The following is a 112,213-nucleotide window of genomic DNA, read 5'->3' as shown; positions in this document are numbered from 1 at the left end:
GTAGTCCGCCAACCGCACCGGCACCACGCCGGAGAACAGCCCGTCACGCAACCGCCCCAACCCGAACCGCTCACCGGCCGACGTCACCACGGTCACCGCGACCGCGCCGGGCCACAGGGCGCGCACCACCGCACCGGCCGGCCGCGGGTGCGCGCCCAGCACCTGGTGCGGGTTCGGGTGCGTCCCGGCGAGCAGCCGGTCCACCGCCTCCGGGTCCGGCGCTCCGAGGTCCACGATGGACAGCTCGACGGTCATCGTCCACCTCCGGGCGCACCGGCCGCCTGCCCGAGGGATCGCTCCACCGCGCGCAGCGGGATGTCGACCCAGTCGGGTCGGTTGCGGGTCTCGTACACCGTCTCGTAGACGGCCTTCTCCAGCTCGAACGCGGTCAGCAGCGGCCCGACCGGGTCGAACCCGGCCACCTCCGCGTACCCGGAGATGAACGCCTCGCGGTTGTGCGCGGTCCACTGCCGTGCCCGGCGGCGCAACTCGGGCGTGGGGTTGAACAGCCGCAACTGGTGCTGGGCCGCGTAGTCCAGCGACCGCGCCATGCCCGCGATGTCGCGCAGCGGTGACTGCAACGCGACCCGTTCCGCGATCGGCGCGGCCGGCTCGCCCTCGAAGTCGATGAGCAGCCAGGTCGACGGCGTGCGCAGCGCCTGCCCGAGGTGCAGGTCGCCGTGCACCCGCTGCACCGGCACCCCGCCCGGGATGTCGGCGACCGCGGTGAACGCGGCCCGGAGCCGGTCGGCGTGCGGCGCGAGTTGCGGCACCACGCCCAGCGCCGACTCCAGGTGCGCGACCATCCCGTCGCTCAACGACCGGGCGCCCACCACGTCCGTGCCCAGCTCGCGCGCCAGGTCGGCGTGCACCGTGGCCACCGCGCCACCCAGCCGCCGCGCCTCGGCCGCGAAATCGGCGCCGGCGGACGCGGGTGGGGCGGTGGCGTCGGCGAACAGGTCCCGGACGCTGGTCATCGCCATCGCCCACCCCTCGGCCGCGTTCGCCGCGAACGCCTGCAACATGCCGAACGTGGCGGGCGCGCCGTCCACCGCGCCCTCGACCGCGCCGAGCAGCGTGGCGATGTGCGGCGACCGGGCCCGACGCAGGGCGCGGTGCGCCTCCAGGTCCGGGTTCAGCCCCGCCGCGAGCCGCCGGTACAGCTTGAGGATGTACCGGTCGCCGTACACGATCGAGGTGTTCGACTGCTCGGCCCCGATCGGCCTGCCGACCAGCCCGCGCCGACTCGACCCGGTGAACGACGGCTCCGGCGTGAACGTGACGTCGTCGCGTCGCGACCGCTGCCCGATCAGTCGCAGCAGCAGGGCGTTCAGCTCGGCGTCACCGGTCGCGTCGTACACCACGCACCCGTCGAACCCGGCGAGCACGGCGGGCGCGAGCCGGTCGGGCAACGTCGTGCGCACGCCGATCGGCACCTGGTACCGCTCGGCCGGACCGCCGTCGGCGAACCGCACCGACGCCACGACCAGCAGCCCCAGCGGCCCGCCGGAGGAGCGTTGGTCGACCAGTTCGGTGGCCTGCTCGACGTCGACGCGGTCGACCGGCCGGCCCTTCCCGCCGAACCAGCGCTGCCACGGCAGCCAGGCGGCCAGGGCGCGTTCCAGCCGGGGCCACAGGTCTTCGGTCGGCGGTGCCGACGGTCGGGCTCCGGTCGGCGGTGCCGACGATCGGGCCGCAGTCGGCGGTGCCGGCGGACCGGGGGGAACCGGGACCGGGGTCATCGGGCTTCTCCCATGCGGTGGATGGCGAACCAGTAGAAACCGTGACCGGGCAGGGTGAGCCGGTACGGGTCGGACTCGATCGGCGCGAACACCACGCCGCCGGTGAGCTCCACCGGCAGGCTGCCCGCGAAGTCGGACAGGTCGAACTCGGCCTGCTGCGGGAACCTCGACAGGTTGTTCACGCACAGGACGGTGTCGTCGCCGTGCACCCGCAGGTAGGCCAGCACGCTCGGGTTCGCGCAGGTCAGCTCGGTGAACGTGCCCAAACCGAACGACGGGTGCGCGCGCCGCACGGCCAGCATCCGCCGGGTCCAGTGCAGCAGCGACGACGTGGTGCCGAGCTGCGCCTCGACGTTGACGCCCTGGTAGCCGTACACCGGGTCGGCGATCGCCGGCAGGTAGAGCCGGCCCGGGTCGGACGACGAGAACCCGGCGTTGCGGTCCGGGGTCCACTGCATCGGCGTGCGCACGCCGTCCCGGTCGCCCAGCCAGATGTTGTCGCCCATGCCGATCTCGTCGCCGTAGTACAGCACCGGCGAGCCGGGCAGCGAGAGCAACAGCGCGGTGAACAGCTCCTGCTGGTTGCGGTCGTTCTCCAGCAGCGGTGCCAGTCGTCGGCGGATGCCGATGTTGGCCTTCATCCGCGGGTCCTTGGCGTACTCCGCGTACATGTAGTCGCGTTCTTCGTCGGTGACCATTTCGAGCGTCAGCTCGTCGTGGTTGCGGAGGAAGATGCCCCACTGCGCACGCGAGGGAATGTCCGGGGTCTGGGCAAGGATCTCGGAGATCGGGATCCGCGACTCGCGTCGTACGGCCATGAAGATGCGTGGCATCAGCGGGAAGTGGAAGGCCATGTGGCACTCGTCGCCGCCGACGTCGGGGTCGCCGAAGTACTCGACCACGTCCGACGGCCACTGGTTGGCCTCGGCGAGCAGCACCCGACCGGGGTACTCGTCGTCGACCACCTTGCGGCACAACTTCAGGAACTCGTGCGTGCGCGGCAGGTTCTCGCCGTTCGTGCCCTCCTCCTCGAACAGGTACGGCACGGCGTCCAGCCGGAACCCGTCGATGCCCAGGTCGAGCCAGAACCGCAGGACGTCGAGCATCGCCTCCTGCACGGCCGGGTTCTCGTAGTTGAGGTCGGGTTGGTGGGAGAAGAACCGGTGCCAGTAGAACTGGCCGCGCACCGGGTCGTAGGTCCAGTTCGACGTCTCGGTGTCGACGAAGATGATCCGCGCGTCCGCGTAGCGCTGGTCGTCGTCGCTCCACACGTAGTAGTCGCCGTACGGGCCGTCCGGGTCTTCCCGCGAGGCCTTGAACCAGGGGTGCGCGTCGCTGGTGTGGTTCATCACCAGGTCCGTCACGATCCGGATGCCGCGGCGGTGCGCCTCGTCCAGCAGGTGCACGAAGTCCTCGACCGTGCCGAACTCCGGCAGCACCGCGCGGAAGTCGGAGATGTCGTAGCCCCCGTCGCGCAGCGGCGAGGCGTAGAACGGCGGCAGCCACAGGCAGTCCACGCCGAGCCACTCCAGGTAGTCCAGCTTGGCCGCGAGGCCGCGCAGGTCACCGGTGCCGTCGTCGTTGTCGTCGTTGAACGCGCGGACGAGGACTTCGTAGAAGACCGCCCGCTTGTACCACTCGTGGTCGACGGGCAGCGCGTGCGCCCGCTCGTGCCGCACCGTCCCCGGTCGGCCCAGGGGCTGGATCCCGGTCACGCCTCACCCACCGACACGATGTGCGCGACCGCCTGCCGCGGGTCGAGCTTGACGTAGTTGGACCGGCCCCAGTCGAAGACCTCGCCGGTGACCTCGTCCCGGGCGGTGAACCGGGCGCCCTCGGGCAGCCCGAGCGCGGCCGGGTCGAGCGTGACCGTGCCGTCCTGCGGCCGGTCGGGGTCGAGGGTGACCACGCAGACGACCGCGCGCCCGCTGTCCGGGTCGGTCTTCGAGTACGCGATTAGGGCGTCGTTGTCGACCTCGTGGAACCGCAGCGTGCGCAGCTGCCGCAACGCCGGGTGGGCGCGCCGGATCCGGTTGAGCGTGGCCAGCCACGGCTGCAACGTGTCCCCGGAGTAGTCCCTGGGCCGCAGCTCGTACTTCTCCGAGTCCAGGTACTCCTCGCTGCCCTCGCGCACCGCCTGGTGCTCGAACAGCTCGTACCCCGAGTACACGCCCCACGACGGCGACAGCGTGGCGGCCAGCGCCGCGCGCAGCGCGAACATCGCCGGGCCGCCGTGCTGCAACGACTCGTGCAGGATGTCCGGGGTGTTCACGAACAGGTTCGGCGTGCCCTCGTCGGCGTGCTCGACCAGGTCGCGGCCGAACTCCTCCAGCTCCTCCTTGGCGGTGCGCCAGGTGAAGTAGGTGTAGTGCTGGGTGAAGCCGAGCCGGGACAGGCCGTGCAGGCGGGCCGGCCGGGTGAACGACTCGGACAGGAACAGCACGTCCGGGTCGGTCTGCTTGACCTGCCGGATCAGCCAGTGCCAGAAGTCCGGCGGCTTGGTGTGCGGGTTGTCCACCCGGAAGATCCGCACCCCCTGCCCGATCCAGTGCCGCACCACCCGCAGCACCTCGGCGTACAGGCCCTGCGGCTCGTTGTCGAAGTTGAGCGGGTAGATGTCCTCGTAGCGCTTGGGCGGGTTCTCCGCGAACGCGATCGAGCCGTCCGGGCGGCTGGTGAACCACTCGGGGTGCTCGGTCACCCACGGGTGGTCGGGCGCGCACTGCAACGCCAGGTCCAGCGCCACCTCCAGGCCGTGGTCGTTCGCGCGGGCGACGAAGCGCCGGAAGTCCTCCAGCGTGCCCAGGTCCGGGTGCACGGCGTCGTGGCCGCCGGCGCGTGAGCCGATGGCCCACGGAGAGCCCACGTCGTCGGGTCCGGCGGTGGTGCTGTTGTTGCGGCCCTTGCGGTTGACCTCGCCGATCGGGTGGATCGGCGGCAGGTACAGCACGTCGAAGCCCATGTCGGCGATGCGCGGCAACTCCTGCTCCGCCGTGGCGAACGTGCCGTGCCGCGGGTTGCCGTCCGCGTCCACCCCACCGGTGGAGCGCGGGAAAAGCTCGTACCAGGCCGAGAACCGGCCCTTCACCCGGTCCACCCAGACGTGGTGCGTCTGGCCGCGGGTGACCAGTTCGCGCACCGGGTGGGCGTGCATGGTGCGCCGCACGGCGTCCGACAGCGCGAGCTCGACCCGCTGCGCCAGGCCGTGCTCCCGTTCCCGCAGGGCCTGCGCGGCGGCGCGCAGCACCGGCCGTTCGGCCCGGCGGCGCAACCGGCGGGCGGCCCGGTCCAGCAGCCGGGCGCCCGCCTCCAGGTCGTTGGCCAGCTGTTCGGCGTCCTGCCCCGCGGTCAGCTTCGCCGTCACGGCGTGCCGCCACGTGGTCCACGGGTCGCTCCACGCGTCCACCCGGAACGTCCACATGCCCTCGCGGTCCGGGACGACGGCGGCGTACCACCGGTCCAACCCCGCGTCGGCGGGCGCCATCCGGATCCCGGTGCCCTTCGGGTCGCCCGGACCGCGCCACACCACCGTCGCGGCGACCGCGTCGTGGCCCTCCCGCCACACCGTGGCCGAGATCGGCACGTGCTCGCCGACGACGGCCTTCGCCGGGTGGCGGCCCGAGCTGACCTCGGGGGTGACGTCGTCGACCACCAACCGCCCGTTCACTGCAGCCCTCCCTCCAGTCGTGGTGCTCACGCGAACAGCGCGTTCACGACTTCCGGCGCGAGCAGGTCGCGCGCCAGGTCGAGCGGGGTGCGGCCGAGGTGGTCGACCAGGTCGGCGCGGGCGCCGGCGGCCAGCAGCACGCGGGCGGCGTCGGCGTTGCCGTGCCGGACCGCGATGTGCAGCGGTGTCTGGCCCGTGGTCGCGACCGGGGCGTCCACGATGGACCCGGCGCGCAGCAGGGCGGTCACCACCTCGACGGCGCCGTGCTCGGCGGCCTTGTGCAGCGCGGTCTGCCCGGAGCGCTCGGTGACCAGCACGTCCGCGCCACCACCGAGCAGCGCGCGGACCACCGTGTCGTCACCGCGCGCGGCGGCGGCCTGCAACGCGGTCAGCCCGGTCCGCTCGTCGTGCCGGTTCGGGTCGCCGCCGAAGGACAGCAGGTCGCGCACCTCGTTCACGTCGCCCGCCGCGGCCGCCGCGTGCAGGCGCGGCTCGCGGTCCGCGTTGAACGCGTTGACCTCGGTGTTCGGGTCGAAGTAGACCTTCCAGTGGGTGATCTTCCCCTGGTCGGACAGCACCACCTTGTGCATGTCCTCGATCTCGAACAGCACCTTGGTGCGGGTGTGCCTGCCCTTGGTGTAGACGACGGCGCAGGCCGTGTCGCCGTCCACGAACAGGCCGCGCAGGCCGTAGTCCAGCACCTCGGTCGTCTCGGCGCGGATGCGGAACGCCTCGGCGACCTCGTTCAGGCCGACGTGCGTGCCGAGGTACGGGATGACCGCGTTCCACTGGTCCTGCGGCAGTTCCAGCACCACGGACGGGGACAGGCCGGCCATGATCGCGGTCATGTCGCCGCGGCCGATGGCGCCGTACCAGTCGTCGACGATCTTGCGGGTGTCGATCCGGCTGTTGTTCACGTGTGGATTTCCTTTCAGCGGTGGGAAATCTCCCTGCTTCCAGGCTGACAGCGATCCACACGGGACACGAGGAACGGGCGGCGACTGCGGCAACATGCCGAAGAAGCGCGAAACCCCGCCGCACGCCTTCGTGGGGCGTGCGGCGGGGTTCCGCCGTCGGTTCCGGCCTAGCTGTAGCGGCCGATGACGTCCTGGATGAGCCCGTCGCGCACCAGGAACTCGTAGTAGAAGACCTCGGAGCCGCCGCGACCGGTGGCGAAGTCGTAGTCGACCCGGTAGCGGTCGCCGTTCCACCGCTCACCGGTGACCTCGTACCTGCCGCCCGGCTTGATGACCTCCGGGGTGAGGAAGCGGTCCATGATCTCCTGGCGGGACGGGTAGATCCGGCCCACGCTGTCGAACCGGGCGTCCTCGGCGAACGTGGCCGCGACACCCTCCGCGTCGCCCGCGTTCGCCGCGTCGGCGAACCGCTTCGCCAGTTCCGGCGCGGCGGCGCGGTCGGCGTCCGAGAGCGGCACGGACTCCGTGCTCGCCGTCGTGCCGGCACCCGCCACGGTGGTCGTCTGCCCGGCCTCGGCGGCGGGCTCCTCACTGCTGCACGCGGCCGCGGCGACGAGCGCCAACGCGGCCAGACCGATCCGTCGGTACATGTCGGTTCCTCACTTGGTTGGGCGTGGTCGGTAGTCGGGAGAACGGGAGCCCTCCGGCCCGGAGGTGTGGGGAACCTCCGGGCCGGAAGGTCGGGTTGGGCGCACGTGGGCGGGGACCTCCGTGCGCCACGCCCCGCGCCGCATCCACCGGGGGTGAGGGGAAGGGCGCGGGACTCCCTGGCCGGATGGTCAGGTGCGTCGGTCACCCCGCATGAGCACGACGATGAACGCGATGCCGACCAGGATCACCGCGATCGCGGCGAGGTAGGCGGCGTGGTAGCCCGCCAGCACGTCCCGCGGCTCGCCGGTGGGGCTGACCGTGGCGGCGAGCGTGACCAGGGCGGCGACGCCGACGCTGCCGCCCAGCTGCTGCGCGGTGACGTTCAGGCCTCCCGCCACGCCGTGCTCGTGCTGCGGCACGCCGGTCAGCGACGCGGCGGTCAGGCCCGCGAACGCGACACCCTGGCCGACGCTCATGACGAGGACCGCGGGGAAGATGTGCAGCCAGTAGTTCCCGTCGAGCGGCGTGACCGCCCACAGCCCGACACCGGCCGCGATCAGCAGCAGACCGGTGATCAGCAGCGGGCGTTGGCCGACCTTCGCCATCACGCGGCCCGCGACGTTCGCGCTGAGGACCACCGTGATGCCCATGGGCAGGATGGCCAGGCCGGACTGGAGCGGCGTGTAGCCGAGCAGCCCCTGCAGGTAGAGCGGTGCGAAGAACAGCACGGCCAGCACGGCGGTGAAGAAGACGACGGCCGCGACCGTGGCCGCCGAGACGGCGGGCAGCCGGAAGATGCCCAGCTGGAGCAGGGGGTTGTCCACCCGCTGTTCCCACCACACGAAGCCGGCCAGCAGCACGACGGACAGGGCGAGCGGGCCGATCGTCAGCGGGTCGGTCCAGCTGCTGTGGCTGGCCTGGCTCAGGCCGAGGACCGCGAGCAGCAGGCCGCCGGTGACCGAGGTGGCGCCGACGACGTCGAGCTTCTCCGGCTTGCGCGTGCCCACCGGCAGCACGGACCGGACGGCGAGGAGCACGGCCAGCCCGATGACGACGTTGAACACGAAGACGGCCCGCCAGCTGAAGAAGTCGGTGAGCACGCCGCCGATCACCACGCCCGCGCTGAAGCTGGACGCGCCGACGCTGGTGTAGACGGCCAGCGCCTTGTTGCGGCGCGGGCCTTCCGGGAACAGCTCGGTGAGCAGGGCCAGGGACGCCGGGCCGGAGAGCGCCGCGCCGACGCCTTGCAGCGCGCGGGCGACCATGAGGATCTCGGCGGACGGCGCGATCGCGGCCACCACGGTCGCGGCGGTGAAGAGGCCGACGCCCAGGGTGAACACGCGGCGTCGGCCGAGCACGTCGGCCGCGCGACCGCCGAACAGCAGGAATCCCGCGAACGTGACCGCGTAGGAGGTCATCGTCCACTGCAGACCGGTGCTCCCGATGTCGAGGTCGTGGCCGATGACGGGTAGCGCGGCGTTGACCACGGCCACGCTGCTGGTGTCGAGTGCGAGTGCGGCGGCCAGGACGACGACCGCGAGCCAACCGGCCTGGGGCGCCGGTTGGGGTATGCCGGTGTCGACGGGGTCGACGTGGGTAGACATGCGTGTGCTCCAAAAGTTCGTGTGCACGGTCGTGCCGTGCGTGATGTGAGGTCTGCTCGCTCAACCGGCGCAGGGGCGCGGAGCGGGCAGCGGTCGTGCTTCGAGCGGCGGTTCGATCGCCATGTCGCGGTTGTCCCGCGGGCACCGGCACCCGGTCGGGATCATGTCCCGGTTGTCCCGGGAGCGCTCGATGGCGATCACCGTGCCGCGCACGCCTGCCGGCGCGAACCGATGGGCTCTCCCTGCCGCGGTCCCGGCGGGGCGGCCGCCGTCGCGCAGGGAGAACGGGTGGGTTCGGCTGGGTGCGGGGCGGGTGCCCCGCGGCGGGCGTGCCGGCATGTCGGTGGTTCTCTCAGTTCCCGGTCGGTTCTTCGATGTCGGTCGCACGGCCGACCGCGCGCCACTGGTCGAGCTCGGCCCGAACGGTGTCGAGCCGGTCGCCGATCGCGTCCACGGCGTCGTTGCCGAGCACCAGCCGCAACGGCGTCCGCTCGGCGTCCAGCGCGTCGCGGATCGCCTGCGCCGCCTTGGCCGGGTCACCCGGCTGGGTGCCGTCCATCTCGCGCACCAGCTTGCGGATCGGGTCCATCACTTCCGCGTACTCAGGGATCGGCGTGCCGATCCGCAGGGCGTTCCCCGCGAACGCCGTGCGGAAGGCTCCGGGCTCCGGGATCAGCACCTTGACCCCGAACGCGGCCACCTCGACCGCCAACCCCTCGGACCACCCCTCCAGCGCGTACTTCGCCGCGCAGTAGGCGGAGAACCCGGGCCACACGACCTGACCGCCCATGCTGGACATCTGCACGATCGCCCCGGTCCGCCTGGCCCGCATGTGCGGCAGCACCGCCTTGGTCAACGCCACCGGCCCGTGCAGGTGCACGTCCATCAGCGCCCGCAGCTCGGCGTCGGGCGTCTCCTCCGCCGCGCCGATGAAGCCGTGCCCGGCGTTGTTCACCAGCACGTCGACCTGCCCGTGCCAGGTGATGGCGTCCTGGACCGCGTGCGCGATCTCCGCACGATCCGTGACGTCGAGCCGCAGCGGTGTCACCCGATCCGGTGCCAGCGCGGTGAGCGAAGCGAGTGACTCGACGTTGCGCGCCGTGGCCACAACGGTGTCGCCGTGCGCCAACGCGTTCTCCGCCAGCGCCCGGCCCAGACCCGAAGAGGTGCCGGTGATGAACCACACTCGCGCCAGCGCGGAGCCGGTGGCGGCGGGTACTCGGTTGTCGCTCAAGGGTCCTCCTCTCCAGTGGTCCGGTGTTCGCCCTGCCCGTACAGAAGACACCGGGACTTCACGCCGAGTCCAAGACCCTTGCCCATACGCTCACGGCATAGATCGCTATCCGAGGGGGCTCCACCATGGACGTAGACACCCGCGTCCTGCGCTATTTCGTCGCGGTCGCCGAGCACCTGAGCTTCACCAGGGCCGCGGAACGGCTGTTCGTGTCCCAGCCCGCGTTGAGCAGGCAGATCCGCCAGCTCGAAGCCGACCTCAAGGTGCCGCTGTTCGAACGCACCAGCCGGGAGGTGCGCCTCACCAACGCCGGCGAGGCGCTGTTACCGGTGGCGCGCGACCTGATCGCCGACTGGCAGACCGCCCAACGCACCGCGCGCGGCATCGCGGCGGCGGAGTCGAGGGTGCTGCGCATCGGCTTCGAGGCCACCGGCGCCGGTCCGCTGACCACCAGGGCCCGCACCACGTTCGCCGCACGTCACCCGGACGTGACGATCGAGCCCAAGCGGTTCGACTGGGGCGGTGAGGCGGCGGCGCTGCGGGACGGCCTGGTCGACATCGCGTTCCTCTGGCTGCCCGCGGACACCACCGGTTTCCACACCGAGATCGTCGCCGTCGAGGAGCGCATGGTCGGGCTCGCGCGCAAGCACCGGCTCGCCGAGCGCGAGAGCGTGGGCATCATGGACCTGGCCGACGAGCCGGTGATGTGGACGCGCAAGGCGCCCAAGTACTGGGTGGACTGGTGGGCGGTCAACCCGCGCCCCGACGGCTCGGAACCGGTGTGGGGACCGGAGAACGACAACGTCGAGGAGATGCTGGAGCACGTCGCCGCCGGCGCCGCCATCTGCATCGGCCCGAGCTCGATGGCCGCCTACTACGCCCGTCCCGACCTGGTGTGGCGACCGATCACCGACGTCGCACCGCTGCGCATCGCCTTCGCCTGGCCCGCCACCAGCACCCACCCCCTGGTCGCCGACTTCGCCGCGGTCGTCCGCGAAGTCTCCGACCTGCCCCAACCCCCGAACTCGCCCGAGGACTGACCCGACCTACCGCCGCGACATCCCTCGCCCGTCCCACCCCCACGCCCTGACCCCAGCCACCCCTCACCCAGCCACTCCCACCCAGCCACCCCTCACCCAGCCACCCCCCCTGCGAGGTCGCGTCGACCGTTCGCGTCCTCATTTCCCGACGATCACGCTTTTCGATCGTCGGGAAATCAGGGCGCGAACGGTCGACTTCCAGGCGACCGAGCCCGCCATCTGCGGAGCAGGGGCAATTCAACTCAGTTCCAGCGCGTGCTCGCGCCCGCCGTCACGTCGAGCACGGTGCCGGAGACGTACCTGGCCCGCGGTGAGGCGAGGAACGCGATCGAGTCGGCCACGTCCTCCGGCTCGATCAACCCCACCGGCTGCGTGTTGTACCCGCGCAGGGCCTTCTCCAGGTCCTCGACGGTGGTGCCGCCCGCCCACCGGTAGGTGGCCTCGTTGAGCACCATCGGCGTGCGCACACCGGTCGGCGCGACGCCGCTGACCCGCACGCCCACCGGCCCGACCTCCGTCGCGACACCCTTGACCAGGCCGATCACGCCCCACTTCGCGGCCTGGTAGTGGGGGAGTTGCGGCGCGCCGTGGCGGCCCTCGCTGGACGACACCACGATGATCGACCCGCTCTTGCGCGCCACCAGGTGCGGGATGACCGCGCGCATGGTGTTCGCCACCCCGACCAGGTTGACGTCGATGACGTCGGCGAACTGCTGCGGCGACATGTCGGCCATCGGCGCGTAGGTGTTGATGCCCGCGTTGGCGACCGCGATGTCGAGCCGGCCGAAGTCGCGCACCGCCTGCCGGGCCACCTCCTGCATGCGTGCGGCATCCCGCACGTCCGCCTTCACCGCCACCGCGCGCCGGCCGACCGACCGGACCGCGCGCACGGTCTCGTTCAGCTCGTCCTCGCTGCCCAGCGGGTAGTCGAGCCGTATCGCGCGGGGTGCGGCGATGTCGAGCGCCACCACGTCCGCGCCCGCCCGGGCCAGCGCCAGGCACGTGGCCCGGCCGATGCCCCGCGCCGCGCCGGTGACCAGGGCGACCTGCCCGCGCAGTTCACCCGCGCGCTCGGCGCCCGGCTGGGCCTGTGCCGCGCCCGCGCCGACCACGCCTGCCGCTACCCCGGCCGCCGCGCCCGCGCCCGCCAACAGCGCCCGCCTGCTCACCGCACCCCGGCCGTCGCCGCGCCGGTCGGCACCCGGCCGGTCGATACCCTGCCCGTCGAATTCGGGCTGCTCATCGGTCATGGCCTCGATCGTGGTGAGCCCGCCCGTGCGGTGTCCAAGACCCGCGACGATGCCGTTTGGTAATAGCCCTCGTGCACCCGGTCAAGTCCGCCTAATCGTCCGGCCGACCTTGTCGATCATGGACGCGGCCGAGTTGACTGGAGCTCGTTCCCGGGCACGTCGCCACCGAATCCCTTGTCCACCAAGGAGATCGGCCGTGCCCAGACACCCAGCCAAGGAGAGAATCCATGAGTGACGCGGTGCGCACGCTGCTGCTCAACGCGGTCCGCCGCGACGACGTGCACGAGGTCCGCGGCCTGCTGCGCAACGGGGTCGACCTCAACTCGCGCGGCGCGGACGGCCTCACGCCGCTGATGATCGCCGCGGGCAAGGGGAACGCCGACCTGGTGCGGCTGCTCATCGACGCGGGCGCCGACGTCTACACCACCGACAGCGCCGCCGGCGGCACCGCGCTGCACAAGGCGGTGCAGGGTGGCGACCTGGAGACCGTGCGGGTGCTGGTGGAGGCGGGCGCGTTCGTGGACGCGGTCGCGACGACCACCGGCCACACCCCGCTGCTGGACGCGTTCTGGTACAAGCGACCCGACATCGTCGGCTACCTGCTCGACCGCAACGCGGGCCTGAACCTGTCCACGCACTACGGGTTCTCGATGCGCGACCACTTCGAGTACGCGATCAACGTCAACACGCTGGGCCGGGAGAAGCTGCTGGCCGCGGAGGCGTTGCTGAAGCGGCGCATCGAGGCCGACGAACGCGCGGTCGAGAGGCAGAAGCTGATGGCGGCCACCGCCGCCGGAGACCTGATCGCGGTGCAGGTGCTGCTGGCCAACGGCGCCGAGGTCGACGCGCGCTTCCCCGTGCTCAACGGCTTCAACGACCTGCACACCCCGCTGCTGGTCGCGGCCCGCGACGGCCACACCGAGATCGTCCGCGCGCTCATCGCGGCGGGCGCCGACGTCAACGCCACCGAGCCGACGTTCGGCGCGGTGCCGCTGCACAAGGCCGTCTACAACGGACACGCCGACATCACCCAGATCCTGGTGGACAACTCCGCCGTGGACATCGACTTCCAGGGCTCCACCAACGGTTACACGCCGCTGCACGACGCGCTCTGGCACGGCTTCGAGGAGTGCTCGCGCATCCTCGTCCGCGCCGGCGCGCGGCTGGACCTGGTCGGGCACGACGGCAAGACGCCGTTGGAGATGGCGGTGGACGTCTTCGGCCCCGACCACGACCTCACCGACACCATCCGCAACGCATAAGGGGAACCATGCTGTTCTACTGCCAGATGAAGTGGAACCACGAGGGGCGCATCAGCCTCGACGAGCTGTGGGAGATCGAGGAGGAGGAAACCCGCCACGCCGAGGAGACGCTGAACTCCGGCTACTGCATCGGCCTGTGGAAGGTGGCGGGCCAGAAGCGGGTCATCGCCGTGGTGGACGCCGAGTCCGCCGAGGAGCTGGACCGCTCGGTGTTCCGCCTCCCGATGCGCGAGTACATCGAGTTCGAGGAGATCTGGCCGCTGCGCGACTACCTCGGTTTCGCGGAGGACGTGGCCAACCGCTACCGCCCTACCGAGGCGGAGACCGGCCGATGATCCACCAGCTGATCTTCGCGTACCCCCGGCCCGGCATGAGCGAGCAGGAGTTCCACCGCTACTGGGTGGAGGAGCACGCGGTCCGGTACGCGAGCCGCATCCCGCAGATCCGCCAGTACGCCGTGGACACCAGGGTGGAGCTCGCGCTGGACGAGCCCGAACCGCTGTGGTCGGGCGTGGCCGAGATCTGGCTGGCCAACGAGGAGGAGCAGCTGGCGTCGTTGCAGACGCCGGAGTTCCTGGAGGGCGCCCGCCTGGACGAGCCGCGCTGGGCCGCGTTCTGGCGCACGCTCGTGCTCGACACCGACGCGCACGTGGTGGTCCCCGGGCCGCCGCAGCGCGCCGACGCCCCGGGCACCAAGCTCTTCGTGCTGGTCAAGCGCAAGGAGGGGATGCCCCTCACCGAGTTCCGCCAGTACAGCAGGGACGCGCACGCGTCGCTGATGGCCAAGGTGCCCGGCCTGCGCCGCTACTACCAGAACCACACCCGTGACGGCGCCTACGGCATCGGCGAGGCCACCTTGGACTGCGCCTACCAGCTGTGGTTCGACGACGCGGCGGCCCTGCGCAACGCCCTGCGCACCCCCGAGTTCCAGCGCGCCATGGCCGACCTCGCCACGTTCACCGAACCCCGGTACGTGCACACCCTGGCGGTCCGCGAGAACTGGATCCTCGGGCCGTCGGAAAACATCACCTAGGCAAGTCCCGGATATCGTCGGGCATTTCTTGTCCAACCACCGGCACCACCGGTTGGATGAATATCGCAAGACCTCGCAAATACCTTCCTAAGGAGAACCATGACCAAGCGCGTGCTGGTCGTCCTTTCCGAATTCGGCTACTGGGGCGAGGAACTGGTCGGCCCGGTCGAGGCGTTCGACGCCGCCGGCTACCGCACCACCTTCCTCACCGCGAACGGCAAGCGGCCGCAGGCCCTGCCGCCGAGCCTGGACCCCGAGTACCTCGACCCGCCGCTGGGTCGCTCGGTCACCACGCCCGACATGGCGCGTCGTGCCCGTGAGCTGGACGCTTCACCGCGGCTGGACAACCCGCTGAGCCTGGCCGACCTCATCCCCGAGCGGCCCTACTACAGCGCGGTCAACCACCTCCGCGAGGTGGAGGAGTACCACCGCAGGCTCGACGGCGCGGTCGCCGACCTGGTCGGCAGCTTCGACGCCCTGGTCCTCGTCGGTGGCTCCGGCCCGATCGTCGACATGGCGAACAACGAGCGCCTGCACGAATTGGTGCTCGGTTTCGTGAACGCCGACAAGCCCATTCTCGCGGAGTGCTACGGCGTCGCGGTGCTGGCTTTCGCGCGTGACCTGGAGACGCGCGAGAGCATCATCCAGAACAAGCACGTGACCGGCCACCCGAAGGAGTACGACTACAAGGACGGCACCGGCTTCATCGGCGTCGAGTTCAACATGGGCCCGCCGCCGTACCCGCTGGAGTACATCCTCCGGGACGCCACCGGCCCGGTCGGCCGCTTCCACGGCAACGTCGGCAAGGAGACCTCGGTCATCGTCGACTACCCGTTCATCACGGCCCGCTCCACGCCCGACTCGATCCTGGCGGGCGAGCTCCTCGTGCGGACGTTGGAAGACGGCCTGCGCCGGTACGGCTGGTAGGGCACGGCCCGGAGAGGAGAGGACAAGGCATGAACGGCAGGCCAGGAAAGGTCGCCATCTTCGAGCAGTTCGCGGCCGACGGCATCGAGTACATGTTCGGCAACCCGGGGACCGTCGAGCAGGGGTTCCTGGACGCGGGTGGCGAGTTCGACGTCGAGTACCTGCTGGCGCTGCACGAGGGCGTCGCGGTGGGCATGGCGGACGGTTACGCGCGGGCCGCCCAGCGACCGGCCCTGGTCCAGCTGCACAGCGGGGTCGGGCTCGGCAACGGGATCGGGATGCTCTACCAGGCCAAGCGGGGCGGTTCGCCGCTCGTCGTGGTGGTCGGCGAGGCGGGCATCCGCTACGACGCGATGGACGGGCAGATGGCGGCCGACCTGGTCGCCATGGCGGAGCCGGTGACGAAGTACGCGACGCGGGTCGTCGACCCGTCGTCCACGCTGCGGGTGCTGCGCCGGGCGGTCAAGATCGCGATGACGCCGCCGCGCGGTCCGGTGCTGGTGGTGGTGCCGGCCGACGTGCTGGACGAGATCACCACCGAACCGGCGTTCCCGACCCCGATCCCGAACACCCGGGTGCTCCCGGAGACCTCGCTGGTGGCGGAGGCCGCCACCACGCTGCTGGCCGGTGAACGCCGGTTGGTGCTGATGGGCGACGGCGTCGCCACCAGCGGGGCGCAGCGCGAGCTGACCGCGGTCGCCGAGGCGCTGGACGCGCGGGTGTGGGGGGTGAACTCCTCGGAGTTCAACTTCGACGCCACGCACCGGCTCTACGGCGGTCAGCTCGGCCACATGTTCGGCGCGGACAGCGCCCGCGTGGTCGCCGAGGCCGATTCGGTGCTGATCGTCGGCACGTACGTGTTCCCCGAGGTCTTCCCGTCCTTGGAGAACCCGTTCAAGCCCGACGCGAAGATCGTCCACATCGACCTCGACAGCTACGAGATCGCGAAGAACCACCCGGTGACGGTGGGCGTCGTGGCCGACCCGAAGCTCACCCTCGCCGCACTGGGCAAGGAGATCAACCGCCAGCGCCCCGTCACCGGCACGCCGCCGGAGGCGCCGCGCGGCCGTCCGGTCCACCCGGAGCCGTCGTTGCAGGAGGACACGGTGCTGGACCGGTTCGTGCGGCGGCTGGCCGGTCGCGCGCCGGAGGACCTGGTGGTGTTCGACGAGGCGCTGACCGCGTCGGGCCCGTTGGCCAAGCACCTGCCGCCGCGCGAACCCGGCCGGTTCTTCCAGACCCGCGGCGGTTCGCTCGGCGTCGGCATCCCCGGTGCGCTGGGCATCAAGCTGGCCAGGCCGGAGCTGCCGGTGGTGGCGTTCACCGGCGACGGCGGCTCGATGTACACGTTCCAGGCGCTGTGGACGGCGGCCAAGTACGGCATCGGCGCGAAGTTCGTCATCTGCAACAACCGCCGCTACCACCTGCTCGACCTGAACATCGAGCAGTACTGGCGGGAGCAGGGGATCTCGCCGCACGCCTACCCGGCGGCCTTCGACCTGTCCAAGCCGGAGATCGGGTTCACGCAGCTGGCCGAGGGGCTGGGCGTCCCGGCCCGCCGGGTGGAGAAGTTGTACGAGGTGGACACCGCCGTGGAGGCCATGTTGGCGCACGACGGCCCCTACCTCATCGACCTGGTCATCGACTGAAGCGGGAGGCGCGAGCAATGACAGGGGGAACCGGTGACCAGCTCACCGAGGCGGCCGTCCTCGGCCTGGTGCGGGACTGGTTCGCCGCACTCGACCGGCACGAAGACGTCGAGGTGCTGCTGGGACTGTTGGCGCAGGCCGGTCTGGTGATGCACCTGCCGGAGCGCACGGTGCGCGGCCACGACGACTTCAGGTCCTGGTACGGCGAGAACGTCAACACCTACTTCGACGAGGTGCGCGAGGTGCTCGACATGACGGTGGCGGCCACGTCGCCGCTGCACGCCGAGGTCTCGCTCCGGGTGAACTGGCAGTCCCGGATGTGGACGCCGCCCGCGCCGAACAGCGCGTGGATCGGCCTCACCACCACGCAGACGTGGTCGGTCGTGCTGTGCGACGGCCGCCCGAAGATCCGCACCTGCACCGTCGGGGGCTCGACCCCCATGCCGGGATCCGCCGCACCGCGCGCGACCGAGTCCGCTCACGAGAGCGCCGCGGCGTAGCGCGTCGATCCCCGCCACCGGATCGCCGCGGGGACGAACCGGTGGCCTCCGCGGCCCGGTCCGGCGGGTCGGCGAACCCGCCGGACCGGGCCGCCACCAACCCACACTTCTGGAGAGAAGGCAAGGACATGACCCAGACCACCACCGATGCCCCGGACATCACCGGCAGGCTCCAGGGCAGGCGCATCGGCATCCTGATGGAGAGCGACTACGTCGAGGAGGAGATCGCCTACTACCGGATGCGGTTCGCCGAGGAGGGCGCCGAGGTCGAGCTGCTGACCCGGTTGTGGGGCAACGACTCGCTCACCTTCACCGGGCACGAGCAGCGCGCCCCGATCGAGGTGACCGGCGACCTGGAGGCGCTGGACTACGACGAGCTGTCCCGGTTCTCCGCGCTCATCGTGCCCTCGGGCATGGTCGCGGACCGGTTGCGCTACACCGACAACGTGCAGCGGCCCGCGCCCGCGATCGAGGTGATGCGGCGCGCGTTCCGGCTGCCGAACCTGATCAAGGCGTTCTCCTGCCACGGCCTGCTGCTGCTGTCGGCCGTGCCCGAGCTGGTCCGCGACCGGCCGGTGACGTGCCACAACAACCTGGTCGGCGACGTGCGCAACATGGGCGCGGTCTACACCGGGCGCGACGTCGTGGTGGACGGCGACCTGGTCACGTCGCGCACCGTGGAGCAGTGCAACCTGCTGGCCCGCACCGTGATCGAGATGCTGGTCGCGAGGGGTAACGGTGGGCGCTGAGCAGGCGGCCGCGCTCCCGTACTCGTTCTCCGACACCACCGCGGGCCGGGTCGAGTCCTACCAGGCGGGCACGCTCCGGCTCCGCACGCTGGACGGCCGCGGGGTCGTGCTGCACCTGACCGACACGACGTCCGCCCAGGTCGTCCGCAACCTCGGCGAGCCGTACCGGGACGTCACCGGCTCCCTCGCCGCGCTGCTGGCGCCGGGCCGGCTCGTGTTCGCGCACGGCCCGGTCTACCCGGCGGGTCCGGACGGCCCGCGCTACCAGGCGACCCAGCTGTTCCTGGTCGGCGACGACACCGAGGACCACGTGTTCGAGCGGCCCGGCTGGTGGGTCGACCAGCTCCGCGAGCTGGCCCGGTTCTACCGGCGGGCGCAGTTCGGCACGGGCGAGGTCGACTACGCCGACTACCGCACCGAGATCCGGCTGGGCGGCGACAAGGGCGGGCGGCACGTCCAGGAGACCGACACCGTCTCGCGCCTGGTCTACGGCATGGCGTCGGCGTACATGCTGACCGGCGACGAGGACTTCCTCACCGTCGCCGACCGCGGCTCGCGGTACCTGCGCGACCACATGCGGTTCGTGGACACCGACCAGGACGTCACCTACTGGTACCACGGCATCGACGTGGACGGCGGGCGCGAGCGCAAGCTGTTCACCTCGGAGTTCGACGACGACTACCACGCGATCCCCGCCTACGAGCAGATCTACGCCCTGGCGGGCCTGGTGCAGAACTACCGGCTCACCGGCGACCCGGCGCTCAAGGCCGACATCGACGGCACCATGCGGCTGTTCGAGCGGTTCTTCGCCGACCCGGCGCGCGGCGGCTACTACTCGCACATCGACCCGGTCGACCTGAGCCCGCACCACCCGTCGCTCGGCCCGAACCGGTCGCGGAAGAACTGGAACTCGGTGGGCGACCACGCACCCGCGTACCTGTTCAACCTGTACCTGGCCACCGGCGACCAGCGGCACCTGGACATGTTGGAGCACACCTTCGACATGATCGTGTCGCACTTCCCCGACCGCGGCACCCCGTTCGTGCAGGAGCGCTTCCACGCCGACTGGACGCCGGACCGCTCGTGGGGCTGGCAGCAGGACCGGGCGGTGGTCGGGCACAACCTGAAGATCGCCTGGAACCTGACCCGGATGAACGCCGCCCGCGCCAAGTACGACTACGCGCGGATGGCCGACACCCTGGCCCGCGCGATGCCCGCCGTCGGCCGCGACCCGCAGCGCGGCGGCTGGTACGACCTGGTGCAGCGGCAGCCGCCGCACGACTTCGTCTGGCACGACCGCAAGGCGTGGTGGCAGCAGGAGCAGGCGATCCTGGCCTACCTGGTGCTGGCCGGTCACCGCGGTGACCCGGAGTTCCTGGCGCACGGCCGGGAGGCGGCCGCGTTCTACAACGCGTTCTTCCTCGACCACGACGAGGGCGGCGTCTACTTCAACGTGCTCAACAACGGCATCCCGTACCTGATGGGCACCGAACGCCTCAAGGGCAGCCACTCCATGTCCATGTACCACTCGGCGGAGCTGTGCTACCTGGCAACCGTCTACAGTGGACTGCTGGTCCGCCGCGAGCCGCTCGACCTGTGGTTCAAGCCCCGGCCGGACGCCGACTTCCCGGACCGCCTGCTCCGCGTGGCACCGGACGTCCTGCCTGCCGGCCGGGTGCGGCTGGACCAGGTGTTCGTCGACGATCGGCCGTACGCCGACTTCGACGCCTCGGCGATGACGGTCCGCCTGCCCGACAGCGCCTCGGCGTCGACCGTGCGGGCACGCCTGGTACCGGTGGAGGACGCATGACGGCCGTCACCGCCGAACGCTGGGTGGACGGCTTCCGCGTCGCGCCCGCCCGGCCGTTGCCGCTCGGCTCGACCGTGACGCCCGAGGGCATCGCGTTCGCGGTCGGGTCCAGCACGGCGCGCCGGATGTCGTTGGTGCTGCTGGACCCGGAACGCGGTGACGTGCTGGCCGAGCTGCCGTTCCCGGAGGAGTACCGGGTCGGCGACGTGTGGACGATGACCGTCCTCGGCCTGGACCCGGAGCTGGTGCACTACGCGTACCGGACGGACGGTTCGGACGCGTTGCTGCTCGACCCGCACGCCCGGCAGCTGGCCGGGGGAGAGGTGTGGGGGCGGCGTCCCCGGTACCGGGCGCGGGCCGTGCCGCCGGCCGACTTCGACTGGGGTGGCACCCGCCCGCCGCGCGTGCCCGTCGAGGACCTGGTGGTCTACGAGCTGCACGTGCGCGGCTACACCCGGCACGACTCGTCCGGGGTGGCCGCGCCCGGCACGTTCGCCGGGCTGCGGGAGAAGATCCCGCACCTGCGCTCGCTCGGCGTGAACTGCGTGGAGCTGATGCCGGTCTTCGAGTTCGACGAGACCGACGTCGAGGGCGCGCCGGAGCGGCTGAACACGTGGGGCTACCACCCGGTGGGGTTCTTCGCGCCCAAGGCGTCCTACGGCACGCCGCACGAGTTCAAGGAGCTGGTGCGCGACCTGCACGCGGCGGGCATCGAGGTGGTGCTCGACGTGGTGTTCAACCACACCGGCGAGGGCGACCACCGCGGGCCGACGCAGTCGTTCCGGGGCCTGGACAACGCCACGTACTACCTGCTCACCCCGGACGGCGACTACTACAACTTCAGCGGCACCGGGAACACGCTGAACTGCAACCACCCCGTGGTGCGCGAGTTCATCCTGGAGAGCCTGCGGCACTGGGCCGTGGAGTACCGGGTGGACGGGTTCCGGTTCGACCTGGCGTCGATCCTGTCCCGCGGCACGGACGGCGGGCCGCTGCCGAACCCGCCGCTGCTGGAGGCGTTGGCGCACGACCCGGTGCTGGCCGACCGGAAGCTGATCGCCGAGGCGTGGGACGCGGGCGGCCTGTACCAGGTCGGCTCGTTCCCGTCCTACGGCCGGTGGATGGAGTGGAACGGGCGGTACCGCGACGCACTGCGCCGGTTCCTGGTGGCCCGGCCCGGCAGCGCGGGCGAGTTGGCCGGCCGGCTCATCGGCTCGCCCGACCTCTACGGCGGGCGCGGCACCGGGGCGTCGGTCAACTTCGTGACCTGCCACGACGGGTTCACGCTCGCCGACCTCGTGTCGTACGACCACAAGCACAACGAGGCCAACGGCGAGGACAACCGGGACGGCCACGACGCCAACGAGAGCTGGAACTGCGGCTGGGAGGGCCCGACCTCGGACCCGGACGTGCTGGCGCTGCGGGACCGGCAGACGCGCAACGCGCTCACGTTGCTGATGGTGAGCAACGGCGTGCCGATGCTGCTCGGGGGCGACGAGTTCGGGCGCACCCAGCGCGGCAACAACAACGCCTACTGCCAGGACAACGACCTCACGTGGGTCGACTGGGAGCTGGCGGAGCGCAACCGGGACCTCGTGGCGTTCGTGCGGGAGCTGACCGCGTTCCGCGCCCGGCACCCCGTGCTGCGGCGTGCCGCGCACCCGGGCGGCGACCGGCCGGACGGGTGGCAGTACCCGCCGGTGAGCTGGCACGGCGCGCGGCCGTGGGAGCCGGACTGGTCGGCCGAGTCCCGGCTGGTGGCGATGCTGCTGCACGAGGAGGGCGTGGACACGGTGTTCGTGGTGGCGAACACCGACCTGGCCGCGGCGCCGGTCGTGCCGCCTCCCGCGCCCGAGGGCACGGCGTGGCACGTGTTCGCGGACACCGGCGGTGGCGCGGAGCGCGCCGAACGCGGTGAGCGCGTCCCGGTCGGACCGGACCGGCTCGTGACCGGTGGGCTCGTGGTCGGTGGCAAGTCCGTGGTCGTGCTGGAGGCGCGACCCGTGAGTGAGGGAGGACAGCGGTGAGCTTCGAGGCGTACCTGGGGTTCAACGGCCGCACCGGCACCGTCTACCTGACCGGTGAGCTGGACGCGGACACCGCGCCGGTGTTCCGGTCGCTGGTGGAGCAGGCGGCGGGGCGGCCGCTGGACCGGCTGGTGCTCGACCTGACCGGGTTGGCGGCCATGTCCTCGGCGGGGGTGCGCTGCCTGGCGTTCGCCCAGCAGCAGTTGCCGCCGTCGGCGGCGATCATCGTCGTGGGCGCGCGGCCGGAGGTGGTCGAGATCATCCGGTTGGCGGGGTTCGACCAGGCGGTCACCATCGCCGAACGAGCGGCTTGACCGAAATGGTCTGAGGGCCGCTTGGGAAATTGTTCACAAAGGCCCCCGGACGCGTCGGCGGAACCCCACCCCCGTGTGCCGGTGGTGCCCCGGCCGTTTACCGCGATCGGTAATACCGGCGCGTCCGGTGGTCTGAATCAATCCTGAAGTGAACCGACGAGGACGATTCCTGTCGACGTGTCCCAGCCGACGGGCATGGAGCTTGCGGTGTCAACAAGGTTACGCTCCGTATAGCAAGTGGTGACCGATTTGCGCCCGGATGTACGAAGGTGAGGTCACCTGAGTGGGCGTACAGACTGATCACCCAGCGTGATCGGCGGGCGTCGGCGGGACACTCGCCGATCCTGTCTTTTTCCTGTTGACGCGGGCGCCGATACCGGGGTCGCGCAACCCTCACAATATCGCCCTCTACGGAGGGTGATCATGGTCGAAGCGGTGCGGAACTATTTGCTGATAGGGCCCGCGTTCGACCTCACGAGATCGTGCCGACTTGGGCGAGCAGTGCTTGCCGGGCACGTTGGCCATATGGAGTATCGAATGAGTACGGTATGTGACAGTTTCGGGGGTCTACGGTGGTCGAAGACAGTCTTCGCACTGCTCTTTCGCTGGCCAAGAATGATGAGGTGACACACTTCGCGCAGGACAAGTTCAGCTCGCTGCCACGCTCTGACCAGCGGCGATGGGCTGAAGTTTATCTGCGTGGGCTGTTGCTTGGACACGGTCGCAAGTCGGTCCGCAGAATTGCCGAGGAGGTACTTGAATTACCGGTTTCGCAATCTTTACAACAATTCATCAATCAGAGCCCGTGGGACTGGCGTGGGGTGCGGTCCCGAATTGCCGAGGAAGTCGACGTACTGCTCCGGCCGAGGGCTTGGGTAATTGCCGACACGACTATTCCGAAACGTGGTGACCACTCGGTCGGCGTAGAACGCAGGTTCGTGCCGAGCGAGGGTCGGGCGATCAACTGCCAGATCGGCACCGGACTTTTCCTGGCTGGGGAGTTGGCGAGCATTCCGGTGGACTGGCGGATCCAGTTGACGCGGCGCTGGACGGACGACGACCGCCGGCGGGAGCGGGCCTACATCCCGCCCTCGGTGCGGGCGCAGGCGGAGTGGCAGTACGCGCTCGACATGGTCGAGGAGGTCGGCGAGTGGGGCATCTCCAGCGCACCGGTGGTGGGTGACCTGAGGCACACCGCGGGAGGGTGTCAGCTGATGACGCGGCTCGCCGAGATGGGGGCGGACTTCGTCTTCGAGGTGCCGGACGGGCTCCAAGTGGTCCCCGGGCCGCACCTCGCGGCCGTCCGGACGGGCTACGGCCCGCAACGCGGACCGAACCTGGTGCGGGCGCGGGACCTGTTGCGCGGTGCGGACATCACGCACCGGCAGGTCGTCACCTGGGCGGCCGGCGTCGACGGCAGACACCGGGCAACGCAGGCCGTGTCGATGCCGGTGCGGCTGCCGTCCGCGCCGGGCCGTCGCGGTGGCCCGCCGCTGCAACTCGTCGGCACGTCGCGGCAGGGTGGCCGGACGAGGCTCTGGTTGACCAACCGCACCGACATCCGCGCGGCGGAGGTCATCTCGCAGGGGGCGATGGTCGAGCGCACCGCGGCCGACCTGCAGGAGTTGAGGGCCCACTTCGGGCTGCTCGACTTCGAGGGCCGGTCGTACCGGGGCTGGCACCACCACATGACGCTCGTGTCGGCGGCGTACACGTTCGCCAAGCGCAGCACCATGTCGGGCCAACGCGTGCGCCAGCCGTCCTGAGCCGCACCGACGCGCATGCCTCAACGGCGAGGTGTGCGCGTCGGCTCGGGCGCGGTCAGGTGCGCATCTCGCGCGTCCGCCACAGCACCAGCACGAAGTACGGCGTGCCGATCAACGCGATCACCAGCCCGGCCGGGACCTGCGCGGGCGAGATCACCGTCCGGCCCACCGTGTCCGCCGCGCTCACCAGCACCGCGCCCACCGCCGCCGCGACCGGCAGCACCCGCGCGTGCCGCCCGCCGACCAACGACCGGGCCAGGTGCGGCGCGACCAACCCGACGAACGCCACGACACCGATCGCCGACACGGCCGTGGCCGCCAGCACGCCCGCCGCCAGCAGGATCACCAGCCGCGACCGCTCCACCCGCATCCCCAGCACGCGCGGCGTGTCCTCGTCCAGGCTATGCAGGTCGAGTTCGCGGTGCCGGGCCCACAGCAGCGGCGTCAGCAGCACCAGCGCGAGCGCCGTCGGCGCCACCTGCTCCAGCGTCCGCCCGTAGGTCGAGCCGGACATCCAGGTCAACGCCTTCGCCGTGTTCCACGGGTCCGACGTCACGATCAGCAGCGTGATCAGCGCCATCCCGGCCGACCACATCGCGATGCCGATGACCACCAGCCGGTCCGAGTCCAGCCCCGAGCGCCACGCCAGCCCGTAGACCAGCGCGAACGCCACCATCGCACCCACACCGGCGGCACCGGCGATGTGCCACGCGCCGGCCAGCGGCACGGCCGTGATCAACGTGATCGCGCCCAACCCCGCACCCGCCGTGATGCCCAGCAGACCGGGCTCCGCCAACGGGTTGCGGCTCACCGACTGGATGCCGCACCCGGCCACCGCCAGCGCCGCACCCGCGGCCAACGCGGCCAGCACCCGCGGCACCCGCTGGTCCACCACGAACGTCAACGCGGTGCCCGTCCGCCCCGCGAACCAGTTCACCAGGTCGCCCAGCAGCACCAACCGGTCACCGAGCATCAGCCCCGCGGTCGGCGCGGCGACCAGCAGCGCACCCAGCACCACCGACGTCACCACGAGCCGACGCGACGACCCGGCCACGCCGACCCGCCCGGCCGGCGCCTGCCGCGGCGTCCCGCCGGACCGCCCCCGCCGGGCCAGCCAGATCAGCACGACCGCGCCCAGGATCGTCGTCATCACACCCGTCGGCACCCGCACCGCCGCGGCCGACCCCATGGCGGCCCGCAGCAGCACGTCCGCGCCGAGCACGATCACCACGCCGACCAGCCCGGAGACCGGCAGCAACGTGCGGTGCCCGCCCAGGCCGGGCACCAACGGCGTCAACAGCCGGGTGATCACCGGCGCGCTGAGCCCGACGAACCCGACCGGACCGGCGACCGTCACCGCGGCCGCCGTCAGCGCCACGGTCAGCAGCACCGCGCCCACGCGCGTCCGCCGCACCTTCAACCCCAGCACGGTCGCGTTGTCGTCACCCAGCGCCAGGATGTCCAGCGACCGCCCCATGACGACCAGCGCCGCCACCGCGACCGCCACGACCGGCGCCATCTGGGCGGTCGCGTCCAGGTCGCTCACCGTCAGCGACCCGGAACCCCACGCGAACAGCCCCGTCGTCTCCTGCTCGTACATCAGCAGCAGCAGGATGGTCGCCGACTGCAACGTCAACATGACCGCCGAGCCGACGAGCACCAGCCGGGGGCTGGTCGAACCGCCGCCGGACAGCCCCAGCACGACGACCGACGCGGCGAGACCGCCGACGAACGCCACCGCGCCGCCGACCAACGTGGGCACGCTCAGCCCGAACGCCGCGATCGCGACCACGGCCAGGTGCGAGCCCGCGTTGACGGCGAGCGTGTCCGGTGACGCCAACGGGTTGCGCGCCACCGACTGCATGCCCGCGCCGGCCACGCCGAGCGCGACGCCGAGCAGCAACGCGGCCAGCAGGCGCGGCACGCGCGAACCCTCCAGCACGGCGAGGGTCTGCGCGTCCCCGTTGCCCACCAGTGCGTTGAGCACGTCGAGCACACCGGTCGACGCGGTGCCCTGGGTGAGGTGGACGGCGGAGAGCACGGCGATCAGCGCCACGATCCCCGCCGTCACGACGGCGGTGCGCATCAGGCGGTGATGGCCTTCACGAACTGCTCGGCGACCCGGATGACCGACTTCGGCCCGCCGAACGTCCAGGTGCCCGGTTCGAGCTTGAAGACCTTCTTCGAGGTCACGAACGGCAGCCGCTGCCACACCGGGTTCTGCGCGAGACCGGTGGTGAACACGTCGTCCTCGGACGCGCTGTAGAACAGCACGGTCTTCGGGTCGGTGAGCGCGGTCAGGCCCTCGACGTCGGTGGCGCCCAGGCCCCACTGCGCGTCGACCTCACCGGTCCAGGCGTTCTTCAGGCCGACCGCCTCGGCGGTGTCGGAGACCAGCGAGCCCTTGCCGAACGGGCGGATGTTGACCGTGCTGCCCTCCAGCCAGCCGTCGGCCATGACGAACGGCGTGCCGGCCGCGCCCTTGGCCTCGACCGCCTTCTTGCCGTCGGCCAGCGCGGCGTCCATCCCGGACAGCAGCTCGTCGCCCGCGCCGGACTTGCCGACCGCCTTGGCGATGATCTTCACGTCCTCGCGCAGCCGGTCGAAGTTCCGGGAGGCGTCGCTGGACTTGGTGACGACCACCGGCACGTACTTCTCCAGCTGGCCGGCGAGCGTGGTGTCGCGACCCTCGGCCATGATCACCAGGTCGGGGTCGAGCGCGACGATCGAGTCGACGCTGGGCTCGTTGCGCTTGCCGACGTCCTTCACGTCCGCGGCGAGCGGCGCGACCGAGTCCCAGGTCTTGTAGCCCGCGGCGTCCGCGACCCCCACCGGCATGACGCCCAGCGAGGCGAGGATCTCGGTCTCGCCCCACTCCAGCGCGACGACCTTCTTGGCGGGCGAGTCGAGCTTGACCTCCTTGCCGCGGGCGTCGGTCACGGTGACCGGACCTCCGGCGGACTCGGTGGGCGTGGACGTGGGCGTCTCGGTCGTGCCGCACGCCGACAGCAGCACGGCCGCCGTGACGAGGGCAGGGGCAAGCAAGCGCATCGCTGGAACCTCTCAGGGGTGAAGGGGGAAGGACTCAGACCGGTCGGGGCGTGTGCCTGCCGAGGGGGCGGCAGTGGATCGCGCCGGTCACCGGGTCGTCGGCGACGTGCACCGCGACCCCGTAGGCGTGGGTGAGGTGCTCGCCGGTCAGGACCTCGCGGACCCCGCCGGCCGCGACGACCCGACCCTCGGACAGCAGCACGACCTCGTCCGCGACGATCGCCGCGTGGTCGAGGTCGTGGAGCACGACGCCGACCGCCACGTCGTGGTCGTTCGCCAGGTCGCGCACCACGTCGAGGACCTCGACCTGGTAGCGCAGGTCGAGGTGGTTGGTGGGCTCGTCCAGGAGCAGCACGGAGGTCTGCTGCGCCAGGCACGACGCGAGCCAGACGCGCTGCAACTCGCCGCCGGACAACTCGTCCACGCCCCGGTCGGCCATCGGCTCGACACCGGTCAGCGCCATGGCTCGCTCGACGGCCGCGCTCCCCTCCGGGTCCACGCCGCGCCACCCGGTGCGGTACGGGTACCGGCCGTAGGAGACCACGTCGCGCACCGACACACCCGACGGCGTGGGCCGCTGCTGGGTGAGCAGGGTGACGTTGCGGGCGAACTCCTTGCCGGACAACGGGGAGTGCCCCCAGACCGACCGCTCGCCCATCCGCACCTGCCCCTCGCGCGGCCGGTGCAGCCGCGCCAGGGACCTCAGGACGGTCGACTTGCCGGACCCGTTGGGTCCGACGAGCGCCGTCACGGTGCCCGCGCGCAGTCCCAGCGAGACACCGTGCACCACCGCGCGGTCGTGGTGCGCGAGGACCAGTTCCTCCCCGGCGAGCAGCGCGTCTCCCTTAGACATGAGGGGAGCCTAACCTAATCCCATGACTCACCCAGATGGGCGTGATCTACTGCACTAATCGGACGATTCGGTAACGCGGAGCATGATCTCCATCGGCAACCGATGCATTCGTAACGGTGTCGTCACGCCGCCCGACAACCCCGCTGTCACGCGCGCAGGATGGGGTCGGTCAGTGAAGAAGCTCGAAGCCCACGAGGTACCGCTCGCCAAGGTGTTCTCCAGCGACTACGAGTTCGTCGTCCCGGACTACCAGCGCCCCTACACCTGGGAGCCCGCGCAGGCGACGCAGCTGCTGGCCGACCTGGCGGAGGCGGTCGACCGGGATCCCGAGGACCCGTACTTCCTCGGGTCCGTGGTGCTCGTCAAGCGCCAGGACGACCCGCGTTCCGAGGTCATCGACGGCCAGCAGCGACTGACCACGTTGACCATCCTGCTCTCGGTGCTGCGCGAGCTGACCGAGGACCCGCGTGACGCCGACAACCTGGACACGCTCATCTGGGAACCCGGCAACACCATCCTGGACCTGGACTCCCGGCCCCGGTTGCGCCTGCGCCCGAGGGACGAGGAGTTCTTCCGCAAGCACGTACAGGCCCGTGGCGGGATGGACATGCTCCACCCGGACGCCAAGTACCCCAACGACGCGCAAGCCCGTATCGCCGCGAACGCCCGCGCGCTGCGTGACGGATTGAACCGTTGGAACCCTGCGGAACGCCTGGCGCTGGCCAAGGCCGTGGTCCAGCGGACGTTCCTGGTCATGGTCTCCACCTCCGACCTGACCAGCGCCTACCGCATCTTCTCGGTGATGAACTCGCGCGGGGTGGAGCTCTCGCCCGCCGACATCTTCAAGTCCGGGGTCATCGGGGCACTGCCCGATCAGGACAAAGCGCGTTACGCCGAGAAGTGGGAGGACTTGGAGGCCGACCTCGGCCGCGAGGCGTTCGCCGACCTGTTCTCGCACATCCGCATGGTGTTCCTGAAGTACCGGGCGCGGCAGCAACTGCTCACCGAGTTCGGCGACCACGTGCTCAAGCGATTCCTCGACGCGGGCGGAGCCGCGCTGTTCGTCGACGACGTGCTGGAACCCTACGGTTCGGCCTACCGGGACATCCTCACCCGCGACCACCAGTCGTTGTCGCAGGCCACCGAGGTCAACGACTGGCTCCGGCGGCTGCACATGCTCGACAACTTCGACTGGCAGGCGCCTGCCCTCTGGGCTCTGAAGACACACCGCAACGACGGTCCCTGGCTGGTCGAGTTCCTGCGCCGGCTGGACCGCCTCGGCGCGTGGATGTTGGTCACCCGCTGCAACGCCCAGGAACGCGGTCAGCGGATCGCCAGACTCCTCCAGGAGTTGCAGGACGGGAAGGGCCTGGGGTCGTCCGCTCTCGACCTCGACCCTGCCGAGAGAGCGCAGCTCGCACTCAGGTTGGGCGGCGACGTCTACCGGAGCGCCATCGTGCGGAAGTACGTCCTCCTGCGGCTGAACGAACTGGTCTCGGACCCGCCCGTCGTGCAGGACGTCAGGATCGTCACGGTGGAGCACGTGCTGCCGCAGAACCCACCGGCGGACAGCGAGTGGCGCGAGGTCTTCACCGAATCGGATCGGGACCACTGGACCCAGCGGCTCGCCAACCTGGTGCTGCTCAGCCGCACCAAGAACGCCGCGGCGGGCAACCTCGACTTCGTCAAGAAGAGGGACAAGTACCTCGCCGGCGGCAAGGCGCCGAGCTACGCGCTGACGACGGAGGTGTTGCGGGTGGAGGCCTGGACGCCGGACGTGCTCAGCGCCCGGCAGGAGCGGTTGATCGGCACCCTCGCCGCGCACTGGGACCTGTCCGTCAACTGAAGTGCCGCTTCGTGTCGGCGACCAACGAGTTGAACACCACCGCGTTGACCCGGCCGCCCGCCTTGACCGCGGGCTCGTAGGCGAACGTCCAGGTGAGCCGGCAGCCGTCGTCCGCCCGCTCCACCAGGTAGTCCTCCCCGAACCGGCGGAACACCGGCAGGTTCGCCTGGTCGACCAGGAACGACTGCCGCCGCCCCTCCTCCCAGCGGATGAAGTGCTCGCGCAGCCGCAGCACGCCCAGCACCGCCGCGGTCCTCGTGGTGCCCACCCCGAACGGTCGCGGGGACGTGTACTCCACGGAGGACAGCAGGCGGCACCACCACAGCGGGTTCGAGGCGGTCAGGCCACGCCACACACGTTCGGGTGACACCGGTAGCTCCAGCACGTGGCGGTGGAGCTGCGGTGCCGAGTCGAAGAAATCCACGTCGAACGGCTCCAGGCGGGGCACGTGGTCCAGTGTGCCGCCTCCGCGCCGGTTCCACCGCTCGCCGGGACCGGTCGGGTAGGACCCCCGCACCGGCCCAGTCGTCATCCGGCGACGACCACCCAAAGCAGCACACGTTGAGCCGGTCGGTTGGACCTGCCGCACGAACGTGTGGATCACCCCCGGCAGCCCTTGGCCGCCGCGCCCCGGCCCTGGTTGCGTACACCGGGTCCAGGTCACGACGAGAGGTACGAGCCGATGGCGCAGCCGTTCCAGTTGCCGGACTTCTACATGCCCTACCCGGCCCGGCTGAACCCGAACCTGGAGCGCGCGCGGACCCACACGAAGGCGTGGGCGTACGGGATGGACATGATCGACGTGCCGCAGCACGGCACCGTCATCTGGACCGAACGGGACCTGGACTCGCACGACTACGCCCTGCTCTGCGCCTACACCCACCCGGACGCCTCGCCCGACGACCTGGACCTCGTCACCGACTGGTACGTGTGGGTCTTCTACTTCGACGACCACTTCGTGGAGCTGTACAAGCGCAACCCGGACGTCGCGGGCGCCAAGGCCTACCTCGACCGGCTGCCGCTGTTCATGCCGGTCGAGGGCCCGATCACGGACGAGCCGACGAACCCGGTCGAGAAGGGCCTGGCCGACCTGTGGACGCGCACCGTCGGGTCGCACTCGGCCGACTGGCGCCGCCGGTTCGCCGACAACACCAAGCACCTGCTGGACGAGTCCATGTGGGAGCTGCTCAACATCTCCGAGGGCAGGCTGTCCAACCCGATCGAGTACATCGAGATGCGCCGCAAGGTGGGCGGCGCGCCGTGGTCGGCGAACCTGGTCGAGCACGTCACCGGCCTGGAGGTGCCCGCCCGGATCGCCCTCACCCGCCCGATGGGCGTCCTGCGCGACACGTTCGCCGACGCCGTGCACCTGCGCAACGACCTGTTCTCCTACGAGCGCGAGGTGCTGGACGAGGGCGAGCTGAGCAACGGCGTGCTGGTGCTGGAGAAGTTCCTCGACATCGGCACCCAGGAGGCCGCCGAGGCGGTCAACGACCTGCTCACCTCCCGCCTGCACCAGTTCGAGCACACCGCCGTCACCGAGGTGCCGCCGCTGCTGGACGAGCACCTCGTGGACGCGACGGGCCGGCTGGCCGTGCTGGCGTACGTGAAGGGCCTCCAGGACTGGCAGTCCGGCGGCCACGAGTGGCACGCCCGCTCCAGCCGCTACATGAACGAGGGCGCGGTCACCGCGAACCCGGTGCTCGGCGGCCCGACGGGCATCGGCACCAGCGCCGCCCGCGCGCTCGTCGCCACCGCGCCGCAACGCCTGCGCAGCTACGGCCACGTGCCGTTCGAGGAGGTCCCGCCGAGGCCGGAGCCCGCCCTCGACATGCCGTTCGAGCTGCGCCTGAGCCGGCACCACCACGACGCCCGGGAGAAGAGCGTCGCCTGGGCGCGCGAGATGGGCATCTTCGACGACGTGCCGAACGTGTGGACCGAGGGCAGGCTGCGCGACATCGACCTCGCGCTGTGCTCGGCGGGCATCGCGCCGGACGCCACGGCGAAGGAGCTGGAGATCAACGCCCTGTGGCTGACCTGGGGCACCTACGGCGACGACTACTACCCGTTCGTGTTCGGTCGGACGTCGGACCTGAGCGCCGCGAAGGCCACCACCGAGCGGCTCAAGCAGATGATGCCACTCGACGGGGCGTCACCCACACCGGTGACCCCGCTGGAACGTGGCCTCGCCGACGTCTGGCAGCGCACCGCGGCCCCGATGCCGCAGGACAACCGGGTGCAGCTGCGGCGCGCGGTGGAGCTGATGCTCGACAGCTGGGTGTGGGAGCTGAAGAACCAGCACGAGAACCGCGTCCCCGACCCGGTCGACTACGTGGAGATGCGCCGCCGCACGTTCGGCTCGGACCTGACCATGAGCCTGACCCGGTTGGGCCACGGCCGGCTGGTGCCCGACGAGCTCTACCGGACCCGCACCATCCGCAACATCGAGAACTCGGCGTCGGACTACGCCACCATCCTCAACGACCTCTTCTCGTACCGCAAGGAGATCCAGTTCGAGGGCGAGGTGCACAACCTGGTGCTCGTGGTGCGCAACTTCCTCGACGTGGACCTGGATCGGGCGTGGGACGTCGCGACCGACCTGGCGAACGCGCGGTTGAAGCAGTTCCAGCACTCGGTGGCGGTCGAGCTGCCGTCGTTGTACGAGGAGTTCCGGCTCGACCGGCGGACGCGCAAGGCGCTCGACGTCTACGTCGGCGAGTTGCGCTCCTGGTTGTCCGGCATCCTCCACTGGCACCGGAAGGTGGTGCGCTACCACGACGCCGACCTGGCCAAGCACTTCGGCGGCCGCGAGGTCCCGGTCACGCCGCACGTGCTGCGGGGGCCGACGGGGCTGGGCACGGCCTCGACCCGCATCCTGGTGAACAACGGGTGACCTTCGACTGACCTGGACCCGGCAACACCCTCGCCGCCACCGGCCGCCACCCCGAAGCCGCGACCTCGCCCGCCGTCTGCGGAGCAGCGGCAATCCAACACAGTCAGGTGACAGATTCCGGGCTGCCCCTCTCGCTCGTAGCGTCGGTGTCGACCAACCGAGGGGGAGGGACACCCGTGATCAAGGTAGCGATCATCGTCGGCAGCACCCGGAAGGGCCGGTTCGCGCCGGTCGTCGCGAACTGGTTCGCCGACCGCGCCAAGCAGCGCGACGACCTGAGCGTGGACGTGCTCGACCTCGACGACCTGGACCTGCCCGACCGGCTGCACGCCTTCGGCGAGGAGCCCGCGCCGGAGGTCGCGCTCGTCTCACCGCGCCTCCGCGACGCCGACGCGTTCGTCGTCATCACGCCCGAGTACAACCACAGCTTCCCGGCCCCGTTGAAGAGCGCCATCGACTGGCACTTCACCGAGTGGCAGGCCAAGCCGGTCGGTTTCGTCTCCTACGGGGGCGTCGGCGGCGGGTTGCGGGCGGTCGAGCAGTTGCGACAGGTCTTCGCCGAGTTGCACGCGGTCACCGTGCGGGACACGGTCAGCTTCCACGGCGCGTGGTCGCGGTTCGACGAGGAGGGCAACCCGGTCGAGGCCGACGAGGTGGACAAGGCCGCGACGACCGTGCTCGACCAGCTGGTCTGGTGGGGCACGGCGCTGAAGGAGGCCCGCGCCAAGCGGCCTTACGGGGCCTGACGTGCGCGCCGTCCGCCTGCACGAGTTCGGCTCCGCCGACCGGTTGCGCGGTGCCGAGGTCGAGGACCCGGAGCCGGGCCCCGGCCAGGTGCGGATCGCGGTGCGCGCGGCGGGCGTGCACCTGGTGGACGCGGTGATCCGGCGCGGCCGTGCGGGGTGGGCGCCGTTGCCGGACCTGCCGATCACGCCGGGCAGCGAGGTCGCGGGGGTGGTCGACGCGGTCGGCGCCGAGGTGGACCCGGCGTGGCTGGGGGAGCGGGTGGTCACGCAGCTGGGCCTGGCCCGCGGGGGGTACGCCGAGCTGGCGGTGCGGGAGGTCGGCGCGCTGCACGTCGTCCCGGACGGGCTCGGCTTCACGGCCGCGGTGGCGATGATCTGCACCGGCAGCACCGCGTTGGGCGTGCTGGACGCGGCGGCGCCGGCCCCGGACGACGTGGTGGTCGTGACGGCGGCGGCCGGTGGTGTCGGCACGATGTTGGTGCAGGGTGCGTCGCGGGCGGGGGCGTTGGTGGTGGGGTTGGCCGGGTGCGAGGCCAAGCGGCGGGCGGTGTCGCGGGCGGGTGCGGCGATCGCCGTCGACTACCGGCGGGACGGGTGGCGGGAGGACGTGGTGGCCCGACTCGGTGGACGGGAGGTGACGGTGGTGCTGGACGGCGTCGGTGGCGTGCTGGGCCGGGGTGCGGTGGACCTGCTCGCGCCGGGCGGTCGGCTGGTGATGTTCGGGACGTCGTCGGGTGAGCTGGTGAGCCTGTCCTCGGCCGACCTGTTCGAGCGCTGCCTGACCGCGACGGTCGCCGTCGGGCCGCACGTGGTGAAGCGCTCGGGTGGGCTGCGGGCGTTGGAGGCGCGGGCGCTGGCCGAGGCGGCGGCGCACCGGCTGACGCCGTTCGTGCAGGTGTTCCCGCTGTCCGAGGCGGCGCGGGCACATGAGGCGATGGAGAGCAGGCACACGATCGGCAAGGTCGTCCTGGTCCCGGACGCCGGCTAGGGTCGTGACCATGCTGCACGGGCGGTCCGCCGAACTCGCCGTGGTCGACCGGCTCCTGACCGACGCCCGCGCCGGGCGCAGCGGCGTGCTCGTGGTGCGCGGCGAGGCGGGCATCGGCAAGTCGGCACTACTGGCCCACGCCGCCCACACGGCTACCCGCACCGCCACTCCCCAAGACAAAGCCGGCCGGAACGACGACGGCGGGTTCCTCGTCCTGCGCGGCACGGCGGTCGAGTCCGAGTCCGTGGTGCCGTTCGCCGGGCTGAACCTGCTCCTGGGCCCCGTCGTGGACCGCGTCGACGCCCTGCCGCCCAACCAGGCCGGCGCCCTGCGCACCGCCCTCGGCCTCGCCCCGCCCGACGGCGGCGACCACTACCTGGTCGGCCTGGCCGTGCTCACCCTCCTGGCCGACCTCGCCGAGCACCGCCCCGTCCTCTGCCTGGTGGACGACGCGCACTGGCTGGACCAAGCCTCCGCGCACGCCCTGGTCTTCGCCGCACGCCGCCTCCAGGCCGAGGGCATCGCGATGATCTTCGCCGCCCGCGACCTGCACGCGCCGCCGTTCCCCGCACCCGGCCTGTCCGAACTGCGGCTGACCGGCCTCACCCCCGAGCACGCGGCCGCGCTCCTGGACGAGCACGCCGCCGACCTGCCGCGCTACGTCCGCGACCAGATCGCCCACGAGGCCCGCGGCAACCCGTTGGCGCTGCTCGAACTGCCCGCCGCGCAACGCGAGGGCCACCTGCCCGCCGCCCACGCCTACCGCGTCGCCGCCCTGCCCACCCACAGCCGCATCCAGCAGACGTTCGCCGACCGCATCGGCACCCTGCCCGAACGCACCCGCACCCTCCTGCTGGTCGCCGCCGCCGACGACACCGGCGACCCGGGCGTGGTGTTCAAGGCCGCCGGCCTGCTCGGCGCGTCCGTGGACGACCTCGAAGTCGCCGAGCAACGCCAACTCCTGCGCTCCGACGAGGGCAGGCTGACGTTCCGCCACCCCCTGATCCGCGCCGCCGCCTACCGGAGCGCACCGCTCAAGCACCGCATCGCCGTCCACGCGGCGCTCGCCGAAGTGGTGGACGACGCCCACCGCAGCGCGTGGCACCTGGCCGCCGCCACCACCGCGCCCGACGAGGACGTCGCGCGAGCCCTGGCCCGCACCGCCGAGGACGCCCGCGGCCGGGGTGGTTACGTCGCCGTCGCGTCGGCCTACCACCGCGCCGCCGAACTGACCCCGGACCCCGTCACGCGCGGCCACCGGCTGGCGGCGGCGGCCGGTGCGGCCGGTGCGGCGGGCCAGTTCGACCGCGCGGTCGTGCTCGCCGACCAGGCGTGGGACCTGGTGACCGACGAGGTCGACGGCGCCAGGGTGGCGCGCATCCAGGCCAGGTTGGCCGGCGAGCAGGGACACCCGGCGCGGGCCGCGACGCAGCTGGCCCGCGCCGCCACGTGCGCCGCGCACACCGACCCCGAGCTGGCGGGCGAGTTGCTCTTCAACGCCGCCAACAACGCGTGGGCGGGCCGCGACCTGGACGCGCTCGCGGAGATCGCGGCACGCGCGAAGGACCTGCCCGGCGCCGAGGACACGCGAGCCGTCGCCACGGCCGCCTTCGGCTTGGACGGCGCGGACGTGCCCGGCGGGATGGCCGCGTTGCGCCGGCTGCTCGACTCGCCGTACGTGGGCGGACCCGGCAACGCCGTCAGCGCGTGGTGGCACCTGGTCCTCGGCGACGACCGGGCCGCGTACGAGTGGGCGTCCGGACTCGAACGCGAGTCCCGTGCCCAGGGCGCCCTCGGCGTGCTGCCCCGAGCGCTGGCCTACCGGGCCCGCGGGCTCCTGCACCTCGGGCGGCACCGCGACGCGCGGGCCACCGCCGAGGACGGGTTGCGGATCGCGACGGACATCGGGCAGGCGTTCAGCGTCGGTTTCCTGGCGAGCGTGCTCGCCGACCTGGCCGCCATCACCGGTGACGCGGACCGGTGCGAGGAGCTGGTGGCGACGTTGACCGGCGACCAGGTGAAGTCCGTGCGCGCCGCGTGCGCGTTGGCGTTGCTGGACATCGGCCTGGGCCGGTACGAGGCCGTGCTGGACCGGCTGGCGGACGTCGCCGCCGGCGCGCACCGGCTCTACGCCATCGCGAGCCTGCCCGACCTGGTGGAGGCCGCCGCCCGGCTGGGCCGGCACGGCTTCGCCGAGGACGCCGCCACCTGGTACGACGAGTGGGCGTCGAGCACCGGCCAGCCGTGGGCACGGGCGGTCGCCGCACGTTGCCGGGCCCTGCTCACCGACGACGAGCAGTGGTTCACCACCGCCGTCGAGCTGCACCGCGCGAACGAGACCCGCCCGTTCGAACGCGCCCGCACCGAGCTGCTGTACGGGGAGTGGCTGCGCCGGGGCCGTCGCAAGGCCGACGCCCGCACGCACCTGCGGTCGGCGTTGGAGAGCTTCGAACGGCTCGACGCGACTCCGTGGGCCGCCCGCGCCCGCACCGAGCTGCGTGCCACCGGCGAGAGCCGGGCCGTGCCGGGACCGGACCCGCTCAGCGCCCTCACGCCGCAGGAACTCCAGGTCGTGCGGCTGGCCGCGACCGGTCTGAGCAACCGGGACATCGGCGCGCAGCTGTTCCTGAGCCCGCGCACGGTCGGCTACCACCTCTACAAGGCCTACCCGAAGCTCGGGGTCGCGTCGCGGGTGGAACTGGGCAGGCTCGACCTCGCGTAGCCGGCCCGGCCCGCTCGACCCACGCGGCCGGCTTAGCCAACTGGTCTAGACCCATTGACATCTCCTCCGGTGCGTACGCACGCTTGACGGCAGCCGGCCGCCGCCCGCCTTGAGGAGGACCCACGGTGAAACTCCAAACGAGGACGGCGCGAGCGCTCGCCGTCCTGGTGACGGTGCTCGGCGCGACCGCCGTCTGGAACGTCGGCACGGACACCACCACGGCCTCGGCCGCCGAACCCCTCCAGAGCCTCGTCCCCGTGCCGGTCTCGGTGCAGCCCGCCGCCGGCGTCACGCACGCGATCACCGCCGCCACGAAGATCTACACCACGGCCGCCGCGCACGCCGTCGGCGAGCAGCTCGCCGGCCTGCTCCGCCCGTCGACCGGGTTCGCCCTGCCCGTCACCGACACCACCGGCACGCCGACCGACGGCATCTCGCTGCTCATCGGCGGCGCGCCCGCGTCCGTCGGCGACCAGGGCTACCACCTGGTGGTCACGGCGGCGTCCGTGCAGCTGCGGGCCAACACCCCGGCGGGCCTGTTCGCGGGCGTGCAGACGCTGCGGCAGCTGCTGCCCGCCAAGGTCGAGAGCAGGACCGCGCAACCGGGGCCGTGGACCGTGCCCGGGGCGACCATCACCGACCACCCGCGCTTCGCCTACCGCGGCGCGATGCTCGACGTGGCGCGGCACTTCCACCCGGTCGCGACGGTCAAGCGGTACCTCGACCAGCTCGCCCTCTACAAGGTCAACCACTTCCACCTGCACCTCACCGACGACCAGGGCTGGCGCATCGTCGTCGACAGCTGGCCGCGGCTGGCCACGCACGGCGGCAGCACGCAGGTCGGCGGCGGACCCGGCGGCTACTACACCAAGGCGCAGTACCAGGAGATCGTCGCCTACGCGGCGGCCCGGCACATCACCGTGGTGCCCGAGGTCGACCTGCCCGGCCACACCAACGCGGCGCTGGCCTCGTACGCCGAGCTGAACTGCAACGGCGTCGCACCCGCGTTGCGCACGGACATCGCGGTCGGTTACTCGTCGTTGTGCGTGTCCAAGGACATCACTTACACGTTCGTGGAGGACGTGATCCGCGAGATCGCCGCGTTGACGCCCGGGCCGTACTTCCACATCGGCGGCGACGAGGCGAACGCGACCACCGACCAGGAGTACCAGGCGTTCATGAACCGGGTGCTGCCGCTGGTCGGCAAGTACGGCAAGAAGGCCATGGGCTGGCACGAGTTCGTCAAGACCACCGCGGACACCTCGGCGGTCGCCCAGTACTGGGGCACGACCACGTCCAACGCCGTCGTCCAGAACGCCGCCGCGCGTGGCCAGAAGATCGTGATGTCGCCCGCGAACAAGGCGTACCTGGACATGAAGTACAACTCCAGCACGCCGCTCGGCCTGAGCTGGGCCGGTTTCATCGAGGTTCGGGACGCCTACGACTGGAACCCCGGCACGCACGTCAGCGGTGTCCCGGAGTCGGCCGTCCGCGGCGTCGAAGCTCCACTGTGGACGGAAACGGTGGTGACCCCCGCGCACGTCGACTACATGGCGTTCCCCCGCCTGCCCGCGATCGCCGAACTGGCCTGGTCGCCCTGGTCGACCCACGACTGGGACGCGTTCCGCCTCCGCCTCGCCGCCCAGGCCCCGCGCTGGACCGCCATGGGCCTCGACTTCTACCGCTCACCCCAAATCCCCTGGGGCAACGGAACCACCACGACCACGACCACCACCACCACCCAACCATCCGGCACTTGGGCCCCGAACCGCGCGTACACGGCAGGCACCCAGGTCACCTACAACGGCGTCACCTACCAGTGCCGCCAGTCGCACACCTCCCAGCCCGGCTGGGAACCCCCGAACGTCCCTGCCCTCTGGCAACGCCTCTAACCCCGCACTCCGCTCCCGAACGTTCAACTCACACGTCCCGAACGCAGGACACGCCTGTTCCGAACGTAGGACACGCGCGAGAGTCCTACGTTCAGAACGCGCGTGTCCTACGTTCAGGTACCCCGAGTTCAACGCTCAGGACACGACGCGGGCGGCCGAGACCGGGCGTTGCGCCATCGTGTAGGTCCCCGCGGACGACGTGTTCACGCTCCACCGGTACCGGCTGAACCCGCCGGTCGCGTCGGACGCGTAGAACATCATGTGCCCGTACCCGGCGCCGTCGGTCCCGGCGGTGGCGTTGAAGATCCGGTTGTCCGGGAACCGGAAGTAGTTGCCCACCCCGTACACGCCGTGCGGCACGGCCGTGCAGTCGACGACCTCCACCGCGTACTGCGTCTCGCCGGCGAAGTTCAGGGTGGGGTTCGGCGCGGTGTACACGCCCTTCACCGAACGCACCATCACCACGTGCCCGGTGTTGGTGTCCTGGTCGTTGCGGTAGTCGATGGCGATCAGGTCGCCCGGCCGGAGGTCGGTCACCCGGCCGACGCGCTCGAAGTGCGGTACCACCCGCTCCGCGAACGCCGCCCGGTAGTCCCGCGCGAACGGGCTGGCCACCCCGAAGTGGGCGCTGAAGAAACCCGGAGTCGCCCACCGGTACGTGCGCTTCAGCACGGCGGTCAGGAACGACGCGCACTGGCTCTGGTTGACCCACCCTGACGCGTCACCGGGCGAGCCCCACCGGACCACGTTCGGCTGGTCCGGCTCCTTGTAGGTGTTGTTCACCAGCGGGCACGTCGGCAACGACAGGTAGCCGACCAGCTGCTCGGCCTCCAGCAGGTGCGGTGTGGACGTCTGGTGTGGACGCGGCAGCGCGCGGGCCGACGCGGCGGTCGCCCCGAGGGTCGCGGTCGCACCCGCGGCGACGGCGGTTCCCCCGGAGAACGATCTGCGCGACAGGTCCATCGTGCGAATCCCCCTTCGATACGGGCCCGCACACCGTAGTCGAAGGGGGTGGTCCGCACGCGGTGTTCCGGCACGGCGTGCTTCAGCGCGCGTAGAACAGCAGCACGGTCGTCAGCACGGTGCAGAGGGCGAGCATCGCGGCGATCCCGGTCATGGCCGCGCCCGCCGACAACATGACCCGGGTGAGCAAGCCGAGAACTCGGCGCAGGAGCTTCGCCAGGCCCAGGACCAGCGCCATCGCGCCGACCATGAGCAGCACCACGAGCGGCGTCCACTCGGTGGTCTCGGAGGATTGTGCGAGTGCGGTGAGCATGTTCATGTCGACCCCCGGATGGCTTCCTGGGTGAACTTCACCTAGTCTCACTGAAGTTGACTGAACCTCAGTAACTTGAGGGTAAGTCCAGCTGTACTTGAGTGACAAGGCCCTTATGGGGGTATCAACGCGTGACTTTTCTCCGCAATCGTGTATGTTTCGCTCTTCAGCTGATACGCTGAAGTTCACTGAAGGGCGCGCGGACGTGGTCGTTGCGGAGGACTCCCACTCGCTGGCGCACCGCCTTCGGGCGTTGCGCGAAGAGCAGTGGCCCGATGTGACGATCACGCAGAGTGATCTTGCCTACGCGTTCAGTGCCGAGAAGCCGGCCAGCGTGCCCCTGCTGTCCTCGTGGGAGAGTCGCAGCAACCCGAAGACACCACCGGTGCCGCGCCTCGCCGCGTACGCCACGTTCTTCGCCACCAGGCGCTCCGTCGCGACCCGCCCCTACCGCCTGATCCCGGTGGACGAGCTGACCCCCGACGAGCTGCGCCGGCGCGACGAACTGCTGCGCGAGCTGACCGACCTGCGAGCCGCCACGCGGCGCGAGAACGCCACCACCGAGGTCGAAGACGTCGCCGACCGCGGTTTCTGGTACTTCGACGACCGGCACGTCATCACCATCGTGGTCGCCCAGCTGCCGGCCGACATGCGGGCGAGGATGCCCTACTGCGACCCCACGCAACCGGACTACGTCGAGCTCTACACCTACGCCGACCTCGACGCCCTGATCGAGCTGCACGGCCACATCCGCGCGCTCAACCCCCGCAGCCAGGTCAACTTCCGGATAGCGTCCGACCTGGTGCCCGACGACTACACCACGCACCTCGTGCTGCTCGGCGGCGTCGACTGGAACCTCGTCACCCGCGAGCTGCTCGACCGGGTCGACCTCCCCGTCACGCAGGTCGCCCGGCACGACGAGTCCGAGGCGGGCGGCTTCGTGGTCCGCTCGACCGGGGGCGAGGAACGCCTCTACGCGCCCAAGCTCGGCAGGCAGAACGGTCACGAGGTCCTCCTGGAGGACGTCGCGCACTTCTTCCGCGGCACGAACCCGTTCAACCACAAGCGAACGGTGACGATCTGCAACGGCCAGTACGGCAGGGGAACCCTCGGTGTCGTGCGCGCCCTCACCGACGGCAGGTTCCGCGACCGCAACGCGGCCTACCTCGACCAGCGGTTCCCGGGCCTGGCCTCCTACAGCGTCCTCACCAGGGTGATGGTCGTGAACGGCCAGGTGGTCACACCGGACTGGAACCTGCCGGAATACCGACTCTTCGAATGGCCGGAGGGCCAGAGTTGAACGCCGCAGCCACCGCGCCCGCCGCAGCACCAGGGCGCACCGGTGCGCACCGCCCCCGGTCGGCGAACCACCACGGTTCCCACCGGCACCTGCTGACCAGGGACGCCGTCGCCGACCCGGCGCGGGTCGACGCGATCATCGTGCCGACCGCGCGACCGACGGCCTACCTGGAGCAGGTCGTCGCGCTCGCCAAGCACCACCGCTGCACCCTGGTCACGTTGTGCAGCCGCCGTTCCTCCGCGGACGCCGCCACCGCGCTCGCCGAACGCGCCGGCGTGGAGATCGTCGCCACCGACATCGCCGAAGCGCCCCTGGACCTCCTGCCCTCGTTCCGGACCACGGAGATGCTGCGCGGCGGCCGGTTCGACCGCCGCACCGACACCAGCCTGAAGCGCAACCTGGGCCTGCTGCTGGCCGCCGTGGCCGGCTGGGAGCGGGTCGTCTACGTCGACGACGACGTCGTGATCCCGCGACCGGACGACCTCGGTGACGCGGTGGGCCTGCTCGACCGGTTCACCGGCGTCGGCCTGACCGTCGGCGGCTACCCGGACAACTCGGTGGTGTGCCACGCCTACCGCGAGGCGGGCGGCGACCAGGACACGTTCATCGGCACGGGAGCGCTCGCGATCGGCCGTGAGTCGTTCACGTCGTTCTTCCCCAACATCTACAACGAGGATTGGTTCTTCCTGCTGGACGACACCGGGCTGTCGCCGTCGGCGGTGACGGGGCTGGCCGTGCAGCAGCCGTACGACCCGTACCGGGACACCATGCGCGCCCGCACCGAGGAACTCGGCGACTGCCTCGCCGAAGGGCTGTTCGGCCTGCTCGACACCGGGCACGGCCTGACCGACGCCACCGCGGGGTACTGGCGGTGGTTCCTCGGCCAGCGCAGGCGGTTCATCGAGGAGGTCATCACGATGGTCGCCGACACCCTGCCGGACGGCGCGGACAAGCTGAGGATGATCGCCGCCCTGAAGGCCGCCGGCGGCCGCAACCGGCTCATCGAGCCGCAGCTGTGCGTCGACTACCTGACGGCGTGGCGCGCGGACCGCCTGGTGTGGCGCGACCACGTCGAGACCACCCGCCGCGGTCACGGCGGCCGGCCCGTGCAGAAGCTGCTCGCCGACCTGGGCCTGCTGCACCGCTACCGCCCGGGCGCCTGACCACCGGCCTCCCATGTGGCGGAACGCTCAGTTCACCGCCCGGTGACGGCGATTAGGCTCGCCTGCTGGAAACGCGGACGAGAACGGGCGACGGCGGCGGCCGTCAGCCGGACGGGGGCAGGGCATGACGAGCACCGATGGTCGGCGGAAGTGGCTGACCGTCGCCGAGGAGCTGGCCGCGGCGTTGCGGGTCGACGCGGCGGAGCGCGATCGGCGCGGTGCGGAACCCGCGGCCGAGGTCGAGGCGTTGCGCGGGTCCGGGGTGCTGACGATCGGTGACTGGGCCACGCAGCAGGCCGTCACCAGGGTCGTCGGCGCGGCGGACGCCAACGTCGGGCACCTCCTCGGCTACCACTACCTCCAGGTGTGGCGCAGCGGCCTGTTCGACAACCCCGCGTTCGACGCCGGCACCGGTCTCTTTTGGGCCGGCGTCAGCAACCCCCTGGACGCCGCGCTGGAACTGCGGCCCGTCGACGGCGGCTTCGAGGTCACGGGGCGCAAGACGTTCGCCACGGGCGCGTCGGTGGCCGACCGGCTCGTGGTCAGCGCCACCCGCACCGACACCGGCGGGAAGGTGACGTTCACGCTCGACGCGAAGGCCGCGGGCATCACCTACGCCGGTGACTGGGACAACATCGGCCAACGCCTCACCGCCAGCGGCGGCGTGGCGTTCGACCACGTGCACGTGCCGTCCGACCAGGTCCTCGGCTCGCACGACGAGCACAGCCCGCGCCTGTCGCTGGCCGCCCTCGGCTTCCAGCTCGTGCTCGCCCAGCTGTACGTGGCGATGGCCGAGGGTGCCCTCGCCGAAGCCGCCCGGTACACCCGCACGACCACCCGGCCGTGGTTCCTCAGCGGTGTCGACCAGGCCACCGCCGACCCGTACGTCCTGGCCGCGTACGGCGAGCTGGTGTCCGAGGTGCGGGCCGCCGGCTGCCTCGCCGACCACGCCTCCGACCGGCTGGACCAGGCCTCGCGTCGGGGCACCGACCTGACCCGGGACGAACGCGCCGAGACCGCCGCCGCGATCTCGGCGGCCAAGGTCGTGGCCACCAAGGTCGCCAACCAGACCACCAGCCGGGTGTTCGAGCTGTGCGGCGCCCGCGCCACCGCCGCCGGCTACGCCTTCGACCGGTTCTGGCGCAACGCCCGCACCCTCACCCTGCACGACCCCGTGTCGTACAAGGCGCGCGAGGTCGGCGCGCACTTCCTCACCGGGGAGCACGCCCCGTTCACCGGGTACAGCTGATGGAGCCGCTGCTCGCGCGCAGCGTCCGCCTCGAAGACGACGGCGTGCACGTGCTCGACCGCCGCAACTTCCCGTTCGAGCGGACGTGGGTGCGCTGCGGCACGGTCGCCGAGGTGGCCGAGGCGATCCGGGACATGGTCACCCAGTCCTCCGGCCCGTACTTCGCCGCGCTGTGGGGCATGGTGCTGGCCGCCCGCGAGGCCCGCGGCCTGCCGCGCGACCAGGCCCGCGCCCACCTGGACCAGGCCGGACGGCTCCTGATCGCCACCCGCCGCACCAACAACCACCTGCGCAAGGCGGTCGCCGCGGTGCTCGCGGGCGTGGACGGGCACGAGGACGTCGAAGCCGGTGCCCTCGAAGGCGCGCACGCGGGGGACCGGCGCTACCGCGAACGCAGCCGCGAGCTCGGCACGCACACCGCCGCGTTGTTGCCGGACGAGGGCGCGGTGCTCACGCACTGCTGGGCAGACCTCTACCTGACCGAGACCGTCACCGCTGCCCAGGCCATGGGCAAGCGTTTGCGGTTCATCTGCACGGAGACCCGCCCGTACCTCCAGGGAGCGCGCCTGACCGCGGAGACCCTGGGTGAGATGGGCGTGGACACGACCCTGATCACCGACGGCATGGGCGCGGCGGTCATGTCGACCGGCGACGTCGACGTGCTGCTGACCGCCGCCGACCGCGTCACCATGGACGGGCACGTGGTCAACAAGGTCGGCACGCTCGGCCTGGCCGTCGCGGCACGGGCGTTCGACGTGCCGTTCCTGGCCATGGTGCAGGCACCGGACCGGCTCGCCCCCACCGCCGCCGACGTGCCGATCGAGTACCGGCCCGGCGACGAGGTGCTGCACACGCTGGGCCGCCGCACGGCCACCGACCGGGCGCGCGGCCTCTACCCGGCGTTCGACGTGACGCCGCCGCGGTTCGTGACCTCGGTGGTGACCGACCGCGGTGCGTACGCTCCGCACGGTTTGGCCGACTACTACGTTGGGGACGTTCATGACTGAATGGGTCGTGCTGGACATCGAGGGCACGCTCAGCGCCACCGACCAGGTCCTGGTCACGCTGTACGACTACGCCCGGCCGCGGCTCGGGCCGTGGATCGACGAGCACGCCGACGACCCGGCCGTCGCCGAGGCCGTCGCGCAAATCCGCGAGCTGTCCGGTGTGGACGGCGGCACGGACGAGCTGGTGCGCGTGCTGCACGGCTGGATGGACGACGACCAGAAGGTCACGCCGCTCAAGACGTTGCAGGGCCTGATCTGGCAGCGCGGTTACGCCGAGGGCGACCTGGTCGCCGAGTTCTTCCCGGACGTCGTGCCCGCCCTGCGCCGGTGGCACGACGCGGGCACCAAGCTGGCCGTGTTCTCCTCGGGCTCGGTGGCCGGTCAGGTCGCGTTCTTCGCGCACACCACCGACGGGGACCTCACCTCGCTGTTCGAGTTCCACTTCGACACGGTGAACGCGGGCCCGAAGCGCGAGGCCTCGTCGTACCTGAAGATCGCCTCCGTGCTCGGCTCGACCGACATCAGGTTCTACTCCGACGTCCCCGCCGAGCTGGACGCCGCCGCCGAGGCGGGCTGGCGGACGGTCGGCGTGCGGCGGCCCGGCGAGCCGTACGGCGACGCCGACTTCGGTCCACACCGGACCTCGGGGACCCTGTGACCACCGGCCCTGTGACCGAGCCTGTGACCACCGGCTCGCGGACGCCCGGCGAGGCGCTGGCCGCCGAGTGCGCCCGCTACACCGCGATGGGCTGGATGCGCGGCACCTCGGGCAACCTGTCCGTGGTCGTGGACCGCGACCCGCTGCGGCTCGCGGTCACCGTCAGCGGCAAGGACAAGGGCGAGCTCACGCCCGACGACGTGGTCGTGATCGACGCCGAGGGCCGCACGGACGACCCGGTGCGCGTGCCGTCGGCCGAGGCGGGCCTGCACGGGCGGATCGCGGCGGTGTCCGGCGCGGGCGCGGTGGTCCACGTGCACGCGCTCGCGCCCGTGATCGCGGCCGAGCACTGGCCCGACGGCGTGGAGCTGCGCGACCTGGAGATGCTCAAGGGCTTCGGCCGACAGGCCCACGACGACCTGGTCGTCGTCCCGGTCGTGCCGAACAGCCAGGACATGCGGGTGCTCGGCGACGCGTTCGTGGCCGGCTACCGCGCGGACGTGCCGGCCTTGATCGTGGCCAGGCACGGGGTGTACGTGTGGGGTGACGACCTGCACCAGGCCCGGCACCGGCTGGAATGCCTGGAGTGGCTGTTGCGCTTCACCACCGAAACCCACAGGAGGTGGGCACGATGACGTTGCTGACCGTGTGGTCGGACACCGACCCGGAGACCGCGCTGCTGCGCACCGCCGAGCCCACCGAGATCGCGGTGGAGCTCAAGCAGCTCGGCGTGCGCTACGAGCAGTGGCCGGTCGTACCGGGCGTGACCAGGGAGAACGCCCTGGAGGTGTACGCCGACCGGGTCGCCAGGGTGACCGAGACCGAGGGGTACGTCCTGGTCGACGCGATGGAGATGACGCCGTCGGACGACCCGGAGTGGCTGGCGTCGGCCGGGCAGGCGCGGCTGAAGTTCCTCGCCGAGCACACCCACGACGACGACGAGGACCGGTTCTTCGCCCGCGGCGCCGGCGTCTTCTACCTGCACGTCGCGGACCGCGTGTACGCGGTGCTGTGCGAGGCGGGCGACCTGCTGAGCGTGCCCGCGAACACCACGCACTGGTTCGACATGGGCACCCGGCCCGACTACGTGTCGATCCGGTTCTTCCACGACGACGACGGCTGGGTCGGCAACTTCACCGGCAGCGAGATCGCCCGGGGGTTCCCGACGTTCGACACGCTCATGGCGGGTCACCGAGCGAGCTGAGCTCGGCCGCGAGGTTCGCCCGCGCGCGTTCCTGCCACCGTTCGCGCGCGTGGGGCGTGACGTACAGCGGGTCGCGCTCGGCGAGTCCGCGCAGGACGTCCGCCCGACCCACCCGCCACGCGTCGTCCGGCACGTGGGCGTACTCGGCGCGCACGGCGGTCCGGTAGCGCTCGTAGGTGGCGGCGTCGGCGCCCAGGATGGCCAGGTCGGCGTCCAGGAGCAGGCACGTCAGCGGGTCGTCCGAGGTGTGGTCCGCGGTGGCCAGCACCAGGGCGGCCACCGCGTCGGCCTCGGGCAGGCCGGCGAGCCGGTCGCGGGCCCACTCGGCGCTGCGGCGCTCGTCCTCGCCCGGCTCGCCGTCGTAGACGACGTCGTGCGCCAAGGCGGCGAGGACCAGCACCGCGCGCTCGCGTGCCGTTCGGCCGGCGGCTTCGGCGAGCACGGTCACGTCCCGGACGACGGCCAGCACGTGGTCGGCGTTGTGGTAGCCGCGGTGCGGTTCGGCGTACCGGTCGGCGAGGTCGCCGGGCCCGTGCGTGCCGCCCAACGCCCGCACCGCCTCGTGCCACCGGACTTCCAGCTCGACCATGCCCGGATGCTCCCACCCCATCCCCGCCACGGGGGAGATCCAGCGATTCCAGGCCAGTGCGCATAACGAATCGGTATCGGCGTGCATCACGCGAACGGGTTAACGCGATAGAGCATCGACGGAGCAGCCTGATCCGCCGATCAGCACATCGAGCCGTGTGGAGACCCCCATGCGCACGACAAGCCGTACCCTGTTCGGAGCAGCGTCGCTGCTCGCCGTGATCGCCGCCGCCGCCCTCGCCGCAGGCGCGTCCGCCCAGCCAGACGACCCCCAGCCCGGCGACCCCCGCGCCACCGCCGTCACCGGGAACATCGACATCGAGCAGACCGGCGACGCCTGCGACGTCGTGGGCCTCCCCGGCACCGAGGCGCTCCTGCCGCCCGGGACCTACACCTCCGACGGCACCAACATCACCATCACCGCGAACCCGCCCGACTCGGTGATCAGCGGTGTCGTGGTGAAGGGCGGTCCCGCCTACAACACCTACCCGGCCGCCAACCTGGGCCCGCTGCCGTGGCAGAACCTGCACGCACCGCTGAACAGCAGCGGCAAGCCGGCCGGCATCAGCCACTGGTTCGTCTGCCTGACCACCGTCACCACAACCACCACGACCACCACCACGACGACCACGGGCACGACCACCACCACGACTTACGGCACGACAACCACCACCACTTCCGGCACGACGACGACCACCACCCCCGGCACCACGACCACCACCACCTCACCGGGGATGACCACCACGACCACCCCTACGACGACCACTACCACCACACCACCCGGCTTGGTCGTCGTCGCCACCACGACCAAGGCCGTGGCCGCGGTGAGCCCCGGCTCGCGCGACGGTCGTGACGGTCTGGCGAGCACCGGCTTCTCCGGCTGGTGGCTGCTCGTCGCCGGCCTCTCCCTGCTGGCCGCCGGCTCCGCCTTCCTCGTCTCACCGAAGCTCCGCAACCTGCTGCGCCGCTGACGCCTCCGACGCCCGATCACCCGGTGGTGGTCCCACGACCACCACCGGGCATGGCACATAACCGACTCATAACGAATAGACGGCAACCCGCGTCATCTGAATGGGCTAACTCGATAGGGGGGTGACCGGTGTAGTTCGATCCCCCGGTCAGCCCTCGAACCCCGCGGAGCAGCACCATGCGCATGACCACCCGCCGCCTTCTCGGCGCAGCCGCACTGCTCGCCCTGAGCACCACCGGCCTGCTGGGCGGCACCGCCTCGGCGAGCCCCGAGAAGACCGCACCCCCTCCCGGCGACCCGCGCGCCACCTCGTTCGCCGGCAACCTCGAATGGGACCACGACCGGGCGTGCGCCACGGCGGGCCTGGCCGGCGAGGCGTTCGACGACGAGGGCACGCCGACCCTGGCCAACACCTCGACCGGCACCCACCTCACCATCACCGGCGGCCTTGAGGGCTACACCGTGACCGGTGTCGTGGTGAAGGGCGGCGACGCCTACAACGTCTACCCCGCCGCCAAGCTCGGCGCGCCGGCCTGGGAAGGCCTGCACGCCCCCGAGCACCAGAACAAGGGCGGCGCCGGCAACGTCCCCGAGATCAGCCACTGGTTCTTCTGCGCCGAGAAGACCACCTCCGAGGAGACTCCCAACCCGGAGGACCCGAACCCCGGGAACCCCGACCCCGAGAACCCCGGCGAGGAGACCCCGGTCGAGGAGACCGAAGAGGTCGTCCCGACCACCGAGTCCGTCGCCGTCACCCCGACCGTCACCACGACCCCGGCCCCCGCCGCCGGCGCGAACGACGGTGACCTGGCCAACACCGGATTCGACGGCGGCCTGCTGCTGGCCGTCGGCCTCGCCCTGGTCGCCGTCGGCGCCGCGTTCGTCGCCTCGCCGAAGCTGCGCGGCCTGCTGCGCCGCTGACCCGCACCGCGAGCCCGAGGGCCGCTCCCGCTCCGGCGAGAGCGGCCCTCGGGCTTGTGACCTGCGCTACCTCACTTGATCCAGGGGGCAGCCCAGCCGCACCACCCTGAACGCCGCCGTCTACCATCCGTTGGGCCGGCGGCGTCACCCACCGGCGAAGTCAGAACCAGACAGTGCAGGAGGCACCGTGACGGCCGTAGCCCCGCAGCCGATCGCAACGCGGCCCTTCGGGACGCGCGAGGCGGCCAAGGGTTCGTTCCTGCTGCGGATGTTCCGCACCACGGACCACAAGCAGATCGGGATCATGTACCTGGTCACGTCGTTCGCCTTCTTCATGGTGGGCGGCGCGATGGCCATGCTGATGCGCACGGAGCTGGCCCGCCCGGGCATGCAGTTCCTGTCGCAGGAGCAGTTCAACCAGCTCTTCACCATGCACGGCACGGTGATGCTGCTGCTGTACGCGACCCCCATCGTGTTCGGCTTCGCCAACTTCGTCCTGCCGTTGCAGATCGGCTCCCCGGACGTGGCGTTCCCGCGGCTCAACGCCTTCTCGTACTGGCTGTACCTGTTCGGCGGCCTGATCGTGATGGCGGGCTTCCTCACGCCGGGCGGCGCGGCCGACTTCGGCTGGTTCGCCTACACCCCGCTGTCCAACGCCATCCACTCGCCCGGCGTCGGCGCCGACCTGTGGATCTCCGGGCTGATCGTCGGCGGTCTCGGCACCATCCTCGGCGCGGTCAACATGATCACCACCGTGGTCTGCCTGCGCGCGCCCGGCATGACCATGTTCCGGATGCCGATCTTCACCTGGAACATCCTGGTCACGTCGGTGCTGGTGCTGCTGGCGTTCCCGATCCTGACCGCCGCGCTGTTCGGCCTGCTGGCGGACCGCCACCTCGGCGCCCACGTGTTCGACCCCGCCAACGGCGGCGTGATCCTCTGGCAGCACCTGTTCTGGTTCTTCGGCCACCCCGAGGTCTACATCGTCGCGCTGCCGTTCTTCGGCATCGTGTCCGAGATCTTCCCGGTGTTCAGCCGCAAGCCGATCTTCGGCTACAACGGCCTGGTCTACGCGACGCTGGGCATCGCGGCGCTGTCCGTGGCCGTGTGGGCGCACCACATGTACGCCACCGGCGCGGTGCTGCTGCCGTTCTTCGCGTTCATGACGTTCCTGATCGCGGTGCCGACCGGCATCAAGTTCTTCAACTGGATCGGCACGATGTGGAAGGGGCAGCTGACGTTCGAGACACCGATGCTGTTCAGCATCGGCTTCATCGTCACGTTCCTGTTCGGCGGTCTGTCCGGCATCCTGCTGGCCGCGCCGGCGATCGACTTCCACGTGTCGGACACGTACTTCGTCGTCGCGCACTTCCACTACGTGCTGTACGGCACGATCGTGTTCGCCACCTTCGCGGGCATCTACTTCTGGTTCCCCAAGATCACCGGCCGGATGATGGACGAGCCGCTGGGCAAGCTCCACTTCTGGACCACGTTCCTCGGCTTCCACGCCACGTTCCTGGTGCAGCACTGGCTGGGCAACGAGGGCATGCCGCGCCGGTACGCGGACTACCTGCCCGGCGACGGCTTCACCACGCTGAACACGATCTCCACGATCGGCGCGTACATCCTGGGCGCGTCCACGCTGCCGTTCATCTGGAACGTGTTCAAGAGCTACCGCTACGGCGAGACCGTGAAGGTGGACGACCCGTGGGGCTTCGGCAACTCGCTGGAGTGGGCGACCTCGTGCCCGCCGCCGCGGCACAACTTCACCGAGCTGCCGCGGATCCGCTCGGCCCGCCCGGCCTTCGAGCTGCACTACCCGCACATGATCGAGCGGCTGCACAGCGAGGCGCACGTCACGTTCACCGGCAAGGCCATCGCGCACGAGGACGCGAAGCCCGCGCCGTCCGAACTGGCCGCCGCCGCCGTGCAGTCGGGCACCGCCTCGGAGCACACCGAGGGCGACCACAAGTAACGCTTGTAACCTGAGCGCAGGTTCAACGACGAGCCCCGACGACCGCGTCCGATCCCTCGGCCGGGTCGTCGGGGCTCGCCGCTGTCTGGCATAGGAGCCATCAGTGACCAAGCCCAGCGGGGTCAACATCAGCGCCACACCCGTCCTGATCACGGTCACCGGACCGGACAAGCCGGGGGTGTCCTCGGTGTTGTTCGCGGTGCTGACCAGGCACGGCGTGGAGATCCTCGACGTCGAGCAGGTCGTCATCCGCGGCCGGCTGGTGCTCGGCGTGCTCGTCGCGGCCGACCACGACCCGGAGGGGTTGCAGGAGGCCGTCGAGCAGGCCATGGCGACGGTGTCCATGCACGTCGAGGTGGAGATCGGCGCGGACTCCAAGCGGACCGCGCGGCTGGAGTCGAGCCACGTGCTGATCCTGCTCGGCCGCCCGGTCACGGCCCGCGCGTTCACCGAGGTGGCGCGGCGGCTGGCGGCGCTCGGCGTGAACATCGACGCGATCCGGGGTGTCGCCGACTACCCCGTCACCGGCCTTGAGCTGCGGGTTTCCGTGGCCGACGACACGCCGGAGGGTGACGCGCAGCTGCGGTCGGCGTTGGCCGAGGTGGCGGTGCGCGGCGGGCTGGACATCGCGGTGGAGCGGGCCGGGCTGACCCGGCGGGCCAAGCGGCTGGTGGTGTTCGACGTCGACTCCACGCTCATCCAGGGCGAGGTGATCGAGATGCTGGCCGCGCACGTCGGGGTGGAGCCGCAGGTCAAGGAGATCACCGACGCGGCGATGCGGGGCGAGCTGGACTTCACCGAGTCGTTGCGGCGGCGGGTGGCGTTGCTGGCGGGCCTGGACGAGGCCGTGCTGGACGAGGTCGCGGAGTCGTTGGAGCTGACGCCGGGCGCGCGCACGACGGTGCGGACGCTCAAGCGGCTCGGGTTCCGCTGCGGTGTGGTGTCCGGCGGCTTCACCCGCGTGATCCAGCGGCTGGTGGACGACCTGGGGCTGGACTTCTGCGCGGCCAACGAGCTGGAGGTCGTGGACGGCAAGCTGACCGGTCGGGTCGTCGGCGACGTGGTGGACCGGGCGGGCAAGGCGGTGGCGCTGCGGCGGTTCGCCGACGAGCAGGGCATCACGCTGGCGCAGACCGTCGCCGTGGGTGACGGCGCGAACGACATCGACATGCTGGGCGCGGCCGGGTTGGGCATCGCGTTCAACGCCAAGCCCGCGTTGCGCGAGGTCGCGGACACGGCGTTGTCCCACCCGTTCCTGGACGCGGTGCTGTTCGTGCTCGGCGTGACCCGTGCGGAGGTGGAGGCCGCGGACGCGGCGGACGGCATGGAGCTGAACCGGCTGTGAACCCGATCCTGCGGATGCTGGTGGACCGGCACTACGCGACCGACTCGGAGGACCCGGAGTCGGTGCGGGCGATGCCGGTGGTGCTGCGGATCGAGCGGTCCGCGCCGCCGTCGAGGACCGAGGTGCTGGAGGCCGCCGCCGCCGCGGCCATCGCGGTGTGCCTGGACGACCGCGCCCTGCCGGGCGGGGAGTGGCACGACGAGGTGGCGGCGTGGGTGGACGGGCGGATCCGGAAGGTGACGCGACGGGCACGCGGCGCGCACTGGGAGGCCGTGCAGGCGTTGCCGGGCGTGACCATCACCGTCGGCGGCGCGTCGGCGCGGGCCTTCGTGCCGGGGCGGGTGGTGGACCTGCCCAAGGAGCTGAGCCGGTTGCAGATCTCCGGCAGCGAGCTGCCGCCCGACACCCCCGGCCCGGTCCCCGCCGGCGCCTGCGAGCTCTGGCTGAACCCGCGGGTCGAGATGACGGCGGGCAAGGCGGCGGCCCAGGTGGGGCACGCGACGATGCTGCTCGCACCGCACCTGTCCGACGCGGAGCTGAAGGAGTGGGCGTCGCTGGACTACCGGTGCGCCGTCCGGACACCGGCCGCGGCCGAGTGGGACGCCCTGGTGGCGCACCCGGACGTGGTGGTGGTTCGGGACGCCGGTTTCACCGAAGTCGAGCCGGGAACCGCCACGGTCGCCGTGAACCGACGTTTCGGTTGACCGTTTTGCGGTAACCATCCCCGGCGTGGGCCTGTTGGACGTGCTGGATGCCAAGCTCGGTGACGGGCTGGAGAGCTTGCTGTGCGCGCACCACGCCAGACGGTTGCGCAAGCTGGGATGGGGTTCGGCGTTCGCGCCGGAGGCCGGCTGGTGGACGCCGCGACGGCCGGTGCGGACCGGCAACCGGGTCGAGGTGCTGGTGGACGGGCACGAGGTGCTGCCCGCCATCGCCTCGGCGATCTCGTCGGCGCGCAAGTCCGTGCACCTGGCGGGGTGGTGTGCCAGCCCGGACTTCCGGCTGACCCGCGAGCCGGGCTCGCCGACGTTGCGCGAGCTGCTGGCGTCGGCCGCGTCCCGGGTGCCGGTGCGCGTGCTGCTGTGGGCGGGGCCGCCGGTGCCGATGTTCGAGCCGACGCGCAAGCGGGTGCTGGCGAGCCGGCGTGAGTTCACCCGCGACAGCGCGGTGCGGTGCGAGATCGACGCGCGCGAGCGCACGATGCACTGCCACCACGAGAAGATCGTGGTGGTGGACGACGAGGTGGCGTTCGTCGGCGGGATGGACCTGACCGCCGTCGAGGGCGACCGCCACGACACCGCCGAGCACCCGCCCCGCGAACCGCTGGGCTGGCACGACATCGGGACGCGCCTGCACGGGCCCATCGTCGCCGACGTTGCCGAGCACTTCCGGCAGCGCTGGCAGGAGATCGCCGGCGAGCAGCTGCCCGCCGTCGCACCGCCACCCCCGGCCGGCTCGTCGTCGGCCCAACTGGTGCGGACGATCCCGGAGCGCACCTACGACTTCGCTTCGCGCGGCGAGTTCAGCCTGCTCGACTCGTACCTGCGCGCGCTGCGTTCGGCGACGAGCCTGGTCTACATCGAGAACCAGTTCCTGTGGTCACCCGAGATCACCGAGATCCTGATCTCGAAGCTCCGCAAGCCACCGACCGAGGACTTCCGCGTGGTGCTGGTCCTGCCGCGCAAGCCGAGCAACGGCGCGGACACCACCCGTGGCCAGCTCGGACGTCTGCTGGACGCCGACGACGGCAACCACCGCCTGGTCGCCGCCACCCTGTCCTCGCACGACGGCGCCACGTCCTCGTCGGTCTACGTGCACGCCAAGCTGGCCATCGTGGACGACCGGTGGCTGAGCGTCGGCTCGGCCAACCTCAACGAGCACTCGCTGTTCAACGACACCGAGGTCAACCTGGTGACCGACGACCCGGCCGTCGCCCGCGACACCCGCCTGCGCCTGTGGTCCGAACACCTGCAACGCCCGATCTCCGACGTCTCCGCTCCCGCGCACGAGGTCGTGGACACCCTCTGGCGCCCCACCCTGGCCGCCTCCGGCAAGCACCGCCTGACCGCCCTCCCCGGCGTCTCCCGCCGCGCCGGCCGCCTCCAAGGCCCCCTCCGCGGCCTCCTCGTCGACGGCTAACCCCGCGCGAGCCCTACCTCCAGAACGCGAGAGTCCTACGTTCACGTCACGCGTGTCCTACGTTCAGGACGCGCGTGTCCTACGTTCGGAACACCCGAATTCAACGCTCAGAACACGCGACCTGCGGTTTCGGCGCTCAGTTGTGGGCCGCGTCGAGGCGCTTGAGCGCCGCCCGCACGACCTCCGGGTCGTACGTCGTCCAGAACGGCGGCAGCGAGGCACGCAGGAACCCGCCGTAACGCGCGGTGGCCAGGCGCGAGTCCAGGACGGCGACCACGCCCTTGTCGTTCATCGAACGCAGCAGCCGCCCGGCGCCCTGGGCCAGCAGCAGCGCCGCGTGCGTCGCCGCCACGGTGAGGAAACCGTTGCCGCCCCGCGATTCCACCGCCTTCTGCCGCGCCGACGCCAACGGGTCGTCCGGCCGCGGGAACGGGATGCGGTCCATCACCACCAACGACAGCGACGGCCCCGGCACGTCCACCCCCTGCCACAACGACAACGTCCCGAACAGGCACGTCCGCGCGTCCTCCGCGAACCGCTTCACCAACTGCCCCGTGGCGTCGTCACCCTGGCACAGCACGGGGTAGTCGACCTTGCCCCGCAACGCCTCCGCCGCCGCCTTCGCCGCACGCATCGACGAGAACAGCCCCAACGTCCGTCCGCCCGCCGCGTTGACCAGACCCTCGATCTCGTCGACATAGGACGGTGGCAACCCGTCACGCCCCGGCGGCGGCAGGTGGCGCGCCACGTACAGGATCCCGCTGCTGCCGTGCTCGAACGGCGAGCCGACGTCCAACCCGGTCCACCGCGGCCCGCTCACGTCCGACGGCGGCTCCTTGTCCGTCGCCGTCCCCTCCGCCTTGCGAACACCCGACGCTGCCGGCAACCCCCACTGCCGCGCCAACGTGTCGAACGTGCCGCCCAACGTCAAGGTCGCCGACGTCAGGACCGTGGTCCGCTTCCCGAACAACCGCTCCCGCAGCAGCCCACCGACCCCCAACGGCGCGACGCGCAGCGACGGCGCCTTGTTGCGGTCCGCGAAGTCACCCGACACCCAGACCACGTCGTGGTCCTCGTCGAACGCGTCCAGGATCCGCGTCGCGCAGTCGTGCACGTCGTCCAGCAGCGACAGCGCCAGCTTGCGCGACGTCGCGCCGTCGACGTCCTCCTTGCGATCGGGCCCCAACGACGTGATGCACGCGTGCGCCGCGTCCTTCGTCGCCCGCAACGCACCGGCCAACGCCTGCGGCAGGCTGTCGAGCCTGCCCACCGGCATCTCCTCCAGGATCATCGCCAGACCGTCGCTCGCCTCGGCCATCCGGTCGGCCACGTTCTGGTCGATCAACCGCCCGCAACGCCGCGCGGCCGTGGCGACCAGCGACGCGCTCAGCTCCTCCGTCGCCACCGACGTCACCCGGTCGACCAGGTCGTGCGCCTCGTCGATCACGACCACGTCGTGGTCGGGTAGGACCTGGTAGCCCTCCAAGGCGTCCACGGCCAGCATCGCGTGGTTGGTCACCACGACGTCCGCCCGGCCCGCCTCGGCACGTGCCTTCTCCGCGAAGCAGTCCACGCCGATCGGGCACTTGTTCACGCCGAGGCACTCACGCGCCGTGACCGAGACCTGACGCCACGCCTGGTCCGTGACGCCGGGCACGAGCTCATCCCGGTCGCCGGTCTCGGTGTCGGACGACCACTCGTGCAGGCGCTTGACCTCGCGGCCCATCTTGGACACCGCGAACGGGTCGAACAGGCCCGCTTCCTCCGGCTCGTCGGGCGCACCGGTGTGCAGGCGGTGCATGCACAGGTAGTTGCGGCGGCCCTTGAGGATGGCGAACCGCGGTTCGCGGCCCAGCTCCTTGCGCAACGCCTTGGCGAGCCTGGGCAGGTCGCGGTCCACGAGCTGGCGTTGCAGGGCGATCGTGGCGGTGGAGATGACGACCGTCGACTCCTCGGCCACGGCGTGCCGCAGCGCCGGCACCAGGTACGCCAACGACTTGCCGGTCCCGGTGCCCGCCTGGACGGCCAGGTGCTCGCCGGTCCGGATCGCGCGCTCGACCGCCTCGGCCATGTCGACCTGGCCCTCGCGTTCCGCTCCACCCACCGCCTCCACGGCGACGGCGAGCAACGTCCTGGTGTCGGGGATCGCGGTGGTGGCGGGCACGGCGAAAACCGTACCCGCCCACCCCGTCATCCCGGTCCGGACCCGCCTGCGCGTTCCGAGCGTTGAACTCGGGTGTCCTGAACGTAGGACTCACGCGTTCCGAACGTAGGACACGCGCGTTCTGGAGGTAGGACACGCGCGACGTGAAGGTTCGACTCGCGGGGTTACTTGCGGTTGATCAAGGCCCAGGTGGCGGGCAGGAGGCCGGCGGCCAGGGCGATCTTCAGCGCGTCACCCAGCAGGAACGGCGTCACGCCCAGTTGCAGCGCCTTGCCGAGGCCCACGCCCGCGGCGGCCATCAGCCACGGCACGCCGCACGCGTAGATCGCCAGGTTGCCCACCGCCATCGTGCCGACGGTCCGCAACGGCGTCCGGTCGCCACCGCGCGCCGCCAGGTGCCCGACCAGCGCACCCGCGAACACGAACCCGACCACGTACCCGAGCGACGCGGGCATCCCCGACGACCCGCCCTGGAACCACGGCACCCCGGCCACGCCCGCGATCAGGTACAGCACCATCGACGCACCACCGCGCTGCCACCCGAGCGCCGCGCCCACCAGCAGGGCGGCGAACGTCTGGCCGGTGATCGGCACGGGGCTGCCCGGCACGGGCAACGCGACCTGCGCGGCCAGGCCGGTCAACCCGGCGCCCGCCACGACCAGGGCGATGTCACGCGCGAGCGCGCCGGGGACCAGGTCGGCGAGCACCGCGCGACGGCCGGGAACGGCGAGGACGGACACTTGGGACCTCCCAGAGGATCGACTTCCCCGGGAGGTTAACCGGCGATCACAGGTTCGGTCTTTGTCGAAGCTCTACAAAGTTGGCCATCTCACGCAGGACCCGCGGCGGACGCCACCGAACGAATGCCCTCCCGATCGGGGATCGCCTGATAGGGCTGCTTGATGGTCATCGGGCCTGCGGAGGGCGAACCTCACCCCCGGATCGGGTGACAACGTGAAGCACTTTCGGGCTGATGACCCACCGTTGGTGGCCGTGGTTGGGCGGTTCGAGTGGACGGCGTCCCCCTTTACGGTCAGCAACCTTCAACACCACTGGTTGAACGCCGATAGGGGGAAATTGCACGGTCAACCGGTTCGAGGAAGGAGCTCCATGCGTGGGGGACTGACTCGTCACGCGGCGGTGACCGGACTGGTCGCCATCGCGGCGCTGGTGGTCGGCGCCGCGCCGGCCTCGGCAGCGCCCGGAGACGCCTCGGCCCGCGGCGTGGAGCTCGACCTCTCGCTGCCGGGACGGGACGCGGTCTCGGCAGGCCCGTTCGCCGCCGCCGACGCGAACGGCCCCATCGCCGACACGCTCGCGGCCGTCGACCTGCCGAACGTCCTCAAGACCGGCGTGACCACCGCGTCCGCCTCGCGCGACGACAAGACCGGCGGCGTCGGGTCCCGGGCGGGCACCGCCGACGTCCGGCTCGACCTGCTCCGCACCGTCACCGGCGGCATGTCCGCCGAACTGGTCGAAGCCGAGTGCGCGGCCACCCAGAAGGGCCTCACCGGCAAGTCCCGGCTCGTCGGGCTCGACCTCAGCAGGCTGGCCGACCTCTACCCCGGCCCCGACCTCGACGTCGAACCCGCGCCGAACACCGCGGTCGACCTCGACCTCCTCGGTGTGGACGTCGCGAAGGTCGTGTTCAACGAGCAGGTGCGCAACACCGACGGCAGCCTCACCGTCAACGCCGTCCGCCTCACCCTGGTCGGCTCCGTCGGCACCGGCGACCTGGTGCTCTCGTCCGCCACCTGCGGTCCCGCCGGCCTGCCCACCGCGATGGCCTCGGGCGCGGGCCTGTGGATCGGGCTCGGCCTGCTCACCCTGTTCGGCGTGCCCGTCGGCGCGGTGGCGCTGCGCCGCCGGCACGAGCTCGGGGCGGGCTGAGGCATGTCCCCGATCCCCGGCGGCGGTGTAGCGGTCGGCACGGGAACCGGCTCGTCGGCGGCCACCGGCCCCGGAGTCGCGTGGTGGGTGGTGGCCGGTGTTGCGCTCCTCGTGACCGGCCCGCCGCCGACCCGCGCGGTCCGCGGGCGACGAGCGCCCGCCGGCGAGTAGCGCGCGTGCGCCCCGGAGCCTGCCTGCCCCCAGGGCACGCTCCGGGGCGCCGCACCCCGTGGGACCTCCGAGAAAGGAGCAAGGTGAAGGAAGTCGTGTTGTTCGCGGGCACCCGGCCCGAAGCGGTCAAGATCGCACCGGTGGCGCTGGCGCTGGCCGACCACCCGGTGCTCCGGCCGATCATCGTCCACAGTGGACAGGACGCGGGGATGGTCGAGCAGGCGTTGCGGGCGTTCGGCCTCGCCGTGGACGTCGAGCTGGACGCGCCGCGCGCCACCGGCGGCCAGGCCGAGCTGCTGGCGTGCCTGGTAGGGGAGTTCGACCGGCTGCTGCGCACCCGCGACCCGGCCGTCGTCCTCGTCCAGGGCGACACGACCACCGCCCTGGCGGGGGCGCTCGCCGCGTTCTGGCGCGGCATCCCCGTGGCGCACCTCGAAGCCGGTCTGCGCACCGGCGACCTCGCGGGACCGTTCCCCGAGGAGGGCACGCGGCAGATGATCGCCCGGATCGCCACCCTGCACCTCGCGCCGACCGACGACGACGCCGCGGCGCTCGTCGGCGAGGGCATGGCGGACCGCCGGATCGTGGTCACCGGCAACACCGTGGTCGACGCCGTGCGCCAGGTCGCCGCCGCCGACCTGCCCGCCCGCGACCCCGACCTCGCGCTGCTGGAACGCGTGCTGGACGAGCGCTCCGAACGGCTGGTGCTGGTGACGGTGCACCGGCGGGAGTCGTGGGGCGAGCCGCTGCGACGCGTGCTGCGCGCCGTGCGGGCCATCGCGGACCGGCACCCCGACGTGCGCGTGCTGCTGCCCGTGCACCCCGACCCGGGGGTGCGTGCGGCGACACGGGACGTGCTCGGCGGGCACGAGCGGATCGTGGTGACCGAGCCGTTGGACTACTCCGACCTGGTGCGCGCGCTGCGCCGGTCCGTGCTGGTGCTCACCGATTCCGGCGGCATCCAGGAGGAGGCGCCGACGTTCGGCGTGCCGGTGCTGGTGCTGCGCGAGACGACCGAACGGGGGTCCGCGGTGGAGGCCGGCTGCGCGTGGCTGGTCGGCACCGACCCGATCCGGATCGTGGCCGAGGCGGGCTGGGTGCTCGGCGCGCGGCTGCGGCTGCCGGTGGGTCACAACCCGTTCGGCGACGGCCGTGCGGCGGCGCGGGTGCGAGGGGCCCTGGAGCGGCTCGTGGGCCTGCCGACCGACTTCGCCAGTGCGCCGCTGCCGGTGCGCATCCCGTCCTGACGGCACCGGTCGTCGGTCACTCGATCAGGTATCGGTCTTTGCTCTTGCGGGTGATGTGCGGTCTAGATCGTCGGGTCGCGGCGGCCCGGGCTCGATAGTCCTCTTCGAGGAAGAGCAGGAGGGCAACACGATGAAGCAGATCGGAGCGCGCCGGGTCGGTGCGGTGACCGCGGCGCTCGTGCTCGGCCTGGTCGCCGCCCCACCCGCGTGGGCGACCAACCCGGCGGGGGTGGCGTCGGTCGGCTCCGCCGAGTTCACCAAGGACGGCACGCAGGTCAGCGTGCCGCCGCTGGCGGCGTGCGCGGTGGACGGCACGACGTCGAACCGGTCCGAGGCGGTGAGCCGCCAGGGTGTGCGGTTCGGCGCCGGGACGTCGTCGTGCACCACGGTGGTCGTGGACCCGGCGAACAACACCACCAAGACCACGTCCGAGGCGATCGGCACGGAGTTCGAGCTGTCGGCCCTGATGTCGGCGGGCGGGCCCCGGCTGCGGGTGGCCAAGTGGAAGATCACCTGCACCGGGGTCGAGACCGGCACGAACGCCGGTTGGGCGGCGGACGGCCTGTACGGCTTCGCCGGGCTGCCCGAGCAGATCCCGGCGAACTACGTGCACGAGGTGAAGTCCGGCGACGGCACGGTGCTGGCCACCGCGACGTTCGGCGAGACGCTGTTCCCCGAGCCGAACGACGGCGGCATCGCGATGAACCTGCTGCACCTGCGGTTCACCGAGGCCTCCACCGCCACCGGCGACGTCATCCTCGGCGCCACCGCCTGCTCCCCGACCCCCTGACCCCACCCACCACGAGAGTCCTACCTCCAACTCGCGAGAGTCCTACCCCCAGCTCGCGCGTGTCCTACGTTCAGAACGCGCGTGTCCTACGTTCAGGACCCCCGAGTTCAACGCTCAGCACACCGCGACGCGCGTGCGGGTGCCCGGAACCGGAACGCTCCGGGCACCCGCACGGGCGCCATCAGCCGACGTGCGGCGCACCCGCCAACGTCACGCCCGCCGCACCGAGCTGCGTCAACGCGTGGTCCACGGTCGCCCGCGCCACACCCGCCGTCAGGTCCAGCAGCACGGTCGTGGCGAACCCGGCCCCGGCCGCGTCCATCGCGGTCGCCCGCACGCAGTGGTCGGTGGCGATGCCCACCACGTCCACCTGCTCGACCCCACGCGCCCGCAGCCAGTCCACCAGCTGCTCACCGGCCCCGGACGCGCCCTCGAACCCCGAGTACGCCGCCGCGTACGCGCCCTTCGAGAACACCGCCTGCACCGCCGTCACGTCCAACTCCGGGTGGAACGACGCCCCCGCCGTCCCCGCCACGCAGTGCACCGGCCACGAGTCCACGAAGTCCGGCGTCTCGCTGAAGTGCGACCCCGGGTCCACGTGGTAGTCACGGGTCGCCACCACGTGGTCGTACGACGACGACGCGACGTGCGCCGAGATCGCCGCCGCCACGGCCGCGCCACCGGCCACCGCCAGGGAGCCGCCCTCGCAGAAGTCGTTCTGCACGTCCACCACGATCAGCGCCTTGCTCATCAGACCCCCTACAGGAACGTCGTCGGGATCGCGGGTTCGCCGCGGGACAGCTTCAGACCCTCCCACGGCACGGTCACCAGGGCGGCGCGCAACCGCTCCCGGCTCTCCGCCAGGGTGTCCAGGCCGTCCACCCGTTGTCCAGCACGGATCATCGGCACGGGGAGCAGCCGGTCGTGCTCGTCCATCGACGGCTCCTCCGCGTGCGGGAACACGACCTCCTCCAACGCCGTCCCGGTCTCCTTGTGCCGTCGCAGCGCGTTCTTGCGCCCACCGCGCGACTCCTTGAGCGAGCTGCGCTTGGCCACCGGCCGCCCGGCCACCTCGACCAGCTTGTAGACCATGCCCGCGGTCGGCGCGCCAGACCCCGTGACCAGGGACGTGCCCACGCCGTACGCGTCCACCGGCTCCGCCCGCAGCATCGCGATCGAGTACTCGTCCAGGTCGCCCGACACCACGATCCGGGTGTTCCGCGCGCCCAACGAGTCCAGCTGGTCGCGCGCCTGCCTGGCCAGCACGCCCAGGTCGCCGGAGTCGATCCGCACCGCCCCCAACGACGGCCCCGCGACCTCCACGGCCGTCTTGATGCCGTTGGTGATGTCGTAGGTGTCCACCAGGAGCGTCGTGTCCACGCCCAACGTCTCGACCTGCGACCGGAACGCCGACTCCTCGCTGTCGTGCAGCAGGGTGAACGCGTGCGCGCACGTCCCGGCGGTCGGGATGCCGTGCCGCCGTGCCGCCTCCAGGTTCGACGTCGCGGTGAACCCCGCCAGGTACGCGGCCCGCGCCGACGCCACGGCCGCCTCCTCGTGCGTGCGGCGCGACCCCATCTCGATCATCCGCCGGCCGTTGGCCGCACCCACCATCCGGGCCGCCGCCGACGCGATCGCGCTGTCGTGGTTCAGGATCGACAGCGCCAGCGTCTCCAGCACCACGCCGACGCCGAACGGCGCCCGCACCGACAGGATCGGCGACCCGGGGAAGTACAGCTCACCCTCCGGGTAGCCGTCCACGTCACCGGTGAACGAGTAGTCCGCCAGCCACGACAGGGTGGCCTGGTCGACCACGTTCGTGCGTTCCAGCAGCTCCAGGTCACGCTCGGTGAACGTGAAGTCGGCGATCGCGTCCAGCAGCCTGCCGGTGCCGGCGACCACGCCGTACCGCCTGCCCTCCGGCAGCCGCCGGGCGAAGACCTCGAAGACGCACGGCCGGTCGGCGGTGCCGTCGCGCAGCGCCGCGGCGAGCATCGTCAACTCGTAGTGGTCGGTGAACAGGGACATCGACATGGGGCGAAGCCTAAGCCGTCCAACACCGGGGCCCTGCGGGCTCCACCACGCACGGGAACATGACACCATTGGCGGTATGACCACGCCCGTCGAGCATGAGCGGACGCAGGTTGACCCGGCCGGCGAGGAGGTCCGCAGCGAGGACCGCCCCTGGCAGACCCTGGTCTGGAACGACCCGGTGAACCTGATGTCCTACGTGACGTTCGTGCTGCAGAAGCTGTTCGGCTACAGCCGCGACCACGCGACGAAGTTGATGCTGGACGTGCACCACAAGGGCAGGGCGATCGTGTCGTCGGGGACCAAGGACAAGGTGGAGGCCGACGTGGCCAAGCTGCACGCGGCCGGGCTCTGGGCGACCATGCAGCGTTCGTCGTGAAGAAGTGGACACGCACCGGCGACCAGGTGCTCGGCCGGTTCGACCGGCAGGAGGCCGCGGTGGTGCGCGGCCTGGTGAGCCAGATCCAGGACATGCTGCTGGCACGTGCCGAGGAGGCGCCGCAGGACGAGCTGGCGGAGCTCACCGGCATCCGCACCGGCCCGTCCACGCCGCCGGACGACCCGATCCTGGGTCGGCTGCTGCCCGACTTCCACCGGCTCGACCCCGACGCGCCGGACCCGGGCGAGGTCGACTCGGCCAACGCGCTGCGGTCGCTGCACGAGCCGGAGCTGCTGGACGTGAAGACCGGGGTCGCGGCGGTGGTGCTGGAGACGTGCCCGCCCGGTGGCGGTGAGGTGCGGCTGGCGTTGGAGCAGGCCGAGGCGTGGCTGTCGGCGTTGAACGACGTGCGGTTGGCGCTGGGCACGGCGTTGGACGTGCAGGAGGACATGCCGGACGAGCTGCCGCCGGACGACCCGCGGTCGCCGCACCTGGGCGTGTACCACTGGCTGACGTGGGTGCAGGAGACGCTGGTCGAAGCGGTCATGAGCTGATGCTGGTCGGGCGCGTGCCGGGGGTCGCGGTGCTGCTGACGCCCGCCGGCGCGGTGGCCGGGGTCGACGTGCGCGGCGCGCCGGTCGGCACGCGTGAGCTGGACCTGCTGGACCCGTCGACGCTGGTGCGGCGGGTGCACGCGGTGGTGCTGGGCGGGCCGGCGGCGGTCGACGGCGTGGTGCGGTGGCTGGCGGAGCGGGGGCACGGGTTCCCGGTGGGCGCGCGGCCGTTCGAGGTGGTGCCGATCGTGCCCGCGGCGCAGGCCCTGGGGCTCGTGCCGGGTGATGGTTACGCGGCTTGTGAGGCAGCTGTCCCGGTCGACGTGCCGGCGTTGGCCCACGTCGGTGGCACGGCGGTCGGCCTCGTCGTGGTGGACGCCGACCTGGATCCGGCGGAATGCCGAAGGGTCGCGATGTCGGCGCACGACGGCTTCACGCGGGCGGGCGTCACGGTCCCCGCCACCGTCTTCGCCGTGGCCACCGGCCGCCCGACCGACACCCCGCTGAACGACCTGTGCACCACCGCCGCCGACGCCCTGCAACGCGCGGTCCAACCGTCCTGAGCGTTGAACTCGGGGGTCCTGAGCGTTGAACTCGGGGGTCCTGAGCGTTGGACTCTCGCGTTCTGAGCGTTGGACTCTCGCGTTCTGGAGGTAGGACTCTCGCGTTCTGAGTGTTGGACTCTCGCGTTCTGAACGTTGGACTCTCGCGTTCTGAGTGTTGGACTCTCGTGTTCTGGAGGTAGGACACGCGGGGTGGGAGTGTTCGACTCGCGGGTCGGAGGGGTAACCGGCGGGTATGGCGGGTGTGCGGAAGGCGTTGAAGTGGGTGCGGACCAGTCCGGCGGTCGGCAAGGCGGCCGGTGCGTTGGCCGAGGCGGTGCCCGCGGCGCTGCGGCGCCGTGAGGTGACCGAACTGCTGCGCACGCGGGCGATGGGGCGGCCGGTGCACCCGGCGGTGGTGGCGCTGCCGATCGGGCTGTACGCGGCGTCGGCGGCGCTGGACCTGATGCCGGGCGGGAGCAAGGCGGCCCGGGCGTTCATCGGGGCCGGGTTGGCGATCGCGCCCGCGGCGCTGGCCACCGAGCTGGCCGAGTACGGGACGCTGGCCGAGAACGAGCGGCGCGCGGCGTTCGTGCAGCTGACGGCCAACGCGGCGGCGACGGTGTGCTACCTCACGTCGTTCCGGCTGCGCGGTCACGGGTTCGGCCTGATGGCCAGAGGCGCCTCCGCCCTCGGGCTGGCGGCGCTCGGCGCGGGCGGCCTGCTGGGCGTCCACCCGACCGACCCGAAGGTCCACCGAGCGGTCTTCGAAGGCGTGCGCGAACCGGTGTAGTGCGGGTTCTCACCAACCGGGACACCTTCCCCCACCACGTAGGATGGAGGTGTGCTGGTGATTCGCCGTGACCTCGTGGACGCGATGGTGGCTCATGCCCGTCGCGACCACCCGGACGAGGCGTGCGGGATCATCGCGGGCCCCGAGGGCTCCGACCGCCCGGAGCGGTTCGTCGCGATGACCAACGCCGAGCGCTCGCCGACGTTCTACCGCTTCGACTCGATGGAGCAGCTGCGCGTCCACCGCGAGATGACCGCGAACGACGAGGAGACGGTCGTCGTCTACCACTCGCACACCGCGACGGAGGCGTACCCGTCCCGCACGGACGTCTCGTACGCGAGCGAGCCGCAGGCGCACTACGTGCTCATCTCGACCCGTGACCCGGAGCAGCACGAGCTGCGCTCCTACCGGATCGTGGACGGCGTGGTGACCGAAGAGCCGGTCGAGGTCGTGGAGTCGTACATGTTCGCCCACACCGGCGCCGACGACACGCCCGACTGTCCCTGAGCCCTCCAGGTGCGCCCGCGCACCGCTCGTGGCACGACTCTCACCAAACCCGGCTCCTCGGAGGTACCAGCATGGCCGTCATCGTCTCCATCCCCACGATCCTGCGCACCCACACCGGTGGGCAGAAGTCCGTCGAGGCCGCGGGCGCGACGCTCGCCGAGATCATCGACGACTTGGAGACCAACCACGGTGGCCTGAAGCAGCGCCTGGTCAAGGAGGGCGCGCTCCACCGGTTCGTCAACGTCTACGTCAACGACGAGGACGTGCGGTTCGCGGGCGGCCTGGGTGCCGCGATCAAGGACGGCGACACCGTGACGATCCTCCCCGCCGTCGCGGGCGGCTGACCCACCCCGCCGGATCACCCCACCGGATCCACCTCGGAGGACTGGACCGTGGCCCGCTACGAGTCACTGCTCGACGCGGTCGGCGGCACGCCCCTGATCGGGCTGCCCCGGCTGTCGCCGTCGAAGGACGTGCGGCTGTGGGCGAAGCTGGAGGACCGCAACCCGACCGGTTCGATCAAGGACCGGCCGGTCCTGATGATGATCGAGGAGGCCGAGCGGGCCGGCGTGCTCACGCCGGGCCGCACGATCCTCGAACCGACCTCGGGCAACACCGGCATCGCCCTCGCCATGGCCGCCAAGCTCAAGGGCTACGGCCTGGTGTGCGTGATGCCGGAGAACACCTCCACCGAGCGCAAGCAGCTGTTGCAGGCCTACGGCGCGCGGATCGTGTACTCGCCCGCGGCGGGCGGTTCGAACCAGGCCGTGGCGATGGCGAAGGAACTGGCCGCGCAGAACCCGGACTGGGTGATGCTCTACCAGTACGGCAACCCGGCGAACGCGGGCGCGCACTACCACGGCACCGGGCCGGAGATCCTCAAGGACCTGCCGACGATCACGCACTTCGTGGCCGGCCTGGGCACCACCGGCACGTTGGTCGGCGTCGGTCGGTACCTGCGCGAGCAGAAGCCGGACGTGCAGATCATCGCGGCCGAGCCGCGGTACGGCGAGCTGGTGTACGGCCTGCGCAACCTGGACGAGGGCTTCGTGCCCGAGCTGTACGACGCCGAGGTGCTGACCGGCCGCTACTCGGTCGGCTCGTACGACGCGCTGCGCCGCACCAGGCAGCTGCTGGAGGTGGAGGGCATCTTCGCGGGCATCTCCACCGGTGCGATCCTGCACGCGGCGCTGGCCGCGGCGGAGAAGGCGGCGGTGCGCGGCGAGTCGGCGGACGTGGCGTTCGTGGTCGCCGACGCGGGCTGGAAGTACCTGTCCACCGGCGCGTACGCGGGCACGTTGGACGAGGCCGCGGAGCGGCTCGACGGCCACCTCTGGGCCTGAGGCCGAGGAGCTCTGGGCCTGAGGCCAGGGAGACGGAGAAGGGCCCCGCGTCATCGCGGGGCCCTTCTCCCTTGTCAACCGACCGTGCAGGGGATCCCGTTGAGCCGGAACGAGCTCGGCTTCTCGGTGTTGCCGCCGTGCGTGGCCTGGAAGCCGATCCCGACCGACGAGGACGGGTTGATCGTGCCGTTGTAGTTGACGTTGGTCGCGTTGACCATGCCGCTGGTGGGCGAGTAGGTCGCGCTCCAGCCGCCGGTGATCGCCTGCCCGTTGGGCAGGGTGAACGCGAGCGTCCAGCCGTTCACGGCCGTGGTGCCGGTGTTGGCGATCGTGACGCTCGCCGTCAGGCCGGTGTTCCAGGCGTTGACGGTGTAGGTCACGCGGCAGTTCGACACCGGCGGAGTCGTGATGGTGCTGGTGGTGGTCGTGGTGGTCGTGGACGTGCTGGTGGTCGTGGTGGTGGTGTCGACGGGGCGGTCCAGGCCGAAGAACTGGATGGCGCGCAACGCCATGCCGGAGCCCAGCAGGTTGTGGCCGGTGCCCTGCATGGAGATGGCCTCGACCTTGTCGCCGTAGCGGGAGCGCGTCCAGCCGGACTGCGGGCTGTCGGTGGACGTCGGCGTGGTGGACAGGCCGTGCACGTTGGTCCACTGGTCGACCGTCTCGCCGAAGTTCGGGTACCGCAGCGTGTCGTCCGCGGTGCCGTGCCAGACCTGCACCCGCGGCCGCGTGCCGCTGTAGCCGGGGTACATCCCGCGGGCGGTGTTGCCCCACTCCTGCGGCGTGCGGAGCACCTGGCCGTTGGCGCAGGCGCTGTTCCAGCCCGAGCCGTCGGTGGTGGCGAAGCAGCCGGCGGGCACCCCCGCGAACGCCGCGCCCGCGGCGAACACGTCCGGGTAGTTGGCCAGCATGACGTTCGTCGTCATCGCGCCGGACGAGACGCCGGTGACGAACACCCGGCCGGTGTCGCCGTTGTAGCGCTGGAGCACGTACCGGACCATCGATACCAGGCCGACCGGGTCGCTGCCGCCGTCGCGCCGCAGCGCCTGCGGGCTCGACACGTCGAAGCACTGGCCGCTGCGGGTCGCCGAGGGGTAGATCACGATGAAGCCGTACTGGTCGGCCAGGCGGGCGAAGTCCGTGCCCGAGTGGAACGCCGGGCCGGTGCCCGTGCAGTAGTGCACGGCCAGCAGCACGCCCGGCCTGGCCTGGGTGCGGTCCGGCACGTACAGGTGCATGCGCAGGTTGCTGGGGTTGGTGCCGAAGCCGGTGACCTCGGTGAGCGTGGCGGCCGACGCCTGCGGTGCGGCGACGAGGGCCAGCACGAGGGCCGCGGTCGCGGCCAGGGCGGTCACGACCGCGCCGAGGACCTTCACGGAGCCACCACCCGCCCGCTGTTGTCGATGCGACCGGGGCACAGGTTCTTGGCGGCCAAACCCTGCACGATGCGCGGCACGGCGTTGACCGTGTTCTGGTAGCTCGCGTGCATGAGCACGATCCCGCCCGCGTTGGCGCTCGTCGCGGCGCGCACGATCGCGTCGGTGGACGCGCCGTTCCAGTCCTGCGTGTCGACCGACCAGATGACCTGGGTCAGGCCGAGCTTGCGGGCCTCGTTCTGCACGGTCGCGTTCGTCGCGCCGTAGGGCGGGCGGAACAGCGTCGGCGCCTGCCCGGTCGCGTTGCGGATCGCGTTCTGGGTGTCGTTCAACTCCTTGGCCACGGCGGCGGCGCTCAGGTTCGTCAGGTACGGGTGCGACCACGAGTGGTTGCCGATCCACATGCCCGCCTGCGCGGTCTCGCGGGTCAGTTGCGGCTGTTGCTGCACGCGCGAGCCGAGGTCGAAGAACGTGGCCCGCGCGCCGGCCGAACGCAGCGCGTTCAGCAGGGGACGGGTGTACTGCCCGTTGGGGCCGTCGTCGTAGGTCAGCGCCACGTAACCGTTGCAGGCGAGCGCGACCGGACCGGCTTTCGGCGCCGGAGCGGCACCGGCGGCGTGCGTGGTGAACAGCGGCGCGGCAAACAGCAGTGCCACGGCCAGAAGGGTTCTCAAGACCATTCCCTCCTCCTTGAGGATCACGGCGAGAGTTGTCGCCACTATGTGTTCACCAGGTGGTCGCGGACAACGGGTTTCGTGAATGTTGCGAGTCTCAAATGGCCTGTTGAGCTGGGGCAACGCCCATTTGTCCGGCACCGTATTCACCGAAGACGGTTACCGGTTCGTTTACCATCCGGGTGCGGAATTGTCGCGGTTCGGCCACGCTTCGGAGGACCGCAGGCGGTGGCACGGTCCGTGACCTCGGTTGATGCATTCGAGTGAACCTGGGGTCGGTTCATTCAAGGGGTGGGAACCGGTTGGTCTTTCCGCATTTTTGCCGTCCCGCCGGCTGCTATCGTTCCGCCCATGCAATTGACGGTGCTCGGGTGTTCGGGCAGCGCGCCGGGGCCCGATCTGCCCACCTCCGGGTACCTGGTGGAAGCGGGTGGCGTCCGGATCGTGCTGGAGCTGGGCAGCGGCGTGTTCGGCCCGCTCACGCGGCACTGCGACCCGTTCGACATCGACGCCGTGCTGCTGTCGCACCTGCACCTCGACCACTGCGCCGACTTCAGCTCGCTCACCGTCCACCGGCGTGAGCACCCCGAGCCGCCCTACGACGTGAGGGAGCGCCGGTTGCCGGTGCTGGCCCCGTCGCACGCGCCGGCCCGCCTGGCCGCCGCGCACGCCGCCGACGCCGCCGAGCTGACCGCGCTGGACCTGGCCGAGACGTTCGACTTCGTGCCGCTCGCGCCCGGTCGGTACGCCGTGGGCCCGGTGGACGTCGAGGTGGCCGCCATGCGGCACATCTGCGAGGCCTACGGGTTCCGCATCTCGTACGAGGGCGTGTCGCTGGTGTTCTCCGGCGACACCGTGCCGTGCCCGGAACTGGTGCGGCTGGCCAGGGGAGCCGACCTGCTGCTGGCCGACTCGGCCTGGCGCGAGCAGGCGGGCCGGGCCAACTACCTGCACATGAGCGGGCGCGAGGCGGGCGAGGTGGCCACCTCCGCCGGCGTGGGCCGGCTGGTCCTGACCCACGTGCTGCCGTGGTCGGACCGCGAGGGCGTCCTGCGGGACGCGACCGAGTCCTTCGCGGGCCCGGTCACCCTCGCCACCCCGGGCGCCACCTACACCCTCTGACGGCCGGGGCGTTCGGCTAGCCCGCGAACGCGGTGGACGGCAGGCCCTCACCCGCGCCGGGGATCACCAGGACCGAACCGGCCAACTCGCTCAACGCGTCCTGGCTCAACCCGACCCGGGCGGTCGTCACGTAGAGGTCGGTGAAGTCCAGGCCGCCGAAGCAGACCGCCGTCGGCTGACCCACGGGCAGCTCGATCTCCCGGTCCAGCGCACCGTCCGGCGTGTACCGGTGCAACGCCGCCCCGCCCCACAGTGCGACCCAGACCGCACCGGACGCGTCCACGGTGAGGCCGTCGGGCAACCCGCGCGGCACCTCGGCCAGCGGACGGCGGTTCGTCGCCTCACCGGTCGCGCGGTCGTAGTCCAGGACGTCGATCCGCCGCTCCGCCGAGTCGACGTAGTACATGAGCGTGGCGTCGGGGCTCCAGCCGATGCCGTTGCTGACGCTCACCTTGTCCAGCACGACCTTCGCGTCACCGCTGGGCTCGATCCGCGCCAGCCACCCGCCGGGATCCTCGTCGTACCGCATCGTGCCCGCCCACAGCCGCCCCGCCGGGTCGACCGCGGCGTCGTTGCCCCGCACGCCCTCACGCGCCCAGTACACGAGCCAAGTCTTGACGCCGTCGCGGTCGATCACCGCGACGCCGTCGCGCAGGTTCACCACGATGCCGCCGCCGGACCGGGGCTTGGCCGCGCCCACGTGCTGCGGCACCTCGAACACGGCATCGTCGTCGCGCGACGGGTTGTAGCGGTGCACCTCGTTGCCGAGGACGTCCACCCAGAGCAACGTTCCGCTGGCGTGGTCCCACGTGGGGGCCTCACCCAACTCGGCTTCGGCCCGCACCGCCACTTCGATCGACACCGGCACAGCCTACGGTCACGCCCCGGCACGCCACCGGCGAACGCCGTGAACCGGACCGCGTGAGCCGCGTAACCTGGTGACGTGGACCCCACCGGCCCCAACGCCGCGTCGACGCCCGAGCCGGTGGTCGCCGCGCCCAAGCCACCGAAGCCGCCCAAGGCGGCCAAGCCACTGGCCAAGCGCGTCGTACCGCCGAGGCCCGTGCTGTCGGCCGTCGTCGTGCTCGGCTTCGTCGGCCTGCTCTACGTCGTCGAGGCCATCGACACCGTCCTCGGCGGCCGGCTCGACAACGACGGCGTGATCCCGCGCGACTTCGGCCAGTGGGACAACATCCTCTGGTTCCCCCTGCTGCACGGCGACTGGACGCACCTGACCGGCAACGCGGTGCCGCTGCTCGTGCTGTCCTACCTGGCCACGTCCGGCGGGATCAAGCAGTTCTTCCAGGTCACCGCGGTCATCTGGCTGACCAGCGGGCTCGGCGTGTGGATCTTCGGCTCCTACGGCAGCCACATCGGCGCGTCCGGCCTCGTCTTCGGCTTCCTGGTGTTCCTGCTGGTGCGCGGCATCTTCGCGCGCAGCGTGCTGCAGATCGTGCTGGCCGTCGTCGTCTTCGCCGTCTACGGCGCCGCGCTGTTGGGCGTGCTGCCGGGTCAGCCCGGCATCTCGTGGGAGGGGCACCTGTTCGGCGCGCTCGGCGGCGTCCTCGCGGCCTGGGGAGTCGCCCGGGATGCCCGGCGGAACGCCCGCACTACGCTCGACGCGTGACCGTCACCGCCGACTCGCCCATCGCGATCTTCGACTCCGGCGTCGGCGGGCTGACCGTCGCCCGGGCGATCATGGACCAGCTGCCCGACGAGCGGATCCGGTACGTCGGCGACACGGTGAACTGCCCCTACGGTCCGCTGCCCATCGCACGGGCGCGCGAGTACGCGCTGAAGGTCACCGACCGGTTGGTCGCCGACGGGGCGAAGATGCTGGTCATCGCGTGCAACACGGCGTCCGCCGCCTGCCTGCGCGACGCCCGCGAGCGTTACGACATCCCGGTGATCGAGGTCGTGCTGCCCGCCGTGCGCCGGGCCGTCGCCACCACCCGCACCGGTCGCGTCGGCGTCATCGGCACGCTCGGCACGGTCGCGTCCGGCGCGTACCAGGACGCGTTCGCCGCCGCACGGGACGTCGAGGTCACGGCGGTCGCGTGCCCGAGGTTCGTGGACTTCGTGGAACGCGGCACCACCTCCGGCCGCCAGGTCCTCGGCCTCGCCCAGGCCTACCTGGAACCGCTGCAACGCGCGGAAGTCGACACGCTCGTCCTCGGGTGCACGCACTACCCGCTGCTGACGGGCGTGCTCCAGATCGTCATGGGTGACGGCGTGATGCTCGTCTCCAGCGCCGAGGAGACCGTCAAGGACGTCGTGCGGGTGTTGACGGAACGCGACATGTTCCGCTCCGGCGACCCTGACCAGCGGTTCAGCTGCACCGGTCCGGTGGAGCCGTTCGCCCGGCTCGCGCGCAGATTCCTACCCGGGTTGGAAAAGGCGTCCTTCCAAGCCCACGGTTGACCTGGCACGCTCCACGGGTGCTGTTGACCATCCTCGGCTGCTCGGGCAGCCTGCCGGGACCGCACGGGCCCGCATCCGGCTACCTCGTCGAGGCCGATGGCTGCCGGATCGCGATCGAGCTGGGCAGCGGTGTGCTGGCCGCGTTGCAGGCGCGCCGTGACGTGTTCTCGCTGGACGCCCTGCTGTTCTCGCACCTGCACCCGGACCACTGCGCCGACTTCACCACGCTGGCGGTGACCCGCCGCTACCACACCCACCCGCCGTACGACACGCGTGAACGCAGACTGCCCGTGCACGGGCCGTCGAACACCGTCGAGCGGTTCGCCCGCGCCTACGCGGAGACGGCCGACGAACTGCTCACCACCGACCTGAGCGACGTGTTCGAGTTCCACACCCTCGCGCAGGACGTGGTGACGCGCATCGGGCCGTTCGAGATCACCGCCGTCCGGGTCGCGCACCCCACCGAGGCGTACGGGTTCCGCATCGCCACCAAGGACGCCACCCTGGCCTACACCGGGGACACCGGGCCGTGCGACGCGTTACGCGGCTTGGCGCAAGGCGTGGACGTGCTGCTGTCCGAGGCGACGTGGACGCACGCCGAGGACCGGCCGCCCGGCAAGCACCTGTCGGGCGTGCAGGCGGGGCAGCTGGCGGCGGAGGCCGGCGTCGGACGGCTGTTGCTCACCCACGTCGCGCCGTGGACGGATCGCGACGCCGTGCTGGTCGAGGCGCGTGGCCGGTTCTCCGGTCCGGTCGACGTGGTCAGCCAGGGGGACACGTACGCGGTTGACGCGCCGAAGGTGCGGGTAATCGGCGGCCATGGCAACTGACGTCGTCGAGCTGATCCTGGCCGACCACCGCAAGTTCGAAGAGCTGTTCCGGGGGCTGCGCGACCGCGGCTCCGACCGGTCGACGTTGTTGGGCGAGCTGGCGGCGTTGCTCGTGGCGCACGCCGAGGCCGAGGAGTCCGAGGTGTACCCGGCGCTCAAGCGGTACAAGGAGGTCGACAACGCCGAGGTCGACCACGGCGCCGAGGAGCACGCCGAGGGGCACCAGGCGCTGCTGGCGTTGATGGAGGTCGTCGACACCGGGTCCGACGAGTGGGAGGACAAGCTGGAGGAGCTCGTCCAGGCGCTCAACCACCACGTCGACGAGGAGGAGCGCACGATCCTCAACGACGCCCGGCAGGAGGTGCCCGACGAGCGGCGGGACGAGCTGGGCCGGTTGTTCGTGGAGATCCGGCAGAGCCGGTTGGACGACGACTGCGGTGACATCGACTACGTGCGCAAGATCGCGGCGGCCACCCGGGACCGGATCGACTAACGTCGATCGCGTGTCGGACGTCGAGGTGCGGTGGGTCGGTCAGCACGATTTCGTGGCCACGAACGACCGGGGCGCCTCGGTGCGCGTCGGCCGCAAGGGTGCCGAGGGCGCGTTCACGCCGGTCGAGCTGCTGCTCGCGGCGGCGGCGGGGTGTGCGGCGGTGACGGCGGAGACGCTGGTGACGCGCAGGGTGGACGGTGGCCTGGTGGCGCGTGCGCAGGACGTGCGTTCGGCGGACGGGCACGAGCTGACCAGCGTGCCGGTCGCGCTGGACTACGACATCTCGCAGCTGGACGCCTCGCAGCGCGCGGCTCTGGAAACCGCCGTCCTGCGCGCGATCGACCAGCTGTGCACCGTCACCCGCACCCTGAAAGCCTCCCCACCAACCCCCCTGACCCTCCCCACCTGACCCCGAGAGTCCAACGCTCAAACCGCGCGTGTCCTACGTTCACGTCGCGCGTGTCCTACGTTCGGAACACCCGAGTTCAACACTCAGGCGCCGACCGTTCGTCGTGAGCGTTCAACTCGGGGTGCCTGAACGTAGGACACGCGCGTTCTGGATGTAGGACACGCGCGGTCTGGAGGTAGGACTCTCGCGAGCTGGGGGTTGGACTCTCGCGGGGTCAGGTGGTGCCCACGCCGTTCCAGACGGCGGTGGAGCCGCTGTGGCCGATGCGCACGGTCTGGACGGTGGCGGCCGCGCCGGCGGCGATGACGAGGACGGCGACGACCACCGCGATGCGGCGCCAGGTCTTGGGGACGGCCGGGTCCTCGACCGCGGCGGCACGTTCGCGGTCGGCCAGGCGGCCCGCGACCAGGAGCGCCACGACCACCACGCCGAAGCCCAGCGCGAACGGCAGCAGGTCGTTGCCCAGGCTGGCGTGCTGGTGGATCAACGGGTTGTCGAGCGCGGCGAGCCGGGCGTACAGCTGGTCGCCCGCCCACTGCGCCAACGGCACCGAGCCGACGCCCAGCAGCGTCACGCCCAGCAGCGGCCACGCGTACCGCTGCCGCCACCGCGGCACCACCGCCATCGCCGCCGCCCCCGCGGCCGCCAGCGGGAGCAGCACCACCACCGCGTGGACCAGCAGCGGGTGCGCGGGGAGACCGAAGATCGTCACCAGGTCGTCTGCGAGTGCCATGCCTCTCCCTACGCCGGTGGGTTGCTCCCGGGTTCAGCGACATAGGGTAGTGCCGTGCTGAGGACCGATGGCAGGAACGACGACGTACTGCGCGACATCCGGATCACCCGCGGCTTCCAGCAGTGGCCGGCCGGGTCGGTGCTGATCGAGTTCGGCAACACGCGGGTGTTGTGCGCGGCCAGCGTGACCGAAGGCGTGCCGCGGTGGCGCTCCGGTTCGGGCCTCGGCTGGGTGACCGCCGAATACGCGATGCTGCCCTCCGCGACGCACACCCGCAGCGACCGCGAGTCCGTGAAAGGCCGGATCGGGGGACGCACGCACGAGATCAGTCGCCTGATCGGGCGGTCGCTGCGAGCGTGCATCGACCTGGCCGCGCTCGGCGAGAACACGATCGTGATCGACTGCGACGTGATCCAGGCCGACGGCGGCACCCGGACCGCCGCCATCACCGGCGCGTACGTGGCCCTGGCCGACGCCGTCACGTGGCTGGGTGCTGCCAACCGCCTGGCCGACCCGCAGCCGCTCTCCTGCGCCGTGTCGGCGGTGTCGGTCGGTGTCGTGGACGGCCGCGTGCGCCTGGACCTGCCGTACGAGGAGGACTCGCGCGCCGAGGTCGACATGAACGTCGTCGCGACGGACGCCGGCACGCTGATCGAGGTGCAGGGCACCGGCGAGGGCGCCACGTTCGCGCGGTCGACGTTGGACAAGATGCTCGACCTGGCCCTGGAGGGCTGTGCGCAGCTCAACCGGATCCAGGCCGAGGCGCTGGCCCTGCCCTACCCCGGCGTGCTGCCCGAGCCGAAGGCGAGGAAGCGGTGAAGGTCCTCCTCGCGTCGCGGAACAAGAAGAAGCTCGGCGAGCTGCGCCGCATCCTGCTGGCCGAAGGGCTGGACGGGGTCGAGGTGCTCGGCTTGGACGACGTGCCGCCGTTCCCGGAGGCCCCGGAGACCGATCCGACCTTCGAGGGCAACGCCCTGGCCAAGGCCCGTGACGCCTACAACGCCACCGGCCTGCCGTCGGTCGCGGACGACTCGGGCATCGCCATCGACGCCCTCAACGGCATGCCGGGCGTGCTGTCGGCCCGGTGGTCCGGCGTCCACGGCAACGACCAGGCCAACCTGGACCTGGTGCTGGGCCAGCTGCGCGACGTGCCGGACGAGCGCAGGGGAGCGGCCTTCGTCTGCACGGCCGCCTTCGTGGCCGGGGCCGGCGTCGAGACCGTGGTGCGGGGGGAGTGGCGGGGCACGATCACCCGCGAGCCGCGCGGCGAGAACGGCTTCGGCTACGACCCGATCTTCCGCCCCGAGGGCCACGACGTCACCTCCGCCGAGCTGACCCCCGACCAGAAGGACGAGATCTCCCACCGCGGCCGCGCCCTGCGCCTGCTCCTGCCCCACCTGCGCGAGCTCGCTCAGCCGTAACGGCGGCCCGGCGGCCCAAGGTCGACACCGGCCCCGGAGCGGAGCTGGTGCGACCGGGCCATCGGTCGTACGGGTGATCAGGCGGGTACGGGTGATCAGGCGGGCAGTTCGCGCAGCAGCTTGGCCACGTGGCCGGTGGCGCGGACGTTGTACATCGCCTTCTCGACCTTCCCCTCGGGGTCGACCAGGAACGTCGAGCGGATCACGCCCATGACGGTCCGGCCGTAGTTCTGCTTCTCCCCGAACGCGCCCCACTCGCCCAGCACCTTGCGGTCGACGTCGGACAGCAGCGGGAAGTTCAGGCCCTCCTCGGCGGCGAACTTGGCCAGCTTCTCCGGCTTGTCCGGCGAGATGCCGACCACGTCGTAGCCCGACGACGCGAGGTCGCCGATGCTGTCGCGGAAGTCGCACGCCTGCTTGGTGCAGCCCGGCGTGCCCGCGGCCGGGTAGAAGTAGACGACCACGCGGCGGCCGAGGTAGTCGGAAAGCGAAACGGGGTTGCCCTCGCTGTCGGGCAGCGTGAACGCCGGGGCCTGCTCGCCCGGTGACAGGCGCTTCTGCTCGGTCATGGCCGGAGACGCTACAAGGTCAGGCGACGCCCTCGAACGTCGCGCTCGGGTCCTGGTCGGCGCCGTTCGGCTCGACCAGCAGCCGCAGCCGCACGGGGTCGGCGGGCACGGCGAACGCCACGGTCAGCACGGTCTCCGCGCCCGGCGCCACCTCGTTGACCGCGGCGCCGACGCCGTTGAGGCCTTGGACCGAGTCGCGCACCTCGGCCACCGGCTGGCCGTCGACCAACGCCCGCACGGACAGCTGGCTGGTGCGGTAGGCGGTCTTGGCGCCGTTGACCACGGTGAGGGTGAACACGGCGGTGCGCGGTGACTGCGGGAACGACGTGTCGCTCGGCTTGAGCGAGGTGGGCGGCGACACGGTGACGGCCATGCCGTTGCTCCACACCCGCTGCGTGCCGAAGGCGGTGAACTCGACCGACGACGGCGCGTCGCCGCGCTGCTCGGCCACCGCGGACGGGCTCGGGGGCGTGGAAATGTCGGAGGGGTCCGCACATCCCGCCACTGCCAGGCCGAGGCACAGGCCGACGGCCAGTCTGGCGAACTTCACGAACCTCCCCTTCCCGCCCCGGCGGTGGGCTTGAGTGCGACTGCGTCCACCATGACGGTGCCGGAGGGTGAGGGGTGACCGAACCCGGTCCTTGATTCGCACCTGGTGCATGCCCGTGGCCAAGCCGTGATGACGCACGGCTGCCCGCGTGGGCGGCGCCACACCGGGCGGCACCCACGCGGGTCGGCGGCGGCCGAGCACCGGGCGGGCGTTGCCGCCCGGAAGTTGGGGAGCGCGTCGGGGGGCGTGCGCGCTCCACTCTGATCATCGCGGCCGGTGGCGGAACCGCTACACCTATACTTCGGTCTTCACCCGTTCGGACGCACCCTGAACGGACGAACGCGGAGCCGCCGGGCGTTGGGCGATCTCCGCCAGGAGCTCGTAGGACCGGAGCCGGTCCACCTGCTCGGCGACCATCGTGGTCACCATCAGCTCGTCGGCCCGGGTCTCCTCCAACAACCGCTCCAGCTCCGCCGCCACGGTCTTCGGCGAGCCGATGACCTGCGACGCGATCCGGTCCTCGAAGATCAGCCGCTCGACGTCGGTGTACGGGTAGTCGGCGGCTTCCTGGTCGGTGGCCAGCGGGCCGGGCCGACCGCTGCGCAGCCTGACGAACGCCAGCGCGCCGGGGCCGGCGATCCGGTGGGCGTGCTCGTCGGTGTCCGCCACGATCACCGAGGCGCATACCAGCGCGTACGGCTCCGCCAGCCGTTCGGAGGGCCGGAACCGCTCGCGGTACAGGGCCAGCGCGGGCAGCGTGTTCTCGGCGCTGAAGTGGTGGGCGAACGCGAACGGCAGCCCGAGCAGGCCCGCGACCTGCGCGCTGTACCCGCTCGACCCGAGCAGGAACACGTCCGGCTTGTTGCCCTCGGCGGGCATCGCGTTGAGCTCCTCGGTGCCGTTGAAGTAGCCGGTCAGCTCGCCGAGCTGCTGCGGGAAGTCGTCCACCGACAGCGGGCCGGCCGTGCGGCGCAACGCCTGCGCGGTGCGCTGGTCGGTGCCGGGCGCGCGGCCGATGCCCAGGTCGATGCGGCCGGGGTGCAGGGCGGACAGCGTGCCGAACTGCTCGGCCACCACCAGCGGCGGGTGGTTGGGCAGCATCACGCCGCCGGAGCCGACCCGCAGCGTGGTGGTCGCGTCGGCCACGTGGCCGATGAGGATCGCGGGCGAGGAGCTGGCGATGCCGGGCATGTTGTGGTGCTCGGCCAGCCAGAACCGGGTGAAGCCCAGCCGTTCGACGTGTTGCGCCAGCTCACGCGTGTGCTTGAGCGCCGTGCGCGCGTCCGTCGCCGTGGTGACCGGGGCGAGGTCGAGCGCGGACAGCGGCACGTCGCGGAGAAGGGTCATGCCTTCGACCAACGCCGAAGACCCCGAATGCCTTCCTGGTGTGACAGTCACGACACCGGGAAGCGCGCGGCCGAGCCCCGACGTTGACCAAGACATGGACGTGGTGGTCATCGGTGCAGGTCAGGCGGGGTTGTCCGCGGCCTACTTCCTCCAGCGCGCGAACCTCGACCACGTCGTGCTGGACGCCGACGCCGGTCCGGGCGGCGCGTGGCGGCACCGCTGGCCGACCCTGCGGATGGCGACCGTGCACGGCATCCACGACCTGCCGGGCATGCCGTTCGCCGAGCCCGACCCGACCGCGCCCGCCAACGAGGTGCTGCCCGCGTACTTCGCCGACTTCGAGCGCCGCAACGGCATCGAGGTGCGGCGGCCCGTGCGCGTGCACGCCGTCCGCGACCACGGCGGCCTGCTGCGCGTGGAGACCGATCAGGGCGTCTGGGAGACCGGGGCCCTGGTCAACGCGACCGGCACGTGGAGCCGCCCGTTCTGGCCCCGCTACCCCGGCCAGGAGCTGTTCCGCGGCCGTCAGCTGCACTCCTCGCGGTACCGGGGGCCGGCGGAGTTCGCCGGGCGGCACGTGGTCGTCGTGGGCGGCGGCACGTCCGCGGTGCAGCAGCTGCTGGAGATCGCCCGGCACGCCGCCTCGACCACCTGGGTGACCCGCCGCGAGCCGGAGTTCTCCGATGAGCCGTTCACGCCGGAACTCGGCCGTGCCGTGGTCGCCAAGGTGGAGGAACGCGTCCGGCAGGGCCTGCCGCCCCGCAGCGTGGTCAGCGTGACCGGCCTGAGCCTCACCCCGGCCGTGCGCGAGGCCCTCAAGACCGGCGTGCTGGACCGCCGGCCGATGTTCGAGCGGATCACCGAGGACGGCGTGACCTGGTCCGACGGCACGCGCCAGGCGGTCGACGCCATCGTGTGGGCGACGGGGTTCCGCGCCGCGCTCGACCACCTGGCCCCGTTGCGGCTGCGCACGCCCGGCGGCGGCATCCGGCTCGACGGCACCAGGGTCGTCGCCGACCCGCGGGTGCACCTCGTCGGCTACGGCCCCTCGGCCAGCACGGTCGGCGCCACCCGGGCCGGTCGTGCGGCGGCGAAGGAGATCAAGGCGTTGCTGTCCCGCCGACAGGCCGCTTGACCAGCCTGGCCGCCTTCTGCCCGAGCAGGTGCGCGCCGACGCCCAGCTTGTACCGCAGCACGTCCAGCCGGCCGACGTTGCGCCGGATCAGGAACTCGCGGGTGGCCGCCGCGTCGAAGAACCACGGGAACAGCGACGACGGGTCGTTGAACCCCTCCCACAGCTGCTCGCCGATGTCCTCCCGGCGTGACGCGGCGAGCATCACGCGCTGCTGGGCGTCGGTCAGCGGCGCGAGCAGCCCGTTGGAGAAGTCGCTGGTGTAGCGGCCGCGCTCCCACCACTCGTCGAACCGCTCGGTCAGCCACGACGCGGTGAACGGCCCGCCGTGCGCGGTCAGCTCCCCGGCGAAGAACCGGGCCATCCGGGTGGCGTTGTTCGCGCCCTGGCCGGCCAGCGGGTCGTTGAGCACGACCGCGTCGCCGAGGCCGAGCACGTGCCGCCCGGACGGCAGCACGGCCACCGGCTTGCGCACCACCGGCACGATCCGGCCCTTGACCCAGGTCACCGGGCTGGTCGCGCGGGCGGGCCGCAGGAACGCCGACTCGTGCGGCAGCATCTCGTCCACCACGCCCTTGAGCACGTCCAGGCCCTCGTCGGCCGAGGTCACGTCCTGGAACCGGTCCGCCCGACCGCCCGGCGTGGCCTCCACCACGATGCTGCGCGACTCGCCGACGTCCTTGTCGTGGAACGGGATCCAGAACACCTCCAGGGTGCCCGGCAGGAACGAGAACACCCCTTCCCGGTGCTCGGGCCGGGCCGCCAGGTCGTACCCGTGGATGTTGACCATGAACAGGCTGCGCTGCGGCTCGGAGTGCACCGACCGCTCCGGGTCGCGCTCGAACAGGCCGGTCAGCGACTTGTGCCCGGCCGTGACGACGACCAGGTCGTGCGTCGCGGCCAGCCCGTCCAGGTCGTCCGCGTCGACCTCGCCGATCACCACCGACGCGCCGCGCGACTCGACCTCACGCAGCCCGGCGGCGAACTTCAACCGCTGGTCGACCGCCAGCGCGGGCTTGCGCAGCGGCGCGTCGACGGAGAACGCGAGCGACCGGTCGTCCGTGAACAGGTCCAGGTGGATGCGCCGCATCCGGGACGCCTCGGGCCAGAAGTCCAGGCCCAGCTCGGCCTCGTACTCCACCTGGTCGCCGAACAGGCAGGCGGTCGGCCGGCCGCCACCGCCGAGGTGCTCCTCCGCCGTCCGGTCGGAGTAGAGCGTGACCCGCCAGCCGGCGCGCAACAGCGCCGCCGATAACACCAGACCCGCTTGACCTGCGCCGACGACGGCTATTGTGCCCACGCCACAAATCCTGTTCAGCGGGTTGGCGATAGCCAATAGCACAATCGGGTCGACTAGCCTCGACCAGGTGCACAGGGGGTTGCGCGCCGTCGCCGGGCTGGTGCTCGGGTTCGGTTCGGCGCTGCTGGACCTGCTCGTCGTGGTGTTCGCCCGCAGGGCGGCCGTCCGGGTCGCGGGGCTGGAACGACGGCGGCTGCGGGCGTTCCTCGGGATCGACAGCGCGGCACCGACGCGGGCGCAGGCCGTGCGGTACCTGGCCGTGCGCGCGCCGGTCGGCCTGTTCGGCGGGTTCGTGCTGGCCTGGCTGTTCTACGGGCTGGCGATGGGCGCGATCGTGCTGTACCGGCTGTTCGCGGGCGGCCCGAAAGACGGCCTGGACCCCTCCGACGACTGGACCGCCTTCCTGTGGACCGGGCTGATCGGCCTGGTGCTGCTCTACATCGAGGTGCAGGGCATCATCGGGGTGATCGCGCTGGAGGGGAAGGTCGCCCGCCGCTGGCTCGGCCCGAGCGAGGCCGAACTGCTGCGCCTGCGCATCGACGAACTGGCCGAGAGCCGGGCGGGCATCGTGGCCGCGGTGGACGCCGAGCGCAGGCGCATCGAACGCGACCTGCACGACGGCGTGCAGCAGCGGCTGGTCGCGCTCGGCATGCTGCTCGGCCGCGCCCGCCGCCACCCCGACCACGCCGACGACCTGCTGGCCCAGGCCCACGAGGAGTCCCGGCACGTGCTGGAGGACCTGCGCGAGGTCGCCTGGCGGGTCTACCCGGCGGCGCTGGACTCGCTGGGCCTGGTCGACGCGCTGGAGGCGGTGGCGGACCGGTCCTCGATCCCGGTGCGGATCCGGTGCGCGCCGCTCGACGCCGCGCCGCAGGTCGAGACGGCGGTGTACTTCGTGGTGTGCGAGGCGGTGACCAACGCGGCCAAGCACTCGGGTGCGACCATGATCGACGTGGACATCACCGAGGAGGCGGGCGCGGTGCGCGTGCGGGTCGCGGACGACGGCGTCGGGGGAGCGGACCCGGCGGGCGGCGGGCTGGCGGGCCTGCACCGGCGGGTGCTCGCGCTGGACGGCGCGTTCGGCGTGGCCAGCCCGGCGGGCGGCCCCACGGTGATCACCGCGGAGGTACCGTGCGGGTGATCCTGGCGGAGGACTCGACGTTGCTGCGCGAGGGCCTGGTGCGGCTGCTGGTCGAGGAGGGCCACGAGGTGCCCGCCGCCGTTGGCGACGCGGAAGCGCTGATCAGCGCGGTGGCGGCGCACCTGCCGGACGTCGTGGTGACCGACGTGCGGATGCCGCCCACGAACTCCGACGAGGGCCTGAAGGCCGCGTTGGAGATCCGCAGGCGGTTCCCGGGCGTCGGCGTGCTGGTGCTGTCGCAGTACGTCGAGCAGCGCTACGCCGTCGACCTGCTCACCGAGCACGCCGACGGCGTGGGCTACCTGCTCAAGGACCGGGTGGTCCAGGTGGAGGAGTTCCTGGACGCGCTGCGCCGGGTCGGCGCGGGTGACGTGGCGTTCGACCCGGAGGTGGTGCGGCGGTTGCTGGCCCGCAAGAGCCACCCGTTGGACGTGCTGACCGAGCGGGAGCGGCAGGTGCTGGCGCTCATGGCCGAGGGGCACACGAACAACGCGATCGCGTCCCGGCTGCACGTGTCGCGCAGCGCGGTGGAGAAGCACATCAACTCGATCTTCGACAAGCTCGGCCTGTCCGATGTGGACGGCTACAGCCGGCGGGTGCTGGCGATCCTGCGCTACTTGCGCGCGTGAGCCGGCTCGTCGTCCGACTTGCCCTTGTCCTTGCGGGTGAGCCTGGACACCACGAACCACACCACGGCCAGCGCCACCAGGACCAGCACCACCTTGGACACGATCCCCATGTACCGCTCGACGAGGTGGTAGTTCTCGCCGAGCACGTACCCGGCGAGGATCAGCGCGGAGTTCCAGATCAGGCTGCCCGCCGCGGTCAGCAGCAGGAAACCGGGCAGCGGCATCCGCTCCACCCCCGCCGGGATGGAGATGAGGCTGCGGAAGATCGGGACCATCCGGCCGAAGAAGACCGTCGCCTTGCCGTGCCGGGCGAACCACTCCTCGGACCGGTCCACATCGGACACCTTCATCAGCGGCATCCGCTGCGCGATGGCCCTGATCCGGTCACGGCCGAGCGCGGCACCCAGGTAGTAGAGCGCGAGGGCGCCGGCGACCGAGCCGGTGGTGGTCCACAGGATCGCGGCGAACAGGTTCATCTTGCCCTGGCTCGCGGTGAACCCGGCCATCGGCAGGAACAACTCGCTCGGCAGGGGCGGGAACAAGTTCTCCAGCGCGATCGCGATCCCGGCGCCGGGCGCGCCGAGCGCTTCCATCAGGTCGGTGACCCACGAGACGACATCCATGTCTTCACGTTACGAACGCGCCGAGCCCGTCACCATGAAGCCGACCGCACGACGGGGTGTGGAAAACCCCAGTGCCGGACGCGGTGGTTCAGCGCGCGGCGTGTGCGGCCAGGCCCCGGGCGTACCGCGAGATCACGGCCTGGAGCACCAGGCGGTAGAGCCACCCCGTCCCGCGTGCCTTCGGCTCGAACGACGAGTACCAGTGGATCGCCGTCCCGTCGCCGTCCGGCTCGAGGTCGATGAACGCCTGGTAGTCGCGAATGGCGAGACCTGACAGCAGGACGTAGCCCACCCGCCGGTTCGGCGTCAGTTCGACGACCTCCTCCCTCGTCCGGGCCTTGCGGCCTTTGTTGTGGAATACCCGCACCTCGCCGACCCCACTCGCATCACCCGCGCGTTCCCGTTCGTGCCGCAGCACCGGCGACCACCTCGGCCACGTCGAACTGTCCGCGACCAGGCGGTAGACCCGTTCCGGCGGTGCGGCGCTGCGCACCGTGACGTCCACTCTCTGTACCATGTGGTACATGTACCATCCGGTACATGACGGAACAAGGGGTGGCCAGGCAGCGCCTGCTCACGGCGGTGGTGGAGCACCTGGCCGAGCGGGGTCTGGGCGACCTGAGCCTGCGTCGGCTGGCCGAGGCCGTCGGCACCAGCCACCGGATGCTCATCTACCACTTCGGCTCGATGGAGGGCCTGCTGGTCGAGGTGGTGCGGGAGGTGGAGGCGAGGCAGCGGGCCGTGCTGGCCTCCCTGCCGACCGACGACCCGGCCGAGGCCGCCCGCGCGTTCTGGCGCACGCTCACCGACCCGGCCCTGCGCGCCCACGAACGGCTGTTCTTCGAGCTCTACGCCCAAGCCGCCCAGGGTCGCCCCGGCACGACACCCCTGCTGGACGGCATCGTCACCGACTGGCTGGAACCGGTGGCCGCCATCCAGCGCTCCCTGGGCCACCCGCCGGACGTCGCCGCCGCCCGCGCCCGCCTGGGCCTGGCCGTCGCCCGGGGCCTCCTGCTCGACCTGATCGCCACCGACGACGAACCGGCCGTCACCGCCGCCATGGACCACTTCATCACCCTGATGATCCCCTGACCCCGCGAGAGTCCAACCTTCAACCCGCGCGTGTCCTACGTTCAGAACGCGCGTGTCCTACGTTCGCGTACCCCGAGTTCAACGCTCAGGCGCACCCGTAAGATCGGTCGGCGTGAAGCGGATCCCGGTGATCGTGGTCGCGGGGTTCCTCGGCTCCGGCAAGACCACGTTGCTCAACCACCTGCTCGGCGGCAGCCGCGGCACCCGGATCGGCGTCGTGGTCAACGACTTCGGCGCCATCGGCATCGACGCGATGAGCGTGGCCGGCCAGGTCGACTCCACGGTCTCGCTCAGCAACGGCTGCCTGTGCTGCGCGGTCGACGTGAGCGAGCTCGACGGCATGCTCGCCAAGCTCGCCCCGCTGGTCGACGTGATCGTGATCGAGGCGAGCGGCCTGGCCGAACCGCAGGCCATGGCACGGATGGTGCTCGCGAGCGAGAACCCCCGCCTGACCTACGGCGGCCTGGTGCTGCTGGTCGACGCGGCGGAGTTCCCGGACGACCTGGCCCGGCACCTGCGCGTGGCGGACCTGGTGGTGCTGAACAAGGTCGACCGGGTCGGTGACGCGTCCGCGCTCGCGGCGAAGATCGACCGGCTCGAACCGGGCGTGCCCGTGGTCCACTCGTCGTTCGGCCGGGTGGACCCGGCGCTGCTGTTCGACCCACGGCCGCGCGAGCGGTTCGGCCAACTGTCCTTCGAGGACCTGGTGGACGAAGAGCACGACCACGTGCACTACGACAGCGTGGAGTTCACCGGCGGTGCGATGAACCCGGTGCGGCTCATGGCGTTCCTCGACGCACGCCCCAAGGGCCTGTACCGGATCAAGGGGTTCGTCCGGTTCGACGTGCCGGGCCACCGGCAGCGGTTCGGCCTGCACGCGGTGGGCGCGTTCCTGCGGTTCGAGCGCTCGGCGTGGCCGGGACCGCGGCGCACCGAGCTGGTGCTGATCGGCACCGGCCTGGACGTGGCCGCGATCCGCGCCGAGCTGGCCGCCTGCGAGGAACCGGACCCGGCCGCGGTGGACCCCCAGTCGATGCTGGAAGTCCTGCGCTACGCGGCCTGAACGCCCTCGGCGGCGAACGCCGAGGGCGACCGGTGACGTGGGCTCGGAGAGACTCGAACTCTCACTGGCACGGACCTAAACCGTGTGCCTCTGCCAATTGGGCTACGAGCCCGTCGTCGCCAGCTTATCGGCAGGCCTCAGCAGCCCGATGCCGAGGGACGCCACGCCCGCCGCCAGGCTCAGCCCACCGAGGTAGAGCAGCACGACCAGCCCGTTGGCCCGCGTCACGCCCTCTCCCGTGGCGGAGAAGAAGAACCCCGCCGGCATCAGGAGCGCGGCGACCGGCACGCCCAGCCGGGTCACCCAACCCCACGGGCCGCGCACGTCCGCCACGTCGGCGTACAGCAGGCACACCAAGCCGAGGATCAACAGCACGCCCGCGTGGGCGTGCCCGGCCCGGAAGAACGACTGCTGGAACTCGGTCAGCTCGACCTCACCCTGCGCCACGGTGGTCAGGAACCGACCGCCGAACTCGACGCCGACGACGCTCAGCAACAGCACACCCGCCAGGCGACGGGACGCGGGGGACAACCGGATGGCGGCCATGACGCTCCTCCATTGAATGGAAACAGCGTTATAAAAGCACTCCTCGACCGGTCCGGTCAACGTCGTTCCCGCGTCTCAACTACGGTTGTGGTCACGGAGCAGCTAGGAGGAGATGTGGCTCGCGATCCCGACACCATCCAGCGTGAGATCGAGCAGGCGCGCAACGCGCTGGCGGTGACCCTCGACGAGCTGGGGACGAGGGCGAATCCCCAGCGCTTCGTCGAGTCCGGCAAACAGAGCGTGCGCGCGAAGTTCGACGAGCCCAGGATCAAGTACTCGCTGATCGCGGTGGCCGTGCTCGTCGGGTTCGCCTTGCTGCGCAAGCTTTTCCGCTGAGGTCGCCTACTGCCCCTTGGCGACGAGGGGCAGCAGCACCTGGTCCACCAAGCGGTCCACGAAGGGCAGGTCCAGCGGTTCCCCGGTGAGCATCAGCCGGTAGATCAGGGCCGCGCCCGCGAGCTCGACCGCCAGGCCGCGCGGCGCGTCCTGGCGCAGTTCGCCACGCTCTTCGGCACGGTCCAGGATGCCCCGCAGCACGTTGCGCTGGGCGGTCAGGAACGTCTCGCGGAACGCCGAGGCGAGCTCGGGCTCGTGCGGCAGCTCGCCGACCAGCGCCTGGGCCGCCTTGCCGATCGGGCCGGACAGGAACGCGGCGAACGCGCTCAGGAACTCCCGCAGGTCGCCCGCGAGTGAACCGGTGTCCGGCTCGGCCAGGTTCCGCTGCGCCAACTGCGTGCACGTGTCGATCACCAGGTCGAGCTTCGACTCCCACCGCCGGTAGATGGTCGCCTTGCCCGCACGGGCGCGCGCCGCGACGGCGTCCATCGTCAGCGCGCGGTACCCGACTTCGGCCATCACCTCCAGCGCGGCCTGTCGCAACGCGTCGTCCCGGCTGGCGTCTCTCGGTCTGCCCCGCTGCGGGGTCCGAGACGCCCCGCTGTACACCGGTGTGGCCATTTCGCGCTCCTGTCGCCTTTGGCCGGACATCCTAGGCCGGAGCACCCGGAATCGGGCTTCGACCACCTGCCCGTGCGTGGCGCGGCTTCGGGTTCACCCCGTCGGCGGTGGCGCGAGGCCCGCGCGCGTGTGCAGGTAGGCGACCGAGAACGCGAGCGCGTCGCCGTCCAGCAGGTGCACGACGGCACGGTCGGCGCACCCCGGCGCGATCTCGTCGACCAGTTGGTCGGCCGCGAGTCTGGCCGCGATCAGGCCCGGCGCGGTGGCGTCGAGCTCCTTGCCGGCGGCACGCACGGTGATCGCCCAGTCGTCGCCGGCACGTCGGTAGTTCGCGGTGATGGGGAGTTTGGGCATGCGTCGGCCTCTCATCGGTGGTCTCCCCCAGCTGACCTGCGTCCCGGCTGGCATCGCCGGTCTTTCCCATCGCGGGCGAGCCCTGGCGGCTTAGCCCGAATGGCCCAATCCTCAAGTTATGCACGCACCGTACACGTGCGGTAACGCACGGCTGTACGCGGCCGATAGACCATTCGGAGCAACACCCTTTGGTCCGGGAGGTCCTGATGAGTCGTCGGATGAGCGTGGCGGTTTGCTTGGTGTTCGGGCTGCTGGTGGCGCCGGGCGTGGCGTTGGCCGATCCGCCCTGGCGGGTGCCCGGGGGGTGGGACGACCAGGTCCGGGGTGACGTGTGCAAGCACCGCGGGGATCCTCCGTGCCACACCACGACGACCAAGGTCACCACGACCAAGGCCACGACGACCACCACGACTCACGCGACGACCACGACGCCGTGGACCGGCGGGACGTCCACCGGCGCGACCACCACGACGACCGACGTCTCGGGCACGTCCGCGACCTCGACGTCCACCACGAACGTCGGCGGCACGTCCGCCGTTTCGACCACGTTGACCACGTCGACCACCCCGGTCACCACGACGACGAGCGCGACGACCACGACGAGCACCGTGCCGCTCATGACCACCGTGCCCGCCGGTGCACCCCCACGCGCGGTGTCGTCGTCCGCGAGCCACGCGTTGGCCTCGACCGGCGCCACGCCACTGTGGACGGGCATCGGCGGCTTGGTCGTGCTGCTGTTCGGCGGACTCCTGCTGCTGTTCGGCCGCCGGCGTCGCGCGTGACCGGACGGGTGGCGCTCAAGCCGTGAGCCGGCTCGCCACACCCCGCCACACGACCTCCATGACGTAGGCCGTCGCGAGCGCAGGCCCCACCTCGGGCCTGCGCTCGCACCACAGCGCCAACCGCTCGGTCGACCCCACCACGATCTCCGCGAACGCCTCGGCCTCCACCGGGTCCACATCGGACTCGAAGCTGCCGATCACGGCCGCGATCAGGTCGGTCTGCTGCCGCCGGATGCCCTCGACCTCCTCCACCGCCGACGGCACGGTGATCGCCGCCTCCTGCCGCAGCAGCGACCACGACTGCTTGTGCTCGGCGATGAACTCGAAGAACGCCATCAGGCCGCGCCGCAGCACGTCCTCCGGCCCGTCCGCGCCGGTGATCGCCTGCTGCGTGCGGTCGAGCAGCTCCGTGCGCGCCCGGTGGATGCAGCCGATGAGCAGGCCCTCCTTGGAGCCGAAGTACTCGTAGAGCATCGGCTTGGACACCCCGACCCGTTCGGCGATCTCGTCCATCGACGCCGCGAGGTACCCGCGTTCGGCGAAGACGCCCTCGGCGATGTCGAGCATCTGCGCCTTGCGCTGCGCCTTGGGCATCCGCCGCCGGCGTGGCTCGGTGGTGGTCACGAAGTCGAGACTACCGGAGGTAACTTACTTCGAGTAACCTACTCGGGAGTACATAAGTCGACCGGGAGGAGACGGGCGTGCACCGAGAGGTCAAGGTCCTGGTCGTCGGCACGGGCTTCTCCGGCCTGGGCATGGCGATCGAGCTGAAGCGCACCGGGGAGCGCGACTTCGTCGTGCTGGAGAAGGCGAGCGACCTCGGCGGCACCTGGCGGGACAACTCCTACCCCGGCTGCGCGTGCGACGTCCCGTCCCACATGTACTCGTTCTCGTTCGAGCTGAACCCGCGCTGGTCGCGCATGTTCGCCCGGCAGCCGGAGATCTGGGACTACCTCAAGCGCGTGGCCGAGAAGTACCGGCTGCGCGAGCACATCCGGTTCAACAGCAAGGTCAGCGGCGCGCGGTGGGACGAGGACGCGAAGGTCTGGCACGTCAGCACCGAGAACGGTGACACCTACACGGCGAGGTCCGTGGTCGCGGGCGTGGGGGCGTTGCACATCCCGAACGTGCCGGCCCTGCCCGGCATCGAGGACTTCCGGGGCAAGACGTTCCACTCGGCCGAGTGGGACCACGACTACGACCTCAGGGGCAAGCGGGTCGCCGTGGTCGGCACGGGCGCGAGCGCGATCCAGTTCGTGCCGCGGATCGCCGACGAGGTCGGTCGGCTGACGGTGTTCCAGCGCACACCGCCGTGGATCATGCCCAAGATCGACCGGGCCATCAACACGTGGGAGCAGAAGCTGTTCCGGGCGTTGCCGGTCACCCAGCGCCTGTACCGCAACTTCGTGTACTGGACGCGCGAGTCGAGCGCGCTCGGCTTCGCGGTGAACCCGAAGATCATGGAGTTCGCGCAGAACATCGCGCGGCGGCACATGCGCGGCCAGGTGCCCGACGAGGCGTTGCGGGCCAAGCTGACGCCCGACTACACCATGGGCTGCAAGCGGGTGCTGATCAGCAACGACTACTACCCGGCGTTGAGCAAGCCGAACGTGGACCTGGTGACCGACGGCATCGCCGAGGTGCGGGCGAACAGCGTGGTCGACCGGGCGGGCGTCGAGCACGAGGTCGACGTGATCATCTACGGCACGGGGTTCCACGTGGTCGACTCGTTCGACTACCTGGACATCACCGGCAAGGGTGGCGTCGACCTGGCCGCGCAGTGGCGTGCGCAGGGCATCGAGACGTACTACGGCATCACCGTCTCGGGCTTCCCGAACCTGTTCTTCCTGCTCGGCCCGAACACGGGGCTTGGGCACAACTCGGTGGTGTTCATGATCGAGTCGCAGATCCGGTACGTGCGCCAGTGCCTTGAGCTGCTCGACCGCCACGACGCCGACGAGCTCGACGTGCGGCCGGAGGTCCAGGCGCGGTTCAACCGGCAGTTGCAGCGCAAGCTGTCCAAGGGCGTGTGGACCGAGGGCGGTTGCCGGAGCTGGTACCTCGACGCGCAGGGCATCAACCGCACGGTCTGGCCGGGCTTCACCTGGCGCTACTGGATGCGCACCAAGACCGTCCGCGCCGAGGACTACACCCTGACCCGCGCCCGCCGCACCCGCGTCCCCGCCTGAGCGTTGAACTCGGGTGTTCCGAACGTAGGACACGCGCGTTCCGAACGTAGGACACGCGCGGCTTGAACGTAGGACTCTCGCGAGAGTCCTACGTTCAAGCCGCGAGAGTCGTACGGTCAGACGCCGGCGGCCTTGGCGCGTTCGGTGCGCAGGCGGGTCACGTCGGGCAGGTCGAGGGGTCCGAGCTTGGCGCCGGTGGCCCACTCGATCAGCAGGTCGGCGATCTGCGGGTTGCGCGGCAGCACGGGACCGTGCAGGTAGGTGCACAGGATCCGGCCCTGGACCGCGCCCTCCACCGAGCCGTCGTTGCCCGTACCCACCTTGACGTGCGCCAACGGTCGGGCGGACGGCCCCAGCACGGTGCGGCCCTGGTGGTTCTCGAAGCCGGTCAGCATGCCCTCGAACAGGCCGTCGGCCGGCGTCGCGATGACCTCGCCGATGGCACGGCTGCCGCCCGCGTGCGAGGTCGAGTCGATCAACCCGAGACCGGGGTGGGTCACCTGGTCGGCCCGGGTGAACGACTCGCCGAAGATCTGGATCCCCGCGCACACGCCGAGGATCACCGCCCCGCGCGCCGCCGCCCGCTGCATCCCGGGGTGCTCGCGCAGGTGCCGCACGGCCAACGTCTGCGCCGTGTCCTCACCGCCGCCGACGACGTAGATGTCGCACGAGTCCGGCACCGGCTCGCCGAACCGGATGTTCACGATCTCGGCGGGGATGCCCCGCCACGTCATCCGCTTCTCCAGCACGACCGCGTTGCCGAAGTCGCCGTACGTGCCGAGCAGGTCGGGCAGCACGAGCGCGATCTGGACCTTGCTGGTGCTCACTGGGCGGCCCTCGCGTTCAGGTCGCGGAATGCGGTGTAGTTGGCGATCACCTCGACCGGCCCGGGCGGCATGGCGTCGATCGCCAGCAGCGGGTCCGGCACGATCGTGTGCTCGACCTCGGCGTAGGTCAGCCGGACGGCCAGGTCCGTCGCCCGCTCGCCGGACGCGATCACCTGCCGCCCGCGCAACCGCTCGAACGGCACGTCCCACAGCCACGACAGGTCGCGCCCGTCCGCCTCGTGCGCGTTGATCACGAGCACGGCGGGGTGGTCGGCCTCGCGGACCACGGTCAACGTCTCGCTCCACCCGGCCGGGTTCTTGGACAGCAGCAGCCGGGCCCGGTGCCCGGACCGCTGGATCGTCCGGTACCGACCGGCCACGTTGGACACCGCGCGCAACCGCTGCACGGCCTCCTCCACGGGCACGCCGAGCGCCGCCGCGGCCGCCGCCGCCATCACCGCGTTGGCCTGGTTGAACTTGCCGGGCAGCCGCAGCGACAGCTCCACCTTCACGCCGTTCGGCGCGACCAGGAACCCGTCACCGGTCACCCACTGCGGCCGCGGCCGGGCCAGGTCGCACCCGGTGCAGTGCCAGTGCTCGCCCTGCCAGCGGATCGGGTCGCCGCACCGCGGGCACGAGGCGGCGTCGTTGTGCCAGCCCGTCCCGGTCGACACCCACACCACGTTCGCCGAGTCGCGCGCCGCGGACGTCACCATGATGTCGTCGCAGTTGGCCACCACGACCCCGGTCACCGAGGCCAGCGCCGTGCGCAGCGACTTCTCGATGGTGCGCACCTCGCCGACCCGGTCGAGCTGGTCGCGGCTGAGGTTGAGCAGCACCGCCACCGCGGGCGACGCGGCCCGCACGACCTCGGGGAAGTACCCCTCGTCGACCTCCAGCACCGCGTACGGCGCGTCGGGCTGCTTGGACAGCGCGGTCACGTGCCCGTCGGGCATGTTGGCGCCGCCGTGGTTGGTGGCGACCTCGCCCAGGAACGACACGGCGCGGCTGAGCATCATCGTGCTGGTGGTCTTGCCGTTGGTGCCGGTCACCAGGGTGACCGAGCGACCGGACGTCAAGTGCGCCAACGCCTGCGGGTCGAGCCGCAGCGCGACCCGGCCGCCGATCATGCCGCCGGCGCCCAGACCCATCTTCTGCGACAGCTTGGAACTCATGTTGCCCAGTCGCACGGCCGCCGCGGTGCGCAGCGGCAGGCGGGCTGGGTCTGCACCTGGAGTGTTCGGCAACCGACTTCCTGCATCCGTCAGGGGAGGGAGATCCCCCGATGCTACCGGTGCCGGTGGTGGTCCAACTCCCGCAGGGTCCGGATCAGGTCCACCGTGCTGAGCTGGCACAACTGGGCCATGTACTCCAGCGCGGGCAGGTCGAGGTGCACCTCGGGCGGCTGGCCGGGCACCAGGTGCGCGAGCCTGCCCTGCGCCCAGCGGCGCAGCGGCATCAGCTGCGGTCGCGTGTCGGCGACGACCGTGGCCAGGTCGACCGAGAGGTGCCCGGCCGGCGCGTCACCGAACACCCGTTCGTGCACGCGCGCCAGCACCTGGTGCGCGGGCACGCCCAGCGCGACGCAGATCTCCACCAACCGGACCACCGAGCACTGGCGGGTGCCCAGCTCGTAGGTCGCCAGCGTTTGCAGCGAGATCTCGCTCTGCAACCGGCGGTTGAGCTCCTTGCGGGTCCATCCGCGCTGCTTGCGAAGGCTGCGGAGCTCATCACCGAGCACGCGCTGGTACGCCCCTGTGTCGATCTGCACCGTCGATCCTCCCGCTCCCCCGGGGCCCCGACCGACCCCACGCAGATGGAAAGCGCGACAACGCGGTTGCTTACGCGAGATGTCCGATTTATCGCCCGATCGGGCTAACGAAGTCGTACCGAAAGTAGCGTTTCAGCGCTCCAAAGCGCTGGTTACGCCGATCTCGCGCGGACCGAGGAAGCGCGGGTCGGGCTTGGCCACGACGCCGTCCCACATCGCCTTGCCCGCCGCGAACACCTCCCGGAAGTGCCCGTAGGCGGTGGTCGACGCCCGGTCGGACGTGTCGTGCCCCACGCCGAACGCCTCGATGCCCGCCGAACGGCACAGCGCCACCGCGCGGGGCAGGTGGAACTCCTGGGTCACCACGGTCGCGCGCTCGACGCCGAAGATCCGCTTGGCCCGCGTGCACGAGTCCCAGGTGTCCAGGCCCGCGTAGTCGGCCACCACGACGTCCTCCGGCACGCCCCTGCCGATGAGGTACGTGCGCATCGCGGTCGGCTCGTCGTATTCGGTGCGGCTGTTGTCGCCGCTGACCAGCAGCACCTCCACCTTGCCGCGCCGGTAGAGGTCGGCGGCCACGTCCAGCCGGCCCGCCAGGAACGGCGTGGGCGTGCCCGACCTGGTCAGGCCCGCGCCGAGGACGAGCGCCACCGGGGCGTCCGGCACGTCGGCCGCGTCGTGCCGGTAGGCGGCGCTGCTGGTCTGCACCCACACCCACGGCGTGGCGGCGAGCACCGCCAGCAGACCCAGCGCGATCAGTACCCGCCGCCAGCGGATCCGTCCGACGATGCTCCTCACGACTGTCCCCCCGAGTAGACGATCAGTTGATGCAGCGCACCCCGTCCGCCGTGATGGGCGGTTCGGTCGTGGTGCTCGTGTCCGGCTGCCGCCGCGCGCCGTCCAGGCCGACCAGCGGGTGGCCGGCCAGGTTCTGCGTGCCCGGCCCGGAGTAGTCCGCGCCCACGAACACGCGCACGTGACCGGCCGGCACGGTGGGGTCCTCCTCCAGGTCGATGCCGCCCAGGGACTCCGACACCGCCTCCGCGCCCGCCTCGCCGCCCACGCCGTAGCGGACCACCGACGTGTCCATGGGCGCGGCGTTGTCGGCGCCGCCGTCGACGAACCTCTCCGCCACGAGCGCCTGGAGCACCCGACCGGCCAGGCCCGGCGAGCCGGAGGCGTTGCGGACCTCGACGGTCACCGTCGCGTTGTCGACCACCGGCACGGTGCCCACCGCGCCGGGGTCGGCGCTGAGGGTCTTGAAGAACTTCTTCACCTCGCGCTCGTTGACCTCGACCGCCATGCCGTCCTCGGGCGTGGCCAGCTCCGGGTTGCCGGTCGGGATCGTCTCGAACTTGAGGTTGCCGCCGGTCAGGTCCTTCATCTGGGTGGCGAACCGCAGCACGTCCCAGTCCTTGTCCAGCACGATCGACTTGGTCAGCGCCTCGATCAGGGCGCGGAGCTTGCCGGGGTCCGACAGCGTGCCCGCGGACAGGATCTGCTTGGCCAGACCCGCCATGAACACCTGCTGGCGCACGATGCGGTCGAGGTCGCCGCGCAGCAGCCCGTACCGCTGCCGGACGAACGCCAGCGCCTCGCGGCCCTGGATCTTCTGCGGTCCGGCGGCGAAGTTCGCGCCGGACATGTCGTCCCGGGTGGCCTGGTTGAGGCACACGTCCACGCCGCCGACGGCCTTGGTGATCTCGTAGAACCCGACCAGGTTGATCTCGGCGTAGTGGTCGATGGTGACGCCGGTCAGGTCCTCGATGGTGGTGATGAGGTTCTTCGCGGCGCCCTGGCGGGACTGGACCTCCAGCTGCGCCGGGTCGGTGACGCCCTGGCCCTCCAGCTGGGCCTTGGCCTCGTTCTTGCCGTACCCGTAGGCAGAGTTGATCTTGTGTCGGCCGTAGCCGCCGGCGATCTGCACGTACGAGTCGCGGGGGAACGACACCGCGACCGCCTTGCCGCCGTCGTTGGGCACGTGCATCAGGATCAGCGTGTCGGTGTTCAGACCGCCGTCGTTCTCGTTGCCCGCGTGCAGCTCGTTGAGGATCTCCTGGGGCAACGGGTTGCCCTTGGAGTCGGTGCGGCTGTCCATGCCGACCATGAGGATGTCGACCGACCCGTCGGCTGGCTTCTCGCCGCCGCCTTCGTCGCTGATCACGTCGGTGGTGCTGATGTTGCTCAGCAGCGTGCTGAGGTTCGCCCACGCGTAGCCGGTGCCCAGCAGCACGGCGACGGAGAACAGCGCGAGCAGCGTCCGGCCGAAGATCGCGCCGCCGGTCGTGCGGCGCTCCGGCGGACGGCGGCGCGGCGGACCGGTGCGACCGCCCGCGGGCCGCGGCCGTTGCCCTGTAGGGCGTTGAGCCGAGGGGCGTTGAGCTGAAGGGCCGACCCGCTGCGGTGCGGCCGGGCGCCGTTCCTCGGCGGGACGGGGGCGTTCGGCGGACCTGGGGCGGCCGGCGGGTTCGCTGCCCGCCCTGGCCCGCTCGTCGCCGCGCGGCACACCCGGACGCGGCCGTTCGCCGGACACCGGCTCGGTCGCGGGACGCCTCGGCCGCTCGCCGGGCACGTGCCCGCGCTCACCGGTGGGGCGCACGGGTCCGCCGGTCGGGCGCTCGAATCCGCCGGGCGGGCGCTCAGGTCCGCGACGCGGCGGCGGGTCGAGTCGACCCCCCGGCTCGGAGCGCCGCGGCGGCTGCTGGCCGCGCGGCGGTTGACCTGCGGAAGGACTCCGAGGGGGAACAGGTCGCCTGCGGAACCCATCGGGTTCGCCTGGCCTCGGCGGCCGGTTGTCCACTCCCACTCCTCCCATGTACCCGGGTACGTCCCCAAGGACGCGTGGCGGGCCGCCCGGGTTGCCACCAATGTCGCACAGCCACCGCGCCGGACGTGGTGATACCGGCCCGCGGCCGGGCTGACCAGGTCGGTTACCCGATTGTGAGGTCCACCCGCGGTCGTTCGTAGACTGCCACCGTGCTGACCATGCAGGATGCGCTGCTCGCGCTGACCAAGTACTGGACCGAACGGGGCTGCGTCGTCGTGCAGCCGTACAACACCGAGGTCGGCGCCGGTACGTTGAACCCCGCCACCGTGCTGCGGGTGCTGGGTCCCGAGCCCTGGCGCGTGTCCTACGTGGAGCCCAGCGTGCGGCCCGACGACGCGCGGTACGGCGAGAACCCGAACCGGTTGCAGACCCACACGCAGTTCCAGGTCATCCTCAAGCCCGACCCGGGTAACCCCCAGGAGCTGTACCTGGGCAGCCTCGAAGCGCTGGGCATCGACGTCCGGGCGCACGACGTGCGGTTCGTGGAGGACAACTGGGCCTCGCCCGCGCTGGGCGCGTGGGGCCTGGGCTGGGAGGTGTGGCTGGACGGGTTGGAGATCACCCAGTTCACCTACTTCCAGCAGGCGGGCGGCATGTCGCTCGACCCGGTGTCGGTGGAGATCACGTACGGCATCGAGCGCATCATGATGGCCCTGCAGGGCGTCGGCCACTTCAAGGACATCGCCTACGCGCCCGGCATCTCCTACGGCGAGGCGTTCGGCCAGGCCGAGTACGAGATGAGCCGCTACTACCTCGACGACGCCGACGTGGAGGCCAACAAGCGGCTGTTCGAGGAGTACGCCGCGGAGGCGCGCCGGATGCTCGACGCGCGCCTGCCGGTGCCGGCGCACAACTACGTGCTGAAGTGCTCGCACGCGTTCAACGTGCTCGACGCGCGTGGCGCCATCAGCACCACCGAGCGGGCCCGCGCGTTCGGCCGGATGCGCGGCCTGGCCCGCGAGGTCGCCGGGCTGTGGGCGGCCCGCCGCGAGGAGCTGGGCCACCCGCTGGGACTCGCCGAAGCGCCCGCCGCCGCCCCGGTGCCGGACGCGTTCGCCGAGGTCACCGAGGCCGGCACGCTGCTGTTCGAGATCGGCACCGAGGAGTTGCCGCCCGCCGAGGTGACGCGCACCGTCGACGCCGTGGGCAAGGCCGTGGCGGACAAGTTGGGCGCGACCCGGCTGGCGCACGGTGCGGTCGAGGTGCACGGCACGCCGCGCCGGGTCGTGGTGCTGGTGCCCGACGTGGCGCCGCGCGAGCCGGACGCCGAGAAGACCGTGCGCGGCCCCCGCGTGTCCGCCGCGTTCGACGCCGACGGCAACCCGACCAAGGCCGTGCAGGGCTTCGCCCGCGGTCAGGGCGTGGACGTCGACGCGCTCGGCCGGGTCACCGAGAACGGCGTCGAGCACGTCGCCCTGGTGCGCACCGACCCCGGTCGCGGCGCGGTCGAGGTGCTCAGCGGGCTGCTCGGCGAGGTGGTGTCCGAGCTGCGCGCCGAGAAGAACATGAAGTGGAACGACCCGAAGCTGTCGTTCACCCGCCCGATCCGCTGGCTGCTCGCCCTGCTCGGCACCACGCCGGTGCCGGTCGCGGTGTCGTCGTTGGCGGCCGAACCGAAGACCCGCGTGCACCGCACCGCCGACGTGCCGGTGGTGGAGGTGTCCGACGCGGACGGTTACCTGGAGTTCCTGGCCGGGCACGGCATCGACGCCTCGGCGCAACGGCGGCGTGCGGCGATCGTGGCGCGCGCCGAGGAGCTGGCCGCGTCGGTGGGCGGCGTCGTCGACTTCGAGGGCGTGCTGGACGAGGTCACCAACCTGGTCGAGCGGCCGACGCCGCTGCTGGGCTCGTTCGAGGAGCGCTACCTGGAGCTGCCCGCGCAGATCCTCACCACGGTGATGCGCAAGCACCAGCGCTACCTGCCGGTGCGCGCGGCGGACGGCTCGCTGCTGCCGCACTTCGTCGCGGTGGCCAACGGCGAGGTGGACGTCGACCTGGTCCGCGCGGGCAACGAGGCCGTGCTGCGCGCCCGGTACGAGGACGCGGCGTTCTTCTGGCGGGCCGACCTGCGCACGCCGTTGGCCGACATGAAGGCCGGGTTGGAGAAGCTGACCTTCGCCGACAAGCTGGGCTCGATGGCCGACCGGGCGGGTCGGATCGCGGCGCTCGGGCAGCGGCTCGCCGAGGTGGTCGGCGCGGCCGACGACACCCTGGCGCGGGCGGGCGAGCTGGCCAAGTTCGACCTGGGCTCGCAGATGGTGATCGAGCTGTCCAGCCTGGCCGGGGTGATGGCCCGCGAGTACGCCGAGCGGGCGGGGGAGACGCCGCAGGTCGCGCAGGCGCTGTACGAGATGGAGCTGCCGCGCTCGGCGGGTGACGCGCTGCCGTCGTCCACGGCCGGCGCCCTGCTGTCCCTGGCCGACCGGTTCGACCTGCTGGCCGGGCTGTTCGGCATCGGGGCCAACCCGACCGGCAGCTCCGACCCGTTCGGGCTGCGCCGGGCTGCGCTGGGTGCGGTGAGCGTGCTGCGGGCGTTCCCGGATCTGAAGGACGTCACGGTGACCAGGGCGTTGGCGCTGGCCGCCCAGGAGGTGGAGGTGTCGGCCGAGGCGCTGGACACCGCCCGCGAGTTCACCGTGCGGCGCTACGAGCAGCAGCTGCTCGACGCCGGGCACGACCACCGGTTCGTCAACGCCGTGCTGCCGCTGGCCGACGCGCCCGCGGTGGCCGACACGACGTTGGCCGAGCTGACCGCGCTGGCGGGCGACCCGGACTTCGCCGCGCTGGTCGCGGCCTTGCAGCGGGTGCGGCGGATCGTGCCCGCGGACACCGTCGGCGAGTACGAGCCGCAGGCGCTGGTGGAGCCCGCCGAGGTGGCGTTGCACAAGGCGCTGGCCGACGTGCCCGCCGGCGTCACGGGCCTGGCCGCGTTCGCCGCCGCCGCGACCGGGCTGACCGGGCCGGTGAACACGTTCTTCGACGAGGTGCTGGTGATGGCCGAGGACGCCGACGTGCGGCGGGCCCGGCTCGGGCTGCTGGCCGCGATCCGCGACCTGGCCGCGCCGGTGCTGGACTGGCAGGCCCTGGGCACCGCGCTGGGCTGAGTTCCCCAGACGTTCCCCAGACGCGACGATCCCCGCCCTCCGGTGAACCGGTGGGCGGGGATCGTCGTGTGCCGCTACATGTCGCGGTTGTCGACCAGGATGCTGGAACCGGCAACGGCGACGGCGTGGTCCGGCGTGGCCTGTTCGGCGGCGGCGGACCCGGCGCCCAAGGCGAGCAACGCCGCGGCGGCCACGGCCACCAGCGCTGCGGGGACGATTCTCACGCTGCTACTCCTCACACACCCGGCCAGGGTTCGGCAGGCGACACCATCGCACAGAAATCGTCCGAACGGGAGTCCCCTTTTCGCACCTGCCGGCTCCGTGACCAATCGGGTGCGGAGCGTGATAATGGTCATTGTAACGCTTCGACCTGCGGCTTCGATGCTCCGGGGAGGCCCGCACGGCGAATGGCGCGGACCATTCGGAGCTGTGGCGTTGCTACGTCTTGACGAACCCGCACCCGGAAGGATGGAATTCCGCAACATTCCGTATTTCCGCCGTCCACGGCGAAGTGCCCGCGCAAGGGGTTGGCGAATGCGAAGGCTTGTCACAGCGGTGTCCTGCGGTCTGCTCGTGCTGTCGGCCGCCGCGTGCGGGACGTCGGTCGACCCCCTCGCGCCTCCCACGGGCAGTCGTGCGGCCAGGCCGGTCGTCGGCGTCATCCTGCCGGACCGCTCGTCGTCGGACCGGTGGGAGGAGCAGGACCGGCCGCTGCTGCTGCAAGCGCTGAGCTTCGCGGGCATCGAGGGCGTGATCGAGAACGCCGAGGGCGACGAGACGAAGTTCGCCAGCATCGCCGACGCGATGATCGCCCGCGGGGTGAAGGTGCTGATGACGACGCCGTTGAGCCCCGAGGGCGGCGCCGAGGTCGAGCGCAAGGCCAAGGACGCGGGCATCCCGGTCATCAACTACGACCGCATCAGCCTGGGCGGGCAGGCCGAGTACTACGTCTCGTTCGACAACCTCAACGTGGGCGAGTTGCAGGCCGAGGGCCTGCTGAGGTGCCTGGGCGACAGGCAGGGCGCGCGGATCATCGAGCTGCAGGGCGCGCCGACGGACAACAACGCCACCCTGTTCTTCGACGGCCAGCGCCGCAAGCTCGGCCCCAAGTACGACACCGGCGCGTTGAAGCTGGTCGACAGCAAGCCGGTGGACAAGTGGGACCCGGTGCTCGGCAAGGCCGCGTTCGAGCAGATGCTGGCGGCCAACGGCGGCGCGGTGGACGGTGTGGTCGCCGCCAACGACGGGCTGGCCGCCGCGGCCATCGAGGTGCTCAAGGCCAAGGGCCTGGCCGGCCGGGTGCCGGTGACCGGCCAGGACGCCACGGTCGAGGGCCTGCGCGCGATCCTGCGCGGCGACCAGTGCATGACGGTCTACAAGCCGATCCGCGACGAGGCCGAGGCGGCGGCCCGGCTGGCCATCGCGGTGGCCCGGGGCGACCTCAGCGGCGCCGACGACCTGGCCACCGGCAACACCCGCGACCTGGTGGCGAAGCGGGACGTGAAGTCGGTGCTGCTGGGCGCGGACCTGATCACCCGGGACAACGTGCGGGCGCTGGTGGCCGAGAGCGTGGTCAAGCCGGTGGACCTGTGCGCGGGCGACACCGCCGACGACTGCGCCGAGCTGGGCATCCTGGTCAACTAGTCGGCACCGGCGCGGCGATGCCGGGGCCGGGCAGCACGTCGATGTCGGTCGGCTCCATCGGGCCGCCGCACTCCGAGCAGCGCAGCTCCACGTGCGCGAGCCGGCCGCACTCGTGGTGGCGGTAGAGCACGGGCGGACCCGCCTCGCCCGCCGTCCAGCGGTCGCCCCAGCGCACCATCACCATCAGCAGGGCGACCAGCTCGGTGCCCTTGGCCGTGAGCGCGTACTCGTGGCGCGGCGGCTTGGCCGAGTACTCGCGCCGTTCCAGCACGTCCTGCTCCACCAGCCACCTCAGCCGCTCGGCGAGCACCTTGCGCGAGATGCCGAGGTCCTCCTGGAGCTGCTCGAAGCGGGAGATGCCCACGTAGACGTCCCGCAGGATCAGCGGTGACCACGGCTCGCCGATGACGTCCATGGTCCGCGCGATCGAGCAGGCCATGTCGCCGAACCGGGTCCGCTGCGTCACGGGGCCGAGTGTAGTCCAATGAGTTCCTTCAAGGAACTGATTGCGGTAGGGTCAGTTCCCTCAGGGAACTTGGAGGTGTGTGATGGCTCGACCGACCGTCGTCTCGCCGCGGGAGTGGCAGGCCGCCCGTGACGAACTGCTGGTGAAGGAGAAGGAGCTCACGCGCGCGCTGGACGCGTTGGCCGCGCAACGCCGCAGGCTGCCCATGGTCCGGCTGGCCGCCGACCACGAGTTCACCGCGCCCGACGGCGCCGTGGTGGGCCTCACGGACCTGTTCGCCGGTCGTCGGCAGCTGGTCGCCTACCACCACATGCTCGCGCCGGGGCAGGACTGGCTGTGCTCGGGCTGCGGCTCGTTCACCGACAACCTCGCCGACCAGGTGCACCTCAACGCCCGCGACACCACGTTGATCCTGATGTCGCGCGCGCCGCAGGACGAGATCGCCCCCGTGCGCGAGCGGATGGGCTGGACCGTGCCGTGGTACTCGGCCCGCCAGGCGTTCTACGACGAGCTGGGCCTGGGCGGGGGTTTCGGCCTGAGCGTGTTCCTGCGCGACGGCGACGAGGTGTTCCGCACCTACTTCACCACCGCGCGCGGCGTCGACCGGCTGCGGATGGACTTCAACCTGCTCGACCTCACCCCGTACGGCCGCCAGGAGGAGTGGGAGGACTCGCCCGAGGGCTGGCCGCAGACCCCGACCATGGCGTGGCTGCGCCTGCGCGACGAGTACGAGGTCTGACCGCCGTGAGCGGCATGACCGACGCCGAACGCGACGAGTTCCTCGGCCGGCCGCACGTCGCCGTGCTCAGCGTCGCCACCGACGACCGCCCTCCGCTGACCGTGCCGGTGTTCTACGCCTACCGCGACGGCCGGATCACGTTCTTCACCGGCACGCGGGGCCGCGCGGCCCGCAAGACCCGGCTGCTGGAACGGGCGGGCGCGTTCAGCCTGAACGTGCAGCAGCCGAGCTACCCGTACCGGTACGTGACCGCCGAGTGCGTGGTGGAACGCGCGGACCGCGCGCCGTCGACCGACGACGTGTACGCGGTGACGAGCCGGTACCTGCCGGACCCGGACGCGCGGGTGTTCGCGGAGTCGGAGACCGCCGACCCGTCGGGCACGTTCGTGCTGTTCACCGGCCGTCCGGTGCGGTGGCTGACCTACGACTACGCGAAGCCGGAGGTCTAGGCCTCCTCGTCGTGCCGCCCGGAGATGAACTCCTGCACGCGGATCTTCACCAGGATCAGCGGCTGGCGGATGCGGGCCTCCCGGCGGTACGCGCGGCGCAGCTTGCGGGAGCCCTCGGTGTACCGCCAGCGGGCCCACGGCGAGCCGGGGCGGGCCAGCCGCACCGCGCCGATCTCCGGCAGCACGGGCACCAGCAGGCCGAGCAGCCCGGTCCACACCTTGCCCTTGAGCAGCGCCACGATGGCGAACCCGAGGTTGACCAGGATGATCAGCACCCGCAGGGCCACGCCCTCGCCGTAGAACTCGTCGTAGCCCAGCGGTCGGGCGCCGAGCAGCAGCAGGCCGGTCATGCCGATGGCCAGGAACACCGCGTCGACCGACAGCCGGCCGTCCTTGGTCCAGTACACGTCGCGCAGGTGCAGGATCAGCGCGAACTCGTCGAGCACCAGGGCCGCGCCGACGCCGAGCAGGGCCGCTGCGGCAACCCGCACCCCGTGCTCGTCGTCCGGCGCCGCCAGCCCGATCACGCCGCCGAGCAGCATGAAGACGGCACCGAAGACGACGTGGTGGATGTGCGTGCCACCAGGGGTGATGTTGCCCGGCCACCAACGCACCTTGGCCCGGATCAGCCGGACGCTGATCCTGATGAACACGAAGGTGAGCACCAGCCCGAGGAAGAAGAACAGCAACCGGGCTTGCGGCAGGTGGAGCGAGTACACCACCCCATCTTCACCCGCCGGGGCTACTTGAAGCTGACGCCACCCTGGATGTCGCCCGCTTGCAGGACGTTGCCGTGCACCGTGCCGGAGATCTGGTTGGACACCCGACCGCTCTGCGTGACGGCGTGGTGGGCGCGCAGCTCGGAGCCGAACCCGGGATCCGCCTCGACGGTCCGCTCCAACGCCTCGCTCAGGTCCCTGACCTGCGGCGAGTCCTCGGCCGCGCCTTCGGCGGCGGTGAGGGCCGCAGTGGCTGCGGGATCGTCGGCGAACTTCGCGCGCACCAGCTCGTACAAGCCGGCGACGGCCCGCGTGGCGAGCGAAGCGGCGATGGAGACCAGCATCGGTTCAGGCATCGGGAACCCCCTGTGAGCGCAACCTCGCCCACCGTAGCAGTGCGACTCGCCGCATTCTTCCGCTCGACTGCCGGCGGGATCTCATGGTTGACTGTCTTCGGTCGTACCTTTCTGTGTTCGTGTTCCACCACGCTCGCGGAACGGAGTTGCGGGCGCCGAACTTTCCTCGCCAGGAAGGGCCGGGGCCCTAGCTGACCCGGTGGTCGCAAGCGCGATCCGGCACCTGTTAGAGGAGAAGTAGCAAGATGGCAGTTCAGGGCACCGTCAAGTGGTTCAACGCGGAGAAGGGCTTCGGCTTCATCTCCCCGGACAACGGTGGCGCCGACGTGTTCGTGCACTACTCGGAGATCCAGAGCAACGGCTACCGCACCCTGGAAGAGAACCAGCGGGTGGAGTTCGAGATCGGCCAGGGCCAGAAGGGCCCGCAAGCACAGGCGGTTCGACCGCTCTGACCTAATCCGGGTCACCACCAGGACCTGGATCTTTTCGGGCCGCCACTCCCCGCAACGGGGGGTGGCGGCCCGAATCGCGTGCCACCCACCTGTCCCGCCTCGGCTCACCTGCTCAGCGCGGGCGCCTGGCCGACCTGCTCGCCGTAGACCCGCTTGCCGACCAGGCGGGCGCCGTCGAACACGAAGAACGCCGTCGTGCGCACCCGGAAGGACCGTCCCGTCGGCTCCTCGCCGCGGAGACTGCCCAGGTGGGTGCCTTGCAGCTCCAGTTCCACGATGACCGCGCCGTCGGCGTGGTGCAGCTCGACCAGCGTGCTGCGCTGGTCGGGGAACGCGTCGCGGACGCGGGCGTAGTACCCGGCGACCTCGGCCCGGCCGTCGAACACCTGCCCGGTCGCCACGATCTCGCAGCGCGGGTGGTCGAAGGTGCGCACGGTGGTGTCGAACTCGTGTTCGTTCTCCGACTCCAGGTGCTCCAGGACGATCGCCTCCCGCAGGGCACGCAGTGCCTTGGACGCGGTCATGCGCGCGATTCCCTCCGGTTCGTCGGTAGCTGACGACGAAACACGGACGTGCACCCACCAGTCAAGACGCCATCGGCCGACGGGTGCGGGACAAAGCGCCCGCTCACCCGCCGGGCGGTACCGCGACCCGTCCGCTCGGAGTGGTCGTGATTGGTGCCATTGCCGCGCCGGCACCGCCTACTCGGCGCACTCAATCGTTTACCGGCGGCCTCGGGGGTAAGGCAGTGGTGAACGCGCCACCGCCTTACCCCGAACGGCTCACGGACGCATTTCGTATGCGCCGGACAGCGCCGCCACCGCGCCCCAGACCCGTTCGAAGCGCGCCTGGTCGACAACCGGCTTGCGGACCTGCTCGACCGCCCAGCGCTGCTGCGCCTCGGTGGACGACGCCTTCCCGTGCAGCGCGACCGCGTAGGCCGAGAAGTCGCGCACCAGGACGTCGAACACCTGGTCCAGCAGGTCGGCGTCCAGGTCCGTGAGGCGGGCCTGCTCCAGCACCAACTGGCCGTAGACGACCAACGTGAACAGGTGGCCGAGGTTGAGCAGGAAGTCCAGGTCTTGCTGCTGCTCCTCGTCCGGCGCGGCCGCGGTGAGCAGGGTGCGCAGCGCGCGGGCCTGCTCGTGGAAGCGGGCCACGTTGGGCACGTGGGCGTGCTCGCGGTAGGCGGTCTCCCAGTCGTGGAACCGGATCCGCCCCAGGCTGCGGGCGGGGCCCTGGTGCCAGAAGAAGTCGTCGTCGGCCGGGTCGTGCCTGGTGGGGACGTCGGCGTACGCGGTCGGCTGGAACAGGTAGTTGGGCATGAACTTGAGCACGAGGGCCAGGTTCACGTGGACCGTGCCCTCCAGCTTCGGCAGGGCGCGGATGTCGCGGGCGGCCATGGAGAAGTAGGTGTCCTTCTCGAAGCCCTTGGCCGCGATCACGTCCCACAGCAGGTCGACGACCCGTTCACCCTCGCTGGTGACCTTCATCTTGGTGATCGGGTTGAACAGCAGGTAGCGGCGGTCCTCGGGGGACGCGCTGCGGAAGTAGTCCACCGAGCGGTCGGCGAACAGCTTCATGGCGGTGAGCCGCGCGTAGGCGTCCACGAAGCTCTGCCGGACGTGCGGGAAGTCGGTCACCCGCTTGCCGTACAGGATCCGGTTGTGGGCGTGCGTGACGGCTTCGTAGAACGCGTGCTCGTTGATCCCGATCGACGCCGTGCACAGGTTGAACTTGCCGACGTTGACGGTGTTGAGGGCGGCGCTGAACGCGTCGGGACCGGTGTGCAGGATGTCGTCCGCGGTGACCGGGTAGTCGTCCAGGCGGAACTCGCTGACGAACATCTGCGAGTCCACGATGTTCTTGACCAGGGTGAACTTCTCGTGCTGCGAGTCGACGGCGAAGAACACGTACCCGTCGGGGCCCTCGACGTCCGCGCGTCGGCCGAAGACCGACACCATGCCCGCCACGTTGCCGTTGCCGATGTAGTACTTGCCGCCGGTCGCGGTGAAGCCGGTGGCGGTGGGCGTGAGGACCATGTCCGTGGAGTAGACGTCCGCGCCGTGCTCCTTCTCGGACAGCCCGAAGGCGAAGACCGCGCCCCGGTCGAGGAGTTCGGCGGCCTTCTTGCGGGCCACGGCGTTGTCGCTCATCCAGATCGGGCCGAGGCCGAGCACGGTGACCTGCCAGGCGTACCAGTACTGCAGCCCGTAGAAGCCCAGGACCTCGCTCAACGCGGCGTTGCGAGCGGCGTCCCACCGCTTGTCCGGGTTGCCGTCGGCCTCGGACGCGGGCGTGCAGAAGGTCGCGAACAGCTTCTCGCGCGCGACGAAGTCGAGGAACTCGGTGTACCAGACCTTCGCCTGGTCGTCGGCGATCAGGCGGCGCTTGCCGCGCTCCTCGAACCAGTCGATGGTCGCGCGCAGCAGTCGGCGGCTCTCCGCGTCCAGGTGTCCGGGGTCGTAGGTGTTCGGGTCGAACAGCACCGGGGGTTCTCCCTTCGTCGCCGTCGCACGCTACCAGTCGGTAACTTGTCCGGCCGGGCTCGCCTGGGCGGCGGCTGTCGGGCGGCGGGCGTAGTGTGCGGCGCGTCACAGTCCGAGGAGTACGTCATGCACCTGCTCGCCATCGGCACCCGCAAGGGCCTGTGGCTCGCGACCAGCGCGGACCGCACGTCCTGGAGCCTCAGCGGACCGCACCACCCGATGACCGAGGTCTACGCCATCGCGATCGACAACCGCCGCGACCGGCCGCGGCTGCTGGTCGGCACGAGCAGTTCGCACTTCGGCCCGACGGTCGTGACCAGCGACGACCTCGGCGCGACCTGGGAGGAGCCGGACCACGCGCCGATCGCGTTCCCGGCGGACACCTCGCTGGAACGGGTGTGGCAGCTGGCCCTGACCCCGGACCCGGAGGTCGTGTACGCGGGCACGCAGCCGTCGGCGCTGTTCCGCTCGGAGGACGGCGGCCGGACGTACGCGCTGGTGGAAGGGCTGTGGGAGCACCCGCACCGGGAGCGGTGGGAAGCCGGGTTCGGCGGGCAGGCGATCCACACCGTGCTGCCCGACCCGGCCGACCCGCTGCGGCTGACCGTGGCGATGTCCACCGGCGGCGTCTACCGGACGTTCGACGGCGGGTCGTCGTGGGAGGCGAGCAACACCGGCATCAAGGCCTACTTCCTGCCCGACCCGTACCCGGAGTTCGGCCAGTGCGTGCACAAGGTGAGCAGGCACCCGTCCCGGCCGGAGCGGCTGTTCCTGCAGAACCACCACGGCGTGTACCGGTCGGACGACGCGGGGCGGACGTGGACGTCGATCGCGGACGGCCTGCCCGCCGACTTCGGCTTCCCCGTGGTCAGCCACCCGCACGAGCCGGACGTCGTCTACAACTTCCCGCTGATCGCGGACGCCGAGCGCTTCCCGCCCGGTGGCCGGTGCGCGGTGTACCGGTCGTCGGATGGCGGGTCGTCGTGGGAGGCGTTGCGCGACGGCCTGCCGGACGGCTTCTGGACGGCGGTGATGCGGGACGCGATGTGCACGGACGCGGCGAGCCCGGCCGGCGTCTACTTCGGATCGCGTTCCGGCGAGGTGTACGCGAGCGCCGACGAGGGCGACAGCTGGCGGCGGATCGCCGAGCACCTGCCCGACGTGGTGTGCGTGCGGGCGGCGGAGGTGTGAGGTGCGGGTGCTCGTGCTGATCCCCGGCCCGCTCCGGCCGACGGCGGGCGACCAGGCCAGGCTGGAGGTCGACCTGCCCGAGCCCGCGACCCTGGGCGCGCTGCTCGACCACCTGGCCGCGCGGTACCCGTTGCTGGACCGCAGGTTGCGCGACGAGCGGGCCGGGCTGCGGCGTTACGTGAACTTCTACGTCGACGGCGAGGAGTGCCGCCGGCTGTCCGGTCCGGACACCGCCCTGGGGCCGGACGCGGAGGTGCGGATCCTGCCGTCGGTCGCGGGCGGCTGACGGCTACCTCGCCAGCCGCCGGTAGAGCGGGCGCAGCTCGTCGGTCACCGAACGGCCGTCCACCACCAGCGGGTCCAGCTGGTCGAGCAGCGCGTCCGGGCGCCGGGTGGCGGGCTCGGCGACGTCCGGGACGACCTCGGCGACCTTCGGCCGTGCCCAGAAGCCCTCGAAGGAGTCGTCCTGTGCTTCTTGCGGCGTCACCGGCTGCTCGGGCGGGATGGGCGCGCGCAGGTCGCGCAGCCGGTCCAGCAGGTCTTCGCGTGAGCGCCCGCGCCAGGCCAGGATCTCGAACGGGTCGGTGTCGAACGACTCGGCGAGCAGGTAGCAGGTGGCGGCGAGGTGCTTGCACGGCACCTCCCAGTCCGGGCACGTGCAGTCCATGTGCAGCTCGCGCATGGTGCTGGGGAACAGGGTGAGGCCGAGGTCGGCGAACACGTCCTCGATCTCCGGCGGCATCTCGCCCGCCAGCAGCTTGGCCGCGAAGATCGCCTGGTCGGCCAGCGCGTGCTCGATGCGCCGCCAGTCGTCGTCGCCGAACTTGCGCACCCCGATCCGCGCCCGGTACGGCTCCGGGCGCGTGCCGGTCACCAGCGCCACCACGAGGCTGCTCGACAGCGACAGGCTCATCACCTGGCCGGTGCGCGCGTAGGCACGGCCGCGGCTCAGGCGTCCGGCCATGCCGAACGACTCCAGGACCTCCAGGAACCGGCGCGACCACCACGTCCGCGCGATGTCGCCCCGCTTGCTGCGCAACGTCAGGCCGCCGTCGACCCGGATCGGGCGCGACGGCGGGCGGTAGCCGTGCCAGTCAGTCACCGACGGCCTCCCCGTCCAGGGCGAACAGCTCGCGCAGCTCGCCGGTCGACAGCTCGGTCAGCCAGTCCTCGCCCGCGCCCACCACGAGATGCGCCAACCCGCGCTTCTCCTCGATCATCCGGTCGATCCGCTCCTCCAACGTGCCGACGCAGACGAACTTGCGCACCTGCACGTGGTTGCGCTGGCCGATGCGGAACGCCCGGTCGGTGGCCTGGTCCTCCACCGCCGGGTTCCACCAGCGGTCGAGGTGGATGACGTGGTTGGCGGCGGTCAGGTTCAGGCCCGTGCCGCCCGCCTTCAGCGACAGCACGAAGATCGACGGGCCGTCCTTCTCCTGGAACCTGCGCACCATCTCGTCGCGCTGCCGTTTCGGGGTGCCGCCGTGCAGGTAGAGGACCTCGGTGTCGAAGCGGGCGGCCAGGTGGGGGACCACGAGCGAGCCGAAGGCGGTGAACTGGGTGAAGCACAACGCCTTGTCGCCGTCCGCGAGGGCTTCGTCGAGGACCTCCTCCAGGCGGGCGAGCTTGCCGGACCGGCCGGCGACGCGCGAGCCGTCACCGAGCAGTTGCGCCGGGTGGTTGCAGACCTGCTTGAGGCGCGACATCGTGGCCAGCACCAGGCCCTTGCGCTTGACGCCCTCCGCCTCGGCGATCTTGGCCAGCATGTCGTCCACCACCGCCTGGTAGAGCGTGGCCTGCTCGGCGGTCAACGTGCACAGCTGCTTGACCTCGATCTTGTCCGGCAGGTCGGTGATGATCCGCGGGTCGGTCTTGAGCCGGCGCAGCACGAACGGGCCGGTGATCCGGCGCAGGCGCACGGCGGCGTCCTCGTCGTGGTGGCGTTCGATCGGCACGGCGAAGCGGGCGCGGAAGGTGTTGATCGTGCCGAGCACGCCGGGGTTGACGAAGTCCATGATCGACCACAGCTCGGCCAGCCGGTTCTCCACCGGGGTGCCGGTCAACGCCACCCGGTGCCGCGCGGGCAGCGCGCGGACCACTTTCGACTGGCGGGTGGAGCTGTTCTTGATGTTCTGCGCCTCGTCCAGCACGACCCGGTCCCAGCTCACGTCGGCGAGCTTCCCGGCGTCCCGCGCGACGACTGCGTAGGTGGTGATGACCAAGTCGCAGTCGGTATCGAGAGCGCGGTCCGCGCCGTGGAAGACGCGCACCTCCAGGCCGGGCGTGAAGCGGGCGGCCTCGCGTTGCCAGTTGCCGACCACCGACATCGGGCACACCAGCAGCGTGGGCAGGCGCTTGCCGTGCGCGCGGTTGTGGGCTTCCAGCGCCAGCAGCTGGACGGTCTTGCCGAGGCCCATGTCGTCGGCCAGGCACGCGCCGAGGCCCAGCCGGTCGAGGAACGCGAGCCAGGCGAGGCCGCGCTGCTGGTAGGGCCGCAGCTCGGCGACCAGGCCGGTCGGCTGCTCGACCGGTGCCAGGTGGTGCTCGACCTCGCCGGACAGCAGGTCGCCCAGCCAGCCGGTGGCGCTGACGCCGTTGAGGGGCAGTGGCAGGTCGGCGTCCTCGGGGTGCAGGCCGGAGTGCAGCAGGACCTGGGCCGCCGTCATCTGCCCGCCGCCGCGCTTGAGGAAGGCCAGTCCCGCGGCGAGGCGTTTCGGGTCGACCTGCACCCACTGGCCGCGGACCCGGACCAGCGGCACCTTGGCCTCGGCCAGCGACTGCAACTCGGCTTCGGTGAGGCGCTCGTCGCCGACGGCCAGCTCCCACCGGTAGTCGACCAGGACCTTCAGACCGAGCTCGCTCTCCTTGGCGACCTCACCCGCCGTGCCGCGGCTGGTGGCGGTGAGCCGGAGCCCGAGGCGGTGGGGTTGGCGCCACCACGAGGGCAGCATCACGCCGAAGCCTGCCTCCGCCAGCAGCCCCGCGTGTTGCAGGAAGTCGTAGGCGCCTTCGACGTCCAGCGCCAGTTCGACCGGTCGCTTGGCGGACAGCGCGCGGTCCAACGCCGGGTAGAGCCGGCCCGCGCGCCCGAGGTCGCCCAGCAGGACGTCCTCGGGTCGGCTGACCCACCGCCGGAGCACCGCGTCCTGCTTGTGCCACAACTGCTCGGCGGTCACCACCACGCTGGGCTCGTCCACGGCCTGGAGGAGGAACTCGACCCGCCACCCGTCCTTGAGCATGCCGCCTTGATCGGGCGAGCTGAGCCGGAAGCACGTCCGCACCGGACTTTCCCGCAACCCGCCGTCCCGCCAACCCGCCAACTTGGCCCGCAACGCCCCCGCTTCCCCGTCCACCCGGGGATCACCGACCAACGCCGCCAACCACCGCCCCACAACCCCGTCCCCGCTTCGCTCCACACCCACACCCCGCAACGCCGCCCGCACCTCACGGTCGACGGCCCGGTCCAACACCTCCTGAACCAGCTCACCGCCGCCGGTGCCGTGGACGCCCTCCGCCCCCCGAAACGACGGCGGCACACCGGCCCGCAACGCCGCGAACCGCAACGAATCCACCCCGGACAACGCCGCTCGCCACCGAGCGAAACCGTCCCCGTCGATCGCCGGCAGCACCCGCCCCCGCCGAACCAACTCCCGCCCGAACCCGAGCAACTCGTTCAGGAACTTCCCCGATGCCCCGACCCGGCAATCCGGCGGCTCAGGCAGCGCCCCCTCCACCCAAACGACGGGCACCACCCACTCCCGCCACCGAACCACACCCCGCCGCCCACCCACGACCTCCCGAACCAACTCCGGCGAAGCAACCGGCCCGCCCGCGTAGGACGGCAACCGAACCGACAACGACCCGACCTCCCCACCCCCGACCACCAAGGCGACCTCATCCCCCGAAACCGCAAAGGGATGCCCAACCGCCGCCCGAGGCAACCGCCCCCCAACCCGCCCCGGCAACGACCCCCCCTCCGCCCAAACCCCAACCCGCCCACCACTAACGCCCAACGCGTGCAGCACCAACACCCCAGCACTATGCGCCCCGCCCGCCACCACCCTCAACCCACCCCACCCTCAACCCA

Annotated in this window: 112 protein-coding genes and 1 tRNA gene (1 of these 113 cut by a window edge); 64 read left to right on the top strand and 49 right to left on the bottom strand. The window is 71.5% G+C overall.

What is annotated here, in order from left to right:
* The 8 genes from glgB to ACYVLT_RS36900 all read right to left on the bottom strand — a co-directional run.
* A protein-coding gene (gene glgB / locus ACYVLT_RS36935; protein ID WP_461124809.1) for a 1,4-alpha-glucan branching protein GlgB crosses the window boundary here: on the bottom strand, positions 1-255 show its 5' portion. Its footprint begins 1,911 nt before the window's first position; 255 of the gene's 2,166 nt are visible here — the first part of the coding sequence; its start codon is at positions 253-255; its stop codon lies beyond the left edge, outside the window.
* Entirely contained in the window at positions 252-1,742 is a 1,491-nt protein-coding gene (locus ACYVLT_RS36930; protein WP_461124808.1) for a maltokinase N-terminal cap-like domain-containing protein, read from the bottom strand. Before ACYVLT_RS36930 ends, glgB begins: the two co-directional genes overlap by 4 nt.
* Positions 1,739-3,439: a maltose alpha-D-glucosyltransferase gene (treS, locus tag ACYVLT_RS36925; protein ID WP_461124898.1), complete on the bottom strand. Its 1,701-nt coding sequence runs from the start codon at positions 3,437-3,439 to the stop codon at positions 1,739-1,741. The genes ACYVLT_RS36930 and treS overlap by 4 nt, the downstream gene beginning before the upstream one ends.
* Before the next feature lie 14 nt (positions 3,440-3,453).
* The gene (locus ACYVLT_RS36920; RefSeq protein WP_461124807.1) at positions 3,454-5,409 is read right to left on the bottom strand and encodes a maltotransferase domain-containing protein; all 1,956 of its coding nucleotides are present in this window, start codon (positions 5,407-5,409) and stop codon (positions 3,454-3,456) included.
* A gap of 26 nt (positions 5,410-5,435) precedes the next feature.
* A complete protein-coding gene (locus tag ACYVLT_RS36915; RefSeq protein WP_461124806.1) occupies positions 5,436-6,326 on the bottom strand; it encodes an ankyrin repeat domain-containing protein in 891 nt (296 codons plus the stop codon).
* Between the two features lie 167 nt (positions 6,327-6,493).
* Positions 6,494-6,976 (bottom strand): nuclear transport factor 2 family protein, encoded by a 483-nt coding sequence (locus tag ACYVLT_RS36910; protein ID WP_461124805.1) that lies wholly within the window; start codon positions 6,974-6,976, stop codon positions 6,494-6,496.
* A gap of 189 nt (positions 6,977-7,165) precedes the next feature.
* Positions 7,166-8,581, bottom strand: coding sequence for an MFS transporter (locus ACYVLT_RS36905; RefSeq protein WP_461124804.1), 1,416 nt, complete (start codon positions 8,579-8,581; stop codon positions 7,166-7,168).
* Between the two features lie 352 nt (positions 8,582-8,933).
* On the bottom strand, positions 8,934-9,815 hold the full coding sequence (locus ACYVLT_RS36900) for an oxidoreductase (RefSeq protein ID WP_461124803.1): 882 nt from the start codon (positions 9,813-9,815) through the stop codon (positions 8,934-8,936).
* 125 nt (positions 9,816-9,940) lie between these two features.
* Here ACYVLT_RS36900 and ACYVLT_RS36895 point away from each other — a divergent pair, with 125 nt between their 5' ends.
* Entirely contained in the window at positions 9,941-10,855 is a 915-nt protein-coding gene (locus ACYVLT_RS36895; RefSeq protein WP_461124802.1) for a LysR family transcriptional regulator, read from the top strand.
* Positions 10,856-11,097: 242 nt separating this feature from the next.
* Here ACYVLT_RS36895 and ACYVLT_RS36890 read toward each other — a convergent pair whose 3' ends face one another.
* On the bottom strand, positions 11,098-12,105 hold the full coding sequence (locus ACYVLT_RS36890) for a mycofactocin-coupled SDR family oxidoreductase (protein WP_461124801.1): 1,008 nt from the start codon (positions 12,103-12,105) through the stop codon (positions 11,098-11,100).
* Between the two features lie 227 nt (positions 12,106-12,332).
* Between ACYVLT_RS36890 and ACYVLT_RS36885 the strand changes: the two genes are divergently transcribed.
* The 11 genes from ACYVLT_RS36885 to ACYVLT_RS36835 all read left to right on the top strand — a co-directional run bounded on the left by ACYVLT_RS36885 (position 12,333) and on the right by ACYVLT_RS36835 (position 24,142).
* Complete coding sequence (locus tag ACYVLT_RS36885) at positions 12,333-13,367, top strand: ankyrin repeat domain-containing protein (protein ID WP_461124800.1); 1,035 nt, start codon at positions 12,333-12,335, stop codon at positions 13,365-13,367.
* Between the two features lie 8 nt (positions 13,368-13,375).
* Positions 13,376-13,702 carry a muconolactone Delta-isomerase family protein gene (locus tag ACYVLT_RS36880; protein WP_461124799.1) on the top strand — a complete coding sequence of 109 codons (327 nt, stop codon included), beginning with the start codon at positions 13,376-13,378 and terminating at the stop codon, positions 13,700-13,702.
* Positions 13,699-14,400 carry an EthD domain-containing protein gene (locus tag ACYVLT_RS36875; protein ID WP_461124798.1) on the top strand — a complete coding sequence of 234 codons (702 nt, stop codon included), beginning with the start codon at positions 13,699-13,701 and terminating at the stop codon, positions 14,398-14,400. The genes ACYVLT_RS36880 and ACYVLT_RS36875 overlap by 4 nt, the downstream gene beginning before the upstream one ends.
* A 99-nt stretch (positions 14,401-14,499) precedes the next feature.
* Entirely contained in the window at positions 14,500-15,327 is an 828-nt protein-coding gene (locus tag ACYVLT_RS36870) for a type 1 glutamine amidotransferase domain-containing protein (RefSeq protein WP_461124797.1), read from the top strand.
* A 29-nt stretch (positions 15,328-15,356) separates the two neighbouring features.
* Positions 15,357-16,976, top strand: a complete 1,620-nt coding sequence (locus tag ACYVLT_RS36865) for a thiamine pyrophosphate-binding protein (RefSeq protein ID WP_461124796.1) — start codon at positions 15,357-15,359, stop codon at positions 16,974-16,976.
* A gap of 17 nt (positions 16,977-16,993) precedes the next feature.
* Positions 16,994-17,476, top strand: a complete 483-nt coding sequence (locus tag ACYVLT_RS36860; RefSeq protein WP_461124795.1) for a hypothetical protein — start codon at positions 16,994-16,996, stop codon at positions 17,474-17,476.
* A 128-nt stretch (positions 17,477-17,604) separates the two neighbouring features.
* Entirely contained in the window at positions 17,605-18,225 is a 621-nt protein-coding gene (locus ACYVLT_RS36855) for a DJ-1/PfpI family protein (protein WP_461124794.1), read from the top strand.
* Positions 18,215-20,035: an AGE family epimerase/isomerase gene (locus ACYVLT_RS36850; protein ID WP_461124793.1), complete on the top strand. Its 1,821-nt coding sequence runs from the start codon at positions 18,215-18,217 to the stop codon at positions 20,033-20,035. The genes ACYVLT_RS36855 and ACYVLT_RS36850 overlap by 11 nt, the downstream gene beginning before the upstream one ends.
* Positions 20,032-22,062, top strand: a complete 2,031-nt coding sequence (locus tag ACYVLT_RS36845; protein WP_461124792.1) for a glycogen debranching protein — start codon at positions 20,032-20,034, stop codon at positions 22,060-22,062. The genes ACYVLT_RS36850 and ACYVLT_RS36845 overlap by 4 nt, the downstream gene beginning before the upstream one ends.
* Positions 22,059-22,376: an STAS domain-containing protein gene (locus ACYVLT_RS36840; protein ID WP_360466000.1), complete on the top strand. Its 318-nt coding sequence runs from the start codon at positions 22,059-22,061 to the stop codon at positions 22,374-22,376. The genes ACYVLT_RS36845 and ACYVLT_RS36840 overlap by 4 nt, the downstream gene beginning before the upstream one ends.
* 572 nt (positions 22,377-22,948) lie before the next feature.
* Positions 22,949-24,142 carry an IS701 family transposase gene (locus tag ACYVLT_RS36835; RefSeq protein ID WP_461124791.1) on the top strand — a complete coding sequence of 398 codons (1,194 nt, stop codon included), beginning with the start codon at positions 22,949-22,951 and terminating at the stop codon, positions 24,140-24,142.
* Positions 24,143-24,197: 55 nt separating this feature from the next.
* Here the strand turns inward: ACYVLT_RS36835 and ACYVLT_RS36830 are convergent, their stop codons facing one another.
* From ACYVLT_RS36830 to ACYVLT_RS36820, 3 genes are read right to left on the bottom strand one after another with little or no spacing between them, the layout of a single operon-like run.
* Entirely contained in the window at positions 24,198-26,228 is a 2,031-nt protein-coding gene (locus ACYVLT_RS36830; RefSeq protein WP_461124790.1) for an iron ABC transporter permease, read from the bottom strand.
* Positions 26,228-27,193: an ABC transporter substrate-binding protein gene (locus tag ACYVLT_RS36825; RefSeq protein ID WP_461124789.1), complete on the bottom strand. Its 966-nt coding sequence runs from the start codon at positions 27,191-27,193 to the stop codon at positions 26,228-26,230. Before ACYVLT_RS36825 ends, ACYVLT_RS36830 begins: the two co-directional genes overlap by 1 nt.
* Positions 27,194-27,227: 34 nt before the next feature.
* Entirely contained in the window at positions 27,228-28,046 is an 819-nt protein-coding gene (locus tag ACYVLT_RS36820) for an ABC transporter ATP-binding protein (RefSeq protein ID WP_461124788.1), read from the bottom strand.
* 172 nt (positions 28,047-28,218) lie between these two features.
* Between ACYVLT_RS36820 and ACYVLT_RS36815 the strand changes: the two genes are divergently transcribed.
* Positions 28,219-29,892, top strand: coding sequence for a DUF262 domain-containing protein (locus tag ACYVLT_RS36815; RefSeq protein ID WP_461124787.1), 1,674 nt, complete (start codon positions 28,219-28,221; stop codon positions 29,890-29,892).
* On the opposite strand, the gene ACYVLT_RS36810 is transcribed toward ACYVLT_RS36815, so the two are convergent.
* The gene (locus tag ACYVLT_RS36810) at positions 29,885-30,340 is read right to left on the bottom strand and encodes an SRPBCC family protein (protein ID WP_461124786.1); all 456 of its coding nucleotides are present in this window, start codon (positions 30,338-30,340) and stop codon (positions 29,885-29,887) included. The two genes, ACYVLT_RS36815 and ACYVLT_RS36810, sit on opposite strands and share 8 nt — an antisense overlap.
* 234 nt (positions 30,341-30,574) lie before the next feature.
* Between ACYVLT_RS36810 and ACYVLT_RS36805 the strand changes: the two genes are divergently transcribed.
* The 5 genes from ACYVLT_RS36805 (at position 30,575) to ACYVLT_RS36785 (ending at position 39,133) form a co-directional block, all read left to right on the top strand.
* The gene (locus ACYVLT_RS36805) at positions 30,575-32,785 is read left to right on the top strand and encodes a terpene synthase family protein (protein WP_461124785.1); all 2,211 of its coding nucleotides are present in this window, start codon (positions 30,575-30,577) and stop codon (positions 32,783-32,785) included.
* A 176-nt stretch (positions 32,786-32,961) separates the two neighbouring features.
* A complete protein-coding gene (locus ACYVLT_RS36800) occupies positions 32,962-33,531 on the top strand; it encodes an NADPH-dependent FMN reductase (RefSeq protein WP_461124784.1) in 570 nt (189 codons plus the stop codon).
* A gap of 1 nt (position 33,532) precedes the next feature.
* On the top strand, positions 33,533-34,519 hold the full coding sequence (locus ACYVLT_RS36795) for a zinc-binding dehydrogenase (protein ID WP_461124783.1): 987 nt from the start codon (positions 33,533-33,535) through the stop codon (positions 34,517-34,519).
* 10 nt (positions 34,520-34,529) lie between these two features.
* Positions 34,530-37,241, top strand: coding sequence for a helix-turn-helix transcriptional regulator (locus tag ACYVLT_RS36790; protein WP_461124782.1), 2,712 nt, complete (start codon positions 34,530-34,532; stop codon positions 37,239-37,241).
* A 125-nt stretch (positions 37,242-37,366) separates the two neighbouring features.
* Entirely contained in the window at positions 37,367-39,133 is a 1,767-nt protein-coding gene (locus ACYVLT_RS36785; protein WP_461124781.1) for a family 20 glycosylhydrolase, read from the top strand.
* Between the two features lie 135 nt (positions 39,134-39,268).
* On the opposite strand, the gene ACYVLT_RS36780 is transcribed toward ACYVLT_RS36785, so the two are convergent.
* Positions 39,269-40,096, bottom strand: a complete 828-nt coding sequence (locus tag ACYVLT_RS36780) for a hypothetical protein (RefSeq protein ID WP_461124780.1) — start codon at positions 40,094-40,096, stop codon at positions 39,269-39,271.
* 82 nt (positions 40,097-40,178) lie between these two features.
* On the bottom strand, positions 40,179-40,415 hold the full coding sequence (locus ACYVLT_RS36775) for a hypothetical protein (RefSeq protein WP_461124779.1): 237 nt from the start codon (positions 40,413-40,415) through the stop codon (positions 40,179-40,181).
* A gap of 199 nt (positions 40,416-40,614) precedes the next feature.
* On the opposite strand from ACYVLT_RS36775, the gene ACYVLT_RS36770 reads away from it, so the two are divergent.
* From ACYVLT_RS36770 to ACYVLT_RS36740, 7 genes are all read left to right on the top strand, one after another.
* Positions 40,615-41,709, top strand: a complete 1,095-nt coding sequence (locus ACYVLT_RS36770) for an XRE family transcriptional regulator (protein WP_461124778.1) — start codon at positions 40,615-40,617, stop codon at positions 41,707-41,709.
* Complete coding sequence (locus ACYVLT_RS36765; RefSeq protein ID WP_461124777.1) at positions 41,706-42,872, top strand: hypothetical protein; 1,167 nt, start codon at positions 41,706-41,708, stop codon at positions 42,870-42,872. Before ACYVLT_RS36770 ends, ACYVLT_RS36765 begins: the two co-directional genes overlap by 4 nt.
* A 124-nt stretch (positions 42,873-42,996) precedes the next feature.
* Positions 42,997-44,121 (top strand): acyl-CoA dehydrogenase family protein, encoded by a 1,125-nt coding sequence (locus ACYVLT_RS36760; RefSeq protein ID WP_461124776.1) that lies wholly within the window; start codon positions 42,997-42,999, stop codon positions 44,119-44,121.
* Positions 44,121-45,128, top strand: coding sequence for a s-methyl-5-thioribose-1-phosphate isomerase (locus tag ACYVLT_RS36755; protein ID WP_461124775.1), 1,008 nt, complete (start codon positions 44,121-44,123; stop codon positions 45,126-45,128). The genes ACYVLT_RS36760 and ACYVLT_RS36755 overlap by 1 nt, the downstream gene beginning before the upstream one ends.
* Positions 45,121-45,786: an acireductone synthase gene (gene mtnC, locus ACYVLT_RS36750; RefSeq protein ID WP_461124774.1), complete on the top strand. Its 666-nt coding sequence runs from the start codon at positions 45,121-45,123 to the stop codon at positions 45,784-45,786. Before ACYVLT_RS36755 ends, mtnC begins: the two co-directional genes overlap by 8 nt.
* A gap of 11 nt (positions 45,787-45,797) precedes the next feature.
* Positions 45,798-46,421 carry a methylthioribulose 1-phosphate dehydratase gene (gene mtnB, locus ACYVLT_RS36745; RefSeq protein WP_461124773.1) on the top strand — a complete coding sequence of 208 codons (624 nt, stop codon included), beginning with the start codon at positions 45,798-45,800 and terminating at the stop codon, positions 46,419-46,421.
* Positions 46,418-46,990, top strand: a complete 573-nt coding sequence (locus tag ACYVLT_RS36740; protein ID WP_461124772.1) for a 1,2-dihydroxy-3-keto-5-methylthiopentene dioxygenase — start codon at positions 46,418-46,420, stop codon at positions 46,988-46,990. The genes mtnB and ACYVLT_RS36740 overlap by 4 nt, the downstream gene beginning before the upstream one ends.
* On the opposite strand, the gene ACYVLT_RS36735 is transcribed toward ACYVLT_RS36740, so the two are convergent.
* On the bottom strand, positions 46,965-47,579 hold the full coding sequence (locus ACYVLT_RS36735) for an HD domain-containing protein (RefSeq protein WP_461124771.1): 615 nt from the start codon (positions 47,577-47,579) through the stop codon (positions 46,965-46,967). The two genes, ACYVLT_RS36740 and ACYVLT_RS36735, sit on opposite strands and share 26 nt — an antisense overlap.
* Positions 47,580-47,748: 169 nt before the next feature.
* On the opposite strand from ACYVLT_RS36735, the gene ACYVLT_RS36730 reads away from it, so the two are divergent.
* From ACYVLT_RS36730 to ACYVLT_RS36705, 6 genes are all read left to right on the top strand, one after another.
* Entirely contained in the window at positions 47,749-48,549 is an 801-nt protein-coding gene (locus tag ACYVLT_RS36730) for a hypothetical protein (RefSeq protein WP_461124770.1), read from the top strand.
* Between the two features lie 176 nt (positions 48,550-48,725).
* Complete coding sequence (locus tag ACYVLT_RS36725) at positions 48,726-49,469, top strand: hypothetical protein (RefSeq protein ID WP_461124769.1); 744 nt, start codon at positions 48,726-48,728, stop codon at positions 49,467-49,469.
* Between the two features lie 187 nt (positions 49,470-49,656).
* Positions 49,657-51,444: an aa3-type cytochrome oxidase subunit I gene (gene ctaD, locus ACYVLT_RS36720; protein WP_461124768.1), complete on the top strand. Its 1,788-nt coding sequence runs from the start codon at positions 49,657-49,659 to the stop codon at positions 51,442-51,444.
* A gap of 127 nt (positions 51,445-51,571) precedes the next feature.
* Entirely contained in the window at positions 51,572-52,789 is a 1,218-nt protein-coding gene (gene serB / locus ACYVLT_RS36715; protein WP_461124897.1) for a phosphoserine phosphatase SerB, read from the top strand.
* A gap of 14 nt (positions 52,790-52,803) precedes the next feature.
* Complete coding sequence (locus ACYVLT_RS36710) at positions 52,804-53,493, top strand: peptidyl-tRNA hydrolase (protein ID WP_461124896.1); 690 nt, start codon at positions 52,804-52,806, stop codon at positions 53,491-53,493.
* 25 nt (positions 53,494-53,518) lie between these two features.
* On the top strand, positions 53,519-54,928 hold the full coding sequence (locus ACYVLT_RS36705) for a phospholipase D-like domain-containing protein (protein ID WP_461124767.1): 1,410 nt from the start codon (positions 53,519-53,521) through the stop codon (positions 54,926-54,928).
* A gap of 136 nt (positions 54,929-55,064) precedes the next feature.
* On the opposite strand, the gene ACYVLT_RS36700 is transcribed toward ACYVLT_RS36705, so the two are convergent.
* Complete coding sequence (locus ACYVLT_RS36700; RefSeq protein ID WP_461124766.1) at positions 55,065-57,092, bottom strand: ATP-dependent DNA helicase; 2,028 nt, start codon at positions 57,090-57,092, stop codon at positions 55,065-55,067.
* Between the two features lie 164 nt (positions 57,093-57,256).
* Positions 57,257-57,832: a biotin transporter BioY gene (locus ACYVLT_RS36695; protein ID WP_461124765.1), complete on the bottom strand. Its 576-nt coding sequence runs from the start codon at positions 57,830-57,832 to the stop codon at positions 57,257-57,259.
* A 370-nt stretch (positions 57,833-58,202) separates the two neighbouring features.
* On the opposite strand from ACYVLT_RS36695, the gene ACYVLT_RS36690 reads away from it, so the two are divergent.
* The 3 genes from ACYVLT_RS36690 to ACYVLT_RS36680 all read left to right on the top strand — a co-directional run bounded on the left by ACYVLT_RS36690 (position 58,203) and on the right by ACYVLT_RS36680 (position 61,190).
* A complete protein-coding gene (locus ACYVLT_RS36690) occupies positions 58,203-58,982 on the top strand; it encodes a choice-of-anchor P family protein (RefSeq protein ID WP_461124764.1) in 780 nt (259 codons plus the stop codon).
* 254 nt (positions 58,983-59,236) lie between these two features.
* Entirely contained in the window at positions 59,237-60,400 is a 1,164-nt protein-coding gene (gene wecB / locus ACYVLT_RS36685) for a non-hydrolyzing UDP-N-acetylglucosamine 2-epimerase (RefSeq protein ID WP_461124763.1), read from the top strand.
* 130 nt (positions 60,401-60,530) lie between these two features.
* Complete coding sequence (locus ACYVLT_RS36680) at positions 60,531-61,190, top strand: hypothetical protein (RefSeq protein WP_461124762.1); 660 nt, start codon at positions 60,531-60,533, stop codon at positions 61,188-61,190.
* A 181-nt stretch (positions 61,191-61,371) separates the two neighbouring features.
* On the opposite strand, the gene ACYVLT_RS36675 is transcribed toward ACYVLT_RS36680, so the two are convergent.
* Together ACYVLT_RS36675 and ACYVLT_RS36670 are read right to left on the bottom strand one after the other, a co-directional pair.
* Positions 61,372-61,941, bottom strand: coding sequence for an isochorismatase family protein (locus tag ACYVLT_RS36675; protein WP_461124761.1), 570 nt, complete (start codon positions 61,939-61,941; stop codon positions 61,372-61,374).
* Positions 61,942-61,949: 8 nt separating this feature from the next.
* Positions 61,950-63,224 (bottom strand): nicotinate phosphoribosyltransferase, encoded by a 1,275-nt coding sequence (locus ACYVLT_RS36670; RefSeq protein WP_461124760.1) that lies wholly within the window; start codon positions 63,222-63,224, stop codon positions 61,950-61,952.
* Positions 63,225-63,300: 76 nt separating this feature from the next.
* Between ACYVLT_RS36670 and clpS the strand changes: the two genes are divergently transcribed.
* From clpS to ACYVLT_RS36635, 7 genes are all read left to right on the top strand, one after another.
* Entirely contained in the window at positions 63,301-63,600 is a 300-nt protein-coding gene (gene clpS / locus ACYVLT_RS36665; RefSeq protein ID WP_360451854.1) for an ATP-dependent Clp protease adapter ClpS, read from the top strand.
* The gene (locus tag ACYVLT_RS36660; RefSeq protein ID WP_461124759.1) at positions 63,597-64,154 is read left to right on the top strand and encodes a DUF2017 domain-containing protein; all 558 of its coding nucleotides are present in this window, start codon (positions 63,597-63,599) and stop codon (positions 64,152-64,154) included. The genes clpS and ACYVLT_RS36660 overlap by 4 nt, the downstream gene beginning before the upstream one ends.
* Positions 64,154-64,717, top strand: a complete 564-nt coding sequence (locus ACYVLT_RS36655) for a P1 family peptidase (protein ID WP_461124758.1) — start codon at positions 64,154-64,156, stop codon at positions 64,715-64,717. Before ACYVLT_RS36660 ends, ACYVLT_RS36655 begins: the two co-directional genes overlap by 1 nt.
* 235 nt (positions 64,718-64,952) lie before the next feature.
* Complete coding sequence (locus tag ACYVLT_RS36650) at positions 64,953-65,489, top strand: DUF2231 domain-containing protein (protein ID WP_461124757.1); 537 nt, start codon at positions 64,953-64,955, stop codon at positions 65,487-65,489.
* Positions 65,490-65,540: 51 nt separating this feature from the next.
* Positions 65,541-65,996, top strand: coding sequence for a M67 family metallopeptidase (locus ACYVLT_RS36645; RefSeq protein WP_461124756.1), 456 nt, complete (start codon positions 65,541-65,543; stop codon positions 65,994-65,996).
* Positions 65,997-66,067: 71 nt separating this feature from the next.
* On the top strand, positions 66,068-66,340 hold the full coding sequence (locus ACYVLT_RS36640) for a MoaD/ThiS family protein (RefSeq protein ID WP_461124755.1): 273 nt from the start codon (positions 66,068-66,070) through the stop codon (positions 66,338-66,340).
* Between the two features lie 48 nt (positions 66,341-66,388).
* Positions 66,389-67,339, top strand: a complete 951-nt coding sequence (locus ACYVLT_RS36635) for a PLP-dependent cysteine synthase family protein (protein WP_461124754.1) — start codon at positions 66,389-66,391, stop codon at positions 67,337-67,339.
* Positions 67,340-67,413: 74 nt separating this feature from the next.
* Here the strand turns inward: ACYVLT_RS36635 and ACYVLT_RS36630 are convergent, their stop codons facing one another.
* The gene (locus ACYVLT_RS36630; RefSeq protein WP_461124753.1) at positions 67,414-68,715 is read right to left on the bottom strand and encodes an extracellular catalytic domain type 1 short-chain-length polyhydroxyalkanoate depolymerase; all 1,302 of its coding nucleotides are present in this window, start codon (positions 68,713-68,715) and stop codon (positions 67,414-67,416) included.
* Positions 68,712-69,371 carry a polysaccharide deacetylase family protein gene (locus ACYVLT_RS36625; RefSeq protein ID WP_461124752.1) on the bottom strand — a complete coding sequence of 220 codons (660 nt, stop codon included), beginning with the start codon at positions 69,369-69,371 and terminating at the stop codon, positions 68,712-68,714. The genes ACYVLT_RS36630 and ACYVLT_RS36625 overlap by 4 nt, the downstream gene beginning before the upstream one ends.
* A 369-nt stretch (positions 69,372-69,740) precedes the next feature.
* On the opposite strand from ACYVLT_RS36625, the gene ACYVLT_RS36620 reads away from it, so the two are divergent.
* Complete coding sequence (locus ACYVLT_RS36620; protein WP_461124751.1) at positions 69,741-70,511, top strand: MBL fold metallo-hydrolase; 771 nt, start codon at positions 69,741-69,743, stop codon at positions 70,509-70,511.
* A gap of 16 nt (positions 70,512-70,527) precedes the next feature.
* Here ACYVLT_RS36620 and ACYVLT_RS36615 read toward each other — a convergent pair whose 3' ends face one another.
* A complete protein-coding gene (locus tag ACYVLT_RS36615; protein WP_461124750.1) occupies positions 70,528-71,373 on the bottom strand; it encodes an SMP-30/gluconolactonase/LRE family protein in 846 nt (281 codons plus the stop codon).
* A gap of 81 nt (positions 71,374-71,454) precedes the next feature.
* Between ACYVLT_RS36615 and ACYVLT_RS36610 the strand changes: the two genes are divergently transcribed.
* Genes ACYVLT_RS36610 through ACYVLT_RS36590 form a run of 5 tightly spaced genes read left to right on the top strand, consistent with a single transcriptional unit; the run spans position 71,455 to position 74,664 of the window.
* Positions 71,455-72,138 (top strand): rhomboid family intramembrane serine protease, encoded by a 684-nt coding sequence (locus tag ACYVLT_RS36610; protein WP_461124749.1) that lies wholly within the window; start codon positions 71,455-71,457, stop codon positions 72,136-72,138.
* On the top strand, positions 72,135-72,932 hold the full coding sequence (gene murI, locus ACYVLT_RS36605) for a glutamate racemase (RefSeq protein WP_461124748.1): 798 nt from the start codon (positions 72,135-72,137) through the stop codon (positions 72,930-72,932). The genes ACYVLT_RS36610 and murI overlap by 4 nt, the downstream gene beginning before the upstream one ends.
* 17 nt (positions 72,933-72,949) lie before the next feature.
* Positions 72,950-73,762, top strand: a complete 813-nt coding sequence (locus ACYVLT_RS36600) for an MBL fold metallo-hydrolase (protein ID WP_461124747.1) — start codon at positions 72,950-72,952, stop codon at positions 73,760-73,762.
* The gene (locus ACYVLT_RS36595) at positions 73,752-74,255 is read left to right on the top strand and encodes a hemerythrin domain-containing protein (RefSeq protein ID WP_461124746.1); all 504 of its coding nucleotides are present in this window, start codon (positions 73,752-73,754) and stop codon (positions 74,253-74,255) included. Before ACYVLT_RS36600 ends, ACYVLT_RS36595 begins: the two co-directional genes overlap by 11 nt.
* Before the next feature lie 10 nt (positions 74,256-74,265).
* Positions 74,266-74,664, top strand: coding sequence for an OsmC family protein (locus tag ACYVLT_RS36590; protein WP_461124745.1), 399 nt, complete (start codon positions 74,266-74,268; stop codon positions 74,662-74,664).
* Between the two features lie 214 nt (positions 74,665-74,878).
* Here ACYVLT_RS36590 and ACYVLT_RS36585 read toward each other — a convergent pair whose 3' ends face one another.
* Positions 74,879-75,397 (bottom strand): DUF2231 domain-containing protein, encoded by a 519-nt coding sequence (locus ACYVLT_RS36585; RefSeq protein ID WP_461124744.1) that lies wholly within the window; start codon positions 75,395-75,397, stop codon positions 74,879-74,881.
* 54 nt (positions 75,398-75,451) lie between these two features.
* Between ACYVLT_RS36585 and rph the strand changes: the two genes are divergently transcribed.
* Positions 75,452-76,216, top strand: coding sequence for a ribonuclease PH (gene rph / locus ACYVLT_RS36580; RefSeq protein WP_461124743.1), 765 nt, complete (start codon positions 75,452-75,454; stop codon positions 76,214-76,216).
* Positions 76,213-76,818, top strand: a complete 606-nt coding sequence (gene rdgB, locus ACYVLT_RS36575; RefSeq protein WP_461124742.1) for an RdgB/HAM1 family non-canonical purine NTP pyrophosphatase — start codon at positions 76,213-76,215, stop codon at positions 76,816-76,818. Before rph ends, rdgB begins: the two co-directional genes overlap by 4 nt.
* 95 nt (positions 76,819-76,913) lie before the next feature.
* Here rdgB and bcp read toward each other — a convergent pair whose 3' ends face one another.
* The 3 genes from bcp to ACYVLT_RS36560 all read right to left on the bottom strand — a co-directional run bounded on the left by bcp (position 76,914) and on the right by ACYVLT_RS36560 (position 79,284).
* Positions 76,914-77,387: a thioredoxin-dependent thiol peroxidase gene (bcp, locus tag ACYVLT_RS36570; protein ID WP_461124741.1), complete on the bottom strand. Its 474-nt coding sequence runs from the start codon at positions 77,385-77,387 to the stop codon at positions 76,914-76,916.
* 19 nt (positions 77,388-77,406) lie between these two features.
* Positions 77,407-77,937 carry a hypothetical protein gene (locus ACYVLT_RS36565; RefSeq protein ID WP_461124740.1) on the bottom strand — a complete coding sequence of 177 codons (531 nt, stop codon included), beginning with the start codon at positions 77,935-77,937 and terminating at the stop codon, positions 77,407-77,409.
* Between the two features lie 294 nt (positions 77,938-78,231).
* On the bottom strand, positions 78,232-79,284 hold the full coding sequence (locus ACYVLT_RS36560; protein ID WP_461124739.1) for an LLM class flavin-dependent oxidoreductase: 1,053 nt from the start codon (positions 79,282-79,284) through the stop codon (positions 78,232-78,234).
* A gap of 94 nt (positions 79,285-79,378) precedes the next feature.
* Between ACYVLT_RS36560 and ACYVLT_RS36555 the strand changes: the two genes are divergently transcribed.
* The gene (locus ACYVLT_RS36555) at positions 79,379-80,419 is read left to right on the top strand and encodes an FAD-dependent oxidoreductase (RefSeq protein WP_461124738.1); all 1,041 of its coding nucleotides are present in this window, start codon (positions 79,379-79,381) and stop codon (positions 80,417-80,419) included.
* Here ACYVLT_RS36555 and ACYVLT_RS36550 read toward each other — a convergent pair.
* On the bottom strand, positions 80,385-81,716 hold the full coding sequence (locus ACYVLT_RS36550) for a styrene monooxygenase/indole monooxygenase family protein (protein WP_461124737.1): 1,332 nt from the start codon (positions 81,714-81,716) through the stop codon (positions 80,385-80,387). The two genes, ACYVLT_RS36555 and ACYVLT_RS36550, sit on opposite strands and share 35 nt — an antisense overlap.
* 67 nt (positions 81,717-81,783) lie before the next feature.
* On the opposite strand from ACYVLT_RS36550, the gene ACYVLT_RS36545 reads away from it, so the two are divergent.
* Together ACYVLT_RS36545 and ACYVLT_RS36540 are read left to right on the top strand one after the other, a co-directional pair.
* Complete coding sequence (locus tag ACYVLT_RS36545; RefSeq protein ID WP_461124736.1) at positions 81,784-82,857, top strand: sensor histidine kinase; 1,074 nt, start codon at positions 81,784-81,786, stop codon at positions 82,855-82,857.
* Positions 82,848-83,486 carry a response regulator transcription factor gene (locus ACYVLT_RS36540; protein ID WP_360451906.1) on the top strand — a complete coding sequence of 213 codons (639 nt, stop codon included), beginning with the start codon at positions 82,848-82,850 and terminating at the stop codon, positions 83,484-83,486. Before ACYVLT_RS36545 ends, ACYVLT_RS36540 begins: the two co-directional genes overlap by 10 nt.
* Here ACYVLT_RS36540 and ACYVLT_RS36535 read toward each other — a convergent pair.
* The gene (locus tag ACYVLT_RS36535) at positions 83,471-84,109 is read right to left on the bottom strand and encodes a DedA family protein (RefSeq protein WP_461124735.1); all 639 of its coding nucleotides are present in this window, start codon (positions 84,107-84,109) and stop codon (positions 83,471-83,473) included. The genes ACYVLT_RS36540 and ACYVLT_RS36535 overlap by 16 nt on opposite strands.
* An 88-nt stretch (positions 84,110-84,197) precedes the next feature.
* On the bottom strand, positions 84,198-84,614 hold the full coding sequence (locus ACYVLT_RS36530) for an SRPBCC family protein (protein WP_461124734.1): 417 nt from the start codon (positions 84,612-84,614) through the stop codon (positions 84,198-84,200).
* A gap of 35 nt (positions 84,615-84,649) precedes the next feature.
* Between ACYVLT_RS36530 and ACYVLT_RS36525 the strand changes: the two genes are divergently transcribed.
* The gene (locus ACYVLT_RS36525; RefSeq protein WP_461124733.1) at positions 84,650-85,201 is read left to right on the top strand and encodes a TetR/AcrR family transcriptional regulator; all 552 of its coding nucleotides are present in this window, start codon (positions 84,650-84,652) and stop codon (positions 85,199-85,201) included.
* Positions 85,202-85,313: 112 nt separating this feature from the next.
* Positions 85,314-86,264: a CobW family GTP-binding protein gene (locus ACYVLT_RS36520; protein WP_461124732.1), complete on the top strand. Its 951-nt coding sequence runs from the start codon at positions 85,314-85,316 to the stop codon at positions 86,262-86,264.
* A 38-nt stretch (positions 86,265-86,302) separates the two neighbouring features.
* Here ACYVLT_RS36520 and ACYVLT_RS36515 read toward each other — a convergent pair.
* A tRNA-Leu gene (locus ACYVLT_RS36515) sits at positions 86,303-86,376 on the bottom strand.
* On the bottom strand, positions 86,367-86,810 hold the full coding sequence (locus ACYVLT_RS36510) for a hypothetical protein (protein WP_461124731.1): 444 nt from the start codon (positions 86,808-86,810) through the stop codon (positions 86,367-86,369). The genes ACYVLT_RS36515 and ACYVLT_RS36510 overlap by 10 nt, the downstream gene beginning before the upstream one ends.
* 114 nt (positions 86,811-86,924) lie before the next feature.
* On the opposite strand from ACYVLT_RS36510, the gene ACYVLT_RS36505 reads away from it, so the two are divergent.
* Positions 86,925-87,146: a DUF3618 domain-containing protein gene (locus ACYVLT_RS36505; RefSeq protein ID WP_360451917.1), complete on the top strand. Its 222-nt coding sequence runs from the start codon at positions 86,925-86,927 to the stop codon at positions 87,144-87,146.
* Between the two features lie 6 nt (positions 87,147-87,152).
* Here the strand turns inward: ACYVLT_RS36505 and ACYVLT_RS36500 are convergent, their stop codons facing one another.
* The 3 genes from ACYVLT_RS36500 to ACYVLT_RS36490 form a co-directional block, all read right to left on the bottom strand.
* Positions 87,153-87,767: a TetR/AcrR family transcriptional regulator gene (locus tag ACYVLT_RS36500; RefSeq protein WP_461124730.1), complete on the bottom strand. Its 615-nt coding sequence runs from the start codon at positions 87,765-87,767 to the stop codon at positions 87,153-87,155.
* A gap of 93 nt (positions 87,768-87,860) precedes the next feature.
* Positions 87,861-88,121 (bottom strand): hypothetical protein, encoded by a 261-nt coding sequence (locus tag ACYVLT_RS36495; protein WP_360451921.1) that lies wholly within the window; start codon positions 88,119-88,121, stop codon positions 87,861-87,863.
* A gap of 412 nt (positions 88,122-88,533) precedes the next feature.
* Positions 88,534-88,740, bottom strand: coding sequence for a hypothetical protein (locus tag ACYVLT_RS36490; RefSeq protein WP_461124729.1), 207 nt, complete (start codon positions 88,738-88,740; stop codon positions 88,534-88,536).
* On the opposite strand from ACYVLT_RS36490, the gene ACYVLT_RS36485 reads away from it, so the two are divergent.
* Positions 88,739-88,903 carry an LPXTG cell wall anchor domain-containing protein gene (locus ACYVLT_RS36485; RefSeq protein ID WP_461124728.1) on the top strand — a complete coding sequence of 55 codons (165 nt, stop codon included), beginning with the start codon at positions 88,739-88,741 and terminating at the stop codon, positions 88,901-88,903. The genes ACYVLT_RS36490 and ACYVLT_RS36485 overlap by 2 nt on opposite strands.
* A 15-nt stretch (positions 88,904-88,918) precedes the next feature.
* On the opposite strand, the gene ACYVLT_RS36480 is transcribed toward ACYVLT_RS36485, so the two are convergent.
* Entirely contained in the window at positions 88,919-89,527 is a 609-nt protein-coding gene (locus tag ACYVLT_RS36480) for a TetR/AcrR family transcriptional regulator (protein WP_461124727.1), read from the bottom strand.
* Between the two features lie 77 nt (positions 89,528-89,604).
* Here ACYVLT_RS36480 and ACYVLT_RS36475 point away from each other — a divergent pair, with 77 nt between their 5' ends.
* Positions 89,605-91,092, top strand: coding sequence for a flavin-containing monooxygenase (locus tag ACYVLT_RS36475; protein ID WP_461124726.1), 1,488 nt, complete (start codon positions 89,605-89,607; stop codon positions 91,090-91,092).
* Between the two features lie 116 nt (positions 91,093-91,208).
* Here the strand turns inward: ACYVLT_RS36475 and ACYVLT_RS36470 are convergent, their stop codons facing one another.
* From ACYVLT_RS36470 to ACYVLT_RS36450, 5 genes are all read right to left on the bottom strand, one after another.
* Positions 91,209-91,919 (bottom strand): type 1 glutamine amidotransferase, encoded by a 711-nt coding sequence (locus ACYVLT_RS36470; RefSeq protein WP_461124725.1) that lies wholly within the window; start codon positions 91,917-91,919, stop codon positions 91,209-91,211.
* The gene (locus tag ACYVLT_RS36465; RefSeq protein WP_461124724.1) at positions 91,916-93,094 is read right to left on the bottom strand and encodes a MurT ligase domain-containing protein; all 1,179 of its coding nucleotides are present in this window, start codon (positions 93,092-93,094) and stop codon (positions 91,916-91,918) included. Before ACYVLT_RS36465 ends, ACYVLT_RS36470 begins: the two co-directional genes overlap by 4 nt.
* A 113-nt stretch (positions 93,095-93,207) precedes the next feature.
* Complete coding sequence (locus ACYVLT_RS36460) at positions 93,208-93,690, bottom strand: helix-turn-helix domain-containing protein (RefSeq protein ID WP_461124723.1); 483 nt, start codon at positions 93,688-93,690, stop codon at positions 93,208-93,210.
* A 132-nt stretch (positions 93,691-93,822) separates the two neighbouring features.
* Complete coding sequence (locus ACYVLT_RS36455; RefSeq protein ID WP_461124722.1) at positions 93,823-94,488, bottom strand: SanA/YdcF family protein; 666 nt, start codon at positions 94,486-94,488, stop codon at positions 93,823-93,825.
* Between the two features lie 22 nt (positions 94,489-94,510).
* A complete protein-coding gene (locus tag ACYVLT_RS36450) occupies positions 94,511-96,289 on the bottom strand; it encodes an LCP family protein (protein ID WP_461124721.1) in 1,779 nt (592 codons plus the stop codon).
* Between the two features lie 386 nt (positions 96,290-96,675).
* Between ACYVLT_RS36450 and ACYVLT_RS36445 the strand changes: the two genes are divergently transcribed.
* Positions 96,676-99,621, top strand: a complete 2,946-nt coding sequence (locus ACYVLT_RS36445) for a glycine--tRNA ligase (RefSeq protein ID WP_461124895.1) — start codon at positions 96,676-96,678, stop codon at positions 99,619-99,621.
* Positions 99,622-99,695: 74 nt separating this feature from the next.
* Here ACYVLT_RS36445 and ACYVLT_RS36440 read toward each other — a convergent pair whose 3' ends face one another.
* The gene (locus ACYVLT_RS36440) at positions 99,696-99,845 is read right to left on the bottom strand and encodes a hypothetical protein (RefSeq protein ID WP_360451937.1); all 150 of its coding nucleotides are present in this window, start codon (positions 99,843-99,845) and stop codon (positions 99,696-99,698) included.
* A gap of 310 nt (positions 99,846-100,155) precedes the next feature.
* Here ACYVLT_RS36440 and ACYVLT_RS36435 point away from each other — a divergent pair, with 310 nt between their 5' ends.
* A complete protein-coding gene (locus ACYVLT_RS36435; RefSeq protein ID WP_461124720.1) occupies positions 100,156-101,265 on the top strand; it encodes a sugar ABC transporter substrate-binding protein in 1,110 nt (369 codons plus the stop codon).
* On the opposite strand, the gene ACYVLT_RS36430 is transcribed toward ACYVLT_RS36435, so the two are convergent.
* Positions 101,258-101,704 (bottom strand): winged helix-turn-helix transcriptional regulator, encoded by a 447-nt coding sequence (locus ACYVLT_RS36430; RefSeq protein ID WP_461124894.1) that lies wholly within the window; start codon positions 101,702-101,704, stop codon positions 101,258-101,260. The two genes, ACYVLT_RS36435 and ACYVLT_RS36430, sit on opposite strands and share 8 nt — an antisense overlap.
* Positions 101,705-101,813: 109 nt before the next feature.
* Between ACYVLT_RS36430 and ACYVLT_RS36425 the strand changes: the two genes are divergently transcribed.
* Positions 101,814-102,470 (top strand): DUF899 domain-containing protein, encoded by a 657-nt coding sequence (locus ACYVLT_RS36425; protein ID WP_461124719.1) that lies wholly within the window; start codon positions 101,814-101,816, stop codon positions 102,468-102,470.
* Positions 102,471-102,484: 14 nt separating this feature from the next.
* Positions 102,485-102,919, top strand: coding sequence for a pyridoxamine 5'-phosphate oxidase family protein (locus ACYVLT_RS36420; RefSeq protein ID WP_461124893.1), 435 nt, complete (start codon positions 102,485-102,487; stop codon positions 102,917-102,919).
* Here the strand turns inward: ACYVLT_RS36420 and ACYVLT_RS36415 are convergent.
* Both ACYVLT_RS36415 and ACYVLT_RS36410 read right to left on the bottom strand, forming a co-directional pair.
* A complete protein-coding gene (locus tag ACYVLT_RS36415; RefSeq protein WP_360451945.1) occupies positions 102,916-103,638 on the bottom strand; it encodes a hypothetical protein in 723 nt (240 codons plus the stop codon). The two genes, ACYVLT_RS36420 and ACYVLT_RS36415, sit on opposite strands and share 4 nt — an antisense overlap.
* A gap of 23 nt (positions 103,639-103,661) precedes the next feature.
* Positions 103,662-103,994, bottom strand: a complete 333-nt coding sequence (locus ACYVLT_RS36410) for a hypothetical protein (protein WP_461124718.1) — start codon at positions 103,992-103,994, stop codon at positions 103,662-103,664.
* A gap of 245 nt (positions 103,995-104,239) precedes the next feature.
* Here ACYVLT_RS36410 and cspE point away from each other — a divergent pair, with 245 nt between their 5' ends.
* Positions 104,240-104,446 (top strand): transcription antiterminator/RNA stability regulator CspE, encoded by a 207-nt coding sequence (gene cspE / locus ACYVLT_RS36405; protein ID WP_015098655.1) that lies wholly within the window; start codon positions 104,240-104,242, stop codon positions 104,444-104,446.
* 104 nt (positions 104,447-104,550) lie between these two features.
* Here cspE and ACYVLT_RS36400 read toward each other — a convergent pair whose 3' ends face one another.
* On the bottom strand, positions 104,551-104,970 hold the full coding sequence (locus ACYVLT_RS36400; protein WP_461124717.1) for an ester cyclase: 420 nt from the start codon (positions 104,968-104,970) through the stop codon (positions 104,551-104,553).
* A 258-nt stretch (positions 104,971-105,228) separates the two neighbouring features.
* Entirely contained in the window at positions 105,229-106,935 is a 1,707-nt protein-coding gene (locus ACYVLT_RS36395; protein ID WP_461124716.1) for an acyl-CoA dehydrogenase, read from the bottom strand.
* A gap of 126 nt (positions 106,936-107,061) precedes the next feature.
* Here ACYVLT_RS36395 and ACYVLT_RS36390 point away from each other — a divergent pair, with 126 nt between their 5' ends.
* Positions 107,062-108,126: a WD40/YVTN/BNR-like repeat-containing protein gene (locus ACYVLT_RS36390; protein WP_461124715.1), complete on the top strand. Its 1,065-nt coding sequence runs from the start codon at positions 107,062-107,064 to the stop codon at positions 108,124-108,126.
* A gap of 1 nt (position 108,127) precedes the next feature.
* Positions 108,128-108,412, top strand: coding sequence for a MoaD/ThiS family protein (locus tag ACYVLT_RS36385; RefSeq protein ID WP_461124714.1), 285 nt, complete (start codon positions 108,128-108,130; stop codon positions 108,410-108,412).
* A 3-nt stretch (positions 108,413-108,415) separates the two neighbouring features.
* On the opposite strand, the gene ACYVLT_RS36380 is transcribed toward ACYVLT_RS36385, so the two are convergent.
* A complete protein-coding gene (locus ACYVLT_RS36380; RefSeq protein WP_461124713.1) occupies positions 108,416-109,228 on the bottom strand; it encodes an SWIM zinc finger family protein in 813 nt (270 codons plus the stop codon).
* Positions 109,221-111,698, bottom strand: coding sequence for a DEAD/DEAH box helicase (locus ACYVLT_RS36375; protein ID WP_461124892.1), 2,478 nt, complete (start codon positions 111,696-111,698; stop codon positions 109,221-109,223). Before ACYVLT_RS36375 ends, ACYVLT_RS36380 begins: the two co-directional genes overlap by 8 nt.
* Positions 111,699-112,213: the final 515 nt, after the last annotated feature.

The organism is Saccharothrix stipae (assembly GCF_054781895.1).
The sequence above is the reverse complement of the archived record's forward strand: the minus strand, read 5'-3'. Positions and strand labels throughout refer to the sequence as shown.

What these genes read in the sequence shown, in the direction of transcription:
- ACYVLT_RS36640 (WP_461124755.1), top strand. Translation starts at nt 66,068, where the DNA reads ATGGCCGTCATCGTCTCCATCCCCACGATCCTGCGCACCCACACCGGT.
- ACYVLT_RS36485 (WP_461124728.1), top strand. Translation starts at nt 88,739, where the DNA reads ATGACCACCGTGCCCGCCGGTGCACCCCCACGCGCGGTGTCGTCGTCC.
- ACYVLT_RS36435 (WP_461124720.1), top strand. Translation starts at nt 100,156, where the DNA reads ATGCGAAGGCTTGTCACAGCGGTGTCCTGCGGTCTGCTCGTGCTGTCG.
- ACYVLT_RS36735 (WP_461124771.1), bottom strand. Translation starts at nt 47,579, where the DNA reads ATGGTCGAGCTGGAAGTCCGGTGGCACGAGGCGGTGCGGGCGTTGGGC.
- ACYVLT_RS36425 (WP_461124719.1), top strand. Translation starts at nt 101,814, where the DNA reads ATGGCTCGACCGACCGTCGTCTCGCCGCGGGAGTGGCAGGCCGCCCGT.
- ACYVLT_RS36730 (WP_461124770.1), top strand. Translation starts at nt 47,749, where the DNA reads ATGCGCACGACAAGCCGTACCCTGTTCGGAGCAGCGTCGCTGCTCGCC.
- ACYVLT_RS36690 (WP_461124764.1), top strand. Translation starts at nt 58,203, where the DNA reads ATGCGTGGGGGACTGACTCGTCACGCGGCGGTGACCGGACTGGTCGCC.
- ACYVLT_RS36410 (WP_461124718.1), bottom strand. Translation starts at nt 103,994, where the DNA reads ATGCCTGAACCGATGCTGGTCTCCATCGCCGCTTCGCTCGCCACGCGG.
- ACYVLT_RS36930 (WP_461124808.1), bottom strand. Translation starts at nt 1,742, where the DNA reads ATGACCCCGGTCCCGGTTCCCCCCGGTCCGCCGGCACCGCCGACTGCG.
- ACYVLT_RS36710 (WP_461124896.1), top strand. Translation starts at nt 52,804, where the DNA reads ATGCTGGTGGACCGGCACTACGCGACCGACTCGGAGGACCCGGAGTCG.
- ACYVLT_RS36845 (WP_461124792.1), top strand. Translation starts at nt 20,032, where the DNA reads ATGACGGCCGTCACCGCCGAACGCTGGGTGGACGGCTTCCGCGTCGCG.
- ACYVLT_RS36670 (WP_461124760.1), bottom strand. Translation starts at nt 63,224, where the DNA reads ATGTCGATGTCCCTGTTCACCGACCACTACGAGTTGACGATGCTCGCC.
- ACYVLT_RS36910 (WP_461124805.1), bottom strand. Translation starts at nt 6,976, where the DNA reads ATGTACCGACGGATCGGTCTGGCCGCGTTGGCGCTCGTCGCCGCGGCC.
- ACYVLT_RS36680 (WP_461124762.1), top strand. Translation starts at nt 60,531, where the DNA reads ATGAAGCAGATCGGAGCGCGCCGGGTCGGTGCGGTGACCGCGGCGCTC.
- ACYVLT_RS36655 (WP_461124758.1), top strand. Translation starts at nt 64,154, where the DNA reads ATGCTGGTCGGGCGCGTGCCGGGGGTCGCGGTGCTGCTGACGCCCGCC.
- ACYVLT_RS36905 (WP_461124804.1), bottom strand. Translation starts at nt 8,581, where the DNA reads ATGTCTACCCACGTCGACCCCGTCGACACCGGCATACCCCAACCGGCG.
- ACYVLT_RS36740 (WP_461124772.1), top strand. Translation starts at nt 46,418, where the DNA reads ATGACGTTGCTGACCGTGTGGTCGGACACCGACCCGGAGACCGCGCTG.
- ACYVLT_RS36510 (WP_461124731.1), bottom strand. Translation starts at nt 86,810, where the DNA reads ATGGCCGCCATCCGGTTGTCCCCCGCGTCCCGTCGCCTGGCGGGTGTG.
- clpS (WP_360451854.1), top strand. Translation starts at nt 63,301, where the DNA reads ATGACCACGCCCGTCGAGCATGAGCGGACGCAGGTTGACCCGGCCGGC.
- ACYVLT_RS36555 (WP_461124738.1), top strand. Translation starts at nt 79,379, where the DNA reads ATGGACGTGGTGGTCATCGGTGCAGGTCAGGCGGGGTTGTCCGCGGCC.
- ACYVLT_RS36585 (WP_461124744.1), bottom strand. Translation starts at nt 75,397, where the DNA reads ATGGCACTCGCAGACGACCTGGTGACGATCTTCGGTCTCCCCGCGCAC.
- cspE (WP_015098655.1), top strand. Translation starts at nt 104,240, where the DNA reads ATGGCAGTTCAGGGCACCGTCAAGTGGTTCAACGCGGAGAAGGGCTTC.
- ACYVLT_RS36495 (WP_360451921.1), bottom strand. Translation starts at nt 88,121, where the DNA reads ATGCCCAAACTCCCCATCACCGCGAACTACCGACGTGCCGGCGACGAC.
- ACYVLT_RS36880 (WP_461124799.1), top strand. Translation starts at nt 13,376, where the DNA reads ATGCTGTTCTACTGCCAGATGAAGTGGAACCACGAGGGGCGCATCAGC.
- ACYVLT_RS36780 (WP_461124780.1), bottom strand. Translation starts at nt 40,096, where the DNA reads ATGGACCTGTCGCGCAGATCGTTCTCCGGGGGAACCGCCGTCGCCGCG.
- ACYVLT_RS36620 (WP_461124751.1), top strand. Translation starts at nt 69,741, where the DNA reads ATGCAATTGACGGTGCTCGGGTGTTCGGGCAGCGCGCCGGGGCCCGAT.
- bcp (WP_461124741.1), bottom strand. Translation starts at nt 77,387, where the DNA reads ATGACCGAGCAGAAGCGCCTGTCACCGGGCGAGCAGGCCCCGGCGTTC.
- ACYVLT_RS36860 (WP_461124795.1), top strand. Translation starts at nt 16,994, where the DNA reads ATGACAGGGGGAACCGGTGACCAGCTCACCGAGGCGGCCGTCCTCGGC.
- ACYVLT_RS36775 (WP_461124779.1), bottom strand. Translation starts at nt 40,415, where the DNA reads ATGAACATGCTCACCGCACTCGCACAATCCTCCGAGACCACCGAGTGG.
- ACYVLT_RS36725 (WP_461124769.1), top strand. Translation starts at nt 48,726, where the DNA reads ATGCGCATGACCACCCGCCGCCTTCTCGGCGCAGCCGCACTGCTCGCC.
- ACYVLT_RS36390 (WP_461124715.1), top strand. Translation starts at nt 107,062, where the DNA reads ATGCACCTGCTCGCCATCGGCACCCGCAAGGGCCTGTGGCTCGCGACC.
- ACYVLT_RS36865 (WP_461124796.1), top strand. Translation starts at nt 15,357, where the DNA reads ATGAACGGCAGGCCAGGAAAGGTCGCCATCTTCGAGCAGTTCGCGGCC.
- ACYVLT_RS36430 (WP_461124894.1), bottom strand. Translation starts at nt 101,704, where the DNA reads ATGGCCTGCTCGATCGCGCGGACCATGGACGTCATCGGCGAGCCGTGG.
- ACYVLT_RS36675 (WP_461124761.1), bottom strand. Translation starts at nt 61,941, where the DNA reads ATGAGCAAGGCGCTGATCGTGGTGGACGTGCAGAACGACTTCTGCGAG.
- ACYVLT_RS36535 (WP_461124735.1), bottom strand. Translation starts at nt 84,109, where the DNA reads ATGGATGTCGTCTCGTGGGTCACCGACCTGATGGAAGCGCTCGGCGCG.
- ACYVLT_RS36890 (WP_461124801.1), bottom strand. Translation starts at nt 12,105, where the DNA reads ATGACCGATGAGCAGCCCGAATTCGACGGGCAGGGTATCGACCGGCCG.
- ACYVLT_RS36500 (WP_461124730.1), bottom strand. Translation starts at nt 87,767, where the DNA reads ATGGCCACACCGGTGTACAGCGGGGCGTCTCGGACCCCGCAGCGGGGC.
- ACYVLT_RS36650 (WP_461124757.1), top strand. Translation starts at nt 64,953, where the DNA reads ATGGCGGGTGTGCGGAAGGCGTTGAAGTGGGTGCGGACCAGTCCGGCG.
- ACYVLT_RS36445 (WP_461124895.1), top strand. Translation starts at nt 96,676, where the DNA reads ATGCAGGATGCGCTGCTCGCGCTGACCAAGTACTGGACCGAACGGGGC.
- ACYVLT_RS36755 (WP_461124775.1), top strand. Translation starts at nt 44,121, where the DNA reads ATGGAGCCGCTGCTCGCGCGCAGCGTCCGCCTCGAAGACGACGGCGTG.
- ACYVLT_RS36420 (WP_461124893.1), top strand. Translation starts at nt 102,485, where the DNA reads ATGACCGACGCCGAACGCGACGAGTTCCTCGGCCGGCCGCACGTCGCC.
- ACYVLT_RS36830 (WP_461124790.1), bottom strand. Translation starts at nt 26,228, where the DNA reads ATGCGCACCGCCGTCGTGACGGCGGGGATCGTGGCGCTGATCGCCGTG.
- ACYVLT_RS36560 (WP_461124739.1), bottom strand. Translation starts at nt 79,284, where the DNA reads ATGACCCTTCTCCGCGACGTGCCGCTGTCCGCGCTCGACCTCGCCCCG.
- ACYVLT_RS36400 (WP_461124717.1), bottom strand. Translation starts at nt 104,970, where the DNA reads ATGACCGCGTCCAAGGCACTGCGTGCCCTGCGGGAGGCGATCGTCCTG.
- ACYVLT_RS36790 (WP_461124782.1), top strand. Translation starts at nt 34,530, where the DNA reads ATGCTGCACGGGCGGTCCGCCGAACTCGCCGTGGTCGACCGGCTCCTG.
- ACYVLT_RS36895 (WP_461124802.1), top strand. Translation starts at nt 9,941, where the DNA reads ATGGACGTAGACACCCGCGTCCTGCGCTATTTCGTCGCGGTCGCCGAG.
- ACYVLT_RS36465 (WP_461124724.1), bottom strand. Translation starts at nt 93,094, where the DNA reads ATGAGTTCCAAGCTGTCGCAGAAGATGGGTCTGGGCGCCGGCGGCATG.
- ACYVLT_RS36825 (WP_461124789.1), bottom strand. Translation starts at nt 27,193, where the DNA reads ATGCGCTTGCTTGCCCCTGCCCTCGTCACGGCGGCCGTGCTGCTGTCG.
- mtnC (WP_461124774.1), top strand. Translation starts at nt 45,121, where the DNA reads ATGACTGAATGGGTCGTGCTGGACATCGAGGGCACGCTCAGCGCCACC.
- ACYVLT_RS36855 (WP_461124794.1), top strand. Translation starts at nt 17,605, where the DNA reads ATGACCCAGACCACCACCGATGCCCCGGACATCACCGGCAGGCTCCAG.
- ACYVLT_RS36595 (WP_461124746.1), top strand. Translation starts at nt 73,752, where the DNA reads ATGGCAACTGACGTCGTCGAGCTGATCCTGGCCGACCACCGCAAGTTC.
- ACYVLT_RS36885 (WP_461124800.1), top strand. Translation starts at nt 12,333, where the DNA reads ATGAGTGACGCGGTGCGCACGCTGCTGCTCAACGCGGTCCGCCGCGAC.
- ACYVLT_RS36490 (WP_461124729.1), bottom strand. Translation starts at nt 88,740, where the DNA reads ATGAGCGGCACGGTGCTCGTCGTGGTCGTCGCGCTCGTCGTCGTGGTG.
- ACYVLT_RS36525 (WP_461124733.1), top strand. Translation starts at nt 84,650, where the DNA reads ATGACGGAACAAGGGGTGGCCAGGCAGCGCCTGCTCACGGCGGTGGTG.
- ACYVLT_RS36870 (WP_461124797.1), top strand. Translation starts at nt 14,500, where the DNA reads ATGACCAAGCGCGTGCTGGTCGTCCTTTCCGAATTCGGCTACTGGGGC.
- ACYVLT_RS36805 (WP_461124785.1), top strand. Translation starts at nt 30,575, where the DNA reads ATGGCGCAGCCGTTCCAGTTGCCGGACTTCTACATGCCCTACCCGGCC.
- ACYVLT_RS36875 (WP_461124798.1), top strand. Translation starts at nt 13,699, where the DNA reads ATGATCCACCAGCTGATCTTCGCGTACCCCCGGCCCGGCATGAGCGAG.
- ACYVLT_RS36820 (WP_461124788.1), bottom strand. Translation starts at nt 28,046, where the DNA reads ATGTCTAAGGGAGACGCGCTGCTCGCCGGGGAGGAACTGGTCCTCGCG.
- ACYVLT_RS36760 (WP_461124776.1), top strand. Translation starts at nt 42,997, where the DNA reads ATGACGAGCACCGATGGTCGGCGGAAGTGGCTGACCGTCGCCGAGGAG.